Annotated in this window: 107 protein-coding genes, 1 other RNA gene and 1 pseudogene (2 of these 109 cut by a window edge); 66 read left to right on the top strand and 43 right to left on the bottom strand. The window is 67.9% G+C overall.

The features are described 5' to 3' along the window. The 18 genes from mpl to GEM_RS14395 all read left to right on the top strand — a co-directional run. A protein-coding gene (mpl, locus tag GEM_RS14480; protein ID WP_014898139.1) for a UDP-N-acetylmuramate:L-alanyl-gamma-D-glutamyl-meso-diaminopimelate ligase crosses the window boundary here: on the top strand, positions 1-550 show its end. Its footprint begins 836 nt before the window's first position; only the last 550 of its 1,386 coding nucleotides appear in the window; the start codon falls outside the window, past its left edge; its stop codon occupies positions 548-550. After that, positions 547-1,116 (top strand): YqiA/YcfP family alpha/beta fold hydrolase, encoded by a 570-nt coding sequence (locus tag GEM_RS14475; protein WP_014898138.1) that lies wholly within the window; start codon positions 547-549, stop codon positions 1,114-1,116. The genes mpl and GEM_RS14475 overlap by 4 nt, the downstream gene beginning before the upstream one ends. 81 nt (positions 1,117-1,197) lie before the next feature. Next, the gene (locus tag GEM_RS14470; protein ID WP_014898137.1) at positions 1,198-3,288 is read left to right on the top strand and encodes an RNB domain-containing ribonuclease; all 2,091 of its coding nucleotides are present in this window, start codon (positions 1,198-1,200) and stop codon (positions 3,286-3,288) included. Continuing rightward, positions 3,285-4,151 (top strand): shikimate dehydrogenase, encoded by an 867-nt coding sequence (gene aroE / locus GEM_RS14465; RefSeq protein WP_014898136.1) that lies wholly within the window; start codon positions 3,285-3,287, stop codon positions 4,149-4,151. Before GEM_RS14470 ends, aroE begins: the two co-directional genes overlap by 4 nt. Before the next feature lie 14 nt (positions 4,152-4,165). Beyond that, a complete protein-coding gene (mtgA, locus tag GEM_RS14460) occupies positions 4,166-4,903 on the top strand; it encodes a monofunctional biosynthetic peptidoglycan transglycosylase (RefSeq protein WP_014898135.1) in 738 nt (245 codons plus the stop codon). A gap of 426 nt (positions 4,904-5,329) precedes the next feature. Continuing rightward, entirely contained in the window at positions 5,330-6,940 is a 1,611-nt protein-coding gene (locus tag GEM_RS14455; protein WP_014898134.1) for a S10 family peptidase, read from the top strand. A gap of 84 nt (positions 6,941-7,024) precedes the next feature. Beyond that, positions 7,025-7,423, top strand: a complete 399-nt coding sequence (locus GEM_RS14450; protein WP_014898133.1) for an EF-hand domain-containing protein — start codon at positions 7,025-7,027, stop codon at positions 7,421-7,423. A 347-nt stretch (positions 7,424-7,770) separates the two neighbouring features. Then, on the top strand, positions 7,771-8,670 hold the full coding sequence (locus GEM_RS14445; protein WP_014898132.1) for an IclR family transcriptional regulator: 900 nt from the start codon (positions 7,771-7,773) through the stop codon (positions 8,668-8,670). Further along, complete coding sequence (locus GEM_RS14440; protein WP_014898131.1) at positions 8,667-9,692, top strand: 2-dehydro-3-deoxygalactonokinase; 1,026 nt, start codon at positions 8,667-8,669, stop codon at positions 9,690-9,692. The genes GEM_RS14445 and GEM_RS14440 overlap by 4 nt, the downstream gene beginning before the upstream one ends. A 22-nt stretch (positions 9,693-9,714) precedes the next feature. Next, positions 9,715-10,392, top strand: coding sequence for a 2-dehydro-3-deoxy-6-phosphogalactonate aldolase (locus GEM_RS14435; RefSeq protein WP_014898130.1), 678 nt, complete (start codon positions 9,715-9,717; stop codon positions 10,390-10,392). Next, positions 10,392-11,171: an SDR family oxidoreductase gene (locus tag GEM_RS14430; protein ID WP_014898129.1), complete on the top strand. Its 780-nt coding sequence runs from the start codon at positions 10,392-10,394 to the stop codon at positions 11,169-11,171. The genes GEM_RS14435 and GEM_RS14430 overlap by 1 nt, the downstream gene beginning before the upstream one ends. 102 nt (positions 11,172-11,273) lie before the next feature. Continuing rightward, complete coding sequence (locus GEM_RS14425; RefSeq protein ID WP_014898128.1) at positions 11,274-12,269, top strand: arabinose ABC transporter substrate-binding protein; 996 nt, start codon at positions 11,274-11,276, stop codon at positions 12,267-12,269. Positions 12,270-12,337: 68 nt separating this feature from the next. Next, entirely contained in the window at positions 12,338-13,849 is a 1,512-nt protein-coding gene (gene araG, locus GEM_RS14420; protein WP_014898127.1) for an L-arabinose ABC transporter ATP-binding protein AraG, read from the top strand. A gap of 90 nt (positions 13,850-13,939) precedes the next feature. Continuing rightward, on the top strand, positions 13,940-14,956 hold the full coding sequence (gene araH, locus GEM_RS14415) for an L-arabinose ABC transporter permease AraH (RefSeq protein WP_014898126.1): 1,017 nt from the start codon (positions 13,940-13,942) through the stop codon (positions 14,954-14,956). Between the two features lie 23 nt (positions 14,957-14,979). After that, a complete protein-coding gene (locus GEM_RS14410; RefSeq protein ID WP_014898125.1) occupies positions 14,980-15,795 on the top strand; it encodes an SDR family NAD(P)-dependent oxidoreductase in 816 nt (271 codons plus the stop codon). Between the two features lie 72 nt (positions 15,796-15,867). After that, the gene (locus GEM_RS14405; RefSeq protein ID WP_014898124.1) at positions 15,868-16,926 is read left to right on the top strand and encodes an aldose 1-epimerase; all 1,059 of its coding nucleotides are present in this window, start codon (positions 15,868-15,870) and stop codon (positions 16,924-16,926) included. 39 nt (positions 16,927-16,965) lie between these two features. Next, the gene (gene pyrF, locus GEM_RS14400) at positions 16,966-17,793 is read left to right on the top strand and encodes an orotidine-5'-phosphate decarboxylase (RefSeq protein ID WP_014898123.1); all 828 of its coding nucleotides are present in this window, start codon (positions 16,966-16,968) and stop codon (positions 17,791-17,793) included. A gap of 195 nt (positions 17,794-17,988) precedes the next feature. Further along, positions 17,989-19,047 (top strand): hypothetical protein, encoded by a 1,059-nt coding sequence (locus tag GEM_RS14395; protein ID WP_014898122.1) that lies wholly within the window; start codon positions 17,989-17,991, stop codon positions 19,045-19,047. A 42-nt stretch (positions 19,048-19,089) separates the two neighbouring features. Here GEM_RS14395 and GEM_RS14390 read toward each other — a convergent pair whose 3' ends face one another. The 3 genes from GEM_RS14390 to thiL are packed head-to-tail and all read right to left on the bottom strand — an operon-like array spanning position 19,090 to position 21,155. Continuing rightward, a complete protein-coding gene (locus tag GEM_RS14390) occupies positions 19,090-19,590 on the bottom strand; it encodes a CinA family protein (RefSeq protein ID WP_014898121.1) in 501 nt (166 codons plus the stop codon). A gap of 31 nt (positions 19,591-19,621) precedes the next feature. After that, positions 19,622-20,167 (bottom strand): phosphatidylglycerophosphatase A, encoded by a 546-nt coding sequence (locus GEM_RS14385; protein WP_014898120.1) that lies wholly within the window; start codon positions 20,165-20,167, stop codon positions 19,622-19,624. Then, a complete protein-coding gene (thiL, locus tag GEM_RS14380; RefSeq protein WP_014898119.1) occupies positions 20,157-21,155 on the bottom strand; it encodes a thiamine-phosphate kinase in 999 nt (332 codons plus the stop codon). Before thiL ends, GEM_RS14385 begins: the two co-directional genes overlap by 11 nt. Positions 21,156-21,289: 134 nt before the next feature. Between thiL and GEM_RS14375 the strand changes: the two genes are divergently transcribed. The 3 genes from GEM_RS14375 to GEM_RS14365 all read left to right on the top strand — a co-directional run bounded on the left by GEM_RS14375 (position 21,290) and on the right by GEM_RS14365 (position 25,017). Then, positions 21,290-23,632: an NADP-dependent malic enzyme gene (locus GEM_RS14375; RefSeq protein ID WP_041490558.1), complete on the top strand. Its 2,343-nt coding sequence runs from the start codon at positions 21,290-21,292 to the stop codon at positions 23,630-23,632. A gap of 376 nt (positions 23,633-24,008) precedes the next feature. After that, on the top strand, positions 24,009-24,440 hold the full coding sequence (locus GEM_RS14370; RefSeq protein WP_014898117.1) for a ribonuclease: 432 nt from the start codon (positions 24,009-24,011) through the stop codon (positions 24,438-24,440). Between the two features lie 16 nt (positions 24,441-24,456). Beyond that, positions 24,457-25,017, top strand: coding sequence for a barstar family protein (locus GEM_RS14365; RefSeq protein ID WP_014898116.1), 561 nt, complete (start codon positions 24,457-24,459; stop codon positions 25,015-25,017). A gap of 263 nt (positions 25,018-25,280) precedes the next feature. Here GEM_RS14365 and GEM_RS14360 read toward each other — a convergent pair whose 3' ends face one another. The 3 genes from GEM_RS14360 to speE all read right to left on the bottom strand — a co-directional run bounded on the left by GEM_RS14360 (position 25,281) and on the right by speE (position 27,533). After that, entirely contained in the window at positions 25,281-26,048 is a 768-nt protein-coding gene (locus GEM_RS14360; RefSeq protein ID WP_014898115.1) for a 16S rRNA (uracil(1498)-N(3))-methyltransferase, read from the bottom strand. 17 nt (positions 26,049-26,065) lie between these two features. Further along, entirely contained in the window at positions 26,066-26,482 is a 417-nt protein-coding gene (locus GEM_RS14355) for a VOC family protein (protein WP_014898114.1), read from the bottom strand. Positions 26,483-26,675: 193 nt separating this feature from the next. Beyond that, positions 26,676-27,533, bottom strand: coding sequence for a polyamine aminopropyltransferase (speE, locus tag GEM_RS14350; protein ID WP_041490557.1), 858 nt, complete (start codon positions 27,531-27,533; stop codon positions 26,676-26,678). A 216-nt stretch (positions 27,534-27,749) separates the two neighbouring features. On the opposite strand from speE, the gene tkt reads away from it, so the two are divergent. Together tkt and gap are read left to right on the top strand one after the other, a co-directional pair. After that, positions 27,750-29,822, top strand: a complete 2,073-nt coding sequence (gene tkt, locus GEM_RS14345) for a transketolase (protein ID WP_014898112.1) — start codon at positions 27,750-27,752, stop codon at positions 29,820-29,822. An 87-nt stretch (positions 29,823-29,909) separates the two neighbouring features. Then, positions 29,910-30,920, top strand: a complete 1,011-nt coding sequence (gap, locus tag GEM_RS14340) for a type I glyceraldehyde-3-phosphate dehydrogenase (RefSeq protein ID WP_014898111.1) — start codon at positions 29,910-29,912, stop codon at positions 30,918-30,920. A 76-nt stretch (positions 30,921-30,996) separates the two neighbouring features. Here gap and GEM_RS14335 read toward each other — a convergent pair whose 3' ends face one another. Continuing rightward, complete coding sequence (locus tag GEM_RS14335) at positions 30,997-31,887, bottom strand: LysR substrate-binding domain-containing protein (protein WP_014898110.1); 891 nt, start codon at positions 31,885-31,887, stop codon at positions 30,997-30,999. A gap of 151 nt (positions 31,888-32,038) precedes the next feature. Here GEM_RS14335 and GEM_RS14330 point away from each other — a divergent pair, with 151 nt between their 5' ends. The 4 genes from GEM_RS14330 to GEM_RS14315 all read left to right on the top strand — a co-directional run bounded on the left by GEM_RS14330 (position 32,039) and on the right by GEM_RS14315 (position 36,507). Continuing rightward, the gene (locus tag GEM_RS14330; protein ID WP_014898109.1) at positions 32,039-32,812 is read left to right on the top strand and encodes an SDR family NAD(P)-dependent oxidoreductase; all 774 of its coding nucleotides are present in this window, start codon (positions 32,039-32,041) and stop codon (positions 32,810-32,812) included. Positions 32,813-32,962: 150 nt separating this feature from the next. Continuing rightward, positions 32,963-34,411 (top strand): MFS transporter, encoded by a 1,449-nt coding sequence (locus GEM_RS14325; RefSeq protein WP_014898108.1) that lies wholly within the window; start codon positions 32,963-32,965, stop codon positions 34,409-34,411. Positions 34,412-34,481: 70 nt separating this feature from the next. Next, the gene (locus tag GEM_RS14320; protein WP_014898107.1) at positions 34,482-35,438 is read left to right on the top strand and encodes a 2-hydroxyacid dehydrogenase; all 957 of its coding nucleotides are present in this window, start codon (positions 34,482-34,484) and stop codon (positions 35,436-35,438) included. Between the two features lie 10 nt (positions 35,439-35,448). Next, positions 35,449-36,507: an L-idonate 5-dehydrogenase gene (locus GEM_RS14315; RefSeq protein ID WP_014898106.1), complete on the top strand. Its 1,059-nt coding sequence runs from the start codon at positions 35,449-35,451 to the stop codon at positions 36,505-36,507. Between the two features lie 97 nt (positions 36,508-36,604). Here GEM_RS14315 and GEM_RS14310 read toward each other — a convergent pair whose 3' ends face one another. Continuing rightward, positions 36,605-37,804: an MFS transporter gene (locus tag GEM_RS14310; protein WP_041490556.1), complete on the bottom strand. Its 1,200-nt coding sequence runs from the start codon at positions 37,802-37,804 to the stop codon at positions 36,605-36,607. A 312-nt stretch (positions 37,805-38,116) separates the two neighbouring features. Here GEM_RS14310 and cynR point away from each other — a divergent pair, with 312 nt between their 5' ends. Continuing rightward, entirely contained in the window at positions 38,117-39,007 is an 891-nt protein-coding gene (gene cynR, locus GEM_RS14305) for a transcriptional regulator CynR (RefSeq protein ID WP_014898104.1), read from the top strand. Between the two features lie 42 nt (positions 39,008-39,049). Here cynR and GEM_RS14300 read toward each other — a convergent pair whose 3' ends face one another. Further along, complete coding sequence (locus GEM_RS14300) at positions 39,050-39,772, bottom strand: FadR/GntR family transcriptional regulator (protein WP_014898103.1); 723 nt, start codon at positions 39,770-39,772, stop codon at positions 39,050-39,052. Between the two features lie 212 nt (positions 39,773-39,984). On the opposite strand from GEM_RS14300, the gene GEM_RS14295 reads away from it, so the two are divergent. From GEM_RS14295 to GEM_RS14285, 3 genes are all read left to right on the top strand, one after another. Beyond that, a complete protein-coding gene (locus tag GEM_RS14295; protein WP_014898102.1) occupies positions 39,985-41,307 on the top strand; it encodes a C4-dicarboxylate transporter DctA in 1,323 nt (440 codons plus the stop codon). Positions 41,308-41,410: 103 nt separating this feature from the next. Beyond that, positions 41,411-42,418, top strand: a complete 1,008-nt coding sequence (gene alc, locus GEM_RS14290) for an allantoicase (protein WP_014898101.1) — start codon at positions 41,411-41,413, stop codon at positions 42,416-42,418. A gap of 14 nt (positions 42,419-42,432) precedes the next feature. Continuing rightward, positions 42,433-42,957, top strand: coding sequence for an ureidoglycolate lyase (locus GEM_RS14285; RefSeq protein WP_014898100.1), 525 nt, complete (start codon positions 42,433-42,435; stop codon positions 42,955-42,957). A gap of 204 nt (positions 42,958-43,161) precedes the next feature. On the opposite strand, the gene fur is transcribed toward GEM_RS14285, so the two are convergent. Further along, positions 43,162-43,590 carry a ferric iron uptake transcriptional regulator gene (gene fur, locus GEM_RS14280; protein ID WP_011350926.1) on the bottom strand — a complete coding sequence of 143 codons (429 nt, stop codon included), beginning with the start codon at positions 43,588-43,590 and terminating at the stop codon, positions 43,162-43,164. Positions 43,591-43,732: 142 nt separating this feature from the next. Here fur and bamE point away from each other — a divergent pair, with 142 nt between their 5' ends. The 9 genes from bamE to GEM_RS14235 all read left to right on the top strand — a co-directional run bounded on the left by bamE (position 43,733) and on the right by GEM_RS14235 (position 52,996). Further along, a complete protein-coding gene (gene bamE, locus GEM_RS14275) occupies positions 43,733-44,539 on the top strand; it encodes an outer membrane protein assembly factor BamE (protein ID WP_014898099.1) in 807 nt (268 codons plus the stop codon). A gap of 65 nt (positions 44,540-44,604) precedes the next feature. Next, positions 44,605-45,402, top strand: a complete 798-nt coding sequence (gene dapB, locus GEM_RS14270; RefSeq protein WP_014898098.1) for a 4-hydroxy-tetrahydrodipicolinate reductase — start codon at positions 44,605-44,607, stop codon at positions 45,400-45,402. 19 nt (positions 45,403-45,421) lie between these two features. After that, positions 45,422-46,090 carry a MotA/TolQ/ExbB proton channel family protein gene (locus GEM_RS14265; protein ID WP_014898097.1) on the top strand — a complete coding sequence of 223 codons (669 nt, stop codon included), beginning with the start codon at positions 45,422-45,424 and terminating at the stop codon, positions 46,088-46,090. Between the two features lie 22 nt (positions 46,091-46,112). After that, positions 46,113-46,568: an ExbD/TolR family protein gene (locus tag GEM_RS14260; protein ID WP_014898096.1), complete on the top strand. Its 456-nt coding sequence runs from the start codon at positions 46,113-46,115 to the stop codon at positions 46,566-46,568. A gap of 279 nt (positions 46,569-46,847) precedes the next feature. Then, complete coding sequence (leuS, locus tag GEM_RS14255; protein ID WP_014898095.1) at positions 46,848-49,442, top strand: leucine--tRNA ligase; 2,595 nt, start codon at positions 46,848-46,850, stop codon at positions 49,440-49,442. Between the two features lie 38 nt (positions 49,443-49,480). Then, entirely contained in the window at positions 49,481-50,032 is a 552-nt protein-coding gene (lptE, locus tag GEM_RS14250) for an LPS assembly lipoprotein LptE (protein WP_014898094.1), read from the top strand. A gap of 18 nt (positions 50,033-50,050) precedes the next feature. Next, positions 50,051-51,145 (top strand): DNA polymerase III subunit delta, encoded by a 1,095-nt coding sequence (gene holA, locus GEM_RS14245; protein WP_014898093.1) that lies wholly within the window; start codon positions 50,051-50,053, stop codon positions 51,143-51,145. A gap of 139 nt (positions 51,146-51,284) precedes the next feature. Next, the gene (locus GEM_RS14240; protein WP_014898092.1) at positions 51,285-52,556 is read left to right on the top strand and encodes a glutamate-5-semialdehyde dehydrogenase; all 1,272 of its coding nucleotides are present in this window, start codon (positions 51,285-51,287) and stop codon (positions 52,554-52,556) included. A gap of 17 nt (positions 52,557-52,573) precedes the next feature. Then, complete coding sequence (locus GEM_RS14235) at positions 52,574-52,996, top strand: CopD family protein (protein WP_014898091.1); 423 nt, start codon at positions 52,574-52,576, stop codon at positions 52,994-52,996. A 92-nt stretch (positions 52,997-53,088) separates the two neighbouring features. On the opposite strand, the gene GEM_RS14230 is transcribed toward GEM_RS14235, so the two are convergent. Then, complete coding sequence (locus tag GEM_RS14230; RefSeq protein ID WP_014898090.1) at positions 53,089-53,937, bottom strand: MurR/RpiR family transcriptional regulator; 849 nt, start codon at positions 53,935-53,937, stop codon at positions 53,089-53,091. Between the two features lie 293 nt (positions 53,938-54,230). Here GEM_RS14230 and edd point away from each other — a divergent pair, with 293 nt between their 5' ends. The 4 genes from edd to GEM_RS14210 all read left to right on the top strand — a co-directional run bounded on the left by edd (position 54,231) and on the right by GEM_RS14210 (position 58,834). Next, positions 54,231-56,087, top strand: a complete 1,857-nt coding sequence (gene edd / locus GEM_RS14225; protein WP_014898089.1) for a phosphogluconate dehydratase — start codon at positions 54,231-54,233, stop codon at positions 56,085-56,087. A 20-nt stretch (positions 56,088-56,107) separates the two neighbouring features. After that, a complete protein-coding gene (gene eda, locus GEM_RS14220) occupies positions 56,108-56,734 on the top strand; it encodes a bifunctional 4-hydroxy-2-oxoglutarate aldolase/2-dehydro-3-deoxy-phosphogluconate aldolase (RefSeq protein WP_014898088.1) in 627 nt (208 codons plus the stop codon). A 221-nt stretch (positions 56,735-56,955) separates the two neighbouring features. Further along, complete coding sequence (locus GEM_RS14215; protein ID WP_014898087.1) at positions 56,956-58,317, top strand: GntP family permease; 1,362 nt, start codon at positions 56,956-56,958, stop codon at positions 58,315-58,317. A gap of 13 nt (positions 58,318-58,330) precedes the next feature. Beyond that, complete coding sequence (locus GEM_RS14210) at positions 58,331-58,834, top strand: gluconokinase (protein WP_014898086.1); 504 nt, start codon at positions 58,331-58,333, stop codon at positions 58,832-58,834. A gap of 80 nt (positions 58,835-58,914) precedes the next feature. Here the strand turns inward: GEM_RS14210 and GEM_RS14205 are convergent, their stop codons facing one another. Beyond that, entirely contained in the window at positions 58,915-59,562 is a 648-nt protein-coding gene (locus GEM_RS14205) for a TetR/AcrR family transcriptional regulator (protein WP_014898085.1), read from the bottom strand. A 266-nt stretch (positions 59,563-59,828) separates the two neighbouring features. On the opposite strand from GEM_RS14205, the gene GEM_RS14200 reads away from it, so the two are divergent. Further along, a complete protein-coding gene (locus tag GEM_RS14200) occupies positions 59,829-61,250 on the top strand; it encodes an NAD(P)/FAD-dependent oxidoreductase (protein WP_014898084.1) in 1,422 nt (473 codons plus the stop codon). An 86-nt stretch (positions 61,251-61,336) separates the two neighbouring features. Here GEM_RS14200 and purB read toward each other — a convergent pair whose 3' ends face one another. Beyond that, on the bottom strand, positions 61,337-62,725 hold the full coding sequence (purB, locus tag GEM_RS14195; RefSeq protein ID WP_014898083.1) for an adenylosuccinate lyase: 1,389 nt from the start codon (positions 62,723-62,725) through the stop codon (positions 61,337-61,339). 278 nt (positions 62,726-63,003) lie between these two features. Here purB and GEM_RS14190 point away from each other — a divergent pair, with 278 nt between their 5' ends. The 6 genes from GEM_RS14190 to GEM_RS14165 all read left to right on the top strand — a co-directional run bounded on the left by GEM_RS14190 (position 63,004) and on the right by GEM_RS14165 (position 68,902). Beyond that, positions 63,004-63,957 carry a LysR substrate-binding domain-containing protein gene (locus GEM_RS14190; protein ID WP_014898082.1) on the top strand — a complete coding sequence of 318 codons (954 nt, stop codon included), beginning with the start codon at positions 63,004-63,006 and terminating at the stop codon, positions 63,955-63,957. A 288-nt stretch (positions 63,958-64,245) separates the two neighbouring features. Further along, the gene (locus tag GEM_RS14185; protein WP_014898081.1) at positions 64,246-65,532 is read left to right on the top strand and encodes a Glu/Leu/Phe/Val family dehydrogenase; all 1,287 of its coding nucleotides are present in this window, start codon (positions 64,246-64,248) and stop codon (positions 65,530-65,532) included. 252 nt (positions 65,533-65,784) lie between these two features. After that, the gene (locus GEM_RS14180) at positions 65,785-66,678 is read left to right on the top strand and encodes a glutamate/aspartate ABC transporter substrate-binding protein (protein ID WP_014898080.1); all 894 of its coding nucleotides are present in this window, start codon (positions 65,785-65,787) and stop codon (positions 66,676-66,678) included. A gap of 84 nt (positions 66,679-66,762) precedes the next feature. Further along, positions 66,763-67,503: an amino acid ABC transporter permease gene (locus tag GEM_RS14175; RefSeq protein ID WP_014898079.1), complete on the top strand. Its 741-nt coding sequence runs from the start codon at positions 66,763-66,765 to the stop codon at positions 67,501-67,503. Then, positions 67,503-68,180 carry a glutamate/aspartate ABC transporter permease GltK gene (gene gltK / locus GEM_RS14170; RefSeq protein ID WP_014898078.1) on the top strand — a complete coding sequence of 226 codons (678 nt, stop codon included), beginning with the start codon at positions 67,503-67,505 and terminating at the stop codon, positions 68,178-68,180. The genes GEM_RS14175 and gltK overlap by 1 nt, the downstream gene beginning before the upstream one ends. Continuing rightward, on the top strand, positions 68,177-68,902 hold the full coding sequence (locus GEM_RS14165) for an amino acid ABC transporter ATP-binding protein (protein WP_014898077.1): 726 nt from the start codon (positions 68,177-68,179) through the stop codon (positions 68,900-68,902). The genes gltK and GEM_RS14165 overlap by 4 nt, the downstream gene beginning before the upstream one ends. A 290-nt stretch (positions 68,903-69,192) precedes the next feature. Here the strand turns inward: GEM_RS14165 and GEM_RS14160 are convergent, their stop codons facing one another. Further along, positions 69,193-70,107, bottom strand: coding sequence for a class II glutamine amidotransferase (locus GEM_RS14160; RefSeq protein ID WP_041490554.1), 915 nt, complete (start codon positions 70,105-70,107; stop codon positions 69,193-69,195). A 221-nt stretch (positions 70,108-70,328) separates the two neighbouring features. Between GEM_RS14160 and pyrC the strand changes: the two genes are divergently transcribed. From pyrC to rnpB, 3 genes are all read left to right on the top strand, one after another. Next, the gene (gene pyrC / locus GEM_RS14155) at positions 70,329-71,393 is read left to right on the top strand and encodes a dihydroorotase (protein WP_014898075.1); all 1,065 of its coding nucleotides are present in this window, start codon (positions 70,329-70,331) and stop codon (positions 71,391-71,393) included. Continuing rightward, positions 71,390-72,268, top strand: coding sequence for a DUF3025 domain-containing protein (locus GEM_RS14150; protein WP_014898074.1), 879 nt, complete (start codon positions 71,390-71,392; stop codon positions 72,266-72,268). The genes pyrC and GEM_RS14150 overlap by 4 nt, the downstream gene beginning before the upstream one ends. Before the next feature lie 12 nt (positions 72,269-72,280). Further along, positions 72,281-72,692: RNase P RNA component class A (gene rnpB / locus GEM_RS29210), an RNA gene on the top strand. 69 nt (positions 72,693-72,761) lie between these two features. On the opposite strand, the gene GEM_RS14145 is transcribed toward rnpB, so the two are convergent. Then, positions 72,762-73,226, bottom strand: coding sequence for an OsmC family protein (locus GEM_RS14145; protein WP_080599404.1), 465 nt, complete (start codon positions 73,224-73,226; stop codon positions 72,762-72,764). Between the two features lie 434 nt (positions 73,227-73,660). After that, the gene (locus GEM_RS29995) at positions 73,661-73,966 is read right to left on the bottom strand and encodes a DUF1090 family protein (RefSeq protein WP_080599403.1); all 306 of its coding nucleotides are present in this window, start codon (positions 73,964-73,966) and stop codon (positions 73,661-73,663) included. A gap of 312 nt (positions 73,967-74,278) precedes the next feature. On the opposite strand from GEM_RS29995, the gene rplM reads away from it, so the two are divergent. The 3 genes from rplM to erpA all read left to right on the top strand — a co-directional run bounded on the left by rplM (position 74,279) and on the right by erpA (position 75,712). Continuing rightward, positions 74,279-74,707 (top strand): 50S ribosomal protein L13, encoded by a 429-nt coding sequence (rplM, locus tag GEM_RS14140; RefSeq protein WP_041490553.1) that lies wholly within the window; start codon positions 74,279-74,281, stop codon positions 74,705-74,707. Positions 74,708-74,718: 11 nt separating this feature from the next. Then, a complete protein-coding gene (gene rpsI, locus GEM_RS14135) occupies positions 74,719-75,111 on the top strand; it encodes a 30S ribosomal protein S9 (RefSeq protein WP_006476904.1) in 393 nt (130 codons plus the stop codon). Positions 75,112-75,340: 229 nt separating this feature from the next. After that, on the top strand, positions 75,341-75,712 hold the full coding sequence (gene erpA / locus GEM_RS14130; protein ID WP_006759918.1) for an iron-sulfur cluster insertion protein ErpA: 372 nt from the start codon (positions 75,341-75,343) through the stop codon (positions 75,710-75,712). Between the two features lie 107 nt (positions 75,713-75,819). Here the strand turns inward: erpA and GEM_RS14125 are convergent, their stop codons facing one another. Then, entirely contained in the window at positions 75,820-76,968 is a 1,149-nt protein-coding gene (locus tag GEM_RS14125) for an anhydro-N-acetylmuramic acid kinase (protein WP_014898071.1), read from the bottom strand. Positions 76,969-77,110: 142 nt separating this feature from the next. Between GEM_RS14125 and tyrS the strand changes: the two genes are divergently transcribed. The 3 genes from tyrS to GEM_RS14110 are packed head-to-tail and all read left to right on the top strand — an operon-like array spanning position 77,111 to position 79,493. Next, a complete protein-coding gene (gene tyrS / locus GEM_RS14120) occupies positions 77,111-78,352 on the top strand; it encodes a tyrosine--tRNA ligase (protein ID WP_014898070.1) in 1,242 nt (413 codons plus the stop codon). Next, the gene (dtd, locus tag GEM_RS14115; protein WP_014898069.1) at positions 78,349-78,807 is read left to right on the top strand and encodes a D-aminoacyl-tRNA deacylase; all 459 of its coding nucleotides are present in this window, start codon (positions 78,349-78,351) and stop codon (positions 78,805-78,807) included. Before tyrS ends, dtd begins: the two co-directional genes overlap by 4 nt. A 23-nt stretch (positions 78,808-78,830) precedes the next feature. Continuing rightward, positions 78,831-79,493, top strand: a complete 663-nt coding sequence (locus GEM_RS14110; RefSeq protein WP_014898068.1) for a histidine phosphatase family protein — start codon at positions 78,831-78,833, stop codon at positions 79,491-79,493. A 51-nt stretch (positions 79,494-79,544) separates the two neighbouring features. On the opposite strand, the gene GEM_RS14105 is transcribed toward GEM_RS14110, so the two are convergent. The 10 genes from GEM_RS14105 to GEM_RS14060 form a co-directional block, all read right to left on the bottom strand. Beyond that, on the bottom strand, positions 79,545-80,210 hold the full coding sequence (locus tag GEM_RS14105) for a ParB-like protein (RefSeq protein ID WP_187293233.1): 666 nt from the start codon (positions 80,208-80,210) through the stop codon (positions 79,545-79,547). A gap of 152 nt (positions 80,211-80,362) precedes the next feature. Continuing rightward, positions 80,363-81,316: an oxygenase MpaB family protein gene (locus GEM_RS14100; protein WP_014898066.1), complete on the bottom strand. Its 954-nt coding sequence runs from the start codon at positions 81,314-81,316 to the stop codon at positions 80,363-80,365. Between the two features lie 24 nt (positions 81,317-81,340). Further along, positions 81,341-82,408 (bottom strand): Holliday junction branch migration DNA helicase RuvB, encoded by a 1,068-nt coding sequence (gene ruvB / locus GEM_RS14095; protein ID WP_014898065.1) that lies wholly within the window; start codon positions 82,406-82,408, stop codon positions 81,341-81,343. A 108-nt stretch (positions 82,409-82,516) separates the two neighbouring features. Next, the gene (gene ruvA / locus GEM_RS14090) at positions 82,517-83,098 is read right to left on the bottom strand and encodes a Holliday junction branch migration protein RuvA (RefSeq protein WP_014898064.1); all 582 of its coding nucleotides are present in this window, start codon (positions 83,096-83,098) and stop codon (positions 82,517-82,519) included. A gap of 193 nt (positions 83,099-83,291) precedes the next feature. Next, positions 83,292-83,834, bottom strand: coding sequence for a crossover junction endodeoxyribonuclease RuvC (gene ruvC / locus GEM_RS14085; protein WP_014898063.1), 543 nt, complete (start codon positions 83,832-83,834; stop codon positions 83,292-83,294). Positions 83,835-83,985: 151 nt separating this feature from the next. Next, entirely contained in the window at positions 83,986-85,551 is a 1,566-nt protein-coding gene (gene purH / locus GEM_RS14080) for a bifunctional phosphoribosylaminoimidazolecarboxamide formyltransferase/IMP cyclohydrolase (protein WP_014898062.1), read from the bottom strand. A 44-nt stretch (positions 85,552-85,595) separates the two neighbouring features. Then, positions 85,596-85,829: a Fis family transcriptional regulator gene (locus GEM_RS14075; RefSeq protein WP_006476892.1), complete on the bottom strand. Its 234-nt coding sequence runs from the start codon at positions 85,827-85,829 to the stop codon at positions 85,596-85,598. After that, positions 85,826-86,893, bottom strand: coding sequence for a tRNA dihydrouridine synthase DusB (gene dusB, locus GEM_RS14070; RefSeq protein WP_006497523.1), 1,068 nt, complete (start codon positions 86,891-86,893; stop codon positions 85,826-85,828). The genes GEM_RS14075 and dusB overlap by 4 nt, the downstream gene beginning before the upstream one ends. A 143-nt stretch (positions 86,894-87,036) precedes the next feature. After that, on the bottom strand, positions 87,037-88,224 hold the full coding sequence (locus tag GEM_RS14065; RefSeq protein ID WP_014898061.1) for a UbiH/UbiF/VisC/COQ6 family ubiquinone biosynthesis hydroxylase: 1,188 nt from the start codon (positions 88,222-88,224) through the stop codon (positions 87,037-87,039). Positions 88,225-88,491: 267 nt separating this feature from the next. Beyond that, positions 88,492-89,889, bottom strand: a complete 1,398-nt coding sequence (locus tag GEM_RS14060) for an aminopeptidase P N-terminal domain-containing protein (protein WP_014898060.1) — start codon at positions 89,887-89,889, stop codon at positions 88,492-88,494. Positions 89,890-90,073: 184 nt separating this feature from the next. Here GEM_RS14060 and GEM_RS14055 point away from each other — a divergent pair, with 184 nt between their 5' ends. Then, a complete protein-coding gene (locus GEM_RS14055; RefSeq protein ID WP_039323224.1) occupies positions 90,074-90,688 on the top strand; it encodes a glutathione S-transferase family protein in 615 nt (204 codons plus the stop codon). Between the two features lie 103 nt (positions 90,689-90,791). Here GEM_RS14055 and GEM_RS14050 read toward each other — a convergent pair whose 3' ends face one another. The 4 genes from GEM_RS14050 to GEM_RS14035 all read right to left on the bottom strand — a co-directional run bounded on the left by GEM_RS14050 (position 90,792) and on the right by GEM_RS14035 (position 95,315). Further along, positions 90,792-92,411 (bottom strand): FMN-binding glutamate synthase family protein, encoded by a 1,620-nt coding sequence (locus GEM_RS14050; protein WP_014898058.1) that lies wholly within the window; start codon positions 92,409-92,411, stop codon positions 90,792-90,794. 118 nt (positions 92,412-92,529) lie between these two features. Continuing rightward, positions 92,530-93,678 (bottom strand): tRNA 2-thiouridine(34) synthase MnmA, encoded by a 1,149-nt coding sequence (gene mnmA / locus GEM_RS14045; RefSeq protein ID WP_014898057.1) that lies wholly within the window; start codon positions 93,676-93,678, stop codon positions 92,530-92,532. Beyond that, positions 93,675-94,184, bottom strand: a complete 510-nt coding sequence (locus GEM_RS14040; RefSeq protein WP_014898056.1) for an NUDIX hydrolase — start codon at positions 94,182-94,184, stop codon at positions 93,675-93,677. Before GEM_RS14040 ends, mnmA begins: the two co-directional genes overlap by 4 nt. 210 nt (positions 94,185-94,394) lie before the next feature. Further along, positions 94,395-95,315 carry a LysR family transcriptional regulator gene (locus GEM_RS14035; protein ID WP_014898055.1) on the bottom strand — a complete coding sequence of 307 codons (921 nt, stop codon included), beginning with the start codon at positions 95,313-95,315 and terminating at the stop codon, positions 94,395-94,397. 80 nt (positions 95,316-95,395) lie between these two features. On the opposite strand from GEM_RS14035, the gene GEM_RS14030 reads away from it, so the two are divergent. Continuing rightward, positions 95,396-96,319, top strand: a complete 924-nt coding sequence (locus GEM_RS14030) for a carbon-nitrogen hydrolase family protein (protein WP_014898054.1) — start codon at positions 95,396-95,398, stop codon at positions 96,317-96,319. A 68-nt stretch (positions 96,320-96,387) separates the two neighbouring features. Here GEM_RS14030 and GEM_RS14025 read toward each other — a convergent pair whose 3' ends face one another. The 8 genes from GEM_RS14025 to GEM_RS13990 form a co-directional block, all read right to left on the bottom strand. Continuing rightward, a complete protein-coding gene (locus GEM_RS14025; RefSeq protein ID WP_014898053.1) occupies positions 96,388-97,074 on the bottom strand; it encodes a helix-turn-helix transcriptional regulator in 687 nt (228 codons plus the stop codon). Between the two features lie 73 nt (positions 97,075-97,147). Then, positions 97,148-97,564 (bottom strand): VOC family protein, encoded by a 417-nt coding sequence (locus tag GEM_RS14020; protein WP_014898052.1) that lies wholly within the window; start codon positions 97,562-97,564, stop codon positions 97,148-97,150. 282 nt (positions 97,565-97,846) lie between these two features. Beyond that, complete coding sequence (locus tag GEM_RS14015) at positions 97,847-99,148, bottom strand: THUMP domain-containing class I SAM-dependent RNA methyltransferase (protein ID WP_014898051.1); 1,302 nt, start codon at positions 99,146-99,148, stop codon at positions 97,847-97,849. A 165-nt stretch (positions 99,149-99,313) separates the two neighbouring features. Beyond that, positions 99,314-101,428: a site-specific recombinase gene (locus tag GEM_RS14010; protein ID WP_014898050.1), complete on the bottom strand. Its 2,115-nt coding sequence runs from the start codon at positions 101,426-101,428 to the stop codon at positions 99,314-99,316. Positions 101,429-101,934: 506 nt separating this feature from the next. Then, complete coding sequence (locus tag GEM_RS14005) at positions 101,935-102,672, bottom strand: PqiC family protein (RefSeq protein WP_014898049.1); 738 nt, start codon at positions 102,670-102,672, stop codon at positions 101,935-101,937. Further along, entirely contained in the window at positions 102,669-104,288 is a 1,620-nt protein-coding gene (locus GEM_RS14000; RefSeq protein WP_014898048.1) for an intermembrane transport protein PqiB, read from the bottom strand. The genes GEM_RS14005 and GEM_RS14000 overlap by 4 nt, the downstream gene beginning before the upstream one ends. Next, on the bottom strand, positions 104,281-104,910 hold the full coding sequence (locus GEM_RS13995; RefSeq protein WP_014898047.1) for a paraquat-inducible protein A: 630 nt from the start codon (positions 104,908-104,910) through the stop codon (positions 104,281-104,283). Before GEM_RS13995 ends, GEM_RS14000 begins: the two co-directional genes overlap by 8 nt. Next, positions 104,907-105,572, bottom strand: a complete 666-nt coding sequence (locus tag GEM_RS13990) for a paraquat-inducible protein A (protein ID WP_014898046.1) — start codon at positions 105,570-105,572, stop codon at positions 104,907-104,909. The genes GEM_RS13995 and GEM_RS13990 overlap by 4 nt, the downstream gene beginning before the upstream one ends. 259 nt (positions 105,573-105,831) lie before the next feature. Here GEM_RS13990 and GEM_RS13985 point away from each other — a divergent pair, with 259 nt between their 5' ends. From GEM_RS13985 to GEM_RS13970, 4 genes are all read left to right on the top strand, one after another. Beyond that, entirely contained in the window at positions 105,832-106,392 is a 561-nt protein-coding gene (locus GEM_RS13985) for a cytochrome b (protein ID WP_014898045.1), read from the top strand. Between the two features lie 8 nt (positions 106,393-106,400). After that, complete coding sequence (locus GEM_RS13980; RefSeq protein WP_014898044.1) at positions 106,401-106,961, top strand: YceI family protein; 561 nt, start codon at positions 106,401-106,403, stop codon at positions 106,959-106,961. A 64-nt stretch (positions 106,962-107,025) separates the two neighbouring features. Next, the gene (locus GEM_RS13975) at positions 107,026-107,607 is read left to right on the top strand and encodes a YceI family protein (RefSeq protein ID WP_014898043.1); all 582 of its coding nucleotides are present in this window, start codon (positions 107,026-107,028) and stop codon (positions 107,605-107,607) included. A 173-nt stretch (positions 107,608-107,780) separates the two neighbouring features. Beyond that, the gene (locus GEM_RS13970) at positions 107,781-109,058 is read left to right on the top strand and encodes an MFS transporter (RefSeq protein WP_014898042.1); all 1,278 of its coding nucleotides are present in this window, start codon (positions 107,781-107,783) and stop codon (positions 109,056-109,058) included. A gap of 22 nt (positions 109,059-109,080) precedes the next feature. Here the strand turns inward: GEM_RS13970 and GEM_RS31850 are convergent. The 4 genes and pseudogenes from GEM_RS31850 to yajC all read right to left on the bottom strand — a co-directional run. Next, positions 109,081-109,293: pseudogene (locus GEM_RS31850) on the bottom strand (hypothetical protein); the annotation flags it as partial. 86 nt (positions 109,294-109,379) lie between these two features. Beyond that, complete coding sequence (secF, locus tag GEM_RS13965) at positions 109,380-110,330, bottom strand: protein translocase subunit SecF (protein WP_014898040.1); 951 nt, start codon at positions 110,328-110,330, stop codon at positions 109,380-109,382. 18 nt (positions 110,331-110,348) lie between these two features. Next, positions 110,349-112,370 (bottom strand): protein translocase subunit SecD, encoded by a 2,022-nt coding sequence (gene secD / locus GEM_RS13960; RefSeq protein ID WP_014898039.1) that lies wholly within the window; start codon positions 112,368-112,370, stop codon positions 110,349-110,351. 106 nt (positions 112,371-112,476) lie between these two features. Further along, on the bottom strand, positions 112,477-112,685 hold the 3' portion of the coding sequence (gene yajC / locus GEM_RS13955; RefSeq protein WP_006476868.1) for a preprotein translocase subunit YajC. 115 nt of this gene lie beyond the right edge of the window; only the last 209 of its 324 coding nucleotides appear in the window; the start codon falls outside the window, past its right edge — the gene reads right to left on this strand; it ends in the stop codon at positions 112,477-112,479.

Below are 112,685 nucleotides of genomic sequence, written 5' to 3'. Positions count from 1 at the left end.
GGGCGACCACAACCGGATGAACGCGCTCGCGGCGATCGCCGCCGCGCGCCACGTCGGCGTGCCGCCCGCGCAGGCGGCGGAATCCCTCGCGGCGTTCCGCAACGTGAAGCGGCGCATGGAAGTGCGCGGCAGCGTCGACGGCGTGACCGTCTACGACGACTTCGCGCACCACCCGACCGCGATCGAGACCACGATCGCCGGCCTTCGTGCGCGCATCGGCCGCCAAAATTCCCGCATTCTCGCGGTGCTCGAGCCACGTTCGAACACGATGAAGCTCGGCGTGATGAAGGCGCAACTGCCGGCCAGCCTGGCCGACGCCGATCTTGTGTTCGGCTACGGCGCGCCGACCGGGCGCGACGCGCTCGGCTGGAACCTGGGCGACGCGCTCGCGCCGCTCGGCGACAAGGCACGCGCGTTCGACGATCTCCACTTGCTGGTGAAGTCGGTCGTCGCGGCGGCGCGCCCCGGCGACCACGTGCTCGTGATGAGCAACGGCGGTTTCGGCGGCGTGCACCAGAAGCTGCTCGACGCGCTCGGGAGCCGCGCGTGATCCTGTACCTGCATGGGTTCCGGTCGTCGCCGGAGTCGCAGAAGTCGCGGCTGCTCGCGGCGCGCATGGCCGAGCTCGGCCGCATGCACGAGTGGCGATGCCCGTCGCTGTCGGTGTCGCCGCTCGACGCGATCGCCGTCGCGGAAGCGGAGGTGGCCGGTGCGCGCGACGTGACGGTGATCGGCAGCTCGCTCGGCGGCTACTACGCGACCTGGCTCGCCGAAAAGCACGGCTGGAAGGCGGTGCTGCTGAATCCGGCGATCGTGCCGCAGCGCGATCTCGAACAATATCTGGGCGAACAGCCGCTGTGGCACGGCGGCGGGTCGATCGTCGTCGAACGCCATCACCTGCACGAGCTCGATGTGCTGCGCGTGCCGGCGATTTCGCGCCCCGAACGCTACTATCTGTTCGCGGCGACGGGCGACGAAGTGCTGGACTACCGCGAGATGCTCGCCCATTACCCGGGCGCGAAAACGCGGGTGATCGACGGCAGCGATCACGGAATCAGCGAATTTGCCGACTATGTCGACGACGTTCTCGCCTTTTGCGACGACACGACGTCATGAACCCGGCGTCATGCCGATCGAATTCCCATCATCATCCGGCGCCGCCGACGCGGCGCCCGGCAGTCTGAACGAGAGTACTGAGTGAACGTTTTCTTCGAGGAATCGGGCAGTTTCAAGGCGGGCAGCGTGCTGTCGCGCCAGGGCGACGCGTTTCAGGTCGAGTTGCCCGGCGGGCGGCGGGCGAAGGTGCGCGCAAAGGACGTGCTGATCGAATTCGACAAGCCGGCCGCGGGCGAGCTGATGCAGGAAGCCGATACGGCCGCGCAGCAGATCGACCTGGATTTCCTGTGGGAATGCGCGCCGGCCGAGGAGTTCGCGTACACGGCGCTGGCCGCCGAGTACTTCGGCGCGACGTACGGCCCGGTCGAGCGCGCGGCGCTGGTGTTGCGGCTGCACGGCTCGCCCGTCTACTTCCGCCGCAAGGGGCGTGGCCAGTACCAGCGCGCGCCGGAAGAGCAGCTCAAGATGGCGCTCGCGTCGCTCGAGCGCAAGCGTCAGCAGGCGCTCGTCCAGGCGCAGTATGAAGAGGAACTGAAGGCCGGCAAGCTGCCGGAAGCGTTCGCGGGCAAGGTGCTCGGGATGCTGACGCGGCCGGACAAGAACGCGATCGAATACAAGGCGCTCGAGGCCGCGGCCGGCGCGCGCGGCGTGTCGCCGGCGCGGCTGATGCTGGACTGCGGCGGCATCGAGTCGCCGCGTGCGCTGCACGAGGCGCGCTTCCTCGCGGAATTCTTCCCGCACGGCACGGGCTTCCCGGCCGTCACGGTCGGCCCGCTGCCGGACGACCTGCCGCGCGCGGACGTCGAGGCGTTCTCGATCGACGACATCACGACGACCGAAATCGACGACGCTTTCTCGGTCGAGCACCTGTCCGACGGTCGCGTGCGGATCGGCGTGCACATCGCGGCGCCGGCGCTTGGCGTCGTGCGCGGCGATGCGGTCGACGCGATCGCGCGCGCGCGCCTGTCGACCGTCTACATGCCGGGCGACAAGATCACGATGCTGCCGGACGACGTCGTCGACGTGTTCACGTTGAAAGAGGGCGATTACCGCCCGGCGCTGTCGCTGTACATCATCGTCAACCGCGAGACGCAGGACATCGTCGCGAACGAGACGCGCGCCGAACTCGTGTTCGTGAAGAACAACCTGCGCCACAACACGCTCGACGAGCTCGTCAACGAAGAGACGCTCGCGGCCGGCACCGGCGACTACCCGCACAAGGACGACATCGCCGTGCTGTGGCCGCTCGCGCAGGCGCTGTTCGAGAAGCGCCAGGTCGCACGCGCGGGTTACGGGTTGAAGCGCGAAGTGCAGCGCAACACCGACTACAACTTCTACGTCGAAGGCGAGCGCGTGTCGATCACGCCGCGCCGCCGCGGGTCGCCGCTCGACCTGATCGTGTCGGAGCTCGCGATCCTCGCGAACTCGACGTGGGGCGCGTTCCTGCACGATCACACGGTGCCCGGCATCTACCGCTCGCAGCGCGGCTTCGGCGCGCCGGGCCCGAAGCGCACGCGGATGCAGACGTCGGCCGCGCCGCACGAAGGTCTCGGCGTCGCGCAGTATGCATGGAGCACATCGCCGCTGCGCCGCTATGTCGACCTCGTGAACCAGTGGCAGCTGCTCGCGTGCGTGCAGCACGGCGTCACCGCGAAGCTCGCCGCGCCGTTCAAGCCGAAGGACGCCGATCTGTACGCGGTCGTGCAGGGCTTCGACGACACCTATTCCGCGTACGCCGACTATCAGCGCCGGATGGAGTATTTCTGGTGCCTGCGCTGGCTCGCGCAGGAGCAGAAGAAGCACGTCGTCGCGAGCGTCGTGAAGGGCGATCTCGTGCGCCTCGAGGAAATTCCGCTGCTCCTGCACGTGCCGGGCCTCGGCGTGCATGCACGCGGCACGCGCGTGCTGCTCGACGTGATGTCGCTCGACGAGCTGACGATCGAGGCGTCGGTGCGGCTGCTAAACGTGCTCGACGCGCCGACCGTGACGAGCGGCGATGCGGCGGATGAAGAGGAAGAGACCGAAGGCGGCGACGATACGCTGGTCGATGCGCAAGACGCGTCGGCGGAATCCGAGGCCGAAGCGCTGGCCGAGTCGGACGGCGTGACGGCCGAAGGCGGCGAGGCCGCGAACGCCAACAGCCAGGCAAGCGAAGAGGGGCGCGCATCATGAGCGCAGTCGCGTCGACGAGCGGTGCCGACCGCTACGTGGTGTTCGGCAATCCGGTGGCGCACAGCAAGTCGCCGTTCATCCACGCGCAGTTCGCCGCGCAGACGGGCGAGGCGATCGTCTACGAGCACCGGCTCGCGCCGGTCGACGGCTTCGAGGCCGCCGTGCGCGCGTTCATCGCCGAAGGCGGCCGCGGCGCGAACGTGACGGTGCCGTTCAAGCTCGACGCGCATGCGCTCGCCGACACACTGTCGCCGCGCGCGGCGGCGGCGGGCGCGGTGAACACGCTGCGCATCGACGCCGACGGCCGCATCCATGGCGACAACACCGACGGCGTCGGCCTCGTGCGCGACATCGAGTCGAATCTCGGCGTGTCGCTCGCGGGCGCGCGCATCCTGCTGCTCGGCGCGGGCGGCGCCGCGCGAGGCGTCGTGCTGCCGCTGCTCGACCGCGCGCCGCTGTCGATCACGATCGTGAACCGCACGGCGAGCAAGGCCGAGGCGCTCGTCGGCCAGTTCACGCAGGCCGCGCACGATGCGGGCTGCACGCTCGCGGGCGGCGGTCCCGACGTGGTGCGCGCGGAGCCGTACGACGTGGTGATCAACGCGACGGCCGGCAGCCTCGATGCGGCGCTGCCGGAGTGCGACGCGGCCGCGTTCGGCGCGGGCACGCTCGCGTACGACATGATGTACGGTGCGCAGCCGACCGTGTTCATGCAGCATGCGGCGTCGCTCGGCGCGCGCACGGCCGACGGGCTGGGGATGCTGGTCGAGCAGGCGGCCGAATCGTTCTTCATCTGGCGCGGCGTGCGGCCGGATGGTGCACCGGTGCTGGCCGCGCTGCGTCAGGCGCTCGCGGCGACCTGAGCGGAGCACGGCAGGTGGTGGCGGTAAGCGGCACGCAGCACGCGCGGACGATCAGCCCGACCCGCTGGATCGTCTATGCGGGTTCGGTGTTCGCGGGCGCATGGTTCGCGACGCAGCTGTTCTATCTCGTGCAGATCGCGCTGTGGTCGTTCGTGAATCCCGGTTCGACCGCGTTCATGCGCACCGACGCGTGGTGGCTGTCGCGCGACAAGCCGCCCGCGCAGATCCAGCACCGGTGGGTGCCGTACGACCAGATCTCGCGCAACCTGAAGCGCGCGCTGATCGCGTCGGAGGATTCGACCTTCGCGACCAACAACGGCTACGACGTCGACGCGATCCTGCAGGCGTGGGAGAAGAACAAGGCGCGCGGCCGGATCGTCGCGGGCGGCTCGACGATCACGCAGCAGCTCGCGCGCAACCTGTTCCTGTCGCGCGAGAAGAGCTACATCCGCAAGGGGCAGGAGCTGATCATCACGTGGATGCTCGAGACGGTGCTCGACAAGGAGCGGATCTTCGAGATCTACCTGAATTCGGTCGAATGGGGGCGCGGCGTGTACGGTGCCGAGGCCGCCGCACGCTATTACTACAGGATTCCCGCGAGCCGGCTCGGCGCGTGGCAGTCGGCGCGCCTCGCGGTGATGCTGCCGAAGCCGCGCTGGTTCGACGCGCACCGCGGCTCGGCCTACCAGGCGCAGCGCGCGGCCGTGATTGCCCGCCGGATGGGCGCGGCCGAGCTTCCGCAATCGCAGTGAGCGGCGCGCTCGCGCCGTCGCATTGTCCGTTCTGTCGCCGGCGCGCCGATGGTGCGCTGCAGCGCATTCACGCCGCCCCCATTTCGGGTCACATCCATTAGACGAAATCGTCTATTTCGGTTTGCTGAGCAATGCCCGCGGCCGCGCGACTTTGTTTGCCGATATGGCGCGAAATTCGCGGGGTTTTAGTGGCGCCGGGTAAACACAAAAGCCGCTGAAAGCCACGTGAAATGCAACGGTTCGTGAATCGAAGCATTCCTGAAAGGTGTGCACTGCACCGAGCGCCGATCAAATATTTCCAAATTTTTCAAAGCCCACCCGCTCGCGTATATTGGCCAGCGCCTCGGCTTATCGGCCGCATTCGAGGCGGGGGGCGGCTTACCCGGCTGCTCGACACAAAAAACATACGAGAGAAGGAAAGCAACGATGCCAGCGAGCAAAGCGAAGCTGTTGTTGGGGGTTGTGTTCTCTTCGCTGATTCTGACGGCCTGCAACGACGACGTGACGTCGTCCGCCGCGGCAGGTGCCGACAATTCAGCCGATCCCGCCGCACAGGTGGACAGGCCGTACAACGATCCCAACAGTTATTCGTCGAGTGCGACCGCATCGCTCGACGCGTCCGCCGCGGTTGAAAAGGCCGCCATCACCCATCACCAGATCACGCTGAACGGCAAGACGATCCGTTACACGGCCACCGCCGGCCATCTCGTCGCACGCAATCCGCAGACGGGCGCGCCCGAAGCATCGTTCTTCTACGTCGCCTACACGGCCGACAACCAGCCTGCGGCGAAACGGCCCGTCACGTTCCTGTACAACGGCGGCCCCGGCTCGGCATCGGTATGGCTGCATCTCGGCTCGTTCGGTCCGAAGCGGATCCAGACCGGTGACCCGAATGCGAACGCGTCGACGTTCCCGTTCGTCGACAACGCGGAGAGCCTGCTCGACACGACCGACCTCGTGTTCGTCGACGCGATCGGCACCGGCTTCTCCGAGGCGATCGCGCCGAACACGAACCAGACGTTCTGGGGCGTCGACCAGGACGGCGGCGCGTTCCGCGACTTCGTGACGCGCTACCTCGCCGCGAACCAGCGCAACGATTCGCCGAAGTACCTGTTCGGCGAGTCGTACGGCACGCCGCGCACCGACGTGCTCGCGAACCTGCTCGAGACGGCCGGCGTGAAGCTCGCCGGCATCGTGCTGCAGTCGTCGATCCTGAACTACAACGCGAACTGCGACATGGCGAGCGACTATATCGGCAACTCGAACAACGGGTCGAGCCCGGTGAGCTGCGCGGGCTTCGTGCCGTCCTATGGCACCGTCGGCGCGTACTACCAGCTGGACAATCCGAACCCGTCGAGCCTGCCGCAGTATGCGGACCAGATGCGCCTGCTGACGGCCGGCAGCTACACGCCCGCCGTGAACGCGTATCTCGCGAGCCACACGCCGCCGTCGCCGACGCTCGTCACGACGATGGTGAATTCGACCGGCGTGAAGCAGTCGCTGTGGAATGCGGACTTCAACGTGGTTCCGACCTTCTTCGACAACAGCTTCCAGGTGGCGCTGATCCCGGGCACGCTGATCGGCCGCTACGACGCGCGCGTGAACGTGCCGTCGTCGAGCCCGCTCGCGGCGGACGGCGACCCGTCGAGCACGTTCATCACGAAGCCGTTCACCGACACGATCGGCAGCTACCTGCCGAACGTGCTGAAGTACAGCGCGCAGACGGCGTACTCGCTCAGCAGCAATGCGATCCAGACCTGGGACTGGACGCACGACGGCCTCGCGATGCCCGACACGATTCCCGATCTCGCGGCGGCGCTGACGCTGAATCCGTCGCTGAAGGTGCTGTCGCTGAACGGATATCACGACATCGCGACGCCGTTCTACCAGACCGAGCTCGACCTCGCGCGGCTCGGGTCGCAACCGAACCTGACGATCAAGGACTATCAGGGTGGACACATGGTCTATCTCGACGATACGTCGCGTCCGCAGGAGAAGGCCGACCTCGTGACCTTCTACAACGCGGCCGCGCACTGATGCGACAGGCGGGCCTGGCGACGCGCGCCCGTGGCGGCGCCGGTCGCCGACCGTCGACGACCTCATTCCAGACTGGAGCCTGACATGAAGAAACGTTTCATCGTCGTTGCCACGGCGCTCGCATGCGCCGGCGTTGCAGCATCCGTGTCCGCGTTCGCGCAGGCGAGCGACGCCGCCGCACCGGCGCGCGCACGCCAGGCGCAGCTCGGCGATCCGTACGTGCCGCCGGCCGCGCGCAAGCCGACCGCCGGCACGCAGACGACCGGCGCCGCGCTGCACGCGCAGGTGGTGCGCAAGCTCGCGCAGCAGTTCGGCGCGGCCGACACGCAGAACACCGGTTCGATCACCGAAGCACAGGCGCGCGCGGCCGGCCTCGGCTATGTCGCGAACCACTTCCGGCAGATCGACGCGAGCGGCAGCGGCCGCGTGTCGTTCTCCGACGTGCAGCACTACATGCAGGCGCGCAGCACGAACCAGCAGTAAGCGCGGCGCATGCGGGCAAACGGGGGCGGAACCTGCGACGCGGCGGGTTCCGCCCCCGTGCACATGGCGCGGCCGTTTCCCGTGGCTGTCGCGGCTTTCCGCCAAATTCTCATTATCTGGACAGTGCATTCAAATATTGGAGGCGAGTGCGTGCGCTCCTACAATCCGAAGCACATCGACAGCTTCGGACCCACGCATCGCGCGGCGCCCGACGCACACGGAGACACATTCCATGAAATTCGCCGGGCGTTTTCCTCGGTGCATCGACCGCCGCCTCGCCGCGACGCCGGACACCGTGCCGGCCTCGCGACAGCGGCTTCACCGATTCCGTTGAAGCAGCCTGTTCCATGACCAAGATGCCTGATTCCCTTGCCTTCGACGCCCGGCGCGCGACGCCGGACGATGCGCCGCTCACCGACAGCATCGGCGCGACCAGCACGCCGCTCGACCTTGCCGCGCAGCAGGCCGGCACGCAGACGCTGCTGCGCGGTCTCGCGATCCTCGAAGCGATCGCGAACGGTGCGCGCGACATGCGTGCGATCGGCGCCGCGCTCGGCACGACGCGCAGCACGACGCACCGTCTCGTCAGCAGCCTCGTGCAGGCGCGCTACCTGCGCCAGGTGCAGGGCGGCTACCTGCTCGGCCCGAAGCTGATCGAGCTCGGCACCATCGCGCTCGAACAGATGCCGCTCACGGCGGTGGCGAGGCCGCACCTCGAAGCGCTCGCGGAAGCGACGCTCGACACGATCCACCTCGGCGTACGCGACGGCGACGACGTGCTGTACATCGACAAGATTCCCGGCACGCGCGGCCTCGAGATGCGTTCGCGGGTCGGCCACCGGATGCCGCTCGCGTCGACCGGCATCGGCAAGGCGATGATGCTCGACCTCGATCCGGACCGGTGGCGCTCGCTGTTCGAGGCCGCGCGGCGTGCGCTGGCCGGCGTCAATTTCAAGCCGGACAACCGGCCCGAGACGAGCGCGTTCCTGCAGCGCATGGCGCATTACGCGGCCGGCGGCTACACGTTCGATCTCGAGGAAAACGAAGCGTCGATCCGCTGCGTGGCCGCACCGATCCGCGACGCATCGGGCGCGGTCGTCGCGGCCGTGTCGGTCGCGAGCACGATTCCGTACATGCCGCACGACCGGATGGACGAACTGATTCCGCTCGTGCAGCGCGAAGCGCGAGCCATTTCCTCGGAACTGGGCTGGAGCCCGCCGCAGGGTACCCGCAGGATCAAACGATGACCAATTCGACCCGGATCGCTCCGGATGCCAATTCCGCCGCCCCGTCGCTGATCGCGCTCGACTGGGGCACGACGTCGCTGCGCGCCTATCTGTTCGACGCGCACGGCGCGCTGATCGACACGCGCAGCCGCGCGGCGGGTGTGATGCACGTGCCGGCCGGCGGCGCGCGTGCGTTCGATGTCGTGTTCGAGGAAGCGTGCGGCGACTGGCTCGACCGTGCGCCGGGCGTGCCGGTGCTGGCCGCCGGGATGGTCGGTAGCGCGCAGGGCTGGCGCGAGGCGCCGTACGTCGCGGTGCCGGCCGGCGCGGACGCGCTCGTCGCGGGCCTCGTCACGGTGACGACGTCGCGTGGCACGACGGTGTCGATCGTGCCCGGCGTGATTGTGACGGGCGAGTTGCCCGACGTGATGCGCGGCGAAGAAACGCAGATATTCGGCGCACTCGCGAACGATCTCATGCTTGGCGCCGATCATTCAGGGGTACTGATCGGCTTGCCGGGCACCCATGCGAAGTGGGCGTGGGTGAAGGACGGGCTCATCGAGCGCTTCCAGACTTTCATGACGGGCGAGCTGTACGCCGCGCTGCGCGACCACACGATCCTCGGCCGCACGATGCGCGCGAGCGCGTCGCCCGACCGAGCGGCATTCGCGCGCGGCGTGGCGGTAGCCCGCGGCGCGCAGCGCACGGGGCTGCTGGCGACGATCTTCAGCACGCGCACGCTTGGCCTGACCGACCGGCTCGCACCCGATGCGCAGGGCGACTACCTGTCCGGCCTGCTGATCGGCCATGAGCTCAACGCGCTCGACGCGATGCTCGCGGAGCGCGGCGTCGCGCTCGCGAACCAGCCGCTGCTGCTGATCGGCGACGACGGATTGTGTGCGCGCTACGTCGACGCGCTGCGCGTGTTCGGCTGCACGCATGCGCGCGTCGTCGCACAGGCGACCGAACGCGGCATGTGGTGGATCGCGTCGCGCGCCGGACTCGTGCGCGCGGACGGCGAACCCGTCTGCGCCGACCAATGAACCGCTTGAAGAGGAACTGCCGATGTCGTCCGACCTTACGCTGCCCGCGCCGTACACGCCGCACGCCGCATTGATGCGCGCCTTCGACGCGTGCCCGCTGATCGCGATCATGCGTGGCATCACGCCCGCCGACGCGGCCGACCACGGCCATGCGCTGTATGAAGCCGGCTTCCGGATCGTCGAGGTGCCGCTCAACTCGCCCGAGCCGTTCGACAGCATCGCGGCGCTGCGTCGCGCGTTGCCGGACGACATGATCGTCGGCGCGGGCACCGTGCTGCGCGCCGAATTCGTCGATCGCGTGCAGGACGCGGGCGGCACGCTGATCGTGATGCCGCACAGCGACGCGGCCGTGATCCGCCGCGCACGTGAGCGCGGCCTCGCGAGCTCGCCGGGCGTCGTGACGCCGACCGAGGCGTTCGCGGCGCTCGCGAACGGTGCCGACGTGCTGAAGATGTTCCCGGCCGAGCAGTTCGGCGTGCCTGTCGTGAAGGCGTGGCGCGCGGTGATCGACCGCGCGGTGCCGCTGATCCCGGTCGGTGGAATCTCGCCGGACAACATGCAGCCGTTCCTCGCGGCCGGTGCCAATGGCTTCGGGCTCGGCTCGGCGCTGTACCGGCCCGGCCAGTCGGCGGACGCGACCGCGGCGAACGCGCGTGCGTTCCAGGCCGGCCTGCGCGCGGCGCGCGCCGGAGCCGCATGATGGGACGCCTCGCGGGCAAGGTCGCGATGGTGACGGGCGCGGGCCGCGGGATCGGTGCCGCGATCGCGCACGCGTTCGCGCGCGAGGGCGCGGCCGTCGCGCTCGTCGACCTCGACTTCCCGCAGGCGCAGCACACGGCCGCCGCGATCGCGCGCGACATCGACGACGCGCGCGTGCTGGCGCTGCATGCGGACGTTGCGCGGCAGGCGTCGGTGCGCGATGCGCTCGCGCAGACCGAAGCGGCGTTCGGCCGGCTCGACGTGCTGGTGAACAACGCGGGCATCAACGTGTTCGCCGATCCGCTGACGATGACGGACGACGACTGGCGCCGCTGCTTCGCGGTCGACCTCGACGGCGTGTGGCACGGCTGCCGTGCGGCGCTTCCGGGGATGGTCGAACGCGGTCGCGGCAGCATCGTGAACATCGCGTCGACGCATGCGTTCCGGATCATCCCGGGCTGCTTTCCGTACCCGGTCGCGAAGCACGGCGTGCTGGGCCTCACGCGTGCGCTCGGCATCGAATACGCGGCGCGCAACGTGCGCGTGAACGCGATCGCGCCGGGCTACATCGAGACGCAGCTCACGCGCGACTGGTGGGATGCGCAGGCCGATCCGGCCGCGGCGCGCGCCGAGACGCTCGCGCTGCAGCCGATGAAGCGGATCGGCAAGCCGGAGGAGGTCGCGATGACGGCCGTGTTCCTCGCGTCCGACGAGGCGCCGTTCATCAATGCCGCGTGCATCACCGTCGACGGCGGGCGCGCGGCGCTGTACCACGACTGACGCAACGAATCGAAAGACCGCACGTGCGACGGCCGCGCGCACGCTGCGTCGAAACCAACAAGCGGCTGCATCCTGTTCGATGAAGACAAGGAGACACTGGAGATGAAACGCAGAACGTTCGTAACGCTGGCCGCCGCGGCCGCGGTGGTGATGGGCAGCCCGGTTGCGCACGCGGCCGATCCGGTCAAGATCGGCTTCCTGGTGAAGCAGCCGGAAGAGCCGTGGTTCCAGGACGAATGGAAATTCGCCGAGATGGCCGCGAAGGACAAGGGCTTCACACTCGTGAAGATCGGTGCGCCGTCGGGCGAGAAGGTCATGAGCGCGATCGACAACCTGTCCGCGCAGAAGGCGCAGGGTTTCATCATCTGCACGCCCGACGTGAAGCTTGGGCCGGGCATCGTCGCGAAGGCGAAGTCGCACAACCTGAAGATGATGACGGTCGATGACCGCCTTGTCGACGGCGCGGGCAAGCCGATCGAAGCGGTCCCGCACATGGGGATTTCCGCCTACAACATCGGCAAGCAGGTCGGCGACGGCATCGCGGCCGAGATCAAGAAACGCGGCTGGAACATGAAGGACGTCGGCGCGATCGACATCACCTACGAGCAACTGCCGACCGCGCACGACCGCACGAGCGGCGCGACCGACGCGCTGGTCGCGGCCGGCTTGCCGAAGGCGAACGTGATCGCGGCGCCGCAGGCGAAGACCGATACCGAGAACGCATTCAACGCGGCGAACATCGCGCTCACGAAGAACCCGCAGTTCAAGCATTGGGTCGCGTACGGCCTGAACGACGAGGCCGTGCTCGGCGCGGTGCGCGCGGCCGAAGGGCGCGGCTTCAAGGCGGACAACATGATCGGCATCGGCATCGGCGGTTCCGAATCGGCGCTGAACGAGTTCAAGAAGCCGCAGCCGACGGGCTTCTACGGCACCGTGATCATCAGCCCGAAGCGCCACGGCGAGGAAACCTCCGAGCTGATGTACGCGTGGATCACGCAGGGCAAGGCACCGGCGCCGCTGACGCTGACGACGGGCATGCTCGCGACGCGCGACAACGTGTCGAAGGTGCGCGACGAGATGGGGCTCGCATCGAAGTAAGCGGCCCGCCGGCTGCCGCGGCGATGCGGCGGCCGGCGGTCGATCGATCCGGAAGTGGGGGAGACGACGTGTCAGCGGCACTGCGTTTTGACAATATCGGCAAGGTATTTCCCGGCGTGCGCGCACTCGACGGCATCTCGTTCGACGTGCACGCGGGCGAGGTACATGGCCTGATGGGCGAGAACGGCGCGGGCAAGTCGACGCTGCTGAAGATTCTCGGTGGCGAATACCAGCCCGATGCGGGCAGCGTGCTGGTCGACGGCCAGCCCGTGCATTTCTCGAGTGCGGCCGCGTCGATCGCGGCCGGCATCGCGGTGATTCACCAGGAGCTGCAGTACGTGCCCGACCTGACGGTCGCGGAGAACCTGCTGCTCGGCCGCCTGCCCAATGCGCTCGGCTGGGTGAGGAAGGGGGAGGCGAAGCGCCACGTGCGCGAGCGGCTGGCCGCGATGGGCGTCGATCTCGATCCCGACGCGAAGCTCGGGCGGCTGTCGATCGCGCAGCGGCAGATGGTCGAAATCTGCAAGGCGCTGATGCGCAACGCGCGCGTGATCGCGCTCGACGAACCGACCAGCTCGCTGTCGCATCGCGAGACCGAGGTGCTGTTCAAGCTCGTCGATGACCTGCGCGCGCAGGGCCGCGCGCTGATCTACATCTCGCACCGGATGGACGAGATCTACCGGCTGTGCGATGCCTGCACGATCTTTCGCGACGGGCGCAAGATCGCGTCGCACGCGTCGCTCGACGACGTGCCGCGCGAGCGGCTGGTCGCGGAGATGGTCGGGCGCGAGATCTCGGATATCTACCATTACGCGCCGCGCACGCTCGGCGACGTGCGGTTTTCCGCCGAAGGGGTCGACGGCGCCGCGCTGCGCGAACCCGCAAGCTTCTCGGTGCGCGCGGGCGAGATCGTCGGCTTCTTCGGGCTGGTCGGCGCGGGGCGCAGCGAACTGATGCGGCTCGTGTACGGCGCGGACCGCCGGCGCGCGGGCGTGCTCATGCTCGACGGCCGGCGCATCGACGTGAAGCGCACCGGCGACGCGATCCGCCACGGCATCGTGCTGTGCCCGGAGGATCGCAAGGAGGAAGGGATCATCGCGATGGCGTCGGTCGCGGAGAACATCAACATCAGCTGCCGCCGTCATTCGCTGCGCGCGGGGCTCTTTATCGACCGCAAGACCGAAAGCGAAACGGCCGACCGCTTCATCCAGCGGCTGAAGATCAAGACGCCGAACCGGAGGCAGAAGATCCGCTTCCTGTCGGGCGGCAACCAGCAGAAGGCGATCCTGTCGCGCTGGCTCGCGGAGCCCGACCTGAAGGTCGTGATCCTCGACGAGCCGACGCGCGGCATCGACGTCGGCGCGAAGCACGAGATCTACGACGTGATCTACCGGCTCGCGGAGCGCGGCTGCGCGATCGTGATGGTGTCGTCGGAACTGCCGGAGGTCCTCGGCGTGTCCGACCGCATCGTCGTGATGCGGGAACGGCGGATCGCGGGCGAGCTGCCGCGCGATCAGGCGAACGAGCACGCGGTGCTGAGCCTCGCGTTGCCGCAGACGAGCGCCGTCGAGGCGGCCTGACGCGGTTTTGGGTCGCCCCGAGCGACGCACGACATTCGAATCGATCACGCGCGGCGCGGGCCGCGCGATGCAGGAGCAGGAGACACAACCATGCAAGTCAGGGAAAACCTCGCCAGCGCAGCCGTGAAGCCATCGGCCGACGCGCTGGTTCCGCAGCAGAGCGACCGCCAGAAGTGGTGGCAGCACCTCACCGAATACAGCCTGATCGCGATCTTCGCGGTGATGTTCCTGACGATGTCGCTGACGGTCGATCACTTCTTCTCGATCGACAACATGCTTGGCCTCGCGCTGTCGATCTCGCAGATCGGGATGGTCGCGTGCACGATGATGTTCTGTCTGGCCTCGCGCGACTTCGACCTGTCGATCGGCTCGACCGTCGCGTTCTCGGGCGTGTTGTGCGCGATGGTGCTGAACGCGACCGACAACACCTTCGTCGCGATCGTCGCGGCGGTCGCGGCGGGTGCCGCGATCGGCTTCGTGAACGGCGCGGTGATCGCGTACCTTCGCATCAACGCGCTCATCACGACACTCGCGACCATGGAAATCGTGCGCGGGCTCGGCTTCATCGTGTCGAAGGGGCAGGCGGTCGGCGTGTCGTCGGATACGTTCATTGCGCTCGGCGGGCTCACGCTCTTCGGCGTGTCGCTGCCGATCTGGGTCACGCTGCTGTGCTTCATCGTGTTCGGCGTGCTGCTGAACCAGACGGTGTACGGCCGCAACACGCTCGCGATCGGCGGCAACCCCGAGGCGTCGCGGCTCGCCGGGATCAACGTCGAACGCACGCGCGTGGTCATCTTCCTGATCCAGGGTGCGGTGACGGCGCTCGCCGGCGTGATCCTCGCATCGCGCATCACGTCGGGCCAGCCGAACGCCGCGCAGGGCTTCGAGCTGAACGTGATCTCCGCGTGCGTGCTCGGCGGCGTGTCGCTGATGGGCGGCCGCGCGACGATCTCGGGCGTCGTGATCGGCGTGCTGATCATGGGCACCGTCGAGAACGTGATGAACCTGCTGAACATCGACGCGTTCTACCAGTACCTGGTGCGCGGCGCGATCCTGCTCGCGGCCGTGTTGCTCGACCAGTTGAAGAACCGCGGCGTACGCGACTGACCGATTCCACGGAGACGATTCGCATGACCATCGAAACTTCCGCGCAGGAGCCGCGCGCCGCGAGCGACGCGCGCTATGCGCGCTACCCGAGCCTCGCGGATCGCGCGGTGCTGATCACGGGCGGCGCGACCGGCATCGGCGCATCGTTCGTCGCGCATTTCGCGCGGCAGGGCGCGCGCGTCGCGTTCGTCGACCTCGACGCGCACGCGGGCCAGGCGCTGGCGGAAAGCCTCGCGCAGATGCCGGAGGTCCGTCACGCGCCGCTGTTCCTCCCGTGCGACCTGACCGACATCGACGCGCTGCGCCGCACGATCGACGCGATCCGCGCACGGATCGGCGCGATCGCGGTGCTCGTGAACAATGCGGCGAACGACACGCGCCATGCGATCGGCGACGTGACGCCCGCCTCGTTCGACGCGGGCATCGCGGTGAACCTGCGCCACCAGTTCTTCGCCGCGCAGGCGGTGATCGACGACATGAAGCAGCAGAGCGGCGGCGCGATCATCAATCTCGGCTCGATCAGCTGGATGCTGAAGAACGGCGGCTATCCCGTCTACGTGATGGCGAAGGCGGCCGTGCAGGGGCTCACGCGCGGCCTCGCGCGCGATCTCGGCCCGTGCGGGATTCGCGTGAACTCGCTGGTGCCCGGCTGGGTGATGACCGACAAGCAGCGCAGGCTGTGGCTCGACGACGCGGGCCGTGCGGCGATCAAGGCCGGCCAGTGCCTCGACGCCGAGCTGCTGCCGGACGATCTCGCGCGCATGGCGCTGTTTCTCGCGGCCGACGACAGCCGGATGATCACCGCGCAGGACGTGGTGGTCGACGGCGGCTGGGCCTGACTGACTGTTCGCGTTCGCGCGAAGCCGCGCGACGACCCGTATCGTTTCATCGACGAAGGAAAGGAGCTCACCATGACCGCCACGTCCTCGCGCGCGTCGTCCACGAGCCAGTCGCGCCGCGCGCGCCTGGCCGCCGCCGCGCAGCCGGTCAGCGCCGGCCCGCAAACCGCGGCGTTCGCACAGGGCATCGGCGCCGCGCATGCGGCGGCCGTCACGCTGTCGAACGCGTCGCTGCGGCTCGACGTGCTGCCGCACCTGGGCGGCGGCATCGCGCGCTTCGACTGGCGCGGCGACCACGGCGCGCTGCAGCCGGTGTTCCGCCGCTGCGAGCACCCGGAAACGGCGACGGACCCGAACGAGCTCGCGTGCTATCCGCTGCTGCCTTACTCGAACCGGATCGGCAATGGCCGCTTCGAATGCGACGGGCGCAGCGTCGCGGTGCCGCGCAACCGCCGCGACGAACCGCTGCCGATCCACGGCGACGGCTGGCTCGCGCCGTGGCAGGTGGACGACGCGACCGACACGACGCTGCAGCTGTCGCTCGATCGCGCGAGCGGCGCGCCGCATGCGTTCCGCGCGATCCAGTCGTTCGCGCTCGACGACGCGACGCTGTCGATCGCGCTGACGATCGAGAACGCGGGGCGCGCGCGGCTTCCGTTCGGGCTCGGCGTGCATCCGTTCCTGGTGCGCGACGACGCGACCGAGCTGGCCGCGGCCGCCGGCGGGTTGTGGCTGTCGGGCGCCGATTTCCTGCCGGTGCGGCATGTGAGCGTGCCGCCGGCCTGGCAGTTCGGCGTCGCGTATCCGTTGCCGGCGACGCTCGTCAATCATGCATTCACCGGCTGGGGCGGCCATGCGACGGTGAGCTGGCCGCGCCGCGGGCTGTCGCTGACGGTCGCGGCCGACGCCGACGCGTACGTGCTCTATACGCCGCCCGGCGAGGCGTTCTTCTGTTTCGAGCCGGTCGATCATCCGATCAATGCGGTGAACCTGCCGGGCGGCGCGGCCGCGCACGGGATGACGCTGCTCGCGCCGGGCGAGCGGCTCACGCGGCGTTTCGCGTTCACCGTCGAGCGGGCCGATGCGCGCGTCGATGCGGCCGCGCGCGAGGGACGCCGGCGACGCGGGTAAAATACGCGGTCTACCAACGGTTTGCCGCGAGAACCCGCCATGTCTTCCCCGCTTACTTTCATCGAATCGCTGCGCGCCGCGTGGCAGCGCACGAATTCGCTGCTGTGCGTCGGCCTCGATCCCGAGCCGTCGCGTTTTCCCGTGCAGTTCGACGGCCAGCCCGACGCGATCTTCGAATTCTGCCGGCAGATCGTCGACGCGACCGCGCAGTATGCGAGCGCCTTCAAGCCGCAGATCGCGTACTTCGCCGCGCATCGCGCGGAAGATCAGCTCGAACGCCTGATCGCGCACATCCACCTCCAGCATCCGGGCCTGCCCGTGATCCTCGACGCGAAGCGCGGCGACATCGGCAGCACCGCCGAGCAGTACGCGCGCGAAGCGTTCGAGCGCTATCGCGCGGACGCGGTCACCGTGAACCCGTACATGGGCTACGACTCGGTCGAGCCGTACTTCGAGCATGACGGCAAGGGCGTGATCGTGCTGTGCCGCACGTCGAACCCGGGCGGCTCGGACCTGCAGTTCCTCGACACCAACGGCCGGCCGCTGTACCAGGTCGTCGCGGATCTCGCGGCGAACAAGTGGAACGCGAAGAACGGCCAGCTCGGCCTCGTGGTCGGCGCGACCTTCCCGAACGAAATCGAGATCGTGCGCGGGATCGTCGGCGACATGCCGCTGCTGATTCCCGGCATCGGCGCGCAGGGCGGCGACGTGCAGGCGACCGTCAACGCGGGCCGCACGGCTGACGGCACCGGGATGATGATCAACTCGTCGCGCGCGATCCTGTACGCGAGCAACGGCGAGGATTTCGCCGAAGCCGCGGCGCTCGCCGCGCAGAAGACGCGCGATACGATCAACGCGCATCGCTGACATACCGGCCGCCCGTCAGGGTGGCCGCTCGCCGTGCCCGCGCTCGCGGGCCGCGCGCCTTCCTCGCGTGTTTGCCGCCCTGGCGCACGCGAACAACTTCCCGTCGCTTCCGTACCGCATGTCGGCAATTTGGTCGCGCGATGCTCCCGTTTGTCATCGATCCGTAACCAAAATGTCAAGAAAGGGAGCGACGCCATGCCCAAGCTGTCCCGACGTCTTTTGAGCGCGCTTGCCGCGTCGTTGTGCATGACGTTCGCCCACGCGGCGGACCTGTCGCACTGGCCGGCGGACAGCGCGAAGGCGCTGAACGCGATGATCGCCGAGCACGCGCATCGCGGCGATTACGCGGTGTTCGACGCCGACAACACGACCTATCGCTACGACCTCGAGGAATCGCTGCTGCCGTATCTCGAGAACCACGGCGTGCTCACGCGCGACTCGCTCGACCCGTCGCTGAAGCTGATCCCGTTCAAGGATTCCGCCGACTACAAGGAATCGCTGACGAGCTACTACTACCGGCTCTGCGAGATCGACGACCTGGTCTGCTACCCGTGGATCGCGCAGGCGTTTGCGGGGCTGTCGCTCGCGGACCTGAAGCGCCACGTCGACGCGATGCTCGCCGACGGCAAGCCGGTGCCGATCCGCTACTGGCAGGGCGACAAGGTCGTCGACGGCACGGCGAACCCGCCGCGCTTCTTCCGCGGGATGCAGGAGCTGTACAACGCGCTGCGCGAGAACGGGATCGAGGTCTACGTGATGACGGCCGCGCACGAGGAGCTCGCGCGGCTCGTGCTGGCCGATCCGAAATACGGCTACAACGTGAAGCCGCAGAACGTGATCGGCGTGACGACGCTGCTGCGCAACCCGGCGACGGGCGCGCTGACCACGTCACGGCTGCAGATCAAGGCCGGCAAGTACGACGAGGCCGCGAACCGCGAGCTCGTGATCACGCCGTTCCTGATGAACCCGATGACGTGGTACGAAGGCAAGCTCGGCTCGATCGCCGGCTGGATCGACCAGTGGAAGAAGCCGGTGCTCGTCGCGGGCGACACGCCGAAATCCGACGGCTACATGCTGCTGAACGCGACCGACGTCGCGCGCGGCGGCGTGCGCGTGTGGGTGAACAAGAAGGACAAGCAGATGGCGCAGATCCGCGCGTGGTCGGACGAATCGGCCGCGCAGCAGAAGGCGCTCGGCCTGCCGGTCACGGCGGACAAGAACTGGATCGTCGTGAAGCCCGACGCGATCCAGTAAGCGGCCAGGGGCGCTGGCCGCCCCCGCCGTGGCCGCGGCGGATCAGCCTTCGCGCTCGTCGAGCAGCTTCAGCAGCCCGCGCAGCGCATGTGCGGCCGCCTGCGTGCGGATCTGCTCGCGGTCGCCCTTGAACACGAGTGTCTCGACGTCGGTATGCAACCGGTTGCTCCACCCGAACGACACGGTGCCGACCGGCTTCTTCTCGCTGCCGCCTGCCGGGCCGGCGATGCCGGTGACGGACAGCGCGACCTGCGCGCGGCTGTTGCGCAGCGCGCCTTCAGCCATCGCGCGCGCGACCGGTTCGCTGACGGCGCCGTGTTTGTCGATCAGGTCGGGCGGCACGCCGATCATCTCGGTCTTGGCCTGGTTCGAATAGGTGACGAAGCCGCGCTCGAACCACTGGCTGCTGCCGGAGATGTCGGTGATCGCGGCGGCGATCATGCCGCCCGTGCAGGATTCGGCGGTGGCGAGCGACAGGTGCTCGTCACGCAGCTTGTTGCCTGCGCGGATCGCAAGCTGGTGGACGACGGAATCGGTTGGCATGCGCGTCGGGAAACGGGAGTCGGGAAATCGGTCAGCCGATGACGGAGCGCCACAGGGCGATCACGAGCAGCGTCATGAACGCGGCGATCAGGTCGTCGACCATGATGCCGAGCCCGCCTTTCACGCGGCGGTCGAAATAGCGGATCGGCGGCGGCTTGAGCATGTCGAAGCAGCGGAACACGACGAAGGCCCACAGCTGGCCGACGAAGGTCGCCGGCGTGACGAAAAGCATCACGAGCCAGATCGCGACGATTTCGTCCCAGACGACGGGGCCCGGATCGGTCGTGCCCATCCTGCGCGCGGTGAAACCGGTGATCCACGTGCCGGCGACGAACCCGACCGCGATCAGCGCCCACCATTGCGGCACCGTCAGATAGCGGTTGAGCACGACGAACGTCAGCCAGCCGAACAGCGAGCCGAACGTGCCGGGCATGAACGGCGCGAGCCCGCTGCCGAAGCCGAGCGACACGATGTGCGCCGGGTGCGACAGCATGAAGCGCACAGTGACGCGCGGCGGCGTGTTGCGGGCGGCGTCGGGCGCGGCCGCGGGTTGCGCGGGCGTCGGGTCAGTCTGCATGGAAGTGGTCGAAACCGTGCAACGTGAGGGTCAGGGGCGCGCCGGCGGCATCGCGCCACGCGATCGCGGGCTGCTCCGCCGGCGAGGACAACGCGCGTATTGTACCGATTCGCGTGACCGGTACGCCGGCGCTTGCGCCGGCTGCCTCGACCGCCGCGCGGGCCGCGACCGGCGCGGTGAAGCACAGCTCGTAGTCGTCGCCGCCAGCCAGCGTGCAGCGGCGCTGCACGTCGGCCGGCAGCGTCGCGAGCGCCGCGGAGCGCGGCACCGCGTCGGCGTCGATGTCGGCGCGCACGTTCGAGCGCGTCAGGATGTGCTGCAGGTCGCCGGCAAGACCGTCGGAAAGGTCGAGCGCCGCGTGCGCGACGCCGGCAAGCGCCAGGCCGAGCGCGATGCGCGGTTCGGGCCGCTCGAGTGCGCGCCGGAACGCGGCCGCTTCGACCGCGCCGGCCGCCCATTCGCCGCGCGCGACGCCGAGGCCCGCGCGTGCGTCGCCGAGCGTGCCGGACACCCACACGTCGTCCCCGTCGCGCGCGGCATCGCGTCGCAGCGCCGCATCCGGCGCGACTTCGCCGAACACGGTCACGCACAGGTTCAGCGGCCCGCTCGTCGTGTCGCCGCCGATCAGTTCGCAGCCGAACCGCTCGGCGAGCGCGAACAGACCGTTGCTGAATGCCTCGAGCCACGCCGAGTCGGCGCGCGGCAACGCGCACGCGAGCGTGAACGCGCGCGGCTCTGCGCCCATCGCCGCGAGGTCCGACAGGTTGACCGCGAGTGTCTTGTGGCCGAGCGCGTCGGGCGCTACATCGGGGAAGAAGTGGCGGCCCTCCACCAGCATGTCCGTCGAAATGGCCAGCAATTTCCCGGATCGGGGCGTGATCAGCGCGCAATCGTCGCCGATGCCGAGCGTCGACGCGCGGGCGCCCTGCGCGGCACGGCGCGTGAAGAAGCGTTCGATCAGCGAAAACTCGGAAAGGGCGGCTGGCACGGCGGGTAATCCGAAACGATTGAAGGAACGGCATTGTACGAGGCGAACGGCGGCGTTCCTGCACCGTTCGGTACATTTTTGTCGCGGCTGTTGCACCCGAATCGCCGGTCTGACGGCCTTCGATTGGCGCTACAATGCCGTCGAACAGTCATTCTAATCCGCCCGTCACGAGACACATGTCGACCCAAGCCTCCTCCAAAGCCAAGCTCCGCGAAGCCGCCCTCGACTATCACGAATTCCCGACGCCGGGGAAGATCGCGATCGCGCCGACCAAGCAGATGATCAACCAGCGCGACCTCGCGCTCGCGTATTCGCCGGGTGTCGCGTATGCGTGCGAGGAGATCGTCGAGAATCCGCTGAACGCCGCGCGCTTTACCGCGCGCAGCAACCTGGTCGGCGTCGTCACGAACGGCACGGCAGTGCTCGGTCTCGGCAACATCGGGCCGCTGGCGTCGAAGCCGGTGATGGAAGGCAAGGCGGTACTGTTCAAGAAGTTTGCCGGCATCGACGTGTTCGACATCGAACTGAACGAATCGGACCCGCACAAGCTGGTCGACGTGATCGCCGCGCTGGAGCCGACCTTCGGCGGGATCAACCTGGAAGACATCAAGGCGCCCGACTGCTTCATCGTCGAGCGCGAGTGCCGCAAGCGGATGAAGATTCCGGTGTTCCACGACGACCAGCACGGCACCGCGATCGTCGTGGCTGCAGCCGTCACGAACGGGCTGAAGGTCGTCAACAAGGACATCAAGAAGGTCAAGCTCGTCGCCTCCGGCGCGGGTGCGGCCGCGCTCGCGTGTCTCGACCTGCTGGTCGACATCGGCCTGCCGCTCGAGAACATCACGGTGACCGACCTGGCCGGCGTGGTCTACAAGGGCCGCACCGAGCTGATGGATCCGGACAAGGAGCGTTTCGCCCGCGAAACGGAAGCCCGGACGCTGGCCGAAGTGATCGACGGCGCGGACATCTTCCTCGGCCTGTCGGCTGCCGGCGTGCTGAAGCCGGAAATGGTGAAGGGCATGGCCGAGCGCCCGCTGATCCTCGCGCTCGCGAACCCGACGCCGGAAATCCTGCCGGAAGCGGCGCTCGAAGTGCGCCCCGACGCGATCCTCGCGACCGGCCGCACCGACTACCCGAACCAGGTCAACAACGTCCTGTGCTTCCCGTTCATCTTCCGCGGCGCGCTCGACGTCGGCGCGACGACGATCACGCGTGAAATGGAGATCGCGGCCGTCAACGCGATCGCCGAGCTCGCGCAGCACGAGCAGAGCGACATCGTCGCGACTGCATACGGCATTCAGGACCTGTCGTTCGGGCCCGAATACCTGATCCCGAAGCCGTTCGATCCGCGCCTGATCGTGAAGATCGCGCCGGCCGTCGCGCAGGCCGCGATGGACGGCGGCGTCGCGACGCGCCCGATCGAGGACATGGAGGCGTACCGCGTCCATCTGCAGCAGTTCGTGTATCACAGCGGCACGACGATGAAGCCGATCTTCCAGATCGCGCGCGCCGCGCCGGAAGAGAAGAAGCGTGTTGTGTTCGCGGAAGGCGAAGAAGAGCGCGTGTTGCGTGCCGTTCAGATCATCGTCGACGAGAAACTGGCCAAGCCGATCCTGATCGGCCGCCCGTCGGTGATCGAGCACCGTATCCAGCGCTACGGCCTGCGCCTGAATCCGGGCGTCGACTTCACGGTCGTCAACACCGAGCACGACGAGCGCTATCGCGATTTCTGGCAGACGTACTACAAACTGATGGCGCGCAAGGGCATCAGCGAGCAGCTCGCGCGCGTCGAGATGCGCCGCCGCACGACGCTGATCGGCGCGATGCTGGTGAAGAAGGGCGAAGCGGACGGGATGATCTGCGGCACGATCAGCACCACGCACCGCCACCTGCACTTCATCGACCAGGTGATCGGCAAGCGCGACGGCTGCAGCGTGTACGCGGCGATGAACGGCCTCGTGCTGCCGGGCCGCCAGATCTTCCTCGTCGACACGCACGTGAACGTCGATCCGACCCCGGAGCAACTGGCCGAGATCACGATCATGGCGGCGGAAGAAGTGCGCCGCTTCGGCATCGAGCCGAAGGTCGCGCTGCTGTCGCACTCGAACTTCGGCACGAGCAACGCGCCTTCGGCGAAGAAGATGCGCGATACGCTCGCGATCCTGCAAGAACGTGCGCCGGAACTGAAGGTGGACGGCGAAATGCACGGCGACGTCGCGCTCGACGCGGCGCTGCGCAGGGAAATCCTGCCGGAATCGACGCTGGAAGGCGAAGCGAACCTGCTGATCCTGCCGAACATCGATGCCGCGAACATCGCGTACAACCTGCTGAAGACGGCCGCCGGCAACAACATCGCGATCGGGCCGATCCTGCTGGGCGCGGCCCAGCCGGTGCACGTGCTGACCGAATCGGCGACCGTTCGCCGCATCGTCAACATGGCGGCGCTGCTGGTCGCCGACGTGAACGCCACGCGCTGAGCGAAACGAACGCGCCGCGCCGGTCGAACCGGCACGGCGCGGCGGGCGAAATTGTAATCAAAAGCAAAAAGAGGCGTGCCCGCAATGGGCACGCCGTCGGGCAGGGCGCAAACGCGCTTCCCATAAGCAACAGCAGCATCTCTCCACTCCGGGTAACGAGCGTGGCAAGGAGGCAGGGTCTTGCCATGCGAGAGATGCCGCACGCATTTTAGCTTGTGTAAGATAAATGTAGTCTTATTTCGGTAAAAAATGCGCGATTCCGTGCGGCGCTGGCCTTTCGGTTCCCAAACGAACATTGATTCGCGCGGACAATAGCGCTACGCTAACGCCTTTGTTGGTCGTCAACTACTTGATTTAACAGCGGGAACCCTGGTTCATGGCACGCAAGTGGCTCCGCAACGGCGCGCTCGCGTCCGTCTTCGCGATGTTCGCGATGGGTATCGTCGGCACGCCGACGGGCAGTCTGGTTTCCGCCGCTTACGCACGGCAGGCCGCTTCGGCCGACCTGGCCGTCGGCGGGGTCGATACGATCCCGACCGCCCGTCTGCCGCGCGAGGCCGTGACCACGCTTGGCCTGATCGGCGCCGGTGGCCCCTATCCGTACGAGAAGGACGGCGTCGTATTCGGCAACCGCGAGCGGATCCTGCCGAAGGCGAAGCGCGGCTACTACCACGAGTACACGGTGCCGACGCCACGCGCACGCAATCGCGGCGCGCGCCGGATCGTGTGTGGCGGGCCGTTGCGCCGGATCGACAACTGTTATTACACGGACGACCACTACAACAGTTTTAAACGTATTGTTGAATGACTTCGGGATGAACGGCATGAGCGACTCCATCTACGCGCACGATACGGCGGCGGCGGAACTGTTCGCGGCCGGCGACGGCAATCTGTTTCAGCGCGTGATCCAACTTCACGCGGCGGCACAGGCCGGCGGCGCGCCGGAGCAACAGGAAGCCGACGGGCTTTCATCGAACGAGGAGCCTATGAGCCTTTTCACGACCGTGCGACCCAATCTCGTGCAGTCGATCCGCGCGTTCCGCGTGCAGGATCTTGCCGACGAAGCCGGCCGGCTCGGCCAGCATTTCCTGTACGCGTACTGCGGCGCCGCGCAGTCGAAGCAGGAAGTGATGGAGACGATCGCGACGTCGTTCCTGTTTCCGAAGCATTTCGGGAAAAACTACGACGCGCTGTACGACTGCCTGACCGACCTCGTCGCGAAGGCCGGCGCGCAGCCCGGTTTCGTGATCGTCCTCGAAGGGCTGCCGATCGCGCAGAAATTCGACAAGGAAGGGCGCGAGACGCTGCTCGACGTGTTCCGCGAAGCCGCCGAGTTCTGGGCCGAGCGCAAGGTCGCGTTCCGCGTGTTCTACTCGTTCGCGTAAGCGCGATTCCGTCGGCCGCCCGAGCGCGGCCGATCCGCCGAAAGGCCCGCGTCGAGCGGGCTTTTTTGCGTCCGCGCGATGCGGACCGGCCGGCGCGGCACGTCGCGCGCCGACCCCCACTTTTCATCTGACCCGTTTTTTCGAGACAATTCCGGTCGGCCCGGCTGCGGCAGCCGTCGCGTCGGGTACGTATTGCACCGCGGCCGGGTGGCGTGCGGGCCGGGACGTGCCGTGCCACCTCGTGGCACGGCACGTCGACCTCATCACCAGCCGCCCCAGCGCGCCGCGAGCGCCGCAAGCACGGCCGCGCCGGCCGTCTCGGTGCGCAGCACGCGCGGCCCAAGCGACAGCGCGGTGAACCCGCATGCACGGGCCGCGTTTTCTTCGTCCGGCGACAGCCCGCCTTCGGGCCCGATCAGCAGCGTGACGGCCGCTGCGGGCGGCGCGTCGGGCAGCGACGCGAACGGGATGCTCGCGCGCGGCGACAGCAGCAGCCTCAACTCGCCGTCGGCCGGCGCCGCCGGCAGCGTATCGAGCCACGCGCCGAAGCCGCGTACCGCCGCGACGTCGGGCACGCGGTTGCGCCCGCACTGCTCGCACGACGCGCGCACGACGCCGCGCCAGTGCGCGACGCGCTTGTCCGCGCGCTCGCCCGACAATTTCACGACGCCGCGTGCGGTCGACAGCGGCACGACCGCCGCGACGCCGAGTTCGACGGCCTTCTCGATCACCCAGTCCATCTTGTCGCCGCCGGCGATGCCTTGTGCGAGCGTCACGCGGTAGGGTGGCTCGGCCTCGGCCGGATCGAACGCTTCGATCTGCGCGAGGGCGCTGCGCTTGTCGATCTCGACGAGCCGCGCGCGGTACTGGCCGCCGCTGCCGTCGAACAGCGCGAGCGCGTCGCCGGGCTGCAGCCGCAGCACCTGCGCGTGACGCGCGACGTCGGCCGGCAAGGCGAGCGTCGCATCGGCGCGCAGCGCCGCTTCGACGAAAAAGCGCGGCACGGCCGCGGTGGTGGTGGCTTCACTCATGTGTATCGTGGCTCCGCTCATGTGCCGAGGCGGCGCGCGAGCGCCCAGCGGTAGCCGTCGAGATCCTCGACCTGCGCGAAGCGGTCGCCCCAGAACTGGTCCTGGGGCACGCTCAGCGATTTCGCGCCCGCGTCGAGCGCGCGCTGCCAGGTTGTGTCGACGTCGTCGACATACAGATAAAACGACTGCGGGGCGGTTGCGTCCGCACGCTTTGGCGTGAGCGCGGTCGAGCCGAACGCGCCTTCGGGCGCGAACATCACGATCAGCTGGCCACGGTAGACCATCTCGACGTGCATGATCGCGCCGTCCTCGTCGAGGACGTCGCGCAATTCGAAGCCGAATGCGGCCTGGAAGAACTCGATGGCCGCGTGCGCATTGCGCACGGCCAGATAAGGCGTCAACCAAGGCACGTTGGCCGGACGTGGATCGGTCATGAAAATCTCCTGTGGAACAGTGTTGGCGCTTTGACGGCGACGCCGGTCCCGTGCCTGGCGGTCGAGCAGGGGGCGCCGGGGCGCCTGGCGGGTAGGTCGGCGCGCCGCCTGCATCGTTGCGGGCCTGCGCGTCGCAGGCCGATCGCGGGAGAAGTCGCGATGAACCAGCAGAACGATGCGGCTGCCCGGAAGCTCAGCGGCGAACGCCCAGTGTATCGCGCAGCGCGCGCGGCAGGGCAAAAAGGGCCGCATGGAGTCGCGCATCGTAGTAGCGCAATCCCTGCACGTGGCGGGCGACGAGGCGTTCGTCGATGTCGTGCGCGAACAGCGCGGCCGCATCGAGCGTGTCGCTCGCGATTGCCATCAGCCATTGGGAGCCGTAAAGCGGCACGTGCGCGGACAGCGGATCGACGACCGCGAAGCTCGCGCGCAGGTCGTCCAGCAGCGCGGCGATGCGCGACGCGTGGAACACGGGCGAGCCGAGATGCATCGAGATCGCGCCGCACGGCGTGAGGATCCGCTTGAGCCGCGCGTAGAACTCGCGCGTATAGAGGCCGGCGGCCGGCGAATCGGGCGGCGTGAGGTCGAACACGACGAGATCGAAATGCTCGACGGTCGACGCGACGAAATGCCCGGCGTCGCCGATCACGACTTCGACGCGCGGGTCGTCGAGCGCACCCTGGTGCACGTCGTCGAGATAGCGGCGCGCCATGCCGACCACTTCGTCGTCGAGTTCCGCGACGACGATCCGCTCGATGCACGCGTGCTTGAGCAACTGGCGCGCGGCGCCGCCGTCGCCGCCGCCGAGCACGAGCACCTTGCGCGGGCACGGATGCGCGAGCGCGGCCGGGTGCGTCATGCACTCGTGGTACACGTATTCGTCGCCGACCGACGTCATCGGCCGGCCGTCCAGTGTAAACAGGCGGCCGAGCTGTGGGGTTTCCCAGACCTCGATGTGCTGGTGCGGCGACGCGACGTGCGCGAGCCGCCGTGCGTTCGGGAAGCCGTAGGCGGCGTCGGGCGTGGGATGGAAGAGAAGAGTTGTGCTCACGGTTAGGCCGCTCGGGGCGGGCAGTTCCGACGTCTGAATTATAGGAGGCGTGCGGTTCAGCGGAAAAGCGTGCCGGAACACCGCGCGACGACAAGGGAAATGTCAGCCCATCTGTTAAAATGACGAGCTTTGCAGCCCCGTCCGTAGGCTCCGTCCGCTTCGCGTCCGTCAGGCGCCGCACCGCGCGCCGGGAACGATTGACGCTCGAGCTTCCGGATGCCGCCGTGCCCCCGTTTCCTCGACTCGTTCTCCGGACTCGACATGACGACTTCGTCTCCCGCCTCCACCACCCTGATGGCCAACGCGATCCGTGCGCTCGCGATGGACGCCGTCCAGCAAGCGAACTCCGGTCACCCCGGCATGCCGATGGGCATGGCCGAAATCGGCGTTGCGCTCTGGTCGCGCCACCTGAAGCACAACCCGACGAACCCGCACTGGGCAGACCGCGACCGCTTCGTGCTGTCGAACGGCCATGGCTCGATGCTGCTGTACTCGCTGCTGCACCTGACCGGCTACGACCTGCCGATGGAAGAGCTGAAGAACTTCCGCCAGCTGCACTCGAAGACCCCGGGCCACCCGGAATACGGGATCACGCCGGGCGTCGAGACGACCACCGGCCCGCTCGGCCAGGGTCTGGCGAACGCGGTCGGCATGGCGCTCGGCGAAGCGCTGATGGCCGACGAGTTCAACCGTGACGGCGCGAAGATCGTCGATCACCACACATACGTGTTCCTCGGCGACGGCTGCCTGATGGAAGGCATCTCGCACGAAGCCTGCTCGCTCGCGGGCACGCTGAAGCTGAACAAGCTGATCGCGCTGTACGACGACAACGGCATCTCGATCGACGGCGACGTCGTGAACTGGTTCCACGACGACACCCCGAAGCGCTTCGAGGCATACGGCTGGAACGTGATCCCGAACGTGAACGGCCATGACGTCGACGCGGTCGACGCGGCGATCGCGAAGGCGAAGCTGTCGGACAAGCCGACGCTGATCTGCTGCAAGACGGTGATCGGCAAGGGCGCGGCGACCAAGGCCGGCGGCCACGACGTGCACGGCGCGGCGCTCGGCGCGGAAGAAATCGCGAAGACGCGCGCGGCGCTCGGCTGGACCTGGGAGCCGTTCGTGATTCCGCAGGAAGTCTACGCGGCATGGGATGCGAAGGAAGCCGGCAAGCGCGCTGAAACCGAATGGGACGCGACGTTCGCGGCCTATCGCGCCAAGTTCCCGGCAGAAGCCGCTGAATTCGAGCGCCGGATGGCCAACCAGCTGCCGGCCGACTGGGCCGAGAAGGCTGCGGCGATCATCGCCGGCGCGAACGAGCGCGGCGAGACGGTGGCGACCCGCAAGGCGTCGCAGCAGGCGATCGAAGGCCTCGCCGCCGCACTGCCGGAACTGCTCGGCGGCTCGGCCGACCTGACCGGTTCGAACCTGACCAACTGGAAGGCATCGAAGGCGGTGCGCGCGAATCCGGAAGGCGCGGGCGTGCTGCTCGGCAACCACATCAACTACGGCGTGCGCGAATTCGGCATGAGCGCCGCGATCAACGGCCTCGCGCTGCACGGCGGCCACAAGCCGTTCGGCGGCACGTTCCTGACGTTCTCCGACTACAGCCGCAACGCGCTGCGCGTCGCGGCGCTGATGAAGGTCCCGTCGATCTTCGTGTTCACGCACGATTCGATCGGCCTCGGCGAAGACGGCCCGACGCACCAGTCGATCGAGCACGTGTCGAGCCTGCGCCTGATCCCGAACCACGACGTGTGGCGTCCGGCCGACACGGTCGAGACGGCCGTCGCGTGGACCCACGCGGTGGCAGCCGACCGTCCGTCGAGCCTGATCTTCAGCCGCCAGAACCTCGCGTTCAACCCGCGTACCGATGCGCAGATCGCCAACATCGAGAAGGGCGGCTACGTGCTGAAGGACTGGGACGAAGAAATCGTCGCGCGCAAGATCATCCTGATCGCGACGGGTTCGGAAGTCGAGCTCGCGATGAAGGCCATCGAGCCGCTCGCGCAGCAGGGCATCGCGGCCCGCGTCGTGTCGATGCCGTCGACCAACGTGTTCGACCGCCAGGACGCCGAATACCGCGAACGCGTGCTGCCGCACGGCGTGCGCCGCGTCGCGATCGAAGCGGGCGTGACCGCGTTCTGGCACAAGTACGTCGGCCTCGAAGGCGGCGTCGTCGGGATCGACACGTTCGGCGAATCGGCCCCGGCCGGCGTGCTGTTCAAGTACTTCGGCTTCACCGTCGAGCACGTCGTCGAGACCGCGAAGGCCGTGCTGGCCTAAAAGCATTCGCGACGCGCGCCACCCCTCGCGCGCGTCGCACCGTGAAGCTGCACGAAACGAATTTTTTCAGCCATCAGGAGATAGACCATGACGATCCGCGTCGCAATCAACGGCTACGGCCGTATCGGCCGCAACACGCTGCGCGCGTTCTATGAAAACGGCAAGAAGCACGATCTCGAGATCGTCGCGATCAACGACCTGGGCGATGCGAAGACCAACGCGCACCTGACCCAGTACGACACCGCACACGGCAAGTTCCCGGGCGAAGTGTCGGTCGACGGCGACTACCTCGTCGTGAACGGCGACAAGATCCGCGTGCTGGCCAACCGCAACCCGGCAGAACTGCCGTGGGGCGAGCTCGGCGTCGACGTCGTGATGGAATGCACGGGCTTCTTCACGACGAAGGAAAAGGCGAGCGCGCACCTGAAGGGCGGTGCGAAGAAGGTGATCATCTCGGCGCCGGGCGGCAAGGACGTCGACGCAACGATCGTCTACGGCGTGAACCACAACGTGCTGAAGGCCGAGCACACCGTCATCTCGAACGCATCGTGCACGACGAACTGCCTCGCGCCGCTCGTCAAGCCGCTGAACGACAAGATCGGCCTCGAAACCGGCCTGATGACGACGATCCACGCGTACACGAACGACCAGGTGCTGACGGACGTCTATCACGAAGACCTGCGCCGCGCGCGTTCGGCCACGCACAGCCAGATCCCGACGAAGACCGGCGCTGCATCGGCTGTCGGCCTGGTGCTGCCGGAACTGAACGGCAAGCTCGACGGCTACGCGATCCGCGTCCCGACGATCAACGTGTCGGTCGTCGACCTGTCGTTCATCGCCAAGCGCGACACGACGGTCGAGGAAGTCAACGCGATCATGAAGGAAGCATCGGAAGGCGCGCTGAAGGGCATCCTCGGCTACAACGACGCACCGCTGGTGTCGATCGACTTCAACCACAACCCGGCTTCGTCGACGTTCGACGCAACGCTGACCAAGGTGTCGGGCCGCCTCGTCAAGGTGTCGAGCTGGTACGACAACGAGTGGGGTTTCTCGAACCGCATGCTGGATACGGCAGTCGCATTCGCGAACGCGAAGTAATCCCGCACGTTGCGCGGCCGCCGCGAGGCGGCCGGCGCAGCGATCGAGCCCGGCCCGGTCTTCCGGCCGGGCTTTTTTATCGTCCGGCGCGCGCGGTCACCTGTTCGACCGCGTCGACGAATGCGCGCTTCAGCGGGCTGTCGAGGTCGGTCCATGCAAGGCCGATGCCGGTGCGGTGGCCGGCCAGGTCGAGCGGCCGCGCGAGTACGTTCGGCGGCAGGGCGCTCGCGGCTTCCGCCGGGATCAGTCCGATGCCCATGCCGGCCGCGACGAGCGCGAGCATCGTCGTGAATTCCCCGAACTCCTGCGCGATCTCGAGCGTCGTGCCCGCGCGGCTCAGCGCGAGCAGCATGTCGTCGTGAAAACCGGGCGCATAGCGGCGCGCAAGCACGAACGCAGGCTGGCCGCGCAACGCGGCCGGCGCGATCGCGTCGTGCGCGGCGAGCGGATGGTCGAGCGGCAGCGCGACGACGAAGCCTTCCTCGAGCACCACGCGCGTGTCGATGCCCGCATACGCGGCCGGCAGCCGGATCATCCCGAAATCGATCCGCCGGTCGCGCAGCGCGGCGATCTGGTCGGGGGTCGGCAGGTCCTTCAGTTCGAGCGTGATCAGCGGATAGCGCTCGCGCATCGTGCGCAGCACGGCCGGCAGCAGCGCCGGCAGCACCGACGACACGAACGCGATGCGCAGCGCGCCGATCTCGCCGCGGCTCGACAGCCGTGCCATCTGCTCCGCGCGCGCGGCCTGCTGCAGCGTGGCTCGCGCTTCGGGCAGGAACACGCGCCCCGTATCGCTAAGTTCGACCTTGTGCCGGTCGCGCTCGAACAGGCGCGCACCGAGTTCTTCCTCGAGGGCCTTGATCTGCATGCTCAGCGCGGGCTGCACGATGAACAGGCGCTGCGCGGCGCGCCCGAAATGCAGTTCTTCCGCGAGCGTGACGAAGGCGCGCAATTGCTTGAGTTCCATGGTCGGTAGGCACCCGTGGGCGGTAATCATATTTCATGATAACCGGATCAAAAACAACCATTGGCGCGGGGCCCGGCCGCCAGCCGAAGATAGTGTCAACGCGAGACCGGCCGCGATGGGCAGCCGGCTCCCTTGGCACGAGGAGACATCCATGACCAACGCGCTTGAACGGTTCCGCCTCGACGGCCGCCGCGCACTGATTACCGGTTCCGGACGCGGCATCGGACTGACGCTCGCCCGCGGGCTGGCGGAAGCCGGCGCGGCGATCGTCATCAACGATCGGAATGAGGAGAAGGCCGCGACGCTCGCGCGCCATTTCCGCGAGGAAGGCTTCGCGGCCGACCACGCGGTGTTCGACGTCACCGAACACGCGCAGGTGCGCGCGGCGATCGACGACTTCGAGGCGCGCGTCGGCGCGATCGACATCCTCGTGAACAACGCCGGCATCCAGCGCCGCGCGCCGCTCGACGCATTCGACCCGGACGACTGGCACGCGCTGATGCGCGTGAATCTCGACGGCGTGTTCAACGTCGCGCAGGCGGTGGCGCGCCACATGATCGCGCGTGGCCGCGGCAAGATCATCAACATCTGTTCGGTGCAGAGCGAGCTCGCGCGGCCGACGATCGCGCCGTATGCGGCGACGAAGGGCGCGGTGCGGATGCTGACGAAAGGGATGTGCGCCGACTGGGCGCGCCACGGCATCCAGGCGAACGGCCTCGCGCCCGGCTATTTCGAGACCGAACTGAATCGCGCGCTGGTCGATGACGCGGCGTTTTCGGACTGGCTGTGCAAGCGCACGCCGGCCGGCCGCTGGGGGCGCGTCGACGAATTGTGCGGCGCGGCGATCTTCCTCGCGTCGGCCGCATCCGATTTCGTGAACGGCCAGACGCTGTTCGTCGACGGCGGGCTCACCAGCGCCGTCTGAGCAGCGGCGCTTGCGCCGTGCGCGCAGCACCGTTGCGCCGGCTAACGCCGGCATCCGAATTCCCAGAAGAGCCCGCCGCATGAGCGGGCCGATGTCCCGGCGCGCATCGCGCCGGGTTCCGGAATGGAAGGCAGGAGACAGGAGACAACGATGGATCGCACTTCCCCGCCGCCCGCGCGGCACGATGCAATGCCCGGCACGCCGGCTGACGCGGTCGAGCGTCGCGGCGTCGACACGAAGCAGCTCAACCGCGCGGCATGGACCTGCTCGCTCGGCAGCGCGCTCGAATACTACGATTTCGCGCTGTACACGCTTGCGTCGGCGCTGGTCTTCGGACCGCTGTTCTTTCCCGCGCAGACCGCCGAGATGCGGCTGATCGCGAGCTTCGGCACCTACTTCGTCGGCTTCGCGGTGCGCCCGCTCGGCGGCGTCGTGTTCGGCGTGCTCGGCGACCGGATCGGCCGCAAGTTCGTGCTGACCGCGACCGTGCTGCTGATGGGCGTCGCGAGCACGCTGATCGGCGTGCTGCCGACTTATGCAACGGCCGGCTACTGGGCGCCCGCGCTGCTGGTGCTGCTGCGCATCCTGCAGGGCCTCGGCGCAGGCGCGGAGCAGGCCGGCGCAGCGGTGCTGATGACCGAATACGCACCGCCCGGCAAGCGCGGCTTCTACGCGTCGCTGCCGTTTCTCGGGATCCAGCTCGGCACGGTGCTCGCGGCGGCCGTCTATTTCCTGCTGCTCGCGAACATCGACCGCGTCACCGACGGCTGGGGCTGGCGCGTGCCGTTCCTGTTCAGCGCGGTGATCGTCGCGGTCGGGATCTACATGCGGGTCCGGCTGCACGAGTCGCCGACCTTCGTGCGGCTCGAGAAGCGCGCGCAGCTGTCGGCGAATCCGTTGAAGAGCGCGGTTCAGCATTCGAAGCGCTCGCTGCTGATCGGCATCGGCCTGCGGATGGCCGAGAACGGCGGCTCGTCGATCTACCAGGCGCTCGCGGTCAGCTATCTCGCCGGCGTGATCGGGATGAAGGGGCCGATCGGCGCGCTCGCGCTGGTGTGCGCGGCGACCGTCGGCGCGTGCACGGTGCCGCTGGCGGGCCGGTTGAGCGACCGCTTCGGCCGCGTGCGCGTGTACCGCACGTTCGCATGGCTGCAGCTCGCGCTCGCGTTTCCGGTGTGGTGGATCTTCAGCCAGGGGAACGTGGTCGCGAGCGTGATCGCGATCTCGGTCGCGCAGGGCTTTGCGAACTGGGGGATGCTCGGCGCGCAGGCCGCGCTGCTGCCCGAGCTGTTCGGCGCGCGCCATCGCTACATGGGCGTGTCGTTCTCGCGCGAAGTGTCGGCCGTGCTCGCGGGCGGGATCGCACCGCTGATCGGCGCAACGATCATCGCGACCGTGATCGCGCTGCACGGCGGCGACCACGCGGCGGGCGTGCATGCATGGGTGCCGATCGCCGCCTACCTGGTGGTGCTGACGCTGATCACGCTGTTCACCACCGCGCGGATGCCGGAAACGCTGAACCGCGATCTCGACGATCCGCTCGACGCCGCGCAGGAGCAGCCGGCCGCGGACGCCGAAACGCTGGCGCGGCATGCATGAACGAACGGGCCGGGCGGCCGACGCGGCCCGGTCCGTTCGAATTCCAACTCTTTTCGACAGGAGCGCGCAGATGGCGCACGAATCGACCCGGCGGCCCGAGCTGCTGATGACGGGCCCCTACCAGCCGTGGGACGACGCATGGCTGTCGACCGGCTATGACGTCCACCGGCTGTGGGAGGCCGCCGACCGCGCGGCGTTCCTCGCCGAACACGGCGCCGGCGTGCGCGCGATCGCGACGCGCGGCGACCTCGGTGCCGATGCAACGCTGATCGCCGCGCTGCCGCGACTCGAGATCATCTCGTGCTACGGCGTCGGCACCGATGGGATCGATCTCGCGGCCGCACGCGAGCGCGGCATCCGCGTGACCAATACGCCCGACGTGCTGACCGGCGACGTCGCCGATCTCGGCGTCGGCCTCACGCTCGCGCTGCTGCGCCGGATCGGCGCCGGCGACGCGTACGTGCGCTCCGGCGCGTGGTCCGACGGCGACATGCCGCTCGTCACGCGCCTGTACGGCAAGCGCGTCGGCATCGTCGGCTTCGGCCGGATCGGTTCGACGCTCGCGCGCCGGCTGTCGGGCTTCGACGTCGAGCTCGGCTACTTCGACGTCGCGCCGCGCGCGGACAGCCAGCACCGCTTCTTCGGCCGCCTGGGCGAACTGGCCGGCTGGTGCGACGTGCTGATCGTCACGCTCGCGGGCGGCGCGTCGACCCGCCACCTCGTCGACGCGGCCGTGCTCGACGCGCTCGGCCCGCGCGGCTATCTGGTGAACGTGTCGCGCGGCACGACCGTCGACGAGCCCGCGCTGCTCGACGCGCTCGAACGCGGCACGATCGCCGGTGCGGCGCTCGACGTATTCTGGAACGAGCCGCGCATCGACCCGCGTTTCCTCGCGTTGCCGAACGTGCTGCTGCAGCCGCATCATGCGAGCGGCACCGTCGAGACGCGCCAGGCGATGGGCTGGCTCGTGCGCGACAACCTCGCCGCGCACTTCGCCGGCGAACCGCTGCTCACGCCGGTCGTCTGAGGAGGCTGCGATGCGTATGCGCTGCATGTGTCTCGTGATCCACGGGCCGAACGACCTGCGGCTCGAAGAGCAGGACGCGGGCGAGATCGGCCCGGGCGAGGTGCGCGTCGATGTCGCGATGGGCGGCATCTGCGGCTCCGACCTGCATTACTTCCGGCACGGCGGGTTCGGCGCGATCCGGCTACAGCAGCCGATGGTGCTCGGCCATGAAGTGGCCGGCACGGTGGCGGCGGTCGCACCGGACGTGACGTCGGTGAAGGTCGGCGATCGCGTCGCGGTCAATCCGAGCCGCCCGTGCGGCGCGTGCCGCTACTGCCTCGAGGGGCTGCCGAACCAGTGCCTCGACATGCGCTTCTACGGCAGCGCGATGCGCATGCCGCACGTGCAGGGCGCGTTTCGCAACGCGCTCGTGTGCGACGCGGCGCAGTGCGTGAAGGTGGCCGATCACGTGCCGCTGTCGCTCGCGGCGCTTGCCGAGCCGTTCGCGGTCGGGCTGCACGCGGTATCGCGCGCGGGGCCGCTGATCGGCCGGCGCGTGCTCGTGTCGGGGTGCGGGCCGATCGGCGTGCTGGCGGTCGCGGCGGCGCGGGTGCACGGCGCGGCGGAGATCGTCGCGACCGACGTGGTCGATGCGCCGCTCGAGGTGGCGCGTGCGCTCGGCGCCGACCACACGATCAACGCGGCGACCGACACCGGCTGGGTTGCGCGCTACGGGGCTGACAAGGGCACGTTCGACGTGATGATCGAGTGTTCCGGCAATGCGCGCGCGCTGCGCGACGGCCTCGACGTGATGCGGCCGCGCGGCGTCGTCGTGCAGCTCGGGCTCGGCGGCGACGTCAGCCTGCCGCAGAACGTCGTGGTCGCGAAGGAACTGTCGATCTGCGGATCATTCCGCTTCCATGCGGAATTCGCGCTCGCGGTGCAACTGATCAATGCGGGGCGCGTCGACCTGCGCCCGGCCGTGACGGGCGTGTTCCCGATGCGCGACGCTAACCAGGCGTTCGAGCTGGCCGGCGACCGGCAGCGCGCGATGAAGGTGCTGATCGATTTCGCGGGCGAGGGCGAGTGATCGTGCGTCGCCGATAGCACGACGCCGTCGATGCAAAAAAAAGGCACGCCCGCGGTTCGCGGAGCGTGCCTTTTTCATGGGCCGGAGCGACAGCCGGTTATTGCGTGACCTGCCGCACGCCCACCCGCTGCGAGGCGAGCCACAGCGCGATCAGCACGCCGGACAGCGCCGCACCGGCGATGCACACGCCGCGCCAGCCGTCGATGCCGTACGCGACGCTCGCCGCGAACGACCCGAATGCGCCGCCGATGAAGTAGCTGGTCAGGTAGATCGTTGTCACGCGGCTGCGTGCGTTGCCGGCGAGCGCATAGATCACGCTCTGGTTCGAGATGTGCATGCCCTGCACGCCGACGTCGAGCAGCAGGATGCCCGCGATCAGCGTGACGAGCGAATGCGCGCCGGTCGCGATCAGCGCGAACGACGCGAGCACCGCGGCCGCGAACAGCCCGGTCGCCGCATTGCCGTGGCCGCGATCGACGAGCCGGCCGGCCGACGTGGCCGCGAGCGCGCCCACCGCGCCGACGATCCCGAACAGGCCGATCTGCCCTTCGGAATAGCCGTACGGCGGCTGGCTCAGCAGGAACGTGAGGCCGGTCCACAGCAGGCTGAAGCACGCGAACACGAGCGCGCCGTAGGCCGAGCGCAGCGCGATCAGCGGCTGCGCACGCAGCAGCGCGACGAGCGACTTCATCAGCGCCGCGTAATCGAGCCGCGCGTGGCGGCGATCCTTCGGCAGCTTGACCGCGAGCACGCCGGTCAGCGCGAGGATCATCACCGCGGCGACGCCGTACACCGCGCGCCAGCCGAATCCGTCGGCGATCGCACCGGCCGCGACGCGCGCGAGCAGGATGCCGAGCAGCAACCCGCTCATCACCGTGCCGACCGCGCGGCCGCGCGTGCGCGCGTCGGCGAGCGACGCGGCGAACGGCACGAGCAGCTGCGTCGAGCAGGTGACGAAGCCGAGCGCGACGTTCGCGACGACGAACATCGTGAAGTTCGTGCTGAACGCCACCGCCACCAGCGCGACGACGTTGAGCACGAGCAGCCGCACGATCAGCGTGTGGCGGTTGACCGCGTCGCCGAGCGGCACGATCAGCAGCAGGCTCGCCGCAAAGCCGAGCTGCGTCAGCGTGACGAGATAGCCGAGTTCGGCGGGCGGGCGGCCGAAGCTGTGCGCGATCGCCGCGAGCAGCGGCTGGGCGTAATAGATGTTGCCGATGACGATCCCGCACGCGCAGGCGAACAGCAGCGTCATGGCGCGGGTCAGCGGAGGATGATTGTCTTGATGCGGTTCCATGGTGGCGAATGAACAGCGGCGCCGGCCGGCGGCATGAGCCGTTGGCTGCGCCGGGTTGCGGAAATCGGGGCCGGCGTCAACGGATCGGCGATGAACCGGTGCGCGCCGGGCGGAGCGTGGCCGGCGCCTGGATGATGCGGCGGCGGATCGTCGTGCGGCGGGCGAGGGGAAGGCGGCCCGGGCGTGCCGCTTCGGTGCGGCGGCCAGGCGCCGTGCGCGGGAGCGGAAGTGCGTATGATGCGGGAATCGAACCATAGCGTCCAAGACTGGATCCTTATGGTATCCATTGGTGCTACCAATACCCGGGCCGCGATGCTTCTCCGCCACATCCGTTATTTCCTGGCCGTCGCCGAGCAGCGCAGCTTCACGCGGGCGGCCGACGCGCTGCACGTGTCGCAGCCGACGCTGTCGCAGCAGATTCGTCAGCTCGAGGAAACGCTGGGCGTGCAGTTGTTCGACCGTTCGGGGCGCACGGTGCGGCTCACCGAATTCGGCGAAGTCTATGCGCGCCACGCGCGCGCGGCGCTGCACGAGCTCGACACCGGGCAGCGCGCGCTGCACGACGTCGCCGATCTCGGCAGCGGTTCGCTGCGGCTCGCGATGATGCCGACCTTCGCGGCCTACCTGAGCGGCTCGCTGATCGACGCGTTCCATGCGGATTTTCCGAACGTCGCGCTGACGATCGACGCGATGCCGCAGGAACGCATCGAGGCGTTGCTCGCCGACGACCGGCTCGACGCCGGTTTCGCGTTCGTGCCGCCGCGCGCGCCGGACATCGACGCGCTGCCGCTGTGGGAAGAACCGCTCGCGCTCGTGACGGGCCGCACGCACCGCCTGGCCCGCCGCCGCCGTGCGCTGAGCCCGGCCGAACTGGCCGGCGAACCGCTGGTGCTGCTGAGCCGCGCGTTCGCGACGCGCGAGAGCATCGACCGGTATTTCATCGAGCAGGGTGCGCAGCCGAAGATCGCGATCGAGACGAACACGGTCAGCGCGGTGCTGGAACTCGTGCGCTGCGGGCGGCTCGCGACGGTGCTGCCCGACGCGGTCGCGCGCGAGAGCGGCGATTTGTGTGCGCTGGAGCTCGATCCGCCGCTGCCGACGCGCACGGCCGCGCTGCTCACGCGCAAGGGCGCGTACCGCAGCGTCGCGGTGCGCGCGTTCATCGAGCGCGCGCTCGCGTATCGCGATCCTTCGGGAGGGTGACGGTACGGCCGACGAGCGGCCGCGAGCGTTGGCCGGCGGCCGTCAGGCGCCCGGCGTCGGGAAGAAGATGCCCGCGCGCTGCGCGGCGTTCGCGATGTGCGTCTCGATCGCGGTACCCGCGGCGAGCGCATCGCGCGCGATCAGCGCGTCGACGATCGCGCGGTGCTCGTGCCACGTCGACAGCAGCAGCTCGCGCCGGTAGAACGGCATGCGCTGGCTTTCCTTCATGATGTCCGCGCTGCTGCGCAGCACCGATTCGATCGCCGCGTTTCCGGCGAGATGGATGATCCGCATGTGGAAGTCGAAGTCGAGCCGCGACGCTTCGTCGAGCGCGTTTTCGGTCAGCGCGACGTGCAGGTCGGCGAGGTTGTCCTCGAACCACGCGATGTCGTCGTCGCTGACGACGTGCGCGGCCATCCGCGCGGCGAACCCTTCGAGCGCGTAGCGCATCTGGTACGTGTCGGGCGGCGATGACTGCTCGGCGAACCGCCATGGATGGGCGGCCGTCGCCTGCGCGCTTTCGACATACACGCCCTTGCCGGCGCGGATGCGCAGCATCCCGAGCGCCTCGAGCGTGGACAGCGCCTCGCGCAGCGACGCGCGGCTGATCTCCAGCTCCTCGGAGAGCTGGCGCTGGGCCGGCAGCAGGCTGCCGACCGGATACACGCCTGCCTCGATCCGGTCGCGGATCGTCGCGATGGCGGCGTCGGTCACGGTGTGCGGAACGTTTTTCATGATGTGAGCGATGGCCGGTCTGACCAGCATTGTAATCCGCACGCGCACGGTGCATCACCGACCTACGGGAAAGCCACGATCCGCCCCTGTTTGGTGCGTCGAAAGCGCGGGCGAAGGGGTGGGAAATCCCTATTTGATTCGTCCTTGACGCCACTATATCGGCTTCCTACTATCCACCATAACATCACTGGTCTTACCAGTATGAACAGACGAAACTGCAACCGTTGGATCGGGAGAGCGCCGTGTCGAAATTCCTCAATTCGCTGTTTGGCCGGGTAGTCGTCGCATTAATCCTGGGGGTCGCGCTCGGCGCGTTCTTCCCGCATTTCGCCGAATCGCTGCGTCCGCTCGGCGACGGTTTCCTGAAGCTCATCAAGATGGTCATCGGCCCGATCGTGTTCTGCGTCGTGGTCAGCGGGATGGCCAATGCGGGCGACCTGAAGAAGGTCGGTCGGGTCGGCCTGAAGGCGGTCGTCTATTTCGAGGTGATGACGACGATCGCGCTCGGCATCGGGCTCGTCCTCGCGTGGCTCACGCGCCCGGGCGTCGGGATGAACATCGACCTGCACTCGCTCGACGCGGCATCGCTCGCGTCGTACGCGAAGAACGCCGAAAGCCTGAAGGACACGGCCGGCTACCTGATGAAGATCATCCCCGAGACCGCGATCGACGCGTTCGCGAAGGGCGACATCCTGCAGATCCTCGTGTTCGCGGTGCTGTTCGGCTCCGCGCTGTCGCTGCTCGGCGACAAGGCGCAGCGCGTGAACAGCCTGATCGAGGAGCTGTCGCACGTGTTCTTCCGCATCATCGGCTTCATCATCAAGCTTGCGCCGCTCGGCGTGCTCGGCGCGATCGCGTTCACGACCGGCAAGTACGGCGTCGCATCGCTCAAGCAGCTCGGCTATCTCGTCGCGGTGTTCTATCTGAGCTGCTTCGTGTTCGTCACGGTCGTGCTCGGCACGGTGATGCGTCTCGCGGGCTTCTCGGTGTTCAAGCTGATCCGCTACCTGCGCGAGGAACTGTCGATCGTGCTCGGCACGGCATCGTCGGACGCGGTGCTGCCGCAGGTGATGAGCAAGCTCGAATACATGGGCATCAAGGATTCGACGGTCGGTCTCGTGATCCCGACCGGCTATTCGTTCAACCTCGACGGCTTCTCGATCTACCTGACGCTCGCCGTGCTGTTCATCGCGCAGGCCACCAACACGCCGCTGTCCACGCATGACCTGATCGTCGTGCTGCTCGTGTCGCTCGTCACGTCGAAGGGCGCGCACGGGATTCCGGGTTCGGCGATCGTGATCCTCGCGGCGACGCTGTCGGCGATCCCGGCGATTCCGGTGCTCGGCCTCGTGCTGATCCTGCCGGTCGACTGGTTCGTCGGCATCGCCCGCGCGCTGACCAACCTGATCGGCAACTGCGTCGCGACGGTGGTCGTCGCGGTGTGGGAGCACGACATCGACCGGGCCCGTGCGAAGCGCGTGCTGAACCGCGAGCTGCGCTACGTGCCGGCCGACGAGCAGGGCAGCGCCGCGCCGGTCGCCGGCGACCAGGCCCACGCGCTCTGAGCGCGACCCCGCGCGGCGCCGCTTCCCCGGTTGCGCCGCGCGAGCGAATTTCCTGCGGCCGGCACGACGCTGCGCCGGCCCCTCTCAAGATAATGGAGACGACATGGCAGCCCCCATCCTCGATCCGAACGCGCCGGCCTTCACGCGGCGCTACATGAACCTCGCCGACCCGCGCCTGGGCGCGCAGGCACTCTTCGCCAGCGACGAATTCTTCGCGCCGAAGGAGCGCATGCTGAACCCCGAGCCGGCCGTCTTCATTCCCGGCAAGTACGACGACCACGGCAAGTGGATGGACGGTTGGGAGACGCGCCGCAAGCGCACTACCGGTCACGACTTCTGCGTGGTGCGGCTCGCGCGGCCGGGCGTGATTTACGGCGTCGACCTCGATACGAGCCACTTCACCGGCAACTTCCCGCCCGCCGCGTCGATCGAGGCGTGCAGCGTCGACGGCGACACGCCGCCGGACGACGCCGAATGGCGCGCGATCGTCCCCGCGACGACGCTGCAGGGCAATTCGCATCACTACGTGAGCGTCGACGATGCGCAGCCGGTCACGCACCTGCGCGTGAACCTGTATCCGGACGGCGGGCTCGCGCGGCTGCGCGTGTATGGCCAGCCGCAGCGCGACTGGCGCCACGTGCCGGCCGGCGAACTCGTCGATCTGGCGGCGATCGAGAACGGTGGTTACCTGGTGGCCGCGAACAACCAGCACTTCGGCCCGGCCTCGCAGATGCTGATGCCGGGGCGCGGCGCGAACATGGGCGACGGCTGGGAAACGCGGCGCCGCCGCGAGCCCGGCAACGACTGGGCGATCGTCGCGCTGGCGCGGCCGGGCATCATCCGGCGCGTCGAGGTCGATACGGCGTTCTTCAAGGGCAATTTCCCCGACCGCTGTTCGCTGCAGGCCGCGTGGGTCGCGGGCGGCACCGACGATTCGCTCGTCACGCAGGCGATGTTCTGGGCCGAACTGCTCGGCGAGCAGAAGCTGCAAATGGACCACGTGCATACGTTCGACCAACTCGCCGCGCTCGGCCCCGTCACGCACGTGCGCTTGAACATCTTCCCGGACGGCGGCGTGTCGCGCCTGCGTCTGTGGGGCGAGCCGGCTTGAAGGAGGGCATCGGCATGAACGGACCTCATCTCCTGCGCGTCGAGCGCCTGACCCGCGAAGCGTTCGCGCCGTTCGGCGACGTGATCGCGCTCGAAGGCGCGCGGCATTTCCCGATCAACGGCGGCACGACCGAGCGCTTCCACGACCTCGCGACGATCGATGTCTGCGCGGACGGCGGCCGGCCGCTCGTCAGCGTGTTCCGCGCGCAGCCGCGCGCGCTGCCGGTCGCGATCACGCTGATGGAGCGCCATCCGCACGGCAGCCAGGCGTTCATCCCGCTGGCGGCCGTGTCGCGCTACGCGATCGTCGTTGCGCCGGCCGGCGAGTTCCGGCCCGACGCGATGCGTGCGTTCCTGGCCGAAGGCTGGCAGGGCGTGAACTACGCGAAGGGCGTCTGGCACCATCCGCTGCTCGCGCTCGATGCGGTCAGCGACTTCGTGATCGTCGATCGCGGCGGCCCGCAGCCGAACTGCGACGAGATCCCGCTCGACCACGCATGGGCGCTCGAGTTCGAGCCGGCCTGCGCGAGCGCGGCCTGACGCGCGGCGCAGCCGGCATCGGGCAGAAGGCCGCCGCGGGGCGCGGCACGGCACGCGGCCGCGTCAATGGCCGCACGATCGACGACGTTCCCGAACCGGCCCGCACGTGACGCGCGGGCCGTGTCATGGTCCCTGTCCCGAAAACAAGACGGCCCGGACGGCGAGATGCCGGCCGGGCCGTCGCGCATGCGCGATGGGTGCGGATCAGTGCTTGCGGTGCGGGCAGTTCTCGGTCGTGCAGGAACCGTACATCGCGAGCGAGTGTTCCTGGAGCCGGAAGCCGCGTTCCTTTGCGATCGCCTGCTGGCGGCCTTCGATCTCCGCATCGAAGAATTCCTCGACGCGGCCGCAATCGAGGCAGACGAGGTGGTCGTGGTGCGAGCCTTCGTTCAGTTCGAACACGGCCTTGCCGGATTCGAAGTTGCTGCGCGTGAGCAGGCCGGCCTGCTCGAATTGCGTCAGCACGCGGTAAACGGTGGCGAGCCCGATGTCCAGCTGCTCGTTGAGCAGGTTGCGGTAGACGTCTTCGGCCGTCAGGTGACGCACCGGGCTTTGCTGGAAGATCTCGAGAATCTTGAGGCGCGGTAGGGTGGCCTTTAGCCCGATATTCTTGAGATCCGTCGGATTGGTCATGGCTAGGCATCCCTAGAGTACAATGCAGGGCTTCAATGTTACCGGCTTTTCGCCGTTCCAGAAACACGCGCGGTCCGCGACGCGGGCCAGCACGGTGACGGAAATGATCCCAGAATCTCTTTCGCACTTTCAGAGGAGTCGCATGCGGAGTGCCATCATCGCTGCCGCCGCCGTTGCCGCGCTGGCTGGTTGTTCGTCGTACGACAGCGTGACGCAGCGTATCGCGCAGAGCATCACGCCCTATCGGATCACTGTCGTGCAGGGCAACTTCGTGTCGCAGGAGAAGGCCGCGCAGCTGCAGGCCGGGATGACGCGCGAGCAGGTCCGCGCGCTGCTCGGCACGCCGCTGCTGACGGACATGTTCCATGCGGACCGCTGGGATTACCTCTTTTACTTCAAGCGCGGCTCGACGTCCGTCGTCCAGCAGCGCGACCTCGTGCTGACGTTCTCGGGCGATCGCCTCGCGGGCTGGACGGGCGCCGACAACCTGCCTTCCGAACTCGATCTGCTGGCCGATATCGACGGCGATCGCGGCGGCAAGAAGGCGAAGGCTGCAGCCGCGGCGAAGAAGGCTTCCGAAGCCGCTGCCGCGAGTGCCGCGCAGGCCACCGCCGCCGCGAGCCCGTCCCCCGAGCCGGCATCCGGCGCGGCCGCGGCGGTCGAACAGGATGCGAACGCACAGGCGGCGCGCGCGGCGAACCGCGCGACCAACCAGGTGTCGGGTCAGGGCGCGGCCGCACGCCGCTTCACGCCGTCCGCGCAGGCCTCGAGCGGCGCGCCGGTGCCGGGCGGCCAGCCGCCGGGCGCCGCGCCGGCGATCCAGCCGCAGTTCCAGTTCCATCGTCCGCCGCCGCCGAACGCGTCGAACGAGGCAGCGCCGCCGGTCGGCCCGCAAGGCTCGGACAACCTGCAGAACCAGCCGCTCACCGCGCCGGCCCAGTCGCAGTAAGCGGCCGGCGTGCGGAAACAGGGCGGCATGCGCCGCCCGCCTTTAGACCTGTCGTGTAGAAAGCCATGAAGATTGCGATTGCCGGTGCATCGGGCCGTATGGGCCGGATGCTGATCGAAGCCGTTCTCAACGATGCCGACGCGCAGCTCGTCGGCGCGCTCGACCGCGCCGATTCGCCGTTCCTCGGCCAGGACGCGGGCGCGTTCCTCGGCAAGGAAACCGGGATCAAGCTGACCGACGACCTCGACGCGGTGTTCGCGCAGGCCGACTACCTGATCGACTTCACGCGTCCGGAAGGCACGATCGCGCACGTCGCGGCCGCGCTGCGCCACGACGTGAAGCTCGTGATCGGCACGACCGGCTTCACCGCCGAGCAGAAGGCCGAGCTGCAGGCCGCGGCAGGCAAGATCGGCATCGTGTTCGCGGCGAACATGAGCGTCGGCGTGAACGTCACGCTGAAGCTGCTCGAATTCGCGGCGAAGCATTTCTCGCACGGCTACGACATCGAGATCATCGAGGCGCACCACCGTCACAAGGTCGACGCGCCGTCGGGCACCGCGCTGATGATGGGCGAGGCCGTCGCCGGCGCGCTCGGGCGCTCGCTCGACGAGTGTGCGGTGTACGGCCGCCAGGGCGTGACCGGCGAACGCGATCCGTCGACGATCGGCTTCGCGGCCGTGCGCGGCGGCGACATCGTCGGCGATCACACCGTGCTGTTCGCCGGGATCGGCGAACGGATCGAGATCACCCACAAGTCGTCGAGCCGCGTGTCGTACGCGCAGGGCGCGCTGCGTGCGGTCCGCTTCCTGTCGGCGCGCGGCGCCGGCCTGTTCGACATGCAGGACGTGCTCGGCCTGCGCTGACCCTCACGGGGAAACTCCGATGGCCATTCCCACCGGTGTTGTCCACTACCTCGAAAGCGGCGATGCGATCACGCACGCCGTCGCCTATGTGCTGCTGGCGATGTCCATCGCCAGCTGGTGCTTCCTCGTCATGAAAGCCTGGCTGCTGGTCCGCGCGAAGCGGCAGGGGCCGCGCGCGCTCGCCGCGTTCTGGCGTGCGGCGTCGCTCGACGCGGGCATCGCCGCGCTCGCCGGCGCCGATCGAGAGCGCGTGTTCGTACCGCTCGCCGAAGCCGCGCGTGATGCGGCCGACGAACACGATCCGGCCGCGCTGGCCGCGCGCGTCGAGCGCAGCGAACGCGTGCTGCGCGCGCTGCGTCACGCGATGCTGCGTTCGCAGCGGCGTCTCGAGTTCGGCCAGGTGCTGCTCGCGTCGATCGGCAGCACCGCACCGTTCGTCGGGCTGCTCGGCACCGTCTGGGGTATCTACCACGCGCTCGGCAGCATCGCCGCGAGCGGGCAGGCGCAGATCGAGAACGTCGCGGGGCCGGTCGGCGAGGCGCTGATCATGACCGCGTTCGGGCTCGTCGTCGCGATCCCCGCGGTGCTTGCCTACAACATCCTCGGGCGGCTCGTGCGGCAACTCGCCGAGGAGCTCGACGGCTTCGCGCGCGACCTGCACGTGTTCGTGTGCGCGCAGGGCGCCTGACGCGCGGCCGGGAGGAGCGACCATGGCATTCGGCGGGCTGGAGCACCACAAGACGTCCGCGCCGATGGCGGAGATCAACATGACGCCGCTGATCGACGTGATGCTCGTGCTGCTCGTGATCTTCATCATTACCGCGCCGCTGATGACGCACGCGATCCGCCTCGACCTGCCGAAGGTCGCGGCCGGCGTCGCGCGCGATACGCCGCAATCGATCACGCTGTCGATCGACGACGCCGGCAAGCTGTACTGGGACGACGCACCGGTCGCGCTCGACGCGCTGCCCGCGCGCTTCCGGGCCGCCGCCGCGGGCGCGGCGCCGCCCGAGCTGCGGCTGCGCGCATCGCGCGCGACCCGCTACGACGTGATCGCACAGGTGATGGGCGCCGCGCAGGCCGCGGGGCTCGCGCGGATCGGCTTCGTCACCGACATGCCGCCGGCGGGCGCCGCCGCGCCGGCCGCCGCGGGCGCGAAACGCTGACGCGCCGGCCGCCGGCGCGTCCCGCGCAGGCAAGAATGCGCACCGGCCCGCGAGACCGGCCGTACCGCACTCCACGAACGGTATAATCGTCGTTTCCGCCCGGTTGGCAGGGTTTCGCCGGGTAGCCCGGAGAACCTCCGGGTTACCGGGTGATGCTCCGGAACCATGATGCAGGCCCGAGAACCGTGAGCCTGCTCCCGTCGCCGGGCTGCCCGATTTCGTCCACTTCCGCGTGCCCGCCTCGTGGCGCGCCGCTTAAAGCCTAGTCCGAACCACACCATGCACGAGAGATACGTACCCGCCGACGTCGAAGCCGCCGCCCAGGGCGACTGGCGCGCAGCCGATGCCTACAAGACGAAGGAAGACTCGCAGAAGCCGAAGTTCTACTGCGTGTCGATGCTGCCGTACCCGTCCGGCAAGCTGCACATGGGTCACGTGCGCAACTACACGATCAACGACGTGATGTACCGCTATCTGCGGATGAACGGCTACAACACGCTGATGCCGATGGGCTGGGACGCGTTCGGGATGCCGGCCGAGAACGCCGCGATGGCGAACGGCGTGCCGCCCGCTAAGTGGACCTACGACAACATCGACTACATGAAGGGCCAGATGCAGTCGATGGGCCTCGCGATCGACTGGTCGCGCGAGATCGCGACGTGCAAGCCCGACTATTACAAGTGGAACCAGTGGCTGTTCCTGAAGATGCTCGAGAAGGGCATCGCGTACAAGAAGACGGGCACCGTGAACTGGGACCCGGTCGACCAGACCGTGCTCGCGAACGAGCAGGTGATCGACGGCCGCGGCTGGCGTTCGGGCGCGCTCGTCGAGAAGCGCGAGATCCCGATGTACTACCTGCGGATCACGCAGTACGCGGATGAGCTGCTGAATGACCTCGACGGCCTCGGCTGGCCCGAGCGCGTGAAGATCATGCAGCAGAACTGGATCGGCAAGAGCTTCGGCGTGAACTTCGGCTTCCCGTACGAACTCGACGGCGAGAAGAAGCTGCTGCGCGTGTTCACGACGCGTGCCGACACGATCATGGGCGTCACGTTCTGCGCGATCGCGGCCGAGCACCCGCTCGCGACGCGCCTCGCGCAGGGCAAGCCGGAGATGCAGGCGTTCATCGACGAATGCAAGCGCGGCGGCGTCGCCGAGGCCGACATGGCGACGATGGAGAAGAAGGGCGTCCCGACCGGCTTCTCGGTCACGCACCCGCTGACCGGCGAGCCGGTCGAGGTGTGGATCGGCAACTACGTGCTGATGAGCTACGGCGAAGGCGCGGTGATGGGCGTGCCGGGCCACGACGAGCGCGATTTCGCATTCGCGAAGAAATACGACCTGCCGATCAGGCAGGTGATCGCGGCCGAAGGCCAGACCTACTCGCTCGACGCGTGGCAGGAATGGTACGGCGACAAGGACACCGCCGTCTGCATCAACAGCGGCAAGTATGACGGCCTCGCGTACGGCGCGGCGGTCGACGCGATCGCGGCTGATCTGAAGGCCGGCGGCTTCGGCGACAAGCAGGTCACGTGGCGCCTGCGCGACTGGGGCGTGTCGCGCCAGCGCTACTGGGGCACGCCGATCCCGATCATCCACTGCCCGTCGTGCGGCGACGTGCCGGTGCCGGAGCAGGACCTGCCGGTCGTGCTGCCGGAAGACCTCGTGCCGGACGGCTCGGGCAACCCGCTCGCGAAGTCGGAAGCGTTCCTGAACTGCACGTGCCCGAAGTGCGGCGCGGCGGCGAAGCGTGAAACCGACACGATGGACACCTTCGTCGATTCGTCGTGGTACTTCTCGCGCTACACGGCGCCGGATGCCGAGACGATGGTTGACGCGCGCACCGATTACTGGATGCCGATGGATCAGTACATCGGCGGCATCGAGCACGCGATTCTGCACCTGCTGTATTCGCGCTTCTGGACCAAGGTGATGCGCGACCTCGGCCTCGTGAAGTTCGGCGAGCCGGCGAAGAACCTGCTCACGCAGGGGATGGTGCTGAACGAGACGTTCTACCGTGAAGACGCGTCGGGCAAGAAGACCTGGTACAACCCGGCCGACGTGACGGTCACGCACGACGACAAGGGCCGCCCGGTCGGCGCGACGCTGAACAAGGACGGCGAGCCGGTCGTGCTCGGCGGCATCGAGAAGATGTCGAAGTCGAAGAACAACGGCGTCGACCCGCAGGTGCTGATCGACCAGTACGGCGCCGATACCGCGCGCCTGTTCACGATGTTCGCCGCGCCGCCCGAGCAGCAGCTCGAGTGGTCGGGTGCGGGCGTCGAAGGCGCGAGCCGTTTCCTGCGCCGCGTGTGGAGCTTCGGCGCCACGAATCGCGAAGCGCTTGCCGCGCGCGCGGGCTTCGACGCTGCCGCGCTCGGCGACGCCGACAAGGCGCTGCGCCGCGAGATCTACAGCGTGCTGAAGCAGGCCGATTTCGACTACCAGCGTCTGCAGTACAACACGGTCGTGTCGGCCGCGATGAAGATGCTGAACGCGATCGACGGCGCGAAGGGCGCGACGCCCGGCGTGCAGCGCGAGACGTACGGTGTTCTGCTGCGCGTGCTGTACCCTGTCGTGCCGCACGCCACGTTCGAGCTGTGGAAGGCGCTCGGCTACGCGGACGAATTCGGCCCGCTGCTCGACGCACCCTGGCCGAAGGTCGACGAGGCCGCGCTCGAGCAGGCCGAGATCGAACTCGTGCTGCAGGTGAACGGCAAGGTGCGCGGCGCGCTGAAGGTTGCGAAGGACGCGAGCCGCGAGGCGATCGAAGCCGCGGCGGTGGCCGACGAAGCATTCGCGAAGTTCAGCGACGGCAAGCCGGCGAAGAAGATCGTCGTCGTGCCGGGCCGCCTCGTGAACATCGTCGTCTGACGGCCGCCGGCCGTCGGGCGCACACAGAAGGAGCGAAGGTGATCCGCAGATCGTTTTTGATGCTCGTCGGCAGCGCGGTCGCGCTGTCGGCATGCGGCTTCCAGTTGCGCGGCCAGCAGGACTACGCGTTCAAGCGCCTGCTGGTGGCCGGCGCGCCGGCACCCGTCGAGGCGCGCCTCGTGCGCCTCGTCGAGGCCGGCAGCGACACGAAGATCGTCAAGTCGGCGGACGACGCCGACGCCGTGCTGCGCATGTGGGAGTCGCGTGGCCAGAACACGCTGACGCTCAACAAGTACGGCTCGGCGCAGGAGTACGCACTCTTCTACACGTTGAACTACACGCTGACGAGCAAGGACGGCACAGTGCTGATCCCGCCGAGCGCGATCGCGTTGAACCGCGCGATGACGTACAGCGACCAGTACACGAACGCGAAGGCGCAGGAAGCCGAGATCCTGTACGGCGATATGGAGAACGACGCGGTCGACCAGCTGATGCGGCGTCTCGCGATCGTCCACTCGCTGACGCCGGCGCCGGAGGACGTGGTGCCGGGCGTTGCGCCGGGTGCACCGCTGCCGCCGCCGCCACTTTGACCGCCGGCGCACGTACCGATGCAATTGCGACTTGATGCGCTGGAGCCGCACCTCGCGAAGGGGATGGCCGGGCTCTACACCGTCTACGGCGACGAGCCGCTGCTCGCGCAGGAAGCGTGCGACCGCATTCGTGCGGCCGCGCGCGCGGCCGGCTTCACCGAGCGTTCGGTGCATACGGTCGAGCGCGGCTTCGACTGGAGCGTGCTGCTCGGCGCGACCCAGGCGATGTCGCTGTTCGGCGAGCGTCAGCTGATCGAGCTGCGCATTCCGTCGGGCAAGCCCGGTAAGGAAGGCGCCGACGCGCTGAAGACGCTCGCGGCAACCCCCAATCCCGACGCGCTGATGCTCGTCACGTTGCCGCGCCTCGACGCGGCGACGCAGAAGTCCGCGTGGTTTACTGCGCTGCAGAACGGCGGCGTCGCGCTGAAGATCGATCCGGTCGACCGTGCGCAGCTGCCGACCTGGATCGGCCAGCGCCTGTCGATGCAGGGCCAGCGCGTCGCTGCCGGCGACGACGGGCGACGCGCGCTGCAGTTCATCGCGGAGCGTGTCGAGGGCAACCTGCTCGCCGCGCACCAGGAAATCCAGAAACTCGGGCTGCTCTATCCGCAGGGCGCGCTGTCGTTCGAGCAGGTGCACGACGCGGTGCTGAACGTTGCGCGCTACGACGTCTTCAAGCTGAACGAGGCGATGCTCGCGGGCGACGCCGCGCGGCTCGCGCGGATGATCGACGGGCTGAAGGGCGAGGGCGAGGCGATCGTGCTCGTGATGTGGGCCGTCGTCGAGGAATTGCGCACGCTGCTGCGGATCAAGCGCGGCACGACGGCCGGCAAGCCGCTGGCCACGCTGCTGCGCGAGAACCGCGTATGGGGCCCGCGCGAGCGGCTGATCGGCCCCGCGCTGAATCGCGTGTCGGAAGCCGTGCTCGAGAAGGCGCTCGCATTCGCCGCGAAGCTCGACCGCCAGGTGAAGGGGCTGTCGGCCGTCACGCCGGGCCGCCGCACGCAGGACGATCCGCCGCCCGATCCGTGGGACGGCCTGTTCCAGCTTGCGATGACGGTGGCGGGCGCCCGCGGCGAGCGACCGCCGACCGCGGGTCGCGTGCGGCGTTAAGCCTCGTCCGGGCCTTCAGCGCACGCATCGCAACCCGCTTACAATATTTCGATGGCTGGCGCGGCCTTCCTGCCGCCGCGCTGCACGCTTCCCCCACGCATTCACGCCGCGCCAAGCGGCTCGCTTTTCGAGTCACACGATGGATATCGACCAGTACATGACGGACCTGGGCCGCCGTGCCCGGCACGCTTCCCGCGCGATGGCGCGCGCCAGCACGGCCGCGAAGAACGCGGCGCTCGATGCGGTGGCCCGCGCGATCGAGCGCGACGCGCAGGCGCTGAAGGATGCCAACGCGCGCGACGTTGCCCGTGCCCGTGAAAAGGGGCTCGATGCAGCGTTCATCGATCGCCTGACGCTGTCGGACAAGGCGCTGAAGACGATGGTCGAAGGCCTGCGCCAGGTCGCGTCGCTGGCCGATCCGATCGGCGAGATCAGCAATCTCAAGTACCGCCCGAGCGGGATCCAGGTCGGCCAGATGCGCGTGCCGCTCGGCGTGATCGGCATCATCTACGAGTCGCGCCCGAACGTGACGATCGACGCGGCCGCGCTGTGCCTGAAGTCGGGCAACGCGACGATCCTGCGCGGCGGCTCCGAGGCGCTCGAGTCGAACGCGGCGCTCGCGAAGCTGATCGGCGAAGGGCTCGAGGCGGCCGGCCTGCCGCAGGACGCCGTGCAGGTCGTCGCGACGGCCGATCGCGCGGCGGTCGGCAAGCTGATCACGATGACCGAATCTGTCGACGTGATCGTGCCGCGCGGCGGCAAGAGCCTGATCGAGCGCCTGATCAACGAGGCACGCGTGCCGATGATCAAGCACCTCGACGGCATCTGCCATGTGTATGTCGACGAGCGCGCCGATCTGGCCAAGGCGCTGACGGTGTGCGACAACGCGAAGACGCATCGCTACGGCACCTGCAACACGATGGAAACGCTGCTCGTCGCGAGCGGCATCGCGGCGACGCTGCTGCCGCCGCTCGGCAAGCTGTATCGCGACAAGGCGGTCGAACTGCGCGTCGATGCGGCCGCGCGCGCGGTGCTCGACGAGGCGGGTGTCGGCCCGCTCGTCGATGCGAGCGAAGAAGACTGGTACACCGAATATCTCGCGCCGGTGCTCGCGATCAAGGTCGTCGACGGCCTCGACGCGGCGATCGAGCACATCAACCATTACGGCTCGCACCACACCGATGCGATCGTCACCGAGGATCACGACCGCGCGATGCGCTTCCTGCGCGAAGTCGATTCGGCGAGCGTGATGGTCAACGCGTCGACGCGCTTCGCCGACGGCTTCGAATTCGGCCTCGGCGCGGAAATCGGCATCTCGAACGACAAGCTGCACGCGCGCGGTCCCGTCGGCCTGGAAGGGCTCACGTCGCTGAAGTACGTCGTGCTCGGGCACGGCGAAGGCCGCCAGTAAAGCGAGGCGCACAATCGATGGCAATGCTCTGGGTCAAGACGTTCCATATCGTTCTGATCGCCGCGTGGTTCGCCGGGCTGTTCTACCTGCCGCGCATCTATGTGAACCTGGCCATGGAAACCGATCCGGCCGCCGTGCGACGCCTGCTGCTGATGGCGCGCAAGCTGTTCCGCTTCATGACGATGATCGCGGTGCCGGCGCTGGCGTGCGGGCTGTGGCTCTGGCTCGTGATCGGCATCGGCCAGGGACAGGGCTGGATTCACGCGAAGGTGACGGTGGTGCTGCTGCTCGTCATCTACCACGCGTATTGCGGGCACCTGCTGCGAGTGTTCGAGCGCGGCGAGAACCGCCGCACCGACAAGTGGTATCGCGTGTTCAACGAGCTGCCGGTGCTCGGCATGCTCGTGGCGGTCGCGCTGGTCGTGATCAAGCCGTTCTGATCGTTCCGGACGGCACCGCCGGCGCGCTGGCCGGCGATCGATGCGCAACGGCGCCCCTCGGGGCGCCGTTTTCGTTTGCGCGTCGTGCGCGGCTACTCCTTGGTCGGGTCGTCGATCCGGCGGCGCGTGATCGCTTCTTTCGCACGGCCGACCCGCTCCATCAGCGCCGGCCCGCGCGACAGGGCGACGCCGACCGCGAGGATGTCGCCGATCGCGAGATGCGACATCCGCGACGTCATCGGCGAGAACACGTCGGTTTCCTCGGCAACGTTCGACGCGAGGCTCACCGTCGCGAGCTTCGCGAGCGGCGAATGGCTCTGCGTGATCGCGACGACCTTCGCGCCGCAGGCGAGCGCGGAGCGTGCGGCATCGACGATGTCGCGCGTGCGGCCGGCGTTCGAGATCGCGACGACGACGTCGTGCGGCCCGAGCAGCGCCGACGACATCGAGAACGTGTGCGGGTCCGAATACGCGACGCTCGGCACGCCGAGCCGGAAGAACTTGTGCTGGATGTCCTGCGCGGCGATGCCCGAGCCGCCGGCGCCGTAGAACTCGATGCGCGACGCGTTCGACAGCAGCGCGATCGCATCGGCGACGCTGCCGGCCGACAGGCTGTTGCGCACCTCGATCAGCGCGCCGATCGTGCGGTCGAACACCTTGCCGATGATGCCGGGCGCGGGCTCGTCGGGCTCGACGTCGCGATACACCGACGAGACGCCCGGCGCGATGCTCTGCGCGAGCCGGATCTTGAATTCGCGAAAGCCGCTGCAGCCGAGCGCCTGGCAGAAGCGCGCGATGGTCGGCTGGCTGACGCCCGCGCGGGTCGACAGCTCGGTCATCGCGAGGTCGAGCACCTCGCGCGGCGCGGCGAGGATGTAGTCGGCGAGCTTGCGCTCGGACGGGCGCAACTCGGCGCGGATCGCTTCAATGCGAGGCAGCATGGGACGGCGGATGAAAATCGGGTTCGGATGAGCGAGTGTATCGCAATCGAATTGTAGAAAATCTACAAGAAAATGCTAGCTTCATGGGTGGCATTTTTCGGAGCTGGCGGCGCGGTTGATTAGGGTTTTCACTAGGTAAAGCCTTGCTGGTGGCGGGAGTAAGGGTTGCACGCAGATCGATCCGCATTGCGTGCGTGTAGTTTTTCTACTAGACTGGCCTCGTTCGTTCGACGCATTCGATCGTCCCCACGATTCCAACCGCCGGTGTCGTCCGGCATACAGGAGCGCCCAGCATGACGTCGCTGCACCCCACTCTGGCGAAAGTCACCGAACGCGTGATCGCCCGCAGCCAATCGACCCGTTCCGCCTATCTGCAGCGCATCGACGGCGCGCAGGGCAAGTTCCCGGCGCGCGGCGCGCTGTCGTGCGCGAACCTCGCGCACGGTTTCGCGGGTCTCGAAGGCAGCGACAAGTTCCAGATCAAGGCGATCCGTGAGCCGAACATCGGCATCGTGTCCTCGTACAACGAGATGCTGTCCGCGCACGCGCCGTACAAGGATTTCCCCGACATCATCAAGGCCGCCGCGCGCGAGAACGGCGGCGTCGCGCAGTTCGCGGGCGGGGTGCCGGCGATGTGCGACGGGGTCACGCAAGGCAACCCCGGGATGGAGCTGTCGCTGTTCTCGCGCGAGGCGATCGCGATGGGCACTGCGATCGCGCTCACGCACAACATGTTCGACGCAGCGCTCTGCCTCGGCATCTGCGACAAGATCGTGCCGGGCCTCCTGATCGGCGCGCTGCAGTTCGGCCATCTGCCGACCATCTTCGTGCCGGCCGGCCCGATGACGAGCGGGCTCTCGAACGACGACAAGGCGAAGATCCGCCAGCAGTTCGCGACCGGCCAGGTCGGGCGCGACGCGCTGCTCGAAGCCGAATCGGCCGCGTATCACGGCCACGGCACCTGCACGTTCTACGGCACCGCGAACAGCAACCAGATGCTGATGGAGCTGATGGGCCTGCACCTGCCGGGTTCGGCGTTCGTCCATCCGCACACGCCGCTGCGCGATGCGCTGACCGCCGAAGCCGCGCGCCGCGTGCTCGACCTGACGGTCGAGCGCGGCCGCTACACGCCGATCGGTCATGTGATCGACGAGAAGGCGATCGTCAACGGCATCGTCGCGCTGCTCGCGACGGGCGGCTCGACCAACCACACGCTGCACCTCGTCGCGATCGCGCGCGCGGCCGGCGTGCTGATCGACTGGAACGATTTCGACGAGCTGTCGGCCGTCGTGCCGCTGCTCGCGAAGATCTACCCGAACGGCAAGGCCGACGTGAACCATTTCCACGCGGCGGGCGGCGTCGCGTTCCTGGTGCGCAACCTGCTCGAAGGCGGGCTGCTGCACGAAGACGTGACGACGGTCGCGGGCAAGGGCCTGTCGCACTATACGAAGGAGCCGAAGCTGATCGACGGCAAGCTGACGTGGGTCGACGGCACGGCCGAGAGCCACGACACGAATGTGCTGCGCGGCATTCGCGACCCGTTCCAGCCGGACGGCGGCCTGCGCCTGATGCAGGGCCGGCTCGGCCGTGGCGTGATCAAGATCTCGGCGGTCGCGCCCGAGCACCGCAAGGTGACGGCCCCCGCGATCGTGTTCGATTCGCAGGAAGCCGTGCAGGAGGCATTCGATCGCGGCGAGCTGAAGCGCGATTTCGTCGCGGTCGTGCGCTTCCAGGGCGCGCGCGCGAACGGGATGCCCGAGCTGCACCGTTTGACGCCGCTGCTCGGCGTGCTGCAGGATCAGGGCTTCCACGTCGCGCTCGTCACCGACGGCCGCATGTCCGGCGCGTCGGGCAAGGTGCCGGCCGTGATCCACGTGTCGCCGGAAGCACTGCTGGCCGGCCCGCTCGGCAAGGTGAAGACGGGCGACACGCTCGTGATCGACGCGGAAGCCGGCGTCCTCGACATCGAGATCGACGCCGCCGAGTGGCACGCGCGCCCGGTCGCGCAGCCGCTGCACCAGGCCGAGAACGAGGTCGGTTTCGGGCGCGAACTGTTCGGCGTGTTCCGCGCGGCCGCGGCACCGGCCGAGCAGGGCGCATCGGTTTTCGGCGCGCTGGTCGGCGAAACGGCCGTCAGCGTCGCTGCATGAATTTCAAGGAGTGTCATCAAATGAAGACGATTGCTGAAATCGTGAAGCTGGGTCCGGTGATTCCGGTGCTCGCATTCGACTCGGTCGAGCAGGGCGAACACGTGTCGCGCGCGTTGCACGCGGGCGGCGTCAAGGTGCTCGAGATCACGCTGCGCACGCCGGCCGGCCTGGAGGCGATCCAGCGCGCGAGCCAGCTCGCGGACGACATCGTCGTCGGCGTCGGCACGATCACGAAGCCCGAGCACTGCGCGCAGGCGAAGCGCGCGGGCGCGAAGTTCGGCGTGTCGCCGGGCCTGACGAAGGACCTGCACCTCGCGTCGCTCGACGCGGACCTGCCGCTGCTGCCAGGCGTGATGACGCCGAGCGACATCATCCAGGCGCTCGAGTTCGGCTACGAAATCGTCAAGTTCTTCCCCGCGCAGCAGGCCGGCGGCGTGCCGATGCTGCAGGCGTTCCACGGTCCGTTCCCGGCGCTGAAGTTCTGCCCGACGGGCGGCATCACGGTCGACACGGCGCCGAATTTCCTGAAACTGCCGAACGTCGTGTGCGTCGGCGGTTCGTGGCTCACGCCAAAGGCCGCGCTCGCCGCGCAGGACTGGGCCGAAGTCACGCGCCTCGCGCAAGCCGCGAGCCAGCTCCCGCGTTAAGGCTTGTATCAAATGGCGGTTTGACCCTCGGAGAGCAAGCGCTTAGTGCTTGTTTTACCGAGGGTTTTTGCTGATGGAACCGGTTCTATCCGTCGACCGTAAAGATAAGTAAAATTCAGCGTCCTCACGGGGTGGGTACCCCCCGTGTTCCGGAGACCTGCATAGCCGGGCATACTCGCAACAACTCGCCCGGTTTCGAACAATCCAAGGAGGAGTGCCACATGGGGGCTGTCCAAGGCAGCATGCTGCTCGTATTCACGCTGATCGCGATTGCCGCGCTGATCCTGATGATCGCGCGCTACAAGATCTACCCGTTCCTGGTGCTGATCATCGTTTCGCTGGGCCTGGGTCTCGTCGTCGGCATGCCGATGGACAAGATCGTCAAGTCGTTCGAAACGGGCACCGGCGGCACGCTCGGCCACATCGCGATCGTCGTCGGCCTCGGCACGATGCTCGGCAAGATGATGGCCGAATCGGGCGGCGCCGAACGGATCGCGACCACGCTGATCGACTGGTTCGGTGAAAAGAACATCCACTGGGCGATGATGTTCGTCGCGATCATCGTCGGCCTGCCGGTGTTCTTCGAAGTCGGCTTCGTGCTGCTGATCCCGATCGCGTTCAACGTCGCGAAGCGCACCGGCAAGTCGCTGCTCGTCGTCGGCCTGCCGATGGTGGCCGGCCTGTCGGTCGTGCACGGGCTGATCCCGCCGCACCCGGCCGCGCTGCTGGCCGTCCAGCAATACGGCGCCGATATCGGCAAGACGATCGCGTTCGGCCTGATCGTCGGCGTGCCGACCGCGATCATCGCCGGTCCGCTGTTCGCGCTGACGATCTCGAAGTTCGTGAAGCTGCCGGACAACAATCCGCTCGCAGCGCAGTTCGTCGATACGCACACGGACGGCCGCAAGCGCGAACTGCCGAGCTTCGGCATCACGCTGTTCACGATCCTGCTGCCCGTCGTGCTGATGCTCGTCGGCAGCTGGGCCGACCTGGTGTTCGCGCCGAAGTCGCTGCCGAACAACCTGCTGCGCTTTGCCGGCAACTCCGACGTCGCGCTGCTGATCGCCGTGCTGGTGAGCTTCTTCACGTTCGGCAAGCTGCAGGGCTTCAACCGCGACCAGATCCAGAAGTTCTGCGGCGAGTGCCTGGCGCCGATCGCCGGCATCACGCTGATCGTCGGCGCGGGCGGCGGCTTCGGCGGCGTCCTGCGCGACAGCGGGATCTCGCAGCAGATCGTCGAGACCGCGAAGCACGCGCACCTGTCGCCGCTGCTGCTCGGCTGGTTCGTCGCGGCGCTGATGCGTCTCGCGACGGGTTCCGCGACGGTCGCGATGACGACGGCCTGCGGCATCGTCGCGCCGATCGCGGCAGCGTCCGGCGCGGCGGTCAGCCCGGAGCTTCTGGTGCTCGCGACGGGCTCGGGCTCGCTGATCTTCTCGCACGTGAACGACGGCGGCTTCTGGCTGATCAAGGAATACTTCGGGATGACGGTCGGTCAGACGTTCAAGACCTGGTCGTTGCTCGAAACCATCATCTCGGTGCTCGGTCTGAGCTTTACACTGCTGCTGAGCCTGGTTTTGTAACAAGGGGTAGTCAATGATTCTGATCGCAATGGGCGTGTCGGGCGCGGGCAAGTCGCGAATCGGCGAAATGCTGGCGGAACGCCTGTCGTGCAGCTATACCGACGGCGACGCGTTTCACAGCGCGGCGAACAAGGAAAAGATGCACCACGGCATTCCGCTGACCGACGACGACCGCTGGCCGTGGCTGGGCACGATCCGCGAGGCCATCGAGGCCAAGCAGCGTGCCGGCGAGACGGCCGTGTTCACGTGCTCGTCGCTGAAGCGGTCGTACCGCGACGTGCTGCGCGGCACCGACACCGACGTGCGGTTCGTGTATCTGAAGGGCTCGTTCGAGGTCTTGCACGAGCGCCTGAAGACCCGCACCGGCCATTTCTTCGATCCGTCGCTGCTGAAAAGCCAGCTCGACACGCTCGAGGAACCGGGCCCGGACGAAGCGATCGTGGTCAGCATCGAGCTGACGCCCGAACAGATCGTCGATGAAGTGATGGTGAAGATCGGCCTCGCGCAGCAGCACTGAGCGCGGTTCGCGGCAATCGTCATGCAGCAGTGAAAAAGGCGCCCCTCGGGGCGCCTTTTTCGTTTGCGGCCCGCAAGCGGTCAGACCGCGCGTGCGTGCTGCGCGATGCCGTCGAGCAGCACGTCGAGCATCGTGTCGTGCACGGCGGCCGGGTCGAGCCGCGCATAGAGCGGGGCGGCCGATTTGACGAGCGGGTGCGCCGTGTCGGACAGCGCGTTCATCTCCGCGAGCTCGACGTCGTTCGCGGGCCGCGTGAGGCCGCCGGCCTCGGCGGCGGCGAGCCCGATCACGCTCGCATACCAGCCGACGCACACGGACGGCAGCGCGGTGCGCGCCACGCCGGCATCGAGCAGCGCACGATGCACGGCCTCGATGTGCGCGAGATCGGCCGGGCCGGTGCTCATATGGCGCTGCAGCAGCGCGAACGCGGCCGGGTGGCGCAGCGCGAGCGCGCGGTACTGGCGCGCGAGATCGCGCAGCCGCTCGCGCCACGGCAGTGAAGGGTCGACCGGCACGAGCGAGCGCGACAGCGCGTTGGCGATCGCGCGGCTCAGCCCGTCCTTCGACTTGAAGTGATACAGCACGCTCATCGGGTCGCAGCCAACCGACTGCGCGAGCTTGCGCACGCTGAACGCGGCTTCGCCGACCTCTTCGAGCAGCGCGAGCGCAGCCGCGACGATCGCGTCCTTGTCGAGGCCGCGCGGGCCCTGGGCGGGTTTGTCTTTCATGGGAGCGGGTACGGCGGCGGGGTGCAATCTTGACGGAAGCGTATTCTACGCTGTAGAATTATTTCTGCGGTGTAGAAATTGGGTGTCCCGGCACCTTTCAATGCGTGCTTTCGCACGGTCCGGGATCCAGGCAGACACGAGCGTGCCTGCCGTCAACACGGGCCATCGCGCCCTTTATCCCGTTGACACCCAAGTGGAACCGGCTGCCCCACCCGCGAAGCCTTATGGCTCTTCGACAGGCGGCCCAAGACCATGCAAGTGCAATCATGACTTCCAATGACAAACCCCTGATCCAGGGCGAATCGCGTTTTGAACAAACGCAACTGAACATCGAAAAGGACAACTGGAACTGGTGCGAGCCGTCCCGCTACGACGGCGAGCGCCCGGCCAACTGGTACGAGGCGTCGTTGTCGCGCCATCAGAACGGCGGGCCGCTCGCGCACGACGCCGTGTGCGACGTGCTGGTGATCGGCGCAGGGCTGCTCGGCGCATCGGCCGCGCTGCATCTCGCGGAAGCGGGCGTCGACACGATCCTCGTCGACAAGCATCACGTCGGCTCGGCGGCGTCGGGTCGCAACGGCGGCCAGCTCACGCCGGGCCTCGCGCGCTGGGAAGCGGCCGACATGATCGACCACCTGGCGCACGCCGACGCGAAGCGGCTGTGGCGCTTCGCGTCGGCCGAGTCGATGGACCTGATCGATGCGATCGGCGCACGTTATGCGCTCGACCTCGACCGCAAGCGCGGCCACGTGACGGCGGCAGTCCACCCGGGCCACATGAGCGCGCTGCTCGACGGCGCGGACGCCCGCCGCCATCTCGGCGACGCCGGCGTGACGCTCGTCGGCCGCCATCAGCTGCACGACGAATACGTGCGCTCGGGGTTGTATCACGGCGCGGCGATCGACGCGATCGGCGGCCAGCTGCATCCGCTCGCACTGGTGCGCGGGCTGGTGCACGGCTTCCGGCTGAACGGCGGCGCGCTCCATGAAGGCACCGAGGTGCTGGCGCTCGAAGAAACGCCCGCCGGCGTCGTCGCGACGACGCCGGGCGGCACGATCACCGCGCGCCGCGGCGTCGTGCTTGCGCTGCACAACACGACGTTCCGGCTGCTCGACGACGGTGCCGCGACCACCGTGCCGTTCTTTACCTACGTGAGCGTGACGGCGCCGCTCGACATCGACGTCGCCACGCTGATGCCGGCCGGCATGCCGGTGTACGACACGCAGTTCCAGATCGACTACTACCGGCCGGTGCGCGGCAACCGCCTGCTGTTCGGCGGGCAGGGCACCGGCACGTGCTGGGCGCAGCACGACGTCAACGCGTATCTGCTGACGCGGCTGAACACGGTGTTTCCGCAGCACGACGGCCGTTTCGCGCTCGACTACTGCTGGAGCGGCGTCAGCGACTTCACGCTGAACGGCGCGACCGACAGCCGCAAGACCGACGGTCGCGTGCCGATGTACATGGTGCAGGGTTGGAGCGGGCACGGCGTCGCGCAGACGGTGCGGATCGGCAAGGCGATCTGCGACGATTTCGTCGGACGCAACGACGATTTCTCGATGCTGACCGGCATCGACCATCGCGAGATTCCGCTCGGCCGGCAGTTGTCGCCGATCGCGATTCCGGCCGCGAAGGCGGCGATGAGCGTGATGAGCGCGTTGAACCCGGGGCGGATGATCTCGTTCTGACCTTCCGGCCGCAGGCGAGCCGCCATTGAAAAAGCCCGATGCGATTGCTCGCATCGGGCTTTTTTTCCGTCCGGCGACGGCGGCGCTTACGCGATCCGCTTCGCCAGTTCGACGGCCTTGCCGATGTACGACGCAGGCGTCATCGCGAGCAGGCGGTCCTTCGCGTCCTGCGGGATCGCCAGCGTGCCGACGAATTCCTGCAGCGCTTCGCGCGTGATGCCCTTGCCGCGCGTGAGTTCCTTCAGCTGCTCGTACGGGTTCTCGATGCCGTAGCGGCGCATCACCGTCTGCACCGGTTCCGCGAGCACTTCCCAGCAGTTGTCGAGATCGTCGTTCAGGCGCTGCGGGTTCACCTCGAGCTTGTCGAGCCCGCGGATCAGCGAGTCGTACGCGAGCAGCGAGTAGCCGAGCGCGACGCCCATGTTGCGCAGCACCGTCGAGTCGGTCAGGTCACGCTGCCAGCGCGACACCGGCAGCTTGTCGGCGAGGTGGCGCAGCGTCGCGTTCGCGAGGCCGAGGTTGCCTTCCGAGTTCTCGAAGTCGATCGGGTTGACCTTGTGCGGCATCGTCGACGAGCCGATCTCGCCGGCCTTCGTCTTCTGCTTGAAGTAGCCGACCGAGATGTAGCCCCACACATCGCGGTCGAGGTCGAGCAGGATCGTGTTCGCGCGCGCGACCGCGTCGAACAGCTCGGCCATGTAGTCGTGCGGCTCGATCTGGATCGTGTACGGGTTGAACGTCAGCTTCAGGCGGGTCTCGATCACGTCGCGCGAGAACGCTTCCCAGTCGAACTCCGGATACGCGGACAGGTGCGCGTTGAAGTTGCCGACCGCGCCGTTCATCTTGCCGAGGATCTCGACCTTCTCGATGCGCGTGATCGCGCGTGCGAGGCGCGCGGCGACGTTCGCGAGTTCCTTGCCGAGCGTCGTCGGGCTGGCCGGCTGGCCGTGCGTGCGCGACAGCATCGGCTGCTCGGCGAGCGCGTGCGACAGCGCGACGAGGCGCTGGTGGACCGTGCGCAGCGCCGGCACGATCACGTGCTCGCGCGCGCCGGCGAGCATCATCCCGTGCGACGTGTTGTTGATGTCTTCGGACGTGCACGCGAAGTGGATGAATTCGCTGGCCTTCTCGAGTTCGGCCTGACCCTTCACCGATTCCTTCAGCCAGTATTCGACCGCCTTCACGTCGTGGTTCGTCACGCGCTCGATTTCCTTGATGCGCGCGGCGTCGTGCGCAGTGAAGCGCTCGGCCAGCTGCAGCAGGAATTGTTCGGACGCATCGGAGAAGCGCGGGACTTCCGCGAAGCCGGCGCGCGACAGCGCGATCAGCCAGTGCACCTCGACGGTGACGCGGTGGCGCATGAAGGCGGCTTCGGAGAGCCAGTCGCGCAGCGCTTCGGTCTTGCTGGCGTAGCGGCCATCGATGGGCGAGAGCGCGGTGAGGGCGAAAAGCGTATCGGGACGAGTGTCGGACATGATCGGGCGGGGCCTTGGGGCCGGGGCGAACGAGGGGGAGGAGAATCCGGCATTTTACCATTGGCGCGGGTCGATCCCGGCCGAACCGGTCCGGCCGCCGCTGCTGCGGGGGAATGGCGGGAAAACGGTGGGAAAACGGCGCCCTGACGGCACCCAGGCGGTCTGCTGACGGGCGGCCAGCGCCGCCTTGCTGCGCCTCGCGCGCCGCCGGCGGCCCGCCCCGCCCACCGGTAGAATGCAGGCTTCTTCCCGACCCGCCGCCCGCCGCGCCCGCCTGCATGGAACTCAAATGGCTCGAAGACTTCGTCTCGCTCGCGGAAACGCGCAGCTTTAGCCGCTCCGCCGAGCTGCGGCACGTGTCGCAGCCGGCGTTCTCGCGGCGCATCCAGGCGCTCGAGGCATGGCTCGCGACCGAACTGATCGATCGTTCGGTCTATCCGACGCGGCTCACGCAGGCCGGCCAGATCTTCTACGAGCAGGCGCTGACGATGCTGTCGCAGGCGCACGAGGCGCGCACGCTGCTGCGCGGCCACGTCGGCGCGCCGGTGCCGACGATCGAGTTCGCGGTGCCGCACACGCTGTCGCTCACCTATTTCCCGCGCTGGTTGCAGCGGATCGAGGCGAAGATGGGGCAGGTCCACACGCGGCTGCGCGCGCTCAACGTGCACGACGCCGTGCTGTCGCTCGTCGAGGGCGGCTGCGATCTCGTGATGGGCTATCACCACCCGAGCCACCCGGTCGCGCTCGATCCGGCCCGCTACGACATGCTGGTCCTCGGCAGCGAGCCGATCAGCGCATTCTCGGCGCCCGGCCGCGCGGGCCGGCCGCGCTACACGCTGCCGGGCACGGCCGATGCGCGCGTGCCGTACCTGTCGTATACGCCGAACGCGTATCTAGGCCGGATGACGGAAGTCATCGTTGCGAACGCACCGACGTCGCTGTTCCTCGATCGCGTCTATGAAACCGACATGGCCGAAGGGCTGAAGGCGATGGCGCTCGCGGGCCACGGCATCGCGTTCCTGCCGCACAGCGCGGTCGAGGATGCGGTTGCGAGCGGCCGCCTGATCCGGCTCGACCGTTCCGCGCGCGGCGGCACGCATCCGTTCACGCTGACGATGGAGATCCGGCTGTACTGCGACAAGCTCGCGCTGCAGGGCGACGATCCGCGCCAGAAGCTCGTGCGCGCGCTGTGGGACGTGGTGCGCGACGAACTGCGCGACACCACCGGTTAACCGTGGGCGGTTAACCGGATCGAGCGCGGACCGTTCGGGCGCGACCGGCTGACGGCGAGCTTGCGCCGCCTGTCGGACGCCTGTCCGGCGGGCGTCCGGCGACTATCCCCGACGATTTTTCACGCACGCGATGCACGACCGATCGCGGGCGTTCTTGCGTAAATCGACCGCGGATTTGCGAAAAATCCCGATCATGCAAGAAACGCATAATCGAATAAGCAAACGGCATTGGATAAAAAAAACGGGTTTTTCGACAATGTGCGCAATCCGTTGAACGTTGGAGCATCCATGTCTTCGCAACTGCAGTCCATCCCGTCCTACCTGCACGCCGACGATCTCGGCCCGTGGGGCAACTACCTTCAGCAGGTCGATCGCGTCGCACCGTACCTCGGTTCGCTGTCGCGCTGGCTCGAAACGCTGAAGCGCCCGAAGCGCATCCTGATCGTCGACTGCCCCATCGAGCTCGACAACGGCACCGTCGCGCACTTCGAAGGCTATCGCGTGCAGCACAACGTGTCGCGCGGCCCGGGCAAGGGCGGCGTGCGCTACCACCAGGACGTGACGCTGTCGGAAGTGATGGCACTGTCCGCATGGATGTCGGTGAAGAACGCAGCCGTGAACGTGCCGTACGGCGGTGCGAAGGGCGGCATCCGCGTCGACCCGCGCAAGCTGTCGCGCGGTGAGCTCGAGCGCGTGACGCGTCGCTACACCAGCGAAATCGGCATCATCATCGGGCCGAACACCGACATTCCGGCACCGGACGTCAACACCAACGAACAGGTGATGGCGTGGATGATGGACACGTACTCGATGAACCAGGGCCAGACGTCGACCGGCGTCGTGACCGGCAAGCCGATCGCGCTCGGCGGTTCGCTCGGCCGCAAGGAAGCGACGGGTCGCGGCGTGTTCGTCGTCGGCTCCGAAGCGGCGAAGAAGAAGGGCCTGGAAATCGAAGGCGCGCGCATCGCGGTGCAGGGCTTCGGCAACGTCGGCGGCATCGCGGCGAAGCTGTTCCAGGAAGCAGGTGCGAAGGTGATCGCGGTGCAGGATCACACGGGCACGATTTACCAGCCGGCCGGCCTCGATTCGAACAAGCTGCTCGACCACGTGGCACGCACCGGCGGCGTCGCGGGCTTCGAAGGCGCTGAACCGATGCCGAACGACGAGTTCTGGACGGTCGAGACCGACATCCTGATCCCGGCGGCACTGGAAAACCAGATCACCGAGAAGAACGCAGCGAAGATCCGCACGAAGATCATCGTCGAAGGCGCGAACGGCCCGACGACGACGGCGGCCGACGACATCCTGAGCGCGAACGGCGTGCTCGTGATCCCCGACGTGATCGCGAACGCGGGCGGCGTGACCGTGTCGTACTTCGAATGGGTGCAGGACTTCTCGAGCTTCTTCTGGACGGAAGACGAGATCAACCACCGTCTCGAGCGCGTGATGCGCGAAGCGTTCGCCGGCGTGTGGGCGGTCGCGGAAGAGCACAAGGTGTCGGTGCGCACGGCGGCGTTCATCGTCGCGTGCAAGCGCATCCTGATGGCGCGCGAAATGCGCGGCCTGTACCCCTGATCGGTCATTGCCGATCGTCGATCGGTTGACTACGATCAAAGCATGACGCAATCCACCCGATTGTGTGCATGAACCCGCGCGGGCGGTGCCGGATTCGGCACCGCCCGCGCGCGCATTCAGGTGCCGCACGGGGTGCCCGAAGCCGGGAGGACGGCTTCGCACAGGGCGATTCGTAGTGCGGTAAACAACCGGTTCTTTCAAAAACATTACTTTGATACACTGGCGCGGGTTTTAGCCAAGGAGATGACCAAAATGAAATTCCACAAGGCAGTCCTGATGGTCGCGGCGCTGTGCGCATTCGCAAGCGGCGCGCATGCTCAGGAGAACGGCACGCTGAAGAAGATCAAGGACACGGGCGTGATCGCGCTGGGCCATCGCGAATCGTCGATCCCGTTCTCCTACTATGACCAGAGCCAGCAGGTCGTCGGCTATTCGCGCGAATTCCAGATGAAGGTCGTGGACGCGGTGAAGAAGAAGCTGAACCTGCCGAACCTGCAGGTCAAGAACATCCCGGTCACGTCGCAGAACCGCATCCCGCTCGTGCAGAACGGCACGGTCGACATCGAGTGCGGCTCGACGACCAACAACGCCGAGCGTCAGCAGCAGGCTGCCTTCTCCGACACGATCTTCGTGATCGGCACGCGCCTGATGACAAAGAAGGATTCGGGCGTCAAGGACTTCGCCGACCTGAAGGGCAAGACGGTCGTGACCACCGCCGGCACGACGTCGGAGCGCCTGCTGCGCAAGATGAACAACGAGAAGCAGCTGGGCATGAACATCATCAGCGCGAAGGATCACGGCGACTCGTTCAATACGCTGGAATCGGGCCGCGCGGTCGCGTTCATGATGGATGACGCGCTGCTCGCGGGCGAGCGCGCGAAGGCGAAGCAGCCGGGCGAGTGGGTGATCGTCGGCACGCCGCAATCGGAAGAGGCTTACGGCTGCATGATGCGCAAGGGCGACGGCGACTTCAAGAAGGTCGTCGACGATGCAATCTCGCAAGTCGAGAAGTCGGGCGAAGCCGCGAAGATCTACGCGAAGTGGTTCGAGAACCCGATCCCGCCGAAGGGGCTGAACCTGAACTTCCCGCTGTCCGATTCGATGAAGAAGCTGTACGCGAACCCGAACGACAAGGCGCTCGACTGACCACGCGGTCGTTGATGCAGAAATGACGCTACTGAAACGGAAGAGGCCACGCTTCTTCCGTTTCTTTTTGCTGGAGTCTTGCCCATGTCTTACCACTGGAACTGGGGCATCTTCCTGAGCCCCGTCTCGACCGGCGAGCCGACGACTTACTTCGGATGGCTGATGTCCGGCTTCTGGGTGACGCTCGAGGTGTCGCTCGTCGCCTGGGTCATCGCGCTGATCGTCGGCTCGCTGTTCGGCGTGCTGCGCACGGTGCCGAACCAATGGCTCTCCGCGCTCGGCACCGTGTACGTGTCGATCTTCCGGAACATCCCGCTGATCGTGCAGTTTTTCGTCTGGTACCTCGTCGTGCCCGAGTTGCTGCCCGCAGCGATCGGTACCTGGATCAAGCAGTTGCCGCCCGGCACGCAGTTCTTCACCGCGTCGATCATCTGTCTCGGCCTGTTCACCGGCGCGCGCGTGTGCGAACAGGTGCGCGCCGGGATCAACGCGCTGCCGAAGGGGCAGCGCGCGGCCGGCCTCGCGATGGGCTTCACGCAATGGCAGACGTACCGCTACGTGCTGCTGCCGGTTGCGTACCGGATCATCGTGCCGCCGCTCACGTCCGAGTTCCTGAACATCTTCAAGAACTCGGCGGTGGCGTCGACGATCGGCCTGCTCGACCTGTCCGCGCAGGCGCGCCAGCTCGTCGACTACACCGCGCAGACCTACGAGTCGTTCATCGCGGTCACGCTCGCGTACGTGATCATCAACCTCGTCGTGATGGCGTTCATGCGCTGGATCGAAGGCCGCACGCGGCTGCCCGGCTACATCGGAGGCAAGTGATGCATCAGTTCGACTGGAGTAGTATTCCCGGCGCGATACCGACGCTGTGGACGGGTGCGATCGTCACGTTCAAGATCACGCTGATCGCGATCGTCGTCGGCATCGTCTGGGGCACGCTGCTGGCGCTGCTGCGGCTGTCCGGCGTGAAGCCGCTCGCGTGGTTCGCGAAAGCGTACGTGACGGTGTTCCGCTCGATCCCGCTCGTGATGGTGCTGCTGTGGTTCTTCCTGATCGTGCCGCAGGTGCTGCAGGGCGTGCTCGGGCTGTCGCCGACGATCGACATCCGGCTTGCCTCGGCGATGGTCGCGTTCTCGCTGTTCGAAGCCGCGTATTATTCCGAGATCATCCGCGCCGGCATCCAGGCGGTGCCGCGCGGGCAGGTGAACGCCGCGTTCGCGCTCGGCATGAACTACGCGCAGGCGATGCGCCTCGTGATCCTGCCGCAGGCATTCCGCGCGATGGTGCCGCTGCTGCTCACGCAGGCGATCGTCCTGTTCCAGGATACGTCGCTCGTATACGTGATCAGTCTCGCGGACTTCTTCCGCACGGCCGCCAACGTCGGCGATCGCGACGGCACGACCGTCGAGATGGTCCTGTTCGCGGGTGCATGCTATTTCGTGATTTGCTCGGTGGCGTCTGCCCTCGTCAAAGGTCTCCAGAAAAAGGTCACAAGATGATTTCCATCAAGAACGTTTCGAAGTGGTACGGCCAGTTTCAGGTCCTCGCCGATTGCACGACCGAGGTGAAGAAAGGCGAGGTGGTCGTCGTGTGCGGCCCGTCGGGCTCGGGCAAGTCGACGCTGATCAAGACCGTGAACGGCCTCGAGCCGTTCCAGCAGGGCGAGATCCTCGTCAACGGCCAGTCGGTCGGCGACAAGAAGACGAACCTGTCGAAGCTGCGCTCGAAGGTCGGGATGGTGTTCCAGCATTTCGAGTTGTTTCCGCACCTGTCGATCACCGAGAACCTGACGCTCGCGCAGATCAAGGTGCTCGGCCGCGGCAAGGACGAGGCGGCGGAGAAGGGCATGAAGCTGCTCGATCGCGTCGGCCTGAAGGCGCATGCGCACAAGTTTCCGGGCCAGCTGTCGGGCGGCCAGCAGCAGCGGGTCGCGATCGCGCGCGCGTTGTCGATGGACCCGATCGCGATGCTGTTCGACGAACCGACGTCCGCGCTCGATCCGGAGATGATCAACGAAGTGCTCGACGTGATGGTCGAACTCGCGCAGGAAGGGATGACGATGATGGTCGTCACGCACGAAATGGGCTTCGCGAAGAAGGTCGCCCATCGCGTGATCTTCATGGACAAGGGCGCGATCGTCGAGGACGACCGCAAGGACGATTTCTTCTCGAATCCGAAGTCGGATCGCGCGAAGGACTTCCTCGCGAAGATCCTGCACTGAGCGTTCGTGCAGCGCCTGCGCTGCATGCACGCTGATGAATAAACCGCCTGGTTGAACACCGGGCGGTTTTTTTTCGCCGGCTGCCCGTCGCCCGCTGCCCGTCGCCCGCTGCGCCGCCGATGGTGGGCGGGGCGACCGGGTCGCCGGGGGCCGTCGGGTCGAGCTGGGAACGCAGGTACCAGCCGTTCGCACGACGCCGGATGCAGCGCACGGCGATCGGGCGCGACCGTCAACGGTTCCGTCGTGTGGCGACGGGAAAAGGAGCGGGGAAGGGCGCGAGCGCGCGGGGCTCAGAAATCGATCGGGTCGTCGGCGTCGTCCGCGGCGCCGGCCGCAAGCGCCTCGCGACGCGCACCGCAGGGCGCGGACGCCGATGCGTCGAGCGCCGGGTTGCGCAGCTTCTCGAGCACGCGTTCGGGCACCGGAATCTGCATCCGCGCGGCGACGTCGCCGCACTGGAACATGATCAGCTCGCCCGGTTCGAACGAAGTCCAGACCTCGTTGTCGGTGAGCGGCTGCGTGGCGATCACCGCGACGCGGTCCTCGGGCGTCGTGTATTTCGCGAAGTCGATCGACAGGTCTTCATCGACCAGATGCGCGGTCGAGAACGGCCAGCGCCGCACGAGGTAGTGCAGCCGCGTCGAGCAGTGCGCGAAGAGCGCCTGGCCGTTCGACATCAGGAAGTTGAACACGCCGTGATCGGTGATGCCGCGCGTCAGCTCGCCGACGCGCTCGAACAGCTCCGGCAACGGCGGCTGCGCGCCGGGGAACGCTTCGCGCAGCCCCTGCATCAGCACGCAGAACGCCTTCTCGCTGTCGGTCGTGCCGACCGGGTGGTAGACGCTGCCGTCGAGGTCGGGTTCGTAGTCCTGCAGATCGCCGTTATGCGCGAAGATCCAGTGCCGCCCCCACAGCTCGCGCATGAACGGGTGGCTGTTCTCGAGCAGGATGTGACCCTGCGTGGCCTTGCGGATGTGCGCGATCGTGTTCTTGGACTTGATCGGGTAGCGCTTCACCATTTCGGCGATCGGCGACGTGGCCGAGGCCTGCTGGTCGATGAACAGGCGGCAGGCCTTGTCCTCGAAGAACGCGATCCCCCAGCCGTCGGCATGGTGATCCGTGAGGCCGCCCCGGGCCGCGAAACCTGTGAAGGAGAATGTGACGTCCGTCGGCGCGGCGCAGTTCATTCCTAGCAGTTGGCACATTTTACTTGGGGCGGGAGGCTGAAGCAGGGTAACGAACCGGGTGAACCCCGGTACAATGCGGGTTCTAGCATATCACCGAGCCTTGAGCGGTAAAAAGCGGATTCCGCTGACCGAAGGCCTCGTGTTGCGGTTTGCCGTCATTCGGCCCGCGCACGCGTGTTCCGGCCCCGTCGATCCCGCCGATTTCGCCGCTGACCAGCCCGTTCCTCACGACGCCTCCTATGACTGCCTCGAACGCTTCCTCTCCGGCGACGCTCACGCTCGCCCGTCCCGACGACCTGCACCTGCACCTGCGCGACGGCGACATGCTGGCCGCCGTGCTGCCGCACACCGCGCGCCAGTTCGCCCGCGCGATCGTCATGCCGAACCTGAAGCCGCCGGTGACGACCACTGCGCACGCGCAGGCCTATCGCGAGCGGATCCTCGCCGCGCTGCCGGCCGGGATGACGTTCGAGCCGCTGATGACGCTGTACCTGACCGACAACACGTCGCCTGACGAGATCCGTCGCGCGCGCGACAGCGGCTTCGTGCACGGCGTGAAGCTGTATCCGGCCGGCGCGACCACGAACTCCGACCACGGCGTCAGCGATCTCGCGAAGTGCGCGAAGACGCTCGAGACGATGCAGGAAACCGGCATGCCGCTGCTCGTGCACGGCGAGGCGACTGATCCGTCGATCGACGTGTTCGATCGCGAGAAGGTGTTCATCGACCGCGTGATGACGCCGCTGCGCCGCGATTTCCCGGGCCTGAAGGTCGTGTTCGAGCACATCACGACGAAGGACGCGGCCGACTACGTGCGCGACGCCGACGCGGCGCCGGGCCTGCTCGGCGCGACGATCACCCCGCAGCACCTGCTGTACAGCCGCAACGCGCTGTTCGTCGGCGGGATTCGCCCGCATTACTACTGCCTGCCCGTGCTGAAGCGCGAAACGCACCGTGTCGCGCTCGTCGAGGCCGCGACGTCGGGCAACCCGCGCTTCTTCCTCGGTACCGACAGCGCGCCGCACGCGCGCGACGCGAAGGAAACCGCGTGTGGCTGCGCGGGCTGCTACACGGCGCTGCACGCGCTCGAGCTGTATGCGGAGGCGTTCGACCAGGCCGGCGCGCTCGACAAGCTGGAAAATTTCGCGAGCCGCTTCGGCGCCGATTTCTACGGGCTGCCGCACAGCACCGAGACGGTCACGCTGCGCCGCGAGACATGGGAACTGCCGCGCGAGGTCTTCGCGGGCGATACGCCGGTCGTGCCGCTGCGCGCCGGCGAGACGATCGGCTGGAAGTTCGCGTGACCGGCACGCCGCCGCGCGCGGCCGGCCAGACGGCCGGCGGCGGTGCGGCGGCGTTCGCGCGGATCGACTGGTCCGCGCCGTGGCTCGCGCATTACGCCGAGCTGGGTCGCACGCTGCAGGCGGCCGCGCTCGCGGGCGAGGCCGCGCTGCTCGATGCATTGAACGGCGCGCTGCGCGACGGCGCTCGCGTCAGCGGCCGCGGCCGGCCCTTGCGCTTCGTGCCGCAGGCCGAGCTGCCGCCCGGCGTCGCGTACGAAACCCATATCGCTGACACCGGCGGCGTCCCGACCCGCCACAATCTCCACGACTTCTTCAATGCGCTCGTCTGGTTCGCGTATCCGCGCACCAAGGCCGCGCTGAACGCACGCCAGGCCGCGGCGATCGACGCAGCGGGCGGCGTCGGGCCGGTGCGCGGCACGCTGCGCGATGCGCTCACGCTGTTCGACGAGAACGCCGCGCTCGTCGTGACGGCCGACCGCGCGCTCGCCGACGCGCTGCGCGGCTTTGACTGGCAGCAACTGCTGGTGGCGGCGCGCGCCGCATGGGGCGTGCGCTGCGAGGCGCGGCTCGTCGGCCATGCGCTGCTCGAGAAGCTGGTCGTGCCTTACAAATCCTGCACCGCGCATACGTGGATCGTCGACGTGAGCGACGACTATTTCACGTGGCCCGACGCGCAGCGGGCCGCGCACGTCGATGCATGGATTGCCGGCGCAATTGCGACCCGCGACCTGACGAGCCGCGATTTCTCGCCGCTCCCGGTGCTCGGCGTGCCGGGCTGGTGCGACGCGAACGTCGCCCCTGCGTTCTACGACGATCCGGCCGTTTTTCGCAGCGGCCGCCGCTCGCGCACTGCCCGCGACGGCGCGCAGTGCTAGAATGCGCGTCGCAAAGCAGGCTAGGCAGTCGCGGCCTCGCCGCCTTCGGGCAGGCGGGGGCGAGGAAAGTCCGGACTCCACAGGGCAGGGTGATGGCTAACGGCCATCCGTGGCGACACGCGGAACAGGGCAACAGAAAGCAAACCGCCGATGGCCCGGCGCAAGCCGGGATCAGGTAAGGGTGAAACGGTGCGGTAAGAGCGCACCGCGGCGACGGCGACGTTCGCCGGCACGGTAACCTCCACCCGGAGCAATTCCAAGTAGGCAGGCGCGCATTTTCGGATGCAGGACGGGGCCCCCGTCTCGTCTGCGGGTAGGAAGCTTGAGCGCGTCAGCAATGGCGCGCCTAGAGGAATGGCTGCCACGCGTTGCGCGCTTCGGCGTGCGGCGTGCACAGAATCCGGCTTATCGGCCTGCTTTGCGATTCGAATGCGAAAGGGCCGGCGCTCCGTGAGGAGCGCCGGCCCTTTTTTCATCTCGGCCCGCCGCGGGTTCAGACCGCGACGATGTCGAACGAATGCGTGAGTTCGGCCGTCTTCGCGATCATGATCGACGCGGAGCAATACTTGTCGTGCGACAGGTTGATCGCGCGCTCGACCGTGGCCGGGTTCAGGTTGTGGCCCGTGACGGTGAAGTGGAAGTGAACCTTGGTGAACACCTTCGGATCCTCGCTCGCGCGTTCGGCCTTCAGCGTGACCGAGCAGCCGGTGACTTCCTGGCGGCTCTTCTTCAGGATCAGCACGACGTCATACGCGGTGCAGCCGCCGGTGCCGACCAGCACCATTTCCATCGGGCGCGGTGCGAGGTTGTGGCCGCCGCCTTCCGGCGCGCCGTCCATCGCGACGAGATGCCCGCTTCCGGTCTGGGCCGAAAACGCCATGCCGTCCTGACCCATCCAGCTTACTTTGCATTCCATGCTTGCACTCCAGCGTTGCCTGATTCGGATTCGATCCGGCATTGTAGCCCGCTGCGCAACGGTCGGCTGATGCGCTGCAGGACGGGACGCGCCGCGCCGGCGTGTGCGGCGCCCGGCGGGGCGCCGAGCGCCGATTTCCCTGCCGTCCTTAGGGGTTTTACTCTAGATGTAGCGGGTTTCCAGCCGTGGCCATCTCTCTCAATTATTTGATTTCAAAGAGAAAAGAGATTTCTCCTGCGCCGTTCGCGAAATTTCGCATTATGGTTATCGATTTCGCAATGCAAATTTTCTTGTGAAGTCAGCGACGCGTTCGTATAATGAGCCTCATTGGTTGTCGCGCTGCGGCAACCTCCGCATGTCTCCTCCACCCTCCTCCAAAGGTGGATTAAGCCCGAACCAGCCGTTCGGGCTTTTTTTCGTCCCATGCAAACATCGGCGCGCAGTTTGCGCGCCCCGACACCACGTATCGACGCCGGTTACGCGGGCCGTCGTGCGGCCGGTTGCGATGCCGCGCCTGGCAGCGTGTCAGTCGAATGTGCGGCCGGCGCGGGAGCGTGTGCGCCCGACGCATGGCCGTGGCCGCGCGCGCAGAAGTGGCGTACGCGCTCGCGTACCGCACGTAGGCGGGCAATGCGATCCTCGGCATGGGCGCCCCGGGCGTCGGCGATACGGGCATCGAGGGCGTCGAGCTTGGCCTCGCAGCCGGTCCGGGCTGCGACGGCGGGCGCCGCGGCGGCCAGCAACGCAGCTGCGAGAAAGGGCGTAAGTCGTTGTTTCATCATGCTTGTTTGTTGTTTTTTCGGATGTGACCGGTCTGGCGCGGCAAGGTCACGTGCCGCGCGTCGATGGGTGCCTCACCGGGCGCTCGGTTCGCCTGGCTGGTTGGGGCACGACCGGATTTTGGCCCATTTCAGGCGCCGCCGGCACGGGGCGTGGATTCTCTTTGACCGTGCTCCGGTATTTCCTTTATAATTCAGGGCTTTTCCGCATTCATGCCCACGGAAAAAGAACAGGGAGAGCCTGCACCGCGCCTCGAAGCGCACACAGACAAGCAGGACGAACACATCGGGCAAAGCATTTTTTTTGGATCGATCATGAAGACGTTTTCCGCAAAAGCCCATGAGGTGACGCGCGAATGGTACGTGATTGACGCGACGGATAAGGTTCTCGGCCGTGTTGCCAGCGAAGTGGCACGCCGTCTGCGCGGCAAGCACAAGCCTGAGTTCACTCCGCACGTCGATACTGGTGATTTCATCATCATCGTCAATGCGAGCAAGTTGAAGGTCACGGGCAACAAGACTCTCGACAAGAAGTACTACCGTCACTCGGGCTACCCGGGCGGTATCTATGAAACGACGTTCGGCAAGATGCAAGAACGCTTCCCGGGCCGTGCGCTCGAGAAGGCGGTCAAGGGCATGCTGCCGAAGGGCCCGCTCGGCTACGCGATGATCAAGAAGCTGAAGGTCTACGCAGAAGCGACGCATCCGCATTCGGCTCAACAGCCGAAGGCGCTCGAGATCTAAGGGGAGCCCACATGATCGGTAACTGGAACTACGGTACGGGCCGCCGCAAGAGCGCAGTCGCACGTGTCTTCATCAAGGCTGGCAAGGGCGACATCATCGTCAACGGCAAGCCCATCGCTGACTACTTCTCGCGCGAAACGTCGCTGATGATCGTGCGTCAACCGCTGGAACTCACGAACCACGGCCAGACGTTCGACATCAAGGTGAACGTGAACGGCGGCGGTGAAACGGGTCAGGCAGGCGCAGTGCGCCACGGCATCACCCGCGCACTGATCGACTACGATGCGACGCTCAAGCCGTCGCTGTCGAGCGCAGGCTTCGTCACGCGCGATGCGCGTGAAGTCGAGCGTAAGAAGGTCGGTCTGCGCAAGGCACGCCGCGCAAAGCAGTTCTCGAAGCGTTAATTCCGCTTCATGGCCTCGCCGCCTTCGGGTGGCGTCCGCCGGAAAAACCGCCAGCTCTCATGCTGGCGGTTTTTTTATGCCCGCTTGTTTGCCCGCGCCCCGGCCGCCGCCGCGGCAGCCCGCGCGGGCACGTTTGATGAAATCGACAAGAACCTATTGATTTCATGGACTTCAGCACGATCTTCTGATCGGCCCTACAATAGCGGCTAAAGCTTTTTGGAGAGTTCGAATGAACGCTGTTACCGAATCCGCAGCAACGACGACCGATATGCCGCTGCCGTTCGTCTTCACCGACGCCGCGGCCGACAAGGTCAAGCAACTGATCGACGAAGAGGGCAACCCCGACCTGAAGCTGCGCGTGTTCGTGCAGGGTGGCGGCTGCTCGGGCTTCCAGTATGGCTTCACGTTCGACGAGGAAGTCAACGAGGACGACACCGTGATGAACAAGAACGGCGTCCAGCTCCTGATCGACTCGATGAGCTACCAGTACCTGGTCGGCGCCGAGATCGACTACAAGGACGACCTCAACGGCGCCCAGTTCGTGATCAAGAACCCGAACGCGACCACCACCTGCGGGTGCGGTTCGTCGTTCTCGGTCTGAGCACGCGACAGTTTCGCGCCGGTTCGCCGGAATGAAAAACGGGGCTTCATGCCCCGTTTTTTTATGCCCGTGTGCGATGCGGCGCCCGTCGTATGGCGGGCATCGCATCAGCGCGGATAGAGCGCGCCGAGCACGCGGTTGCCGGCGGCGCCGGTGACCGTCGCGAGATTGCCGGGCTGGCGCGCGGTGAAGCGGTAGGCGAGCCACGCGAACGCGAGCGCCTCGACCTGCTGCGGCGGCACGCCGAGCGCGGCCGTCGTATCGACGGTGGCCGGCACGCCGGCCTCGTGCAGCGCGTGCCGGAGCGCGTCGAGCAGCACCGGGTTGCGTGCGCCGCCGCCGCAGACGAAGACGGCCTTGCAGCCCGATGCGTGTTTGGCGATCTCGCGTGCGACCGACACGGCGGTCAGTGCGGTGAGGGTCGCCTGTACGTCCTCCGGCGCAACTTGGCCGAACGCAGCGAGCTTCGCGTCGAGCCATGCGGGATTGAACAGGTCGCGGCCGGTGCTTTTCGGCGGCGGCGCGGCGAAATACGGCTCGTCGAGCAGCACGTCGAGCAGCGGCGCGTGCACGGTGCCGCGCGCGGCGAACTTGCCGCCGTCGTCGTACGGCTTGCCCAGATGGCGGGTCGCCCATTCGTCGAGCAGCGCGTTCGCGGGGCCGCAGTCGAAGCCGCGCACGTCGCCGCCTTCGCCCGGCAGGATCGTGATGTTGCTGATCCCGCCGAGATTGCAGACGACGCGTGTTTCGCCCGGCGCACCGAACACCGTCGCATGGAACGCCGGCGCGAGCGGCGCGCCGTGGCCGCCGGCGGCGACATCGCGGCTGCGGAAATCGGCGATCACGTCGACCTGGGTCAGCTCGGCGAGCAGCGCCGGATTGTTGAGCTGGCGCGTGTAGCCACGCTCGGGGCGATGGCGCACCGTCTGGCCGTGCACGCCGATCGCGCGGATCTCGTCGCGCGACAGCCCGGCCGTGCGCTGCAATTCGTGGCAGCACACCGCATAGCGCGTGACGAGCGCGTTCGCCGCGAGCGATTCGCGGTCGATCTCGTCGTCACCGGGCTGTTGCAGCGCGAACAGCGCGTCGCGCAGCGATTGCGCAAAGCCGACGAACGCTTCCGCGAGCACGACCGGCGCGCGGCCGGTTTCGAAACGCACGGCGACGCCGTCGACGCCGTCCATGCTGGTTCCCGACATCAGCCCGAAATAGGTGCCGTCGGCCGGATGGGCGGGTTGCAGATGTCGTTGCGGCACGTTGGGTTCTCCTGGATCATGCGGCGCGGGCCGGTGCCGCGCGCCTTGCGCCCGATTATCCGCGCAACCTGACGCGTCGTTAAGCGATGCACGCGCAAGTTATGGGAAAATCCCTGTCTTTGCGACATTCTTCCCGGCACCGATGAGCACCGAACCCAGTTCCAAGCCTGTTTTCCCGATCACCGACGAAGTCCGGCATGCGCTCGCCGTCACGAAGCGCGGCGTCGACGAGCTGCTGATCGAGGAAGAGTTCGCGCAGAAGCTCGCGCGCAGCGCGGCCACGAACACGCCGCTTCGCATCAAGCTCGGCCTCGACCCGACCGCGCCCGACATCCACATCGGCCATACGGTCGTGCTGAACAAGATGCGTCAGCTGCAGGACCTCGGCCACACGGTGATCTTCCTGATCGGCGATTTCACGTCGCTGATCGGCGATCCGTCGGGCCGCAATGCGACGCGTCCGCCGCTCACGCGCGAACAGATCGAATCGAACGCGAAGACCTACTTCGAACAGGCCGCGCTCGTGCTCGACCGCGACAAGACCGAGATCCGCTACAACAGCGAATGGTCGATGCCGCTCGGCGCGGACGGGATGATCAAGCTCGCGTCGCGCTACACGGTCGCGCGGATCCTCGAACGCGAGGACTTCACGAAGCGCTTCCAGGGCGGCGTGCCGATCTCGATCCACGAATTCCTGTACCCGCTGATGCAGGGCTACGACTCGGTCGCGCTGAACGCCGATCTCGAGCTCGGCGGCACCGACCAGAAGTTCAACCTGCTGGTCGGCCGTGAACTGCAGAAGCAGTACGGCCAGGAACAGCAGTGCATCCTGACGATGCCGCTGCTCGAAGGCCTCGACGGCGTCGAGAAGATGTCGAAGTCGAAGGGCAACTACGTCGGCATCAGCGAGAAGCCGACCGACATGTTCGGCAAGCTGATGAGCATCTCGGACACGCTGATGTGGCGTTACTTCGAGCTATTGTCGTTCCGTAGCCTGGACGAGATCGCCGGCTTCAAGCGCGACGCCGAAGGCGGCCGCAACCCGCGCGACTTCAAGGTGCTGCTCGCGCAGGAAATCGTCGCGCGCTTCCATTCGCAGGCCGATGCCGAGCGTGCGCTGGAGGACTTCAACCACCGTGCGAAGGGTGGCGTGCCGGACGATATCCCGTCGATCACGCTCGCGGGCGCGCCGCTCGCGATCGGCCAGTTGCTGAAGCAGGCGGGCCTCGTGCCGTCGACGAGCGAAGCGCTGCGCAACATCGAGCAGGGCGGCGTGAAGATCGACGGTGCGACCGTGTCCGACAAGGGCCTGAAGGTCGAGGCCGGCGAATTCGTCGTGCAGGTCGGCAAGCGCCGCTTCGCGCGCGTCACGCTGACCGCATGATCGCGCTGATCCAGCGCGTGAGGCGTGCCGACGTGCGCGTCGGCGACCGCACGACGGGCGAGATCGGCGCGGGCCTCCTCGCGCTGGTCTGTGCGGAGCGCGGCGATACCGAGGCCGCGGCCGACAAGCTGCTCGCGAAGCTGCTCGGCTATCGCGTGTTCAGCGACGCGGCCGGCAAGATGAACCTGCCGGTGTCGAACATCGACGGTGCTGGCGGCGCCGGCGGCCTGCTGCTCGTGTCGCAGTTCACGCTGGCGGCCGATACCAACAGCGGGCTGCGCCCGAGCTTCACGCCGGCCGCGCCGCCCGATGAAGGTGCGCGCCTGTTCGACTATTTCGTCGCGGCCGCGCGCGAGCGCCATCCGGTCGTCGAGACGGGCGAGTTCGGCGCCGACATGCAGGTGTCGCTCGTCAACGACGGCCCCGTGACGTTCTGGCTGCAAGTGCGGCCCTGATTCATTCCCGGAGACGCGCCGCGATGGCCACCACGCAGATTCTCTTCATTCGCCATGGCGAGACGGCCTGGAACCGCATCAAGCGCATCCAGGGCCATATCGACATTCCGCTGGCCGACACGGGCCTCGCGCAGGCGCAGCGGCTGGCCGCGCGACTCGCGCGGGAAGCGCGCGACGGGCAGCGGCTCGACGCCGTCTATTCGAGCGACCTGATGCGCGCGCAGCAGACCGCGCAACCCTTTGCCGATGCGCTCGGGTTGCCGCTGCGGTTGCGCGAGGGGCTGCGCGAACGGGCGTACGGGGTGTTCCAGGGGCATGACAGCCCCGAAATCGAGACGCTGTTTCCGGACGCCTACGCCGCCTGGCAGACCCGCGACCCGGGCTTCTCACCCGACGGCGGCGAGTCGCAGCGCGAGTTCTATCACCGCGTGCTGCATGCGCTCGAGCCGATCGTCGCCGCGCATCCGGGCGGCCGGATCGCGTGTGTCGCGCACGGCGGCGTGCTCGACTGCGTGTACCGCTTTGCAAACGGTCTCGACCTGTCGGCACCGCGCAGCTATCAGTTGCTCAACACGAGCATCAACGTCGTCGATTACGTCGACGGCCACGCGCAGGTCGTGCAATGGGCCGACGTGTCGCATCTGGACGCCGCGAGTGACGACGACGGGTATCGCAAGGTACTCTGAGCCGATTGCACCGGCCCCGCCCGGCGTGACCGGCCGGGGCCGCCTTCTGCGTCAGGCTTGCTGCGGCAGTGCGTGGTGCGTCTTGTAGTCGAGCGCGTACGCGATCTTGCCCGGCTTGTCGGCCGTGATCGGCTGGCGCAGCTTGTCGAATTCCCCCTTGCTGTACTTCTTCCCGCCGTTGATCGCGTCCGCGCGGCCGAGATCGGCGCCGGTCTTGCCGTCGAGCACGGGGTCCGTGGTCGCGACCATGCGCGTCGACGCGTTCCACACCGCGTTCAGCAGCGTGCGGTCGCGGGCGTTCGCGTCGGTGGTCGTGCACGTGTAGCTGGCTGGCCCGCGCAGCGTCGATTGCGCTGTGTAGCTGCTCGATGCGACGCCGCCGAGGCCTTCGTCCGCGCAGAAGTCGTCGAACTTCTTGTCGGGCTGCAGTTCGTAGCGGCCGAGCTTGTAGTAGATCTGGTCGTAGCCGATCGCGCCTTGCGTCGGATGGAGATCGCCGAGCGTCACGTCGATCAGCTCGCCGGCACGGGCGGCTTTCCATTTGCCCGCTTGCGGCGCGACGGTCGCGGGCGGCGTGGGTGTCGCCGTGTTGCCGCCGGACGGCGTTTGCGCGTTCGAGCGTGCGACGGCGGTGACATTGCCGCCTCCGCATGCGGTCAGGGCTAAGACGGTGGTCAGGCTGGCGGCCAGGGCGAAACGGATCGGCAGGCGTGGCATCGCGGGCATCGGGTGTCGGTCGGGTGGGCGGGACACCGCGCGGGTCACGGACAGGCGGGACGAGCTGGACGTGCGAGCGTGCGCAGTTGCAAGCCAGTCAGCTTGTCACAAGTATTCGACGGCAAATTTAAATGATGTGAAGAGCAGGATCGTCAGGCGGGCGGGGTGCCGTCGGGCGGTGGCGCGGCTGCGCGGCGGCGTGCGCGTTTCGACGCGCCGTTGACGAGCGCCCAGCGCAGCACGGGGGCGACTGCCCGCACCCCGGGCCGGACCACCGCGCGTCGCAGCGGCGCGAACGTCGACACGCCGAGCATGCGCTGCGCCCAGGGCGGCAGCAGATCGATTCCCGCATGCATGATCAGCGACGCGGCTGGCCGCAGCACGGGCGTTGCAACCGGCACGTTCAGCAGGATGTCCATCACCTCGAATGTGTGCGGCCCGGCTTCGAGTTCGGGCTGCATGCGCGCGAGATAGGCTGCTACCTCGGCACGTGAGCGAGGCACCCCCCGGGCGCCGAGCAGTTCGGCGATCAATGCCGTTTCGGCGTAGTAGCCGTCTTGCTGCTCGCCCGACAGCGACGGATTCACATACCGCAAATGCGCGGCGAGGAAGCTCGATACTTCCGCGACATGCACCCAGGTCAGCAACGCCGGATCGTCGGCCCGGTACGGCCGGCCGTCGGGCGCGGTACCCGAGATGCGCGCATGGATCGTTTTCACGCGCTCGATCAGCGCGAGTGCGTCCGCGCGGCTGCCGAACGTCGTGCCCGTGATGAACGTGGCGGTGCGCCGCAAGCGGCCGAGGATGTCAGTCCGAAACGACGAGTGATCCCAGACGCCCGCGAGCGCGAGCGGATGGAGCGCCTGCAGCAGCAGCGCGGCGATGCCGCCCGTCATCATCGACGTGAAATCGGCATGCACGCGCCAGCAGATGGCGTCAGGGCCGAACAGCCCGGGGTCTCCAGGCGGCGACGAGAGATCGATCGACGGACCGCCACCGCCCGTCGTCAGGTGCGTGACGCCGGCCACGAGCCGCTTGCGGATCGGTTCGACCCAGCGCCGGCCCGGAGCGGGCGCGGCTGGGTGAGGGCTGGGCGGCGTGGTCATGGCTGGGCTGGCTCGGACGGCCGGTTACTTCCCGGCGGGCGTGTCCAACGTCCCGCGGTCGGCGTCGCCGGCATCGGGCGCGGAGAGCCCGAAGTGGCGATAGGTGAGCAGCGTCGCGATGCGCCCGCGCGGCGTGCGCTGCAGGAAGCCCTGCTGGATCAGGTACGGTTCGAGTACGTCCTCGATCGTGTCGCGCTCCTCGCCGATCGCCGCGGCGAGGTTGTCGATGCCGACCGGGCCGCCGTCGAACTTGTGCAGGATCGCCTCGAGCAGCTTGCGGTCCATCAGGTCGAAGCCGACCGGATCGACGTCGAGCATCGCGAGCGCGGCATCGGCGACGGCCGCGGTGATCTGGCCGTCGGCCTTCACTTCCGCATAGTCGCGCACGCGGCGCAGCAGCCGGTTTGCGATCCGCGGCGTGCCGCGCGAGCGCTTCGCGATTTCCAGCGCACCGTTCGGATCGATCTGCGCGTTCAGCAGCGACGCCGAGCGCCGCACGATGCGCGACAGCTGATCGGCGTTGTAGAACTCGAGGCGCGCGACGATCCCGAAACGGTCGCGCAGCGGGTTGGTCAGCATCCCCGCGCGGGTGGTCGCGCCGACCAGCGTGAACGGCTGCAGGTCGAGCTTCACGCTGCGCGCGGCCGGGCCTTCGCCGATCATGATGTCGATCTGGTAATCCTCGAGCGCCGGATACAGGATTTCCTCGACGACCGGCGACAACCGGTGGATCTCGTCGATGAACAGCACGTCGTTCGCTTCGAGGTTGGTCAGCAGCGCGGCGAGGTCGCCCGCGCGCTCGAGCACGGGGCCCGATGTCTGGCGCAGGTTCACGCCCATCTCGCGCGCGATGATGTGTGCGAGGGTGGTCTTGCCGAGGCCCGGCGGCCCGAACAGCAGCACGTGGTCGAGCGGCTCGGAGCGGCGCTTCGCGGCCTCGATGAAGATCTCGAGCTGGCCTCGCACCTTTTCCTGGCCGACGTAGTCGTCGAGCTGGCGCGGCCGCAGCGCGCGTTCGAACACCTCTTCGTGCGACGAGGCGGGCGTGGCGGCGATGATCCGCTCGGCGGCGAGTTTGTCGGTTTCAATCATGCGGCCATTGTACCGCGCACCGTCACGCGGCCGAACTGGCCGAACGGCCGACTGGCGCCCGCCGCATCGCGGCGCGACACTGGCTTCGACAGCCGGGTCGGGCGGCCGTTACACCTTCGACAATGCCTTGAGCGCGAGCTTGATGCCTTCGGACACGCCGGTGCCGGCCGGCACGTTCTTGATCGCGGCGAGGCCTTCCTTTTCGGAGTAGCCGAGCGCGAGCAACGCGTTGAGGATGTCGGTCGCGTGATCGGACGGCGACGCGGCGCCGGCGAGCGCGCCGAGGTCCGCGCCGAGCTTGCCCTTCAATTCGAGCAGCAGGCGCTCGGCGGTCTTCTTGCCGATACCGGGCAGGCGCGTGAGGCGCGCGGCGTCCTGCATCGTCACGGCCTGCGCGAGCTCCTGCACGCTCATGCCGGACAGCACGGCAAGCGCCATGCGCGCGCCGATGCCGGTGATCTTCAGCAGTTCGCGGAAGGTCGTGCGCTCCTGCGGCGTCAGGAAGCCGTACAGCAGGTGCGCGTCCTCGCGCACGATCTGCTGCGTGAGCAGCACGACGCGCTCGCCGGTTTGCGGCAGGTTGTAGAAGGTGCTCATCGGCACGTCGATTTCGTAGCCGACGCCGTTGCAGTCGACGAGCAGGTGAGGCGGGTTCTTTTCGAGCAGGATGCCGGCGATGCGACCGATCATGGATGGCGGGATGCGAGGAAGAAAGCGCGAGTGTAGCGCAGGTGCGGCGCGATGCCGATGGGTTGGCCGTCAGGTCAGGGCGATGCGCCGCGCGTGCGCGGCGTGGGCCGATCACGCGGGCAGGGCGGTTGCGGACGTCACGCGTGCGACGCGCGTGACCACGCGTCGCGCCGGGCGATTGCGTGCCGTCGTGTCAGCCGACGAGCCGCCCGCGCCGCACGCGCAGCCCTTTTTTCGCGAGCGCCGGTGCGAGGCCGCCGATCGTGCCGAGCGTATTGCCGCTGTGCGCGTGGCAGATCGCCATCCCGAGCGCGTCGGCCGCGTCGCTGCCGGGCTGGCCGGACAGGTTGAGCAGCCGCGTGACCATCTCCTGCATCTGCGACTTGGTCGCACGGCCGTAGCCGACGACGGCCTGCTTCAGTTGCAGCGCGGTGTATTCGGCGACCGGCAGGCCGCCGGAGACGAGCCCGCAGATCGCGGCGCCGCGCGCCTGGCCGAGCAGCAGCGTCGACTGCGGGTTCACGTTGACGAACACCTGTTCGATCGCGGCCTGGTCGGGCGCGTGTTCGCGCACGAGCGTCGATACGCCCTGGAAGATCGTGCCGAGCCGGGTGGCCAGGTCGGCCGTGGGCGTGCGGATCACGCCGCTCGCGACATAGGCGAGGCGGTGGCCGCTGACGTCGATGACGCCGAAGCCGGTGACGCGCAGGCCGGGGTCGATGCCGAGAATTCGCATGAGTGAGGAGAAAAACCTGATGCAGCGATACTACAACGAATGGTGTGCGGCGCCGGCCGCACGGTCGCGAGCGCCGGCGCCGCGCAATAAAAAACCCGGCGGGTGCGATGCCGCCGGGTTTGCGTGCAGCAGCCGCGCGGGCCGCGTGCGATCAGTGACGGAAGTGACGCACGCCCGTCAGGATCATCGCGATGCCGTGCTCGTCGGCTGCCGCGATCACTTCGTCATCGCGCATCGAGCCGCCCGGCTGGATCACGCAGGTCGCGCCTGCCGCCACGACGACGTCGAGACCATCGCGGAACGGGAAGAACGCATCCGACGCGACGGCCGAGCCGGCCAGCGTGAGGCCCGCGTTCTGTGCCTTGATGCTCGCGATGCGTGCCGAATCGACGCGGCTCATCTGGCCTGCGCCGACGCCGAGCGTCATGCCGTTGCCGCAGAACACGATCGCGTTCGACTTCACGTACTTCGCGACGCGCCATGCGAACAGCAGGTCGTCCATTTCCTTCGCAGTCGGCTGGCGCTTCGTGACGACGCGCAACTCGCTCGGCTGCACGTTCTTCGAATCGAGCGACTGCACCAGCAGGCCGCCGCCCACGCGCTTCAGGTCGAAGGCGTTATGGCCGTCGCCCAGCGCGATCTCGAGCAGGCGCACGTTCTGCTTCGCGGCGAACACTTGCTTCGCGGCGTCCGAGAACGACGGCGCGATCAGCACTTCGACGAACTGCTTCGCCACCGCTTGCGCGGCCGTCTCGTCGACTTCGCGGTTGAACGCGATGATGCCGCCGAATGCCGACGTCGGGTCGGTCTGGAATGCCTTCGCGTACGCGTCGGCCGAGTCGTTGCCGACCGCGACGCCGCACGGGTTCGCATGCTTGATGATCACGCAGGCCGGCGCGTCGAACGTCTTCACGCATTCCCACGCCGCATCCGAATCGGCGATGTTGTTGTACGACAGTTCCTTGCCCTGCAGCTGGCGGTAGTTCGCCAGCGCGCCGGCCGGCGTCGCGAGGTCGCGGTAGAACGCCGCGCTCTGGTGCGGGTTCTCGCCGTAGCGCAGGTCCTGCACCTTGTCGAACGCCATGTTCAGCGTGGCCGGGTAAGCGCTGCGCGATGCGTGCTGCAGCTCGTCGGTCAGGCTCGTCAGGTAGTTCGTGATCGCGCCGTCGTATTGCGCGGTGTGCGCGAACACCTTCGTCGCGAGGCGGAAGTTGGTCGCGTAGCCGATCGCGTTGCCGTTCGCCTTCATTTCGTCGAGCACGACCGCGTAGTCGGCCGGATCGACGACGACCGTCACGTCGCGGTGGTTCTTCGCGGCCGAGCGCAGCATCGTCGGGCCGCCGATGTCGATGTTCTCGATCGCGTCGGCGAGCGTGCAGTCGTCCTTCGCGATCGTCGCGACGAACGGATACAGGTTCACGACCAGCAGGTCGATCGTCGGGATGCCGTGCTGCTCCAGCGCCTGCATGTGCTCGGGCAGGTCGCGGCGGGCGAGGATGCCGCCGTGCACTTTCGGGTGCAGCGTCTTCACGCGCCCATCGAGCATTTCCGGGAAGCCCGTGTAGTCGGCCACTTCGGTCACGGGCAGGCCCGCGTCGGCGAGGAGTTTCGCGGTGCCGCCGGTCGACAGCAGCTTGACGCCGAGGTCGGAAAGCGACTTCGCGAAGTCGACGATGCCGGTCTTGTCGGAAACGGAAATGAGCGCTTGCTTGATCATGATGGAACCACCAATAGCCAGGGAAACGGGGACGGGACGGCTGCCTACAGCAGGCCGTGCTGCTGCAGCTTCTTGCGCAGCGTATTGCGATTGATGCCGAGGTACTCCGCGGCGAGCGACTGGTTGCCGCCGGCCTGTACGAGCACGACCTCGAGCATCGGCTTTTCGACGCAGGACATCACCATTTCGTAGACGTCGTGCGGATTGGAGCCGTCTAGATCCCGGAAATACACGTCCAGGCTCTCGCGGACACATTGTTCGATGTTGTGCTTGCTCATGCTGCTAACTGGTTATGGTCGTCCGACTCGCCCTGGCCGTTTTCCTCTTCGTCATCGACGTAGACGAGGTGGTCCGACAGCGCCTTTTGCGCCTCGAAGAAAGCATTGACGGCGGCGAGCTGCTCGCGGGTGGAATCGAGCGTGTTCATCCTGTGCCGGAACCCGTTGGCGCCGGAAAGGCCGCGAGTGTACCAGCCGATGTGCTTGCGCGCAGTACGGACGCCCGTGAATTCACCGTAGAACGCGTAGTGGTCTTCCAGGTGTTCGTTCATCACGTGCTGGATCTCGTCGATCCGCGGCGGGGGCAGCAGTTCGCCGGTTTGCAGGAAATGATCGATTTCACGGAACAGCCACGGTCGACCTTGCGCGGCGCGACCGATCATCAGTGCATCGGCGCCGGTCGCGTCGAGCACGGCCTTCGCTTTCGCCGGCGACGTGATGTCGCCGTTCGCGACCACCGGGATGCGCACGGCCGCCTTCACGGCCGCGATCGTGTCGTACTCGGCGTCGCCGCGGTACAGGTCGGCGCGCGTGCGGCCGTGCACGGTCAGCATCGAGATGCCGGCCGCTTCGGCGAGGCGCGCGACCGTGATCGCATTCTTGTGCTCGCGATCCCAGCCGGTGCGGATCTTCAGCGTGACGGGCACGGCATCCGGCCCCGTGCCGACCGCGGCGACGACGGCCTCGACGATCCGCTGCACGAGCGGCTCGTTCTGCAGCAGCGCGGAGCCGGCCGCGACGTTGCAGACCTTCTTCGCCGGGCAGCCCATGTTGATGTCGATGATCTGCGCGCCGTTGTCGACGTTGTAGCGGGCCGCTTCGGCCATCATCGCCGGATCGGCGCCGGCGATCTGCACCGCGATCGGCTCGACTTCGCCCTCGTGGTTCGCCCGCCGCATCGTCTTCGCGCTTTTCCACAGCTGCGCATTGGACGCGACCATCTCGGACACGGCGTACCCGGCCCCCAGCCGCTTGCACAGCTGGCGGAACGGACGATCCGTCACCCCGGCCATCGGGGCGACGAACAGGTTGTTACGCAAAACGTGAGGGCCGATAACGGGCATCGCAATGGCACCGCCCGCGGGCACAGGGCGTCGCGGGCAAGAAAGGGCAGAGGGAAAACGGGTATTTTACCGTATTCCCATGCCCCGCCGATTTGACCCGGTTTGGGGGATGCGGCTGGGCGCAACGCGCGGTGCGCCGCGCGTCAGTTGCGCTGGCCGAACATCATCTGGCGCGCGATCGCCTTCTTGAGCGGCGGCACGAATTCGAGCGCGGTGAGCGCCGCGCCGCGCAGCAGCGGCAGCGGCCCGGCGTCGAGCGTGAACAGGCGCGCGAGCGTGTCGGTCGCGCCGATCGTGAAGCGCCGGTCGAGCGCGCGCCGCGAATTGAAGGTCGCGAGCGCGGTCGCTTCGAAGCCTTGCGTGGATAGCGCATCGACGAGCGTATGCGCGTCGCGCAGCCCGAGGTTGAGCCCCTGGCCGGCGACCGGATGCAGCGTTTGTGCGGCGTTGCCGACGATCGCGAGGCGTCCGCTGACGAGTGTTTGCGCCGCGGTCAGCCCGAGCGGGAACGACGCGCGCCCCGCGATCGCGACGAAATGCCCCATCCGCTCGCCGAACGCCTGGCCGAGTTCGCGCAGGAACGCGTCGTCGGGAAGGGCGGCGCGGCGGGCCGCCTCGTCGGGCGTGCAGCACCACACGAGCGAATACTCGGCCTGGCGCGGGCCACCGAGCGGCAGCAGTGCGAGCGGGCCTTCGTGCGTGAAGCGCTCCCAGGCGACGTTCGGGCGCGGTGCCGAGACGGTGACCGTGCCGACGATCGCGGTCTGGCCATAGTCGCGGCGATGCTTGCCGGCGTCGGCCTGCTGTTCGTGGAACAGCCCGCCTTCGGCGTTGATGACGATGCGCGCGCGCAGCGTGCGCTCGCCTTGCGGGCCGTCGAGCGTCAGCGTGACGCCGTCGGCGTCCTGTTGCGGCGTGCGTGCGGTGGTCGAGGTGAGCCAGTCGACGCGCGTGCCGCGCACGGCCTGCGCGAGCGCCTGCACGATCGAGCCGTAGCGCACGACGTAGCCGAGCGCGGCGAGGTCGTGCTCGTCGCGGTCGATCAGCGTGCGGCCGAAATGGCCGCGCTGCGATACGTGGATGTGTTCGATCGGCGTCGCGTCGGCCGGCCATCCGAGCGTGTCGAGCAGCACGCGGCTGCCGTGCGACACGGCGATCGCGCGCGGGTCGTTCGCGCTCGCGGCCGGCTCGCGCGCGTCGATCAGCGCGATTGACGCGTGCTGCGTTGCGCTGCGTCGGGCGAGCCAGCCGGCGAGCGCGAGCCCGACGGGGCCCGCGCCGACGATGGCGAGGTCGTAGTCCGGCGTGGCCGGGGAGGAAGCGGTCGTCATCAGTGTTCGTGAAACGGGGTAACGGTCAACTGCGGGTCAACTGCGGGGCAACGGCAGATCAACGGCAGATCAACGGCAGATCAACGGCAGATCAACGGCAGATCAACAGCAGATCAACAGCAGATCAACAGCATATCAACAGCAGATCAACAGCAGATCAACAGCAGATCAACAGCAGATCAATAGCAGATCAACAGCAGATCAACAGCAGATCACCACCGGGCCAACGTCGGCCCGGCATCGGCGCGATGGCAACCTGCGGCACGCTCACGCGCCGTGCGCCGCGCCCGCACGCATCAGCGCCTCGATCTCGTCGGCCGCCACCGGCACATCGCGCGTGATCAGTTCGCAACCGTGCTCGCGCACGATCGCGTCGTCCTCGATGCGGATGCCGATGTTCCAGTATTCGGACGGCACGTCGTCGGCGGCCCGCACGTACAGGCCCGGCTCGACGGTGAGCGTCATGCCGGGTTTCAGCGTGCGCCACGGCAGCGCGCCGTTGGCGTCGCGCGCGGCGAGCCGCTCGCGGTAGTCGCCGCAATCGTGCACGTCCATGCCGATCCAGTGGCCGGTGCGGTGCATGTAGAAGCGTGCGTATGCGCGCTCGGCGATTACGTCGTCGACGCTCGAGAAGCGCGTCTTCGGGATGATGCCCGTATCGAGCAGCCCTTGCGCCAGCACCCGCACGGCCGCGTCGTGCGGCGCCTCGAACGGCACGCCCGCGCGCGTCGCGTCGATCGCGGCCTGCTGCGCGGCGAGCACGATGTCGTACAGCGTGCGTTGCGCGGGCGAGAAGCGCCCGTTGGCCGGGAACGTGCGCGTGATGTCCGACGCGTAGCCGTCGAGTTCGCACGCGGCATCGATCAGGATCAGGTCGCCGTCCCGCGCGGCCGCGTTGCCGGCCGGGTAGTGCAGCACGCACGCGTTCGCGCCGGCCGCGACGATCGAGCCGTACGCGGGCGCCTGCGCGCCGTGCTTGCGGAATGTGTACAGCAGCTCGGCCTCGAGTTCGTATTCGCGGATTCCCGGGCGGCACACCTGCATCGCGCGGCGGTGCGCGAGCGCGGAGATGTGCGCGGCGCGCATCATGATCGCGAGTTCGTGCTCATCCTTCACGAGCCGCATGTCGTCGACGAGCGGCGTGAGGTCGAGCAGCGCGTCCGGCGCGGCGACGCCCGTGCGCGCCTGCGCGCGGACCGCGTCGATCCAGCCGGCCAGCTGGCGGTCGAAATCGGCCGATGCGCCGAACCGGTAGTGCACGGTGCCGGCGTCGGCGAGCAGGCGCGGCATTTCGGTGTCGATCACGTCGACCGCGTAGGCCGCGTCGAAGCCGAACGCATCGCGCGCGGCCTCGGGCCCGTAATGGAAGCCTTCCCAGATTTCGAGGTCGGGATTCTTCGCGCGGCAGAACAGGATCGATTCCGGCGCGCCATGCGACGTGGCCGCGTTCAGCACGAGCACGGCATCCGGCTCGGTGAAGCCCGTCAGGTAATGGAAGTAGCTGTCATGCCGGTACGGATAGGCCGTATCGCGGTTGCGCAGCATTTCCGGCGCGGTGGGGACGATGGCGACGCCGCCGCCGGCGGCGCGCAGTGCGGCAAGCACGCGTTCGCGGCGCTGGCGGTAGACGTCGACGGCGATGGCGGTATCGATGGGCGCATTCATCGTGCGATTGTAGCGCCGCCGGACGCGGCGTGTGAGAGGGGGGGCTGCAAGCCGCGCGGGACGGGGCTCGGCGACGGCTGTTGCAAACCATCCACAGGCCGGACGGCCGATTTTCTACCCGACCACGCCGGCCGGTTATGATCGGCGACAACGTATACTCTCGGCGGTTCCCTTAAAAAGGCAGATGATGAAATTAATCGGTTCGCTCAGCAGCCCGTACGTCCGAAAGGCGCGGATCGTGCTCGCTGAAAAGAAGATCGACTACAAGCTGGAGCTCGAGAACGTCTGGGCGCCGGAGACGGATATTCATGCGTCGAATCCGCTCGGCAAGGTCCCGTGTCTCGTGATGGAAGATGGTGCCGCGGTGTTCGATTCCCGCGTGATCTGCGAATACGTCGATACGCTGTCGCCGGTTGGCAAACTGATTCCGCCGTCGGGGCGCGAGCGCGTCGAGGTGCGTTGCTGGGAAGCGCTGGGTGACGGCGTGCTGGACGCGGCCGTCGCGATCCGTCTCGAGCATACGCTTCGCGAAGAGGCGCAGCGCAGCGCGAGCTGGATCGCGCGCCAGCAGCGCAAGATCGACGATGGCCTCGTGGCGATGTCGCAGGGTCTCGGCGGCAAGACGTGGTGTGTCGGTAATCATTACTCGCTGGCCGACATCGCACTCGGCTGTGCGCTCGGCTACCTCGATTTCCGGATGCCCGAACTCAACTGGCGCGACCGTCATCCGAACCTCGACAAGTATTTCGCGAAGCTGTCGCAGCGGCAGACGTTCGCCGACACGCTGCCGCAAGCCTGACCCGCCGCCGGCTGCGTATCGAGCAGACAAAAGAAAAGCGCCCCGCGGGGCGCTTTTCTTTTGGCGGATCGCCCGGACGACGGGCGAGCCTGCGCGTCATGCGTCACTCGATCGACGCGTAAACGGTTTCGCCGAGCACGAACGAATCGCTGCGCGAGATCGGCCACCATTTGTCGTACAACGTATAGCCGCAGGTATGGCCGTCGAGCAGCGCGCCGGGCTTCACGTACTTCAGCAGTTGCGACATCAGCCGCACCTCGTGCGGCGAGACCCGCTGCACGATGTGATGCGCGCGCAGCTCGGACGGATGCCCGAGGCCGGCCGCCTGCACGAGTTCCTGCAGCGCATGCAGCGTGTTGCGGTGGAAGTTGTACACGCGGTCGGCCTTGTCGGGCACGACCAGCGCGCGCTGGCGCACCGGATCCTGGGTCGCGACGCCGGTCGGGCAGCGGCCCGTGTGGCAGGTCTGCGCCTGGATGCAGCCGACCGCGAACATGAAGCCGCGCGCCGAGTTCACCCAGTCCGCGCCGATCGCGAGCGTGCGCGCGACGTCGAACGCGGTGATGATCTTGCCGCTCGCGCCGATCTTCACGCGGTCGCGCACGCCGATCCCGACGAGCGTGTTGTGCACCAGCAGCAGCCCTTCCTGCAGCGGCACGCCGACGTGGTCGGTGAATTCGAGCGGTGCCGCGCCGGTGCCGCCTTCCGCGCCGTCGACGACGATGAAGTCGGGCACGATGCCCGTCTCGATCATCGCCTTCGCGATTCCGAAGAATTCCCACGGATGGCCGATGCACAGCTTGAAGCCGGTCGGCTTGCCGCCCGACAGCGTGCGCAGCCGCTCGACGAATTCGAGCAGCCCGCGCGGCGTCGAGAATTCCGAGTGCGTCGCGGGCGAGATGCAGTCCTTGCCCATCGGCACGCCGCGCGTCTCGGCGATCTCGGGCGTGATCTTCGCGGCCGGCAGCACGCCGCCGTGGCCGGGTTTCGCGCCCTGCGACAGCTTGACCTCGATCATCTTGACCTGCGGATCGGCGGCCTGCTTCGCGAACTTGTCCGGATTGAACGTGCCGTCGTCGTTGCGGCAGCCGAAGTAGCCGGATGCGATTTCCCAGATGATGTCGCCGCCGTTCTCGCGGTGGTACTTCGACAGCGAGCCTTCGCCGGTGTCGTGCGCGAACCCGCCTTTCTTCGCGCCGAGGTTCAGCGAGCGGATCGCGTTCGCGGACAACGAGCCGAAGCTCATCGCCGAGATGTTGAAGATCGAGATGTCGTACGGCTGCGTACGGTTCGCGCCGACGCGGATGCGGAAATCGTGGTTCGGCAGCTTCGTCGGCGCGAGCGAGTGGCTGATCCATTCGTGCGCGACGGCCTTCACGTTCAGTTCGGTGCCGTACGGGCGGTTGTCGGCGACGTTCTTCGCGCGCTGGTAGACGAGGCTGCGCTGCGCGCGCGAGAACGGCTTCTCGTCGGTGTCGTCCTCGACGAAATACTGGCGGATCTCGGGGCGGATGAATTCGAACAGGAAGCGGAAATGGCCCCAGAGCGGGTAGTTGCGCAGGATCGCGTGACGGTCCTGGTTCAGGTCGTACAGGCCGAGTGCGACGAGGGCGACGGGGATTAGGATCCACAGCCAGGAAAGCACGTGGATCGACGCGAGTGCGGCCGCCGCGACGAGCAGCAGCACGGCACACCACATCGCGAGGTAGCGTCTGGAAAGCATGGGGGCTCCGGAAGAGTCTTGAAATGCCGCCATGCGTACGCTGCGCGGCGGCACACCGGCCGCGGCGGAATCGTGTTCCGCCGGGCGCGGCGTGCCGCAAGTCTAAACCGAATGGATGTCAGCGTGCTTCGGCGAGTGCGCTCGCGTGGCCTGCCGCCGGTGCGGTCTGGCCCGGCTGGCCGGTGGCCGCGAACTCGATGATGCCGCCGCCGAGGCAGATCTCGCCGTCGTACAGCACGGCCGACTGGCCGGGCGTGACCGCCCATTGCGCGTCGTCGAATGCGAGCGAGAAGCGTCCGGCGTCGGCGCGACCGAACGAGCAGCCCGCGTCGGCTTGCCGGTAGCGCGTCTTCGCCCCGCACGAGAAGCCGTCGGCCGGCGGCTCGCCCGCGACCCAGCTCACGTTGCCGGCGACGAGCTGCCGCGACAGCAGCCACGGATGGTCGTGGCCCTGCACGACGTACAGCGTGTTCGACGCGATGTCTTTCGCGGCGACGAACCACGGTTCGCCGCTGCCGTCCTTGCTGCCGCCGAGCCCGATGCCCTTGCGCTGGCCGAACGTGTAGAACGCGAGGCCGATGTGTTCGCCGACGATCTTGCCGTCCGGCGTCTTCATCGGGCCGGGTTTCGTCGGAAGATAACGGTTCAGGAAATCGCGGAACGGTCGTTCGCCGATGAAGCAGATGCCGGTCGAATCCTTCTTCTTCGCGTTCGGCAGCCCGATCTGTGCGGCGATCTCGCGTACCTTCGTCTTCGGGATCTCGCCGAGCGGGAACATCGTCTTCGACAGTTGCGCCTGGTTCAGCCGGTGCAGGAAGTACGACTGGTCTTTCGTATGATCGAATGCCTTGAGCAGTTCGAAGCGGCCGTCACGCTCGCGCACGCGCGCGTAGTGGCCGGTCGCAATCATTTCCGCGTCGAGCGACATCGCGTGATCGAGGAACGCCTTGAACTTGATCTCGGCATTGCACAGCACGTCCGGGTTCGGCGTGCGGCCGGCCGAGTATTCGCGCAGGAACTCGGCGAACACGCGGTCCTTGTATTCGGCCGCGAAGTTCACGGCTTCCACGTCGATGCCGATCAGGTCGGCGACCGACACCACGTCGATCCAGTCCTGGCGCGTCGAGCAGTATTCGCCGTCGTCGTCGTCTTCCCAGTTCTTCATGAACAGGCCGACCACGTCGTATCCCTGTTCCTTCAGCAGCCACGCGGTCACCGACGAATCGACGCCGCCCGACATGCCCACTACTACACGGCGCTTGCTCATTTGTTTACCGCCTGACGGTCGAATGCTTCCGGACGCGGCGCGACCGAATGCGTGTGCAGGAAATCGAGCGGAATGCGCCGCCCGGCGAGATAGTCGTCGATGCAGCGCATCACCGCGGGCGAGCGGTGGCGCTCGCTGCACGCGCGCAGTTCGTCAGCGCTCATCCACAGCGTGCGGACGATGCCTTCGTCGAGCGCGTGGCCCGGCAGCGGTTCGCTGGCGGTGCCGCAGAACGTGAAGCGCAGGTAGGTCGCGCCGGCGCTGCCGGGACGGTCGTAATGCGCGAGATAGACGCCGACGAGCGCGTCGGGTACGAACGGATGCGCGGTTTCCTCGAGCGTCTCGCGAATCACGGCGTCGGCGAGCGTCTCGCCGGCTTCGAGATGGCCGGCCGGCTGGTTGATGCGCAGGCCCGTCGAGGTTTCTTCCTCGATCACGAGAAAGCGACCGGCGCGCTCGACGAGCGCCGCGACCGTCACATGCGGGGTCCAGATTTCGGGTTTCATGGTTCGGCATTTTACCGGTTGCGCCCGGACGCTGCCGGCCGTCTCGCTGGACGAATCCGACCCTAGTGGCTTCCCCGGTCGCTCGGTCGATGGCGGTGTGCCGAACGACCTGCGCCGCGACGCATCCGCGGCCGCGCGGCGGTCGTCTGCGTCGATCGACGGGCGGGGCGGCCGGACCGCCCGACCGGCGCAAACCAAATCAGGCCCTTGTTATGGCGCGACGATCGTTGCGACGCAGGCCGCGATGGTGTCGCGGACACGCACGATCGCCGGGTCGCGCTGCGTGCTCGTGCGCCAGCCGATCTCCACCGGGTAGCGCGGCAGCTCGACCGGGCACGCGAGCGCGCGCAGCGCTGTCGACTGCGCGATCGCGCGCGCCGCGTGCGCGGGGATGGTCGCCACCGCGTCGGAGCCGGCGAGCAGGTACGGCAGCGCCGCGAAATGCGTGGTCGATGCCGCGACACGCCGCTTGTGGCCGAGCGCGGCCAGCGCCTCGTCGACGATGCCGATCACGCCGCCCGACGACACGAGCAAGTGATCGCGCTGCAGGAAATCCGCGAGCGCGAGCGTGCGGGGCGTCCGCGCGCGCCCGGCCGGATCGATCAGGCACGCGTAGCCGCCCGTCGCGACCGCGCGCCGGCTGAGCCCGTTCGCCGAAAACCCGCCCGACGCGATCGCGAGATCGACGCCGTGCCGCAGCAGCGCATCGCCGGCGATGCTGCTGTGGGTCTGCCGGAAGATCAGCCGGATGCCCGCGGCTTCCCGCGCGACCGCGTCGATCAGCGCACGGCCGAGCGCGATCTCGAAGTCGTCCGACAGCCCGATCGAGATCGTGCGGCCGACCCGCTCGCCGCCGTCGGCCGCGATCGCGAGGCTTGCGCGGCAGCGGTCGAGCGCATCGGACAGGATCGGCTTCAGTTCGTCCGCGCGCGGCGTCGGCGCGAGCCCGCGGCCGGTGCGCACGAACAGCGGATCGGCGTAGATCACCCGCAGCCGCGCGAGCGCCGCGCTGACGGCCGACTGCGTGAGGCCGAGCCGCAGCGCCGCGCGGCTCGCACCGCCTTCTTCATGCAGCGCCTCGAATACCTTCAGCAGATTCAGGTCGAGGCTGGCGATATCATCCGCATTCATGTCAGTTATCGTTGTATCGATTTGATCGATGAAATGATATCGATAAAGATGGCGTCATCCCATTCACCGGAGACGCCTTCATGTCCACCTCAGTCATCGCCGCGCTGCAGATCGGCGCATCGCCCGCCGGCACGCGCGCCACGCTCGACTCGATCGTCGGCTACGAAACCGCGATCCGCGACAGCGGCGCGTCGCTCGTCGTGCTGCCCGAGGCCGTGCTCGGCGGCTATCCGAAAGGCGAGATCTTCGGCACGCGGCTCGGTTACCGGTTGCCCGAGGGCCGCGATGCGTATGCGCGCTACGCCGCGCAGGCGATCGACGTGCCGGGGCCCGAAACCGACGAACTGGCCGCGTTGTCGCAGCGCACGGGCGCGAGCCTCGTGGTCGGCGTGATCGAGCGCGGCGGCAGCACGCTGTACTGCACTGCGCTGTTCTTCGATCCGAGCGACGGGCTCGTCGCGAAGCACCGCAAGCTGATGCCGACCGGCACCGAACGGCTGATCTGGGGGCAGGGCGACGGCTCGACGCTGCCGGTGGTCGACACGGCCGCGGGCCGCGCGGGCGCTGCGATCTGCTGGGAGAACCACATGCCGCTGCTGCGCTGCGCGATGTACGCGAAGGGCGTGCAGATCTGGTGCGCGCCGACCGTCGACGAGCGCGACGTGTGGCAAAGCTCGATGCGCCACATCGCGCACGAGGGGCGCTGTTTCGTCGTGAGCGCGTGCCAGGTGCAGCCGTCGCCGCGCGCGCTCGGCATCGACGTGCCGGGCTGGGACCCCGAGCGGCCGCTGATCCGCGGCGGCAGCGTGATCGTCGGGCCGCTCGGCGACCTGCTGACGGAGCCGCTGATCGGCGAGGCGGGGCTGGTGACCGCGCGCATCGATACCGACGAACTCGTGCGCGCGCGTTACGACTTCGACGTGGTCGGGCACTATGCGCGCGCCGACGTGTTTTCGCTGCACGTCGACGAGCGGCCGAAGCGGTCGGTGGTGTTCGGGGCGTGACAGCGGTTGCCGGGGCGCGGGCGCCCCGGCGAACGAACGGCGGCCGCGCGATCGCCGCCCCCGGCGCGTCAGCGCATCGGCGCTTCCGCGATCCGCATGTAGTCGGCGATCCGCCGTCCTTCCATGTCCGGAAACTGCTCGTGCACGGTGATGTCGCCCATCCGCGCGATATCGAAGGTGCGGAAGTCGTCGCGCAGTTCGCACCATGCGCCGATCGTCCAGCGTCCGCCCCAGTAGACGAGCCCGAGCGGCCACACGCGGCGTTGCGTGTGCGCGCCGAGCCGGTCGCGGTAGCCGAAGCTGACGACGTGACGCGTGTCCACCGCCTGGTGAATCGCGTCGACCTTCGCGCAAAACGTCTCGTCGATGTGGAACGACGGCGCGAACACCGGCAGGCGATCGAGCGCGGTGCGCTTGTCGGCCGGCATCGCGGACGCGATCTTCGCGAGCGCCGAACGGGCGCCGCCCGCGAAGCGCGCGCCGCCCCATGTCTCGAGCATCCGCGCGCCGGCCGCGAGCGCCCCAAGCTCCTCGGCCGTGAACGTGAGCGGCGGCAGGCTCGCGTTGCGGTTCAGCCGGTAGCCGATGCCGGCTTCGCCTTCGATCGGCACCCCTGACAGTTGCAGGTCGCGCACGTCGCGATAGACCGTGCGCGGCGACACCGACAGCCAGTCGGCGAGCTGCTGCGCGGTCGTGAGGCGCCGCCCGCGCAGCAGCTCGGCGATCTGGAACAGGCGGTCGGCACGGCGCGTCATGGCTGCACCTCGACTCCAACGGCTACGGGGACTTCGCGATGATAGCGCCGCGCCGGCCGGAGCGTGGACGCGCTCAGTGGCATTTCGGCGCGTGCAGTCCGACGCGATTGCCTTCGGTATCGATCAGGTAGCCGATGTAGCCGTAGTTGTTCGGCAGCTCGACGACCGAGCCCTGCACGACGCCGCCCGCGCGTTTCGCGCGTTCGAGCGCCGCGACGACCGACTCGCCGGCGTTCAGGTAGACAAGCACGCCGTTCGCGCTCGGCTTCATCTGCTGCGGATCGAACACGATGCTGCCGCCCGTGCTCGATGCTTCGTGATCGAACACGGCCATCGGCACGCCGCCGATGACTTCGCGCTGCAGCGTCGTTTGCAGCACGGTTTCGTAGAAACGGATCGCACGGTCGAAATCGAGGGACGGGATGTCGAACCACGCGATCGCGCGTTCCAGGGATACGGTTGCAGTTGCGGTTGCGGTTGCGGACGTCATGACGCGCTCCTTGTTGTTCGGGTTCTGGATGGAAACCAGCGTTGCATTGCGCCGGGATTGCAGTGTGGCGCGGGGCTGCTGACAGCGTGCTGTCAGTAGTCGTGGCGGTGCTGACAAAAGGCGGCTGCGATGACGTCCGGCCGTGCGGAACCGCGGCGGCGCGTGGGGGGAGGGACGGCACGCGTGGCGCCGCCCGCATTGGGTCAGAGGAAAGAAAAAAGCCCGGCCGATTGGCCGGGCATCGTGCGTGTCAGCAGGCGGCCGCAGCGGCCGGTTCCTGCGTCAGGCGTCGCCTTCCGGCGCGGCCGGGCGAGCCTTCACGCTGCCGGCGATCAGGTCGAAGCGGAACAGCCGGCATTCGAGCGCGCCGTTGAACAGCGGCGTCTTCGCCGATTCGCGCAGCCGCAGCTGGCCCGGCAGCGAACGGTCGGACGTCAGCAGGAACGCCTGCCAGCCCGTGAAGCGCTGCTTCAGCGCATCGCCGAGCGCGTTGAAGAACTCGCTGTCCGGCGCGTCGGTGTGCGTGCGGCGGAAGGCGTCGTCGTTGCCGCGGTTGCGGCCCGTCTCGCGGACCTCGCCGCGCGCGCTGCGGCCGCGCACCTCGATCCGCTCGCCGTACGGCGGGTTCGCGAGGATGATGCCCGGCCCGTCGCACGGCGGCGTCATCCCGCGCGCGTCGACCTGCTTGAGCCACACCGACGGCACGCCCGCGCGTTCGAGGTTCGCGCGCGCCTTCTCGAGCATGTCGCCGGAAATGTCGCTGCCGTACACGCCGAGCGCGTCGTTGCGCTTGCCGCGCGCCGCGCGCTTCGCGTCCAGTGCCGGGACCTTCAGGCCCTGCCATGCGGTGATGTCGTACTGCTTGAGCTTTTCGAAGCCGAACCGGCGCTCGACGCCCGGCGCCACGCCGAGCGCGATCTGCGCGGCTTCCGCGAGGAACGTGCCGCTGCCGCACATCGGGTCGTACAGCGCCGTGCCGGGCGTCCAGCCCGTCAGGCGCAGGATGCCGGCCGCGAGGTTCTCGCGCAGCGGCGCCGCACCCTTGTCGAGGCGCCAGCCGCGCTTGAACAGCGGCTCGCCGGATGTATCGAGGTACAGCGTGCATTCGGTGGCCGTCAGGAACGCGAACACGCGCACGTCGGGGGCACCGGTGTCGATGCTCGGGCGCGCGCCGGTCTTGTCGCGCATCCGGTCGCAGATCGCGTCCTTCACGCGCAGCGTCGCGAATTCGAGGCTCTTCAGCGGCGACTTGATCGCGGTGATGTCGACGCGCAGCGTCTGGGTCGACGCGAACCAGCGTTCCCACGGCTGCTCGAGCGCGAGCGCGTAGACGTCCTGTTCGTTGCGGTACGGGCGGTGCGCGATCTTCAGCAGGATCCGGCTCGCGATCCGCGAATGGAGGTTCGCGGCCATGCCGGCGGCCCAGCCGCCGCTGAAGTGGACGCCGCCCGGCACCTGCGCGCCCGCGGTGAACGGCGCGCCGTCCAGATGGCGGCCGGCGATCTCGGCCAGCTCGGCGGCAAGTGCCGCTTCGAGGCCGCGCGGGCAGGGAGCGAAGAATTCGTACAGGGTGGGCGAGGACATAAGGCGGGTGAGGACGTGCAAAAGTCCACTATTGTACGCGGCGCGGGCGACCGGGGCCGGCGTCGCGTCCGATTCGGGATGCCGATGCGGGTGCGCGGCCCGCACGCGTGCGCCGGGCGGCCCGTGCGGCGGCGCCCGGCGGGGTGCCGCGCTGCTGTCGCGCGGTCAGTGCGAACCCGGCTGGCCGGCGCGTGCTGCCGGGCCGCCGGCCGGCCAGAACAGCGCGGACGGCTTCGACAGCACGGTGCGGACGATCGCGGCGACCAGCGCGCGCACCTTGGTCCGGCGCAGGCTGCGCGAGCGCACGGCCATCGTGAACGCGAGCGCGAAGCTCACGAGCACGTTGAGGATCGCCATGCTCAGCACGCCGGCACCGGCCCACCACAGCTCGGGCGTACTCAGCGCGTTTTTGCCGAGTACGCCGAGCGCGATCCCGATCGAGCCGGCCGACAGCGTCACGTGCCGCACCTCGAACGGGAACAGGAACACGGTGACGATCGCCGGGATCAGGCCGAGCATCAGGCCGAGGCCGACGTTGGCGACCACGCCCGCGACGTTCGACCGGCAGAAGTGCGCGAGCTTCGCGGCGCCGGTCGCGCCGAGCGTGAGCCGCAGCCGGCGGTTGTACGTGAGCGCGTCGCCGACCCGGTGCAGCACGAACCAGTTGTCGGCCCAGCCCGCGAGCAGGCTCGACGCCCACAGCAGCACGCCCGTGAGCGCCGCGTAGAACGGCGTCGGGCCCAGCAGCGAGAACGAATGCAGCGTCGCGTGCGCCTTCTCCGGCGAGATCAGGTTCGCGTGCAGCAGGTTGCCCGCGAACAGCTGCACGAGCAGGCACACGGGCAGCACGACGAGCACGTTGCCGGAGATCGCCGCCGCCTGCGTGCGGATCAGCGCGATCACCGACGCGACGAACGCCTTCACGCCTTCTTCGTGGCCGGTGTCGTCGAGCTCGCGCGCGAGCGTCGGCGCGGTCATCGCGGGCTGCTTGGTCGCGAGCGTGAAGTGCAGGAAGTGCATCAGCATGAAGCTCGCCGCGTAGTTCACGCCCGCGAGCAGCCCTTCGAGCATCGACTGCAGGTGCGCGCCCGTGATCGCGAACTTCACGCAGACGGTCGCGACGGTGACGAGACCGCCGCCCGCGGCCATCCGCAGCATCTTCAGGTACTCGGCGCGACCGCGCGAGATGTAGTGCTCGCCGGTGTCCGCGTTGGTCTCGACGAGCTTGCGCGCGAACAGCGAGAAGTTGCTGCGCACGAGGTGCGACACGCTCTGGCTGTTCTGGTTCGCGTCGACGAGCTCGGCCGTCAGGCGTGCCATTCCGCGCAGGTCATCGCGTGTCATCCACGCGTTGAGCAGCATTTCCGCACGCAGGATGCGCATGCGCATCCGCTCGACCTGGAACACGATGTCGACCGACACGCCGTTGCGGTACAGGTGCGCGAACACGTCGTCGACCGCGATCCGGCATTCGTCGAGCAGCACGCGCAGGTAGTTCACCTCGTGCAGCAGCTTGCTCGGCTCGCCGCCGTCCTCGGCGGCCGCGTGCGCGGTCTCGACCGCGAGCATCGCGCGCGTGAGCCGGTAGAACGGCTGCGTTTCGAGCGGCTTGCGCGCATCGTCGTCGGACAGGCGGCTGCGTACCGTCTGCGATAGCCCGGTCGAGCTGATCTGGCAGGTCAGGTTGTGCAGCGCGGCCAGCAGGTCGCGCGAGAACGAGCCGGGTTCGTGGCGTTCTTCGTCGGTGACGTCGAACGCGAACAGCCCGGCGAGGCGCGCGAGCAGGTCGTCCGGCAGCGCGTCGATCCATTGCGCGTCTTCCGGCGTCGGGAACATCAGCGTGAACAGCGCCGTCAGCTCGCGGCGGTTCGGCGCCGGCGGGATCAGCGACGAGTCGATCCGCTCGAACAGCGCGCCGAAGAAGCCGGCGTGCACCGGCATGCCGGCGTCGCACAGCAGCGAGATGCCGTCGCACTCGCGCAGGATCCCGCGCAGGATGCGCGCGGCGTGCGATTTCCACACGGGATTGCGGTCGAGTACATGGAACAGGTAGCGCAGCCGCGCATGGGCCGGATACGCGCGCGCGTCGGCGTCGCGTTCGGCCGGCGCGTCCTGCATCGCGCCGTGGCGGCGCAGCCAGTGCGCGAGCTCGATCAGCCATTCGCTGCGCTCGGCGTACGACGCGTGAGCGTCGGCGTGCGCGAGCAGCGCATCGAGCTGGTGGCCCGCATTGCGCGACGCGCGCCACTTCTTGATCAGGGTCGTCAGGGAACGAAACATAAACGGAATAGCGAAAGCCCTGGACGGGCGGGTTCGGGATGCCGGCCGGGAACGCGGCGCGGCGCCGGGGAGAACGGGTGACGCTGGTCGGGTGGCCGGACGATGCGCGGCGACCCGCGATGCGGCTGCTCCGATGCAATGCACGCGACTCGCGTGCGGGCCCCGGGGGACGCGGCGATCGGACCGGACGCGGGCCGATTGCCGCTGGCTCGCGCGCACGACGGGCGGCGCGGGCCTGAAAGTGGGTAGGATCGTCAATCGGGCGCGAAAACGCAAGCCGACCGCGTTGCGTGGCGCCGGTTCCGGCGGATTTCTACAAACAGTGCAAAGCCGCCGTTCGGCCGATGTGTGCGGTGCGACGTCGACGGTAGCACCGCAGGCGGCGAGGTCGCGCGTGCGCGGCCGCGCGCGCACGCGGATCGATGCCGATAATCGCTATCGGGCAGGGCGTGCCGACTGCAGTCGCAGGCGCGGGTGCATCGGCCGCTCGCCCGTGCGCGGCGCGCTTACGCGCCGGACTTGCCGGTCGCGCCCGTGTCGTCGCCGGGCATCGGATTGGCCGGGCAGGGCACGACGGGCGCGGCGGCGGTTGCCTTGCCGGACGTGGACGCCGCTGCGGTCGACGCAGCCGTCGCACCGCGCCGGGCGGCCATCGCGCGCACGCCGGACGCGGCCTGCGACGCGATTACGTCCAGCGCGCGCCGGTGGCCGGCGACGAGGGCGTCGTAACCGTCGGCGACCGGCTCCGCGACGCTGGTGCGGCATGTCATCACCGCCTGCGTGCCGAGCGCGCGCACGCTCCACACCGCATCGATCGCCGCGCGCTTGCCGGGCCACGATTCGAAGCGCTGCACGTTCACGCTGACGCGATAGACGGGCACGCCGGCCGGGTAGGCGGAATTCGCGACGTCGATCGTGCCGAGCTGCGCGGCGAGATCGTCCGACAGCGCGCGGCGGATCTCGTCGGCGGGCGGCGCGGCCCAGCGCTCCTGCTCGAGCACGTCGACCTGTGCGGCGTTCTTCTGCACGACGAGCTGGTTCTTCGCGACCTGTTCGGGCACGCCGACGGACGGCACCTCGATCAGGAACGGCGGGTTGGCGGGCGCGGTGCGCACGGGCGCCGCGGCGTCGGCCGGGCTCAGCGTATAGAACCGCGCGGGCGGCGAGCTGCACGCGGCGAGCGCGAATGCGGCGCAGACTGCCGCCGCAGCGCTCGCGAGACCGTTTACGCGTGTCGTCGTCATTGTTGATCTCCTGGCTTGCCCTTGAGCAGCGATTCGGGGTGGCGCTCCAGATAGTCGGCGAGCGCGTTCAGCGATTGCAGCGTGCGCGTCAGCTCCTTCAGCGCGCCGCGCACGTCGGACTGCAGCGGCGAATCCTGCTGCAGCGTCGCCTCGGCGGTCGAGAAGGTCTGCTTCGCGGCCGACAGCGTGTCGCGCGCTTCCGGCGCGACCTGCGTGTCGAGCTGCTTGAACAGCTTGTCGGCGTTCGACAGCGCGCTGTTCAGGTTCGCACCGATCTGGTCGAACGGCACCTTGTCGAGCTTCTTCGCGATGTCGGCGACCTGCAGCTGCAGCTCGTCGAGCGTGTTCGGCACGGTCGGCAGCTCGAGCGGCTGGCGCGCCGAGTCCATCGTCACGGTCGGCGCCTTCGGGAAGAAGTCGAGCGCGACGTACAGCTGGCTCGTCAGCAGGTTGCCGGTGCGCAGCTGGCCGCGCAGCCCGTGCCGGACCAGGCGCTCGACGATCTCGCGGCGGCCCGGTTCGCCCTTGCTCTCGATGGTTTCGCGGAAGCGCGGGCCGAGCCGCTCCGGATACACGTTCATCGTCACCGGCATCAGGAAGTTCTTGGTCTTCGGATCGAAGTCGATGCCGATGTTCGTCACTTCGCCGAGCACGATGCCGCGGAAGTCGACCGGCGCGCCCACCGCGAGCCCGCGCAGCGACTGGTTGAAGTTCATCACGACCTGCAGCGGCTGGCCGTCCGGATCGCGCATCGCGTCGGTCTCGTCGGAGCCGAGGCGGAAGGTCGTGTTGTTGGGCGCCGTCGCACCGCTGTCCTGGTTCGGCGGCGTCTGGAACGCGATGCCGCCGAGGATCACCGTCGCGAGCGACTGCGTGTTCAGCTTCAGGCCGCTCGAATCGAGCCGCAGGTCGACGCCGCTTGCCTGCCACCAGCGCGAGTTCACGCCGACGTACTGGTTGTACGGCGCATTGACGAACACGTTGAACGTGACGCCGGTGCCGTCCTTGTCGAGCGAGAAGCCGACCACCTGGCCGACCTGCACGCGGCGGTAGTAGACGGGCGAGCCGATGTCGACCGAGCCGAGCGAATCGCCGCGCAGCACGTACTGCGTGCCCTTCTGGTCGCCGGTCACGGCCGGCGGGGTTTCGAGGCCCGTGAAGTCGGTCTGCGTGTCCTGGCCGTGGCCGGCGTCGACGCCGATGTACGCGCCGGACAGCAGCGTGCCGAGCCCCGACACGCCGGTCGCGCCGATGCGCGGACGCACGATCCAGAAGCGCGAGCCCTTGATCGCGAAGTCCTCGGCTTCCTTCTTCAGCTGCACCTGGACCAGCACGCGCGACAGGTCTTTCGACAGCTTGATCGTCTTGACCATGCCGATCTCGACGTCCTTGTACTTGACCTGCGTCTTGCCCGGCTCGAGCCCTTCCGCGCTGTGGAAGCTGATCGAGATTTCCGGGCCGCGCTCGCGCACGGACTTGATCACGAGGCCGATACCGATCAGCGCGGCGATCAGCGGCACGAGCCAGACGAGCGACGGCAGCCAGCCGCTTTTCGTCGAGATCGTCGGATCGGGCGGCCGGGACGCGTCGTGCTGCGGGCCTTGCGGACTATTCATGGTGTTTCCCTGAGGTTTCGACTGGATCCCAGATCAGGCGGGGATCGAACTGCATCGACGCGAGCATCGTCAGGATCACGACCGAGCCGAACGCGAGTGCGCCGGGGCCGGCCGTGATCACGGCGAGCGAACGGAAATGGACGAGCGCGACGGTCAGCGTCACGACGAAGATGTCGAGCATCGACCAGCGGCCGATCCGCTCGACGATCCGGAACAGCCGGGTGCGCTGCAGCGGCCGCCACGCGGCGCGCCGCTGCGCGCTGCTGACGAGGATCGTCAGAACGCCGAGCTTGAGCATCGGCACGAGGATGCTGGCGACGAACACGACGAGCGCGAGCGGCCAGTCGCCGGACGTCCAGAAATAGATGACGCCGCTCATGATCGTGTCTTCCTGCGAGCCCACGATCGACGACGTGCGCATGATCGGCAGCAGGTTCGCCGGGATATAGAGGATCGCGGCCGCGATCAGCAGTGCCCACGTGCGCATGATGCTGTTCGGCGTGCGGAAATGAAGCGCGCTGCCGCAGCGTGCGCAATGCGCATGCGGGTGATCGATCGTCTGTACGAGCCCGCATGCGTGGCAGCTGGCGTAGCCCTCGCGGGCGGCGGTCGGCATGGTCATCGGCGGGGCGCTTCCGGCAGCGGTGCGGCGGTGTCGGGCCGTGCCGGCAGGCGCCGGGCGCGCAGGTCGTCGGCGATGTCCCATAGCGTGCGCGGATCGAACATCAGCACGACGGCGATCATCAGCGTGAGCGCGCCGAACGCGAACAGGGCGGCCTCCGGCACGACGCGCGCGAGGCTCACCATCTTCACGATCGTGACGACGATGCCGAGCATGAATACTTCGATCATTCCCCACGGCCGCACGAGCTGGATCGTACGCAGCACCAGGTTGAGACCGGGCGGCACGATGCCGCGGCGAATCGGCAGCAGCACGTAGAGCAGCGCGGCCATCTCGACGAGCGGGAACAGGATGGTCGAGCAGAACACCATCACGCCGACGATCGCCATGTCCTGCTGCCACAGGGTCTCGACCGCACCGATCAGCGTCGTCTGCACGCGGGTGCCGTTCAGGTCCATTTCCAGAATCGGGAACGCCTGCGCGATCACGAACGTGACCAGTGCCGCGACCGCGAGCGCGCAGATCCGCTCGATCTGCGTGGTGCTGTTGCGATAGAGCAGCGCGTCGCACCGCGGGCAGCGCGCGATTTCGCGGCCGCCAAGGCGCGGTTTATGCAACAGTGCGTCGCATTCGTGGCAGGCAATCAGGTCGTGTCGTTGCATGGAAAAAGCGGTTGTGCGACGGGCGGGGGAACGCGTCGGAGGGGCCGGAACCCGCGCCAATCTTACCAAAACGGCTTTTTCGACGTGTCAACGTTCGGTTGCTGCGTGACCGATCGGTAACATGGCGGGAACGTGACAGCCGGCTGGCGCGCCTGTCCTCAGAGTCCGCGCGGGTCAAAAGGTTGCGGTAGCATGGCGCCCTTGACAAGCGTCGGATGAATTTACCGGCGCAGCCGTTCGCTCAACTGAGGAATCCAAGATGGCTTCGAATTCGCTGCCGGCCACGCCGGCACGTTACACGCAGACCGCGATCGCGCTGCACTGGCTGATCGCGCTGCTGATCGTCTGCGGCTTCGCGCTCGGCTGGGTGATGACGGACATCCCCGGTTTCACGCCGACGAAGCTGAAGTACTTCTCGTGGCACAAGTGGATCGGCGTGACGGCGTTCGTGCTGGCCGCCATCCGCGTGCTGTGGCGGGCAACCCACGCGGCGCCGGCGCTGCCGGGCAATACGCCGGCGTGGCAGCGTGCGGTCTCGCATGGCGTGCACGGCCTGCTGTACCTGCTGATGCTCGTGATTCCGGTGACGGGCTACCTGTACAGCTCGGCGGCGAACATCCCGGTCGTCTACCTCGGCATCGTGCCGCTGCCGCGCCTGATCGATCCCGATCCGGTGCTGAAGGAAACCTTCAAGACGCTGCACGTGTCTTTGAATTACATTTTGCTTGCACTCGTCTCGCTGCACGTGCTCGCGGCGATCAAGCACCAGCTGTTGGACCGCGACGGCCTGCTGTCGCGGATGCTTCCCTTTGCCAAATGAAGGATCCCATGAAAGTGTCTTTCTCCCGCTCCATGCTGACCGCGTTCGCCGCGGTGTCACTTGTCGCGTCGGGCGCGGCGCACGCCGATGTCGATCTCGCGAAGAGCAAGGTGTCCGCCGTGTCGAAGCAGATGAACGTGCCGACCGAAGGCGCGTTCAAGAAGTTCTCCGCGCAGGTGAAGTTCGACCCGGCCAAGGCCGCGCAGGGCAGCGCGCAAATGGCGATCGATATCGCGAGCTTCGACCTCGGCGACAAGATGTACAACGAGCAGGTCACGGGCAAGGACTGGTTCGACGCGAAGGCGTATCCGCAGGCGACCTTCGCGTCGTCGACGATCGCGCCGGCCGGCGGCAACAAGTACAACGTGACCGGCAAGCTGACGATCAAGGGCAAGTCCGAGACCGTCACGCTGCCCGTCACGGTCACGCAGAGCGGCGCGACGCAGACCTTCGACGGCGTGCTGCCGATCAAGCGTTCGGCGTTCAACGTCGGCACCGGCGAGTGGAAGGACACGTCGATCGTCGCGGACGAAGTGCAGATCAAGTTCCATCTCGTCGCCACGAAGTAAGCGACGGGTTCCCGCATCACCCGAATGCCGCGCGAGGGCGCGGCGCTGTTTCAAGGAGAAAGAGTTGAAAAAGCATCTGATCATCGCCGCGGGCGCACTGGCTGCATCGCTGTCGTTCTCGGCATTCGCCGACAGCGCGACGTACCAGTTTGATCCGAGCCACACGTACCCGAGCTTCGAGGCCGACCACTTCGGCGGCCTGTCGGTCTGGCGCGGCAAGTTCGACAAGTCGAGCGGCAGCGTGACGCTCGACCGCGCGGCGAAGACGGGTACGGTCGACGTGACGACAGACATCGCGTCGATCCACACGGGCAGCGCAAAGCTCGACGAGCACCTGCAGACGGCCGAATTCTTCGACGCGACCAAGTTCCCGCAGGCGAACTACAAGGGCACGATCAAGTTCGACGGCGACAAGCCGGTGTCGGTGGTCGGCAACCTGACGATGCATGGCGTCACGAAGCCGCTGACGCTGAAGATCGACGGGTTCAAGTGCATGCCGCATCCGATGCTCAAGCGTGAAGTGTGCGGCGTCGACGCGGTCGGCGAATTCAGCCGCGACGATTTCGGCCTCGACTACGGCAAGCAGTACGGCTTCAAGATGAAGACGAAGCTGCTGATCACGGCCGAAGCCGTCAAGCAGCAGTAACGCGCCCGGCCGGGCCGGCCGTCGCGTCACGCCGCCGGCCCGTCGCGTGCCAGCCGCCGCGCTCCCTTCGAGGGGGCGCGGCGGTTTTTTTTGCGCGCCTATAATCGTCAGCACAAATCGCGGCGCGGAACCCGACGCGTCGGACAGAACGTACAACGACAAGGAGATCGCCGATGCATGCCGTCACGCAGTCCAGCTCCGTTGCCTCGTCGCCGCGCGTGTGGCGCGCGGTGGTCGCCGCGTCGATCGGTAACGCGCTCGAGTGGTTCGACCTCGTCGTCTACGGCTTCTTCGCGGTGACGATCTCGAAGCTGTTCTTTCCGGCCGGCAACGACACCGTGTCGCTGCTGCTCACGCTCGGCACGTTCGGCGTGTCGTTCTTCATGCGCACGCTCGGCGCGATCGTGCTCGGCGCGTACGCCGACCGCGCAGGCCGCAAGGCCGCGCTCACGCTGTCGATCCTGCTGATGATGGCCGGCACGCTGGTGATCGCGGTGTTGCCGACCTACCAGACGATCGGCGTCGCGGCGCCGCTGATCCTCGTCGCCGCGCGGCTGATGCAGGGCTTCTCGGCGGGCGGCGAGTTCGGCAGCGCGACCGCGTTCCTGGCCGAGCACGTGCCCGGCCGGCGCGGCTTCTTCGCCAGCTGGCAGGTTGCGAGCCAGGGGCTCACGACGCTGCTCGCCGCCGGCTTCGGCACCGTGCTGAACGCGCAGCTCACGGCCGACCAGATGGCCGCGTGGGGCTGGCGCATCCCGTTCTTCTTCGGGCTGCTGCTCGGGCCCGTCGCGTACTACATCCGCTCGAAAGTCGACGAGACACCCGAGTTCCTTGCGGCCGAAAGCACCGCGAGCCCGTTGCGCGACACGTTCGCGTCGCACAAGGCGCGCCTGGTCGCCGCGATGGGCGTGGTCGTGCTCGGCACCGTCGCGACCTATCTCGTGCTGTTCATGCCGACCTACGGCGTGAAGCAGCTCGGCCTCGCGCCGTCCGCCGCGTTCGCGGCGATCCTCGTGGTCGGCGTGATCCAGATGGCGTTCGCGCCGCTCGTCGGCCACTGGTCGGATCGTTATGGCCGCGTGCGCGTGATGCTCGCGCCGGCTGTCGGCATCCTCGTGCTGATCTACCCGGCATTCGCGTATCTGGTCGCGCATCCGGGGTTCGGCACGCTGATCGCGCTGCAGGTGCTGCTCGCGTTCCTGATGACCGGCTATTTCGCGGCGCTGCCGGGCCTGCTGTCCGAGGTGTTTCCGGTGCAGACGCGCACGACCGGGATGTCGCTCGCGTATAACGTCGCGGTGACGATCTTCGGCGGTTTCGGGCCGTTCATCATCGCGTGGCTGATTCGCGCGACGGGGTTGAAGACCGCGCCGAGCTTCTACCTGATGTTCGCGGCCGTGCTGAGCCTCGCGGCGCTGATCGTGCTGCGCCGGCGCTTCGGGTTCCGGTGACGGTGCGCGCGGCGATGCGTCGTCAGGGGGCGACGCGCTCGCATGCCGGCTGTGCCGGCATCAGTTGTCCGGGTGCAGCGACGCTCCGCACGGGGCGACCGGCGAGCGCAGCGAGCGCTTGCCCGAGCTGCCAGTCGGCGGCCTGCAGCGGCGCGAGCGGGTCCTGCCCGGGCATGACCGGCATTGCGTAGTCGGGCCAGTTGGTCGTGAAGCGGCGGCGCTGCGTGCCGTCGCGCCGGCGGAAGAGGGGGCGGCGCGCGCATGAAAAAAGGCCGGTCCTGTCGGACCGGCCTTCCGGTATCAGCCGAAACGGCGTGGCGCTTACACCTGCGCGCCCGCGTTCGGATCGTCCGGATCGTGCGCGGTCTTCTTTTCCTTGATCAGGTCTTCGCGCTTGATGCCGAGCCACATCGCGAGCGAGCCCGCGACGAACACCGACGAGTAGATGCCGAACATGATGCCGACCGTCAGTGCGAGCGCGAAGTAGTGCAGCGTCGGGCCGCCGAAGAAGAACATCGACAGCACCATCATTTCCGTCGACGTGTGCGTGATGATCGTACGCGACATCGTGGTCGTGATCGCGTGGTTGATCACTTCCTGCACGCTCATCTTGCGTTCGCGGCGGAACGTCTCGCGGATCCGGTCGAAGATGACGACCGACTCGTTGACCGAGTAGCCGAGCACCGCGAGGATCGCCGCGAGCACCGCCAGCGAGAACTCCCACTGGAAGAATGCGAAGAAGCCGAGAATGATCACGACGTCGTGCAGGTTGGCGATCACGCCGGCGACCGCGTACTTCCATTCGAAGCGGAACGACAGGTAGATCACGATGCCGATCACGACGCACGCGAGCGCGAGGAGACCGTCGGTCGCGAGCTCGCGGCCGACCTGCGGGCCGACGAACTCGACGCGCTGCAGCGACACGTCGGGGCTCTGCGCCTTCAGCGCGGTCATCACCTGGTCGCTCTGCTGCGCGGACGTGAGGCCTTCCTTCAGCTGCAGGCGGATCAGCACGTTGCGCGACGTGCCGAAGTTCTGCACCTGCGCGTCGGCGTAGCCGAGCTTGCCGAGCGTGTCGCGCACGGGTTCGAGCTGCGCGGCCTGCTGGTACTGCACCTCGATCACCGTACCGCCGGTGAATTCGACGGACAGGTGCAGCCCGCGGTGGAACAGGAAGAACACGGCGGCGAGGAACGTGACCAGCGAGATCACGTTGAACACCAGCGCGTGCCGCATGAACGGAATGTCTTTACGGATGCGGAAAAATTCCATGGCTTCGTCTCCGGGGCCTTATTGGGTCGAGCCCGGTTTCTTCGGCGACACGCCTTGCTGCGCGCGGTTGCGCAGCTGCGGCTTGCCGGCGCGCGGTGCGTTGCCCTGCGCGGGTGCGGCGAGCTTCGCGGCGCGTGCGGTGTCGGTCGATTCGTCGGCCGCGGCGAACGATGCGCCGGCTGCGGCGCCTTCCGGCTTCCACACCTGGCCGATCGCGAGCGACTTCAGCTTCTTGCGGCCGCCGTACCAGAGGTTGACGATCCCGCGCGAGAAGAACACGGCGGAGAACATCGACGTCAGGATACCGAGGCAGTGCACGATCGCGAACGCGCGAACCGGGCCCGAGCCGAATGCGAGCAGCGCGAGGCCGGCGATCAGCGTCGTGACGTTCGAGTCGAGAATCGTCGCCCACGCATGCGCGTAACCGGACTGGATCGCGAGCTGCGGCGGCTGGCCGGCGCGCAGTTCTTCACGCACGCGCTCGTTGATCAGCACGTTCGAGTCGATCGCCATGCCGAGCGCGAGCGCGATTGCCGCGATACCCGGCAGCGTCAGCGTCGCCTGCATCAGCGACAGCACGGCGACGAGCAGCAGCAGGTTCACCGACAGGCCGATCACCGAGATCACGCCGAACAGCATGTAGTACGCGATCATGAACACGGCGATCGCGCAGAAGCCCCAGATCACCGAGTGGACGCCCATCTTGATGTTGTCCGCGCCGAGGCTCGGGCCGATCGTGCGTTCCTCGATGATGTCCATCGGTGCGGCGAGCGAACCGGCGCGCAGCAGCAGCGCGAGGTCGGCCGCGGCCTGCGGCGTCGGCTGGCCCGTGATCTGGAAGCGGTCGCCGAGTTCCGACTGGATCGTCGCGACCGTCAGCACTTCGCCCTTGCCCTTCTCGAACAGCACCATCGCCATCGGCTTGCCGATGTTGTCGCGCGACACCGTGCGCACCGAGCGGCCGCCCGCAGAGTCGAGGCGGATGTTGACCGACGGACGCTGGTGTTCGTCGAAGCCGGCCGACGCGTCGATGATGCGGTCGCCGGTGAAGATCACTTCCTTCTTCAGCAGCACGGGCGCCTGGTTGCCCTGCGTGAACAGTTCCTCGCCCGGCGGCACGGGGTCGTTCGGGTTCGGATGCGTGTTGATCGGATCGGCGAGGCGCGCCTCGAGCGTCGCGGTGCGGCCGATGATGTCCTTCGCCTTCGCGGTGTCCTGCACGCCCGGCAGTTCGACGACGATACGGTCGTTACCCTGCTGCTGCAGGATCGGTTCCGACACGCCGAGCTCGTTCACGCGGTTGTGGAGCGTCGTCAGGTTCTGCTTGAGCGCGGCGTCCTCGACGGACTTCTGCACGGCCGGCGTGAAGGTGCCGACGACCTGCGTGCCGCCGCCGCCGGGCTGGGTCGCCCATTGCAGTTCGGTGACCGACGCGGCGAGCACCTTGCGGGCGTCTTCCGCCGTCTGCGCATCGCTGAAGTTCACGACGACGGACTGGTCGACGCGGCTCACGCCGCCGTCGCGGATGTTCTTGTCGCGCAGCAGCGTGCGCGCGTCGGACGCGTCGGAGTCGAGCTTCTTCGTGAGCGCGCCCGTCATGTCGACCTGGAGCAGGAAGTGGACACCGCCGCGCAGGTCGAGGCCGAGATACATCGGCAGTGCGTGCAGTGCGGTCAGCCAGCGCGGCGACGCACTCTGCAGGTTCAGTGCGACGACGTACTGCGGATCGTTCGGATCGGCGTTCAGCGACTTCTGCAGCAGGTCCTTGACGCGCAACTGCGTGTCGGTGTCCTTCAGGCGCACGCGGATGTTCGCGTTGGACGCCGTGTTCTCGAAGGTGATGTCGTCCGGCTTGATCTGCGCGGACGCGAGCGCGGATTCGACCTGGGTCAGCGTGGTCGAGTCGAGCTTGACCGTGGCCTTGCCGCTCGACACCTGCACCGCCGGCGCTTCGCCGAAGAAGTTGGGCAATGTGTACAGAAAGCCGATGGCGAGCGCCACGACCATCACGACATATTTCCAGAGTGGGTAACGATTCATGAGGGGGCCGAACGGGTGGTTGGCGTGAAAGCGTCGCGTCCGGCGCCGCGGCGACCCGCTCTCTCAGGCAGGCACGGCGCGGGGAGCCGGACGCTCGGTGAAAGCCTTACAGCGACTTGATCGTGCCCTTCGGCAGAATGGTCGTGACGGCAGCCTTCTGCACGGTGATTTCGGTGCCTTCGGCGATTTCCACGCCGATGTAGCCTTCGGTGACCTTCGTCACCTTGCCGACGAGGCCGCCGCTCGTGACGACTTCGTCGCCCTTCGCCATGGCCGCGAGCATGTTGCGGTGTTCCTTCTGGCGCTTCATCTGCG

Source organism: Burkholderia cepacia GG4, assembly GCF_000292915.1.
Classification (GTDB): Bacteria; Pseudomonadota; Gammaproteobacteria; order Burkholderiales; family Burkholderiaceae; genus Burkholderia; species Burkholderia cepacia_D.
Note: the sequence above shows the minus strand (reverse complement) of the source record. Positions and strands in the feature narration are given on the sequence as shown.

Excerpts from the sequence above, each read along its gene's own strand:
- secD (WP_014898039.1), bottom strand. The coding sequence starts at position 112,370 with ATGAATCGTTACCCACTCTGGAAATATGTCGTGATGGTCGTGGCGCTC.
- GEM_RS13980 (WP_014898044.1), top strand. The coding sequence starts at position 106,401 with ATGAAAGTGTCTTTCTCCCGCTCCATGCTGACCGCGTTCGCCGCGGTG.
- tkt (WP_014898112.1), top strand. The coding sequence starts at position 27,750 with ATGCCGCCGTGCCCCCGTTTCCTCGACTCGTTCTCCGGACTCGACATG.
- araH (WP_014898126.1), top strand. The coding sequence starts at position 13,940 with ATGCAAGTCAGGGAAAACCTCGCCAGCGCAGCCGTGAAGCCATCGGCC.
- bamE (WP_014898099.1), top strand. The coding sequence starts at position 43,733 with ATGCGGAGTGCCATCATCGCTGCCGCCGCCGTTGCCGCGCTGGCTGGT.
- edd (WP_014898089.1), top strand. The coding sequence starts at position 54,231 with ATGACGTCGCTGCACCCCACTCTGGCGAAAGTCACCGAACGCGTGATC.
- GEM_RS14175 (WP_014898079.1), top strand. The coding sequence starts at position 66,763 with ATGTCTTACCACTGGAACTGGGGCATCTTCCTGAGCCCCGTCTCGACC.
- GEM_RS14325 (WP_014898108.1), top strand. The coding sequence starts at position 32,963 with ATGGATCGCACTTCCCCGCCGCCCGCGCGGCACGATGCAATGCCCGGC.
- GEM_RS14050 (WP_014898058.1), bottom strand. The coding sequence starts at position 92,411 with ATGCTTTCCAGACGCTACCTCGCGATGTGGTGTGCCGTGCTGCTGCTC.
- GEM_RS14240 (WP_014898092.1), top strand. The coding sequence starts at position 51,285 with ATGGATATCGACCAGTACATGACGGACCTGGGCCGCCGTGCCCGGCAC.
- mnmA (WP_014898057.1), bottom strand. The coding sequence starts at position 93,678 with ATGAGCAAGCGCCGTGTAGTAGTGGGCATGTCGGGCGGCGTCGATTCG.
- GEM_RS14190 (WP_014898082.1), top strand. The coding sequence starts at position 63,004 with ATGGAACTCAAATGGCTCGAAGACTTCGTCTCGCTCGCGGAAACGCGC.
- gltK (WP_014898078.1), top strand. The coding sequence starts at position 67,503 with ATGCATCAGTTCGACTGGAGTAGTATTCCCGGCGCGATACCGACGCTG.
- GEM_RS14320 (WP_014898107.1), top strand. The coding sequence starts at position 34,482 with ATGGCGCACGAATCGACCCGGCGGCCCGAGCTGCTGATGACGGGCCCC.
- ruvA (WP_014898064.1), bottom strand. The coding sequence starts at position 83,098 with ATGATCGGTCGCATCGCCGGCATCCTGCTCGAAAAGAACCCGCCTCAC.
- GEM_RS14315 (WP_014898106.1), top strand. The coding sequence starts at position 35,449 with ATGCGTATGCGCTGCATGTGTCTCGTGATCCACGGGCCGAACGACCTG.
- GEM_RS14060 (WP_014898060.1), bottom strand. The coding sequence starts at position 89,889 with ATGAATGCGCCCATCGATACCGCCATCGCCGTCGACGTCTACCGCCAG.
- GEM_RS14065 (WP_014898061.1), bottom strand. The coding sequence starts at position 88,224 with ATGACGACCGCTTCCTCCCCGGCCACGCCGGACTACGACCTCGCCATC.
- GEM_RS14390 (WP_014898121.1), bottom strand. The coding sequence starts at position 19,590 with ATGCCAACCGATTCCGTCGTCCACCAGCTTGCGATCCGCGCAGGCAAC.
- GEM_RS14075 (WP_006476892.1), bottom strand. The coding sequence starts at position 85,829 with ATGAGCAAGCACAACATCGAACAATGTGTCCGCGAGAGCCTGGACGTG.
- GEM_RS14425 (WP_014898128.1), top strand. The coding sequence starts at position 11,274 with ATGAAACGCAGAACGTTCGTAACGCTGGCCGCCGCGGCCGCGGTGGTG.
- GEM_RS14020 (WP_014898052.1), bottom strand. The coding sequence starts at position 97,564 with ATGACGTCCGCAACCGCAACCGCAACTGCAACCGTATCCCTGGAACGC.
- GEM_RS14395 (WP_014898122.1), top strand. The coding sequence starts at position 17,989 with ATGCCCAAGCTGTCCCGACGTCTTTTGAGCGCGCTTGCCGCGTCGTTG.
- GEM_RS14015 (WP_014898051.1), bottom strand. The coding sequence starts at position 99,148 with ATGTCCTCGCCCACCCTGTACGAATTCTTCGCTCCCTGCCCGCGCGGC.
- GEM_RS14410 (WP_014898125.1), top strand. The coding sequence starts at position 14,980 with ATGACCATCGAAACTTCCGCGCAGGAGCCGCGCGCCGCGAGCGACGCG.
- GEM_RS14310 (WP_041490556.1), bottom strand. The coding sequence starts at position 37,804 with ATGGAACCGCATCAAGACAATCATCCTCCGCTGACCCGCGCCATGACG.
- GEM_RS14235 (WP_014898091.1), top strand. The coding sequence starts at position 52,574 with ATGGCAATGCTCTGGGTCAAGACGTTCCATATCGTTCTGATCGCCGCG.
- GEM_RS14145 (WP_080599404.1), bottom strand. The coding sequence starts at position 73,226 with ATGCCGGATCGAATCCGAATCAGGCAACGCTGGAGTGCAAGCATGGAA.
- GEM_RS14200 (WP_014898084.1), top strand. The coding sequence starts at position 59,829 with ATGACTTCCAATGACAAACCCCTGATCCAGGGCGAATCGCGTTTTGAA.
- dapB (WP_014898098.1), top strand. The coding sequence starts at position 44,605 with ATGAAGATTGCGATTGCCGGTGCATCGGGCCGTATGGGCCGGATGCTG.
- GEM_RS14365 (WP_014898116.1), top strand. The coding sequence starts at position 24,457 with ATGAGCGACTCCATCTACGCGCACGATACGGCGGCGGCGGAACTGTTC.
- tyrS (WP_014898070.1), top strand. The coding sequence starts at position 77,111 with ATGAGCACCGAACCCAGTTCCAAGCCTGTTTTCCCGATCACCGACGAA.
- GEM_RS14260 (WP_014898096.1), top strand. The coding sequence starts at position 46,113 with ATGGCATTCGGCGGGCTGGAGCACCACAAGACGTCCGCGCCGATGGCG.
- GEM_RS14215 (WP_014898087.1), top strand. The coding sequence starts at position 56,956 with ATGGGGGCTGTCCAAGGCAGCATGCTGCTCGTATTCACGCTGATCGCG.
- GEM_RS14105 (WP_187293233.1), bottom strand. The coding sequence starts at position 80,210 with ATGCCACGCCTGCCGATCCGTTTCGCCCTGGCCGCCAGCCTGACCACC.
- GEM_RS14285 (WP_014898100.1), top strand. The coding sequence starts at position 42,433 with ATGAACGGACCTCATCTCCTGCGCGTCGAGCGCCTGACCCGCGAAGCG.
- fur (WP_011350926.1), bottom strand. The coding sequence starts at position 43,590 with ATGACCAATCCGACGGATCTCAAGAATATCGGGCTAAAGGCCACCCTA.
- GEM_RS14035 (WP_014898055.1), bottom strand. The coding sequence starts at position 95,315 with ATGAATGCGGATGATATCGCCAGCCTCGACCTGAATCTGCTGAAGGTA.
- secF (WP_014898040.1), bottom strand. The coding sequence starts at position 110,330 with ATGGAATTTTTCCGCATCCGTAAAGACATTCCGTTCATGCGGCACGCG.
- rplM (WP_041490553.1), top strand. The coding sequence starts at position 74,279 with ATGAAGACGTTTTCCGCAAAAGCCCATGAGGTGACGCGCGAATGGTAC.
- GEM_RS14360 (WP_014898115.1), bottom strand. The coding sequence starts at position 26,048 with ATGAGTGAAGCCACCACCACCGCGGCCGTGCCGCGCTTTTTCGTCGAA.
- aroE (WP_014898136.1), top strand. The coding sequence starts at position 3,285 with ATGAGCGCAGTCGCGTCGACGAGCGGTGCCGACCGCTACGTGGTGTTC.
- gap (WP_014898111.1), top strand. The coding sequence starts at position 29,910 with ATGACGATCCGCGTCGCAATCAACGGCTACGGCCGTATCGGCCGCAAC.
- pyrC (WP_014898075.1), top strand. The coding sequence starts at position 70,329 with ATGACTGCCTCGAACGCTTCCTCTCCGGCGACGCTCACGCTCGCCCGT.
- erpA (WP_006759918.1), top strand. The coding sequence starts at position 75,341 with ATGAACGCTGTTACCGAATCCGCAGCAACGACGACCGATATGCCGCTG.
- GEM_RS14100 (WP_014898066.1), bottom strand. The coding sequence starts at position 81,316 with ATGACCACGCCGCCCAGCCCTCACCCAGCCGCGCCCGCTCCGGGCCGG.
- GEM_RS14180 (WP_014898080.1), top strand. The coding sequence starts at position 65,785 with ATGAAATTCCACAAGGCAGTCCTGATGGTCGCGGCGCTGTGCGCATTC.
- GEM_RS14165 (WP_014898077.1), top strand. The coding sequence starts at position 68,177 with ATGATTTCCATCAAGAACGTTTCGAAGTGGTACGGCCAGTTTCAGGTC.
- GEM_RS14435 (WP_014898130.1), top strand. The coding sequence starts at position 9,715 with ATGTCGTCCGACCTTACGCTGCCCGCGCCGTACACGCCGCACGCCGCA.
- cynR (WP_014898104.1), top strand. The coding sequence starts at position 38,117 with ATGCTTCTCCGCCACATCCGTTATTTCCTGGCCGTCGCCGAGCAGCGC.
- GEM_RS14385 (WP_014898120.1), bottom strand. The coding sequence starts at position 20,167 with ATGCAGACTGACCCGACGCCCGCGCAACCCGCGGCCGCGCCCGACGCC.
- ruvC (WP_014898063.1), bottom strand. The coding sequence starts at position 83,834 with ATGCGAATTCTCGGCATCGACCCCGGCCTGCGCGTCACCGGCTTCGGC.
- pyrF (WP_014898123.1), top strand. The coding sequence starts at position 16,966 with ATGTCTTCCCCGCTTACTTTCATCGAATCGCTGCGCGCCGCGTGGCAG.
- eda (WP_014898088.1), top strand. The coding sequence starts at position 56,108 with ATGAAGACGATTGCTGAAATCGTGAAGCTGGGTCCGGTGATTCCGGTG.
- GEM_RS14330 (WP_014898109.1), top strand. The coding sequence starts at position 32,039 with ATGACCAACGCGCTTGAACGGTTCCGCCTCGACGGCCGCCGCGCACTG.
- GEM_RS13995 (WP_014898047.1), bottom strand. The coding sequence starts at position 104,910 with ATGACCATGCCGACCGCCGCCCGCGAGGGCTACGCCAGCTGCCACGCA.
- GEM_RS14455 (WP_014898134.1), top strand. The coding sequence starts at position 5,330 with ATGCCAGCGAGCAAAGCGAAGCTGTTGTTGGGGGTTGTGTTCTCTTCG.
- holA (WP_014898093.1), top strand. The coding sequence starts at position 50,051 with ATGCAATTGCGACTTGATGCGCTGGAGCCGCACCTCGCGAAGGGGATG.
- GEM_RS14185 (WP_014898081.1), top strand. The coding sequence starts at position 64,246 with ATGTCTTCGCAACTGCAGTCCATCCCGTCCTACCTGCACGCCGACGAT.
- GEM_RS13970 (WP_014898042.1), top strand. The coding sequence starts at position 107,781 with ATGCATGCCGTCACGCAGTCCAGCTCCGTTGCCTCGTCGCCGCGCGTG.
- GEM_RS14055 (WP_039323224.1), top strand. The coding sequence starts at position 90,074 with ATGATGAAATTAATCGGTTCGCTCAGCAGCCCGTACGTCCGAAAGGCG.
- GEM_RS13990 (WP_014898046.1), bottom strand. The coding sequence starts at position 105,572 with ATGCAACGACACGACCTGATTGCCTGCCACGAATGCGACGCACTGTTG.
- purH (WP_014898062.1), bottom strand. The coding sequence starts at position 85,551 with ATGATCAAGCAAGCGCTCATTTCCGTTTCCGACAAGACCGGCATCGTC.
- GEM_RS14335 (WP_014898110.1), bottom strand. The coding sequence starts at position 31,887 with ATGGAACTCAAGCAATTGCGCGCCTTCGTCACGCTCGCGGAAGAACTG.
- GEM_RS14405 (WP_014898124.1), top strand. The coding sequence starts at position 15,868 with ATGACCGCCACGTCCTCGCGCGCGTCGTCCACGAGCCAGTCGCGCCGC.
- GEM_RS14355 (WP_014898114.1), bottom strand. The coding sequence starts at position 26,482 with ATGACCGATCCACGTCCGGCCAACGTGCCTTGGTTGACGCCTTATCTG.
- GEM_RS14430 (WP_014898129.1), top strand. The coding sequence starts at position 10,392 with ATGGGACGCCTCGCGGGCAAGGTCGCGATGGTGACGGGCGCGGGCCGC.
- leuS (WP_014898095.1), top strand. The coding sequence starts at position 46,848 with ATGCACGAGAGATACGTACCCGCCGACGTCGAAGCCGCCGCCCAGGGC.
- GEM_RS14440 (WP_014898131.1), top strand. The coding sequence starts at position 8,667 with ATGACCAATTCGACCCGGATCGCTCCGGATGCCAATTCCGCCGCCCCG.
- dtd (WP_014898069.1), top strand. The coding sequence starts at position 78,349 with ATGATCGCGCTGATCCAGCGCGTGAGGCGTGCCGACGTGCGCGTCGGC.
- GEM_RS14110 (WP_014898068.1), top strand. The coding sequence starts at position 78,831 with ATGGCCACCACGCAGATTCTCTTCATTCGCCATGGCGAGACGGCCTGG.
- GEM_RS14210 (WP_014898086.1), top strand. The coding sequence starts at position 58,331 with ATGATTCTGATCGCAATGGGCGTGTCGGGCGCGGGCAAGTCGCGAATC.
- GEM_RS14230 (WP_014898090.1), bottom strand. The coding sequence starts at position 53,937 with ATGCTGCCTCGCATTGAAGCGATCCGCGCCGAGTTGCGCCCGTCCGAG.
- GEM_RS14300 (WP_014898103.1), bottom strand. The coding sequence starts at position 39,772 with ATGCTGGTCAGACCGGCCATCGCTCACATCATGAAAAACGTTCCGCAC.
- dusB (WP_006497523.1), bottom strand. The coding sequence starts at position 86,893 with ATGCCCGTTATCGGCCCTCACGTTTTGCGTAACAACCTGTTCGTCGCC.
- GEM_RS14030 (WP_014898054.1), top strand. The coding sequence starts at position 95,396 with ATGTCCACCTCAGTCATCGCCGCGCTGCAGATCGGCGCATCGCCCGCC.
- GEM_RS14025 (WP_014898053.1), bottom strand. The coding sequence starts at position 97,074 with ATGACGCGCCGTGCCGACCGCCTGTTCCAGATCGCCGAGCTGCTGCGC.
- GEM_RS29995 (WP_080599403.1), bottom strand. The coding sequence starts at position 73,966 with ATGATGAAACAACGACTTACGCCCTTTCTCGCAGCTGCGTTGCTGGCC.
- alc (WP_014898101.1), top strand. The coding sequence starts at position 41,411 with ATGGCAGCCCCCATCCTCGATCCGAACGCGCCGGCCTTCACGCGGCGC.
- GEM_RS14000 (WP_014898048.1), bottom strand. The coding sequence starts at position 104,288 with ATGAATAGTCCGCAAGGCCCGCAGCACGACGCGTCCCGGCCGCCCGAT.
- GEM_RS14005 (WP_014898049.1), bottom strand. The coding sequence starts at position 102,672 with ATGACGACGACACGCGTAAACGGTCTCGCGAGCGCTGCGGCGGCAGTC.
- GEM_RS14205 (WP_014898085.1), bottom strand. The coding sequence starts at position 59,562 with ATGAAAGACAAACCCGCCCAGGGCCCGCGCGGCCTCGACAAGGACGCG.
- GEM_RS14265 (WP_014898097.1), top strand. The coding sequence starts at position 45,422 with ATGGCCATTCCCACCGGTGTTGTCCACTACCTCGAAAGCGGCGATGCG.
- GEM_RS14040 (WP_014898056.1), bottom strand. The coding sequence starts at position 94,184 with ATGAAACCCGAAATCTGGACCCCGCATGTGACGGTCGCGGCGCTCGTC.
- GEM_RS14445 (WP_014898132.1), top strand. The coding sequence starts at position 7,771 with ATGACCAAGATGCCTGATTCCCTTGCCTTCGACGCCCGGCGCGCGACG.
- ruvB (WP_014898065.1), bottom strand. The coding sequence starts at position 82,408 with ATGATTGAAACCGACAAACTCGCCGCCGAGCGGATCATCGCCGCCACG.
- GEM_RS14160 (WP_041490554.1), bottom strand. The coding sequence starts at position 70,107 with ATGTGCCAACTGCTAGGAATGAACTGCGCCGCGCCGACGGACGTCACA.
- GEM_RS13985 (WP_014898045.1), top strand. The coding sequence starts at position 105,832 with ATGGCTTCGAATTCGCTGCCGGCCACGCCGGCACGTTACACGCAGACC.
- purB (WP_014898083.1), bottom strand. The coding sequence starts at position 62,725 with ATGTCCGACACTCGTCCCGATACGCTTTTCGCCCTCACCGCGCTCTCG.
- GEM_RS14370 (WP_014898117.1), top strand. The coding sequence starts at position 24,009 with ATGGCACGCAAGTGGCTCCGCAACGGCGCGCTCGCGTCCGTCTTCGCG.
- GEM_RS14450 (WP_014898133.1), top strand. The coding sequence starts at position 7,025 with ATGAAGAAACGTTTCATCGTCGTTGCCACGGCGCTCGCATGCGCCGGC.
- rpsI (WP_006476904.1), top strand. The coding sequence starts at position 74,719 with ATGATCGGTAACTGGAACTACGGTACGGGCCGCCGCAAGAGCGCAGTC.
- GEM_RS14375 (WP_041490558.1), top strand. The coding sequence starts at position 21,290 with ATGCCGTCGAACAGTCATTCTAATCCGCCCGTCACGAGACACATGTCG.
- GEM_RS14010 (WP_014898050.1), bottom strand. The coding sequence starts at position 101,428 with ATGTTTCGTTCCCTGACGACCCTGATCAAGAAGTGGCGCGCGTCGCGC.